Annotated in this window: 93 protein-coding genes, 8 pseudogenes, 1 riboswitch and 2 other annotated features (1 of these 104 running past the window's edge); of the genes and pseudogenes, 22 read left to right on the forward strand and 79 right to left on the reverse strand. The window is 38.6% G+C overall.

The window, feature by feature from the left end; translation table 11 throughout:
• Nucleotides 1-120: 120 nt before the first annotated feature.
• From Ana3638_RS18760 to Ana3638_RS18840, 18 genes and pseudogenes are all read right to left on the reverse strand, one after another.
• Nucleotides 121-836, reverse strand: a pseudogene (locus Ana3638_RS18760) (amino acid ABC transporter ATP-binding protein); the annotation flags it as partial.
• Nucleotides 836-2215: an ABC transporter substrate-binding protein/permease gene (locus tag Ana3638_RS18765; RefSeq protein ID WP_161839397.1), complete on the reverse strand. Its 1380-nt coding sequence runs from the start codon at nucleotides 2213-2215 to the stop codon at nucleotides 836-838. The pseudogene Ana3638_RS18760 and the gene Ana3638_RS18765, both read right to left, overlap by 1 nt.
• A 147-nt stretch (nucleotides 2216-2362) precedes the next feature.
• A complete protein-coding gene (locus tag Ana3638_RS25370; protein ID WP_246240368.1) occupies nucleotides 2363-2500 on the reverse strand; it encodes a hypothetical protein in 138 nt (45 codons plus the stop codon).
• A gap of 128 nt (nucleotides 2501-2628) precedes the next feature.
• Nucleotides 2629-2805 (reverse strand): hypothetical protein, encoded by a 177-nt coding sequence (locus Ana3638_RS25375; RefSeq protein ID WP_246240371.1) that lies wholly within the window; start codon nucleotides 2803-2805, stop codon nucleotides 2629-2631.
• A 256-nt stretch (nucleotides 2806-3061) separates the two neighbouring features.
• Nucleotides 3062-4444: a radical SAM/SPASM domain-containing protein gene (locus tag Ana3638_RS18775; RefSeq protein ID WP_161839398.1), complete on the reverse strand. Its 1383-nt coding sequence runs from the start codon at nucleotides 4442-4444 to the stop codon at nucleotides 3062-3064.
• Between the two features lie 104 nt (nucleotides 4445-4548).
• Nucleotides 4549-4800, reverse strand: a complete 252-nt coding sequence (locus Ana3638_RS18780) for a hypothetical protein (protein WP_161839399.1) — start codon at nucleotides 4798-4800, stop codon at nucleotides 4549-4551.
• Nucleotides 4801-5559: 759 nt separating this feature from the next.
• On the reverse strand, nucleotides 5560-7569 hold the full coding sequence (locus Ana3638_RS18785) for an ATP-binding SpoIIE family protein phosphatase (protein ID WP_161839400.1): 2010 nt from the start codon (nucleotides 7567-7569) through the stop codon (nucleotides 5560-5562).
• Between the two features lie 73 nt (nucleotides 7570-7642).
• Nucleotides 7643-9172, reverse strand: a complete 1530-nt coding sequence (locus Ana3638_RS18790; protein ID WP_330588048.1) for an MATE family efflux transporter — start codon at nucleotides 9170-9172, stop codon at nucleotides 7643-7645.
• A 205-nt stretch (nucleotides 9173-9377) separates the two neighbouring features.
• Nucleotides 9378-9677 (reverse strand): STAS domain-containing protein, encoded by a 300-nt coding sequence (locus Ana3638_RS18795; protein ID WP_161840628.1) that lies wholly within the window; start codon nucleotides 9675-9677, stop codon nucleotides 9378-9380.
• 125 nt (nucleotides 9678-9802) lie between these two features.
• Nucleotides 9803-10051: a hypothetical protein gene (locus Ana3638_RS18800; RefSeq protein ID WP_161839402.1), complete on the reverse strand. Its 249-nt coding sequence runs from the start codon at nucleotides 10049-10051 to the stop codon at nucleotides 9803-9805.
• Nucleotides 10052-10168: 117 nt separating this feature from the next.
• A complete protein-coding gene (locus Ana3638_RS18805) occupies nucleotides 10169-10327 on the reverse strand; it encodes a hypothetical protein (protein ID WP_161839403.1) in 159 nt (52 codons plus the stop codon).
• A gap of 36 nt (nucleotides 10328-10363) precedes the next feature.
• The gene (locus Ana3638_RS18810) at nucleotides 10364-12574 is read right to left on the reverse strand and encodes an NHLP bacteriocin export ABC transporter permease/ATPase subunit (RefSeq protein ID WP_161839404.1); all 2211 of its coding nucleotides are present in this window, start codon (nucleotides 12572-12574) and stop codon (nucleotides 10364-10366) included.
• Nucleotides 12575-12590: 16 nt separating this feature from the next.
• Nucleotides 12591-14768 (reverse strand): NHLP family bacteriocin export ABC transporter peptidase/permease/ATPase subunit, encoded by a 2178-nt coding sequence (locus tag Ana3638_RS18815; RefSeq protein ID WP_161839405.1) that lies wholly within the window; start codon nucleotides 14766-14768, stop codon nucleotides 12591-12593.
• A gap of 9 nt (nucleotides 14769-14777) precedes the next feature.
• Entirely contained in the window at nucleotides 14778-15110 is a 333-nt protein-coding gene (locus Ana3638_RS18820) for a hypothetical protein (RefSeq protein ID WP_161839406.1), read from the reverse strand.
• Nucleotides 15111-15379: 269 nt separating this feature from the next.
• Nucleotides 15380-15467: riboswitch (cyclic di-GMP riboswitch) on the reverse strand.
• Nucleotides 15468-15481: 14 nt separating this feature from the next.
• On the reverse strand, nucleotides 15482-17473 hold the full coding sequence (locus tag Ana3638_RS18825; RefSeq protein WP_161839407.1) for an S-layer homology domain-containing protein: 1992 nt from the start codon (nucleotides 17471-17473) through the stop codon (nucleotides 15482-15484).
• A 77-nt stretch (nucleotides 17474-17550) separates the two neighbouring features.
• Nucleotides 17551-18678: a hypothetical protein gene (locus Ana3638_RS18830; RefSeq protein ID WP_161839408.1), complete on the reverse strand. Its 1128-nt coding sequence runs from the start codon at nucleotides 18676-18678 to the stop codon at nucleotides 17551-17553.
• A gap of 53 nt (nucleotides 18679-18731) precedes the next feature.
• Complete coding sequence (locus Ana3638_RS18835) at nucleotides 18732-20825, reverse strand: carbohydrate-binding domain-containing protein (protein ID WP_161839409.1); 2094 nt, start codon at nucleotides 20823-20825, stop codon at nucleotides 18732-18734.
• 61 nt (nucleotides 20826-20886) lie between these two features.
• Complete coding sequence (locus Ana3638_RS18840) at nucleotides 20887-22881, reverse strand: clostripain-related cysteine peptidase (protein ID WP_161839410.1); 1995 nt, start codon at nucleotides 22879-22881, stop codon at nucleotides 20887-20889.
• 324 nt (nucleotides 22882-23205) lie between these two features.
• Here Ana3638_RS18840 and Ana3638_RS18845 point away from each other — a divergent pair, with 324 nt between their 5' ends.
• Both Ana3638_RS18845 and Ana3638_RS18850 read left to right on the forward strand, forming a co-directional pair.
• Complete coding sequence (locus Ana3638_RS18845; RefSeq protein WP_161839411.1) at nucleotides 23206-23943, forward strand: LytR/AlgR family response regulator transcription factor; 738 nt, start codon at nucleotides 23206-23208, stop codon at nucleotides 23941-23943.
• Nucleotides 23933-25228, forward strand: a complete 1296-nt coding sequence (locus tag Ana3638_RS18850) for an ATP-binding protein (protein WP_161839412.1) — start codon at nucleotides 23933-23935, stop codon at nucleotides 25226-25228. Before Ana3638_RS18845 ends, Ana3638_RS18850 begins: the two co-directional genes overlap by 11 nt.
• 62 nt (nucleotides 25229-25290) lie before the next feature.
• Here Ana3638_RS18850 and Ana3638_RS18855 read toward each other — a convergent pair whose 3' ends face one another.
• The 3 genes from Ana3638_RS18855 to Ana3638_RS18865 form a co-directional block, all read right to left on the reverse strand.
• Nucleotides 25291-26130 carry an HD-GYP domain-containing protein gene (locus Ana3638_RS18855; protein WP_161839413.1) on the reverse strand — a complete coding sequence of 280 codons (840 nt, stop codon included), beginning with the start codon at nucleotides 26128-26130 and terminating at the stop codon, nucleotides 25291-25293.
• A 392-nt stretch (nucleotides 26131-26522) separates the two neighbouring features.
• Nucleotides 26523-26654, reverse strand: coding sequence for a LemA family protein (locus Ana3638_RS26890; protein WP_246241183.1), 132 nt, complete (start codon nucleotides 26652-26654; stop codon nucleotides 26523-26525).
• Between the two features lie 782 nt (nucleotides 26655-27436).
• Nucleotides 27437-28642 (reverse strand): hypothetical protein, encoded by a 1206-nt coding sequence (locus Ana3638_RS18865; RefSeq protein ID WP_246240374.1) that lies wholly within the window; start codon nucleotides 28640-28642, stop codon nucleotides 27437-27439.
• Between the two features lie 103 nt (nucleotides 28643-28745).
• On the opposite strand from Ana3638_RS18865, the gene Ana3638_RS25385 reads away from it, so the two are divergent.
• Nucleotides 28746-28922 (forward strand): hypothetical protein, encoded by a 177-nt coding sequence (locus tag Ana3638_RS25385; protein ID WP_246240376.1) that lies wholly within the window; start codon nucleotides 28746-28748, stop codon nucleotides 28920-28922.
• 157 nt (nucleotides 28923-29079) lie between these two features.
• Here Ana3638_RS25385 and Ana3638_RS18870 read toward each other — a convergent pair whose 3' ends face one another.
• The 6 genes from Ana3638_RS18870 to mltG form a co-directional block, all read right to left on the reverse strand.
• Nucleotides 29080-30852 (reverse strand): methyl-accepting chemotaxis protein, encoded by a 1773-nt coding sequence (locus Ana3638_RS18870; RefSeq protein ID WP_161839414.1) that lies wholly within the window; start codon nucleotides 30850-30852, stop codon nucleotides 29080-29082.
• 225 nt (nucleotides 30853-31077) lie between these two features.
• Complete coding sequence (locus tag Ana3638_RS18875; protein ID WP_161839415.1) at nucleotides 31078-32391, reverse strand: urease accessory protein UreH domain-containing protein; 1314 nt, start codon at nucleotides 32389-32391, stop codon at nucleotides 31078-31080.
• Nucleotides 32391-33017 (reverse strand): DUF2318 domain-containing protein, encoded by a 627-nt coding sequence (locus tag Ana3638_RS18880; RefSeq protein ID WP_246240380.1) that lies wholly within the window; start codon nucleotides 33015-33017, stop codon nucleotides 32391-32393. Before Ana3638_RS18880 ends, Ana3638_RS18875 begins: the two co-directional genes overlap by 1 nt.
• Nucleotides 33018-33059: 42 nt before the next feature.
• A complete protein-coding gene (locus tag Ana3638_RS18885) occupies nucleotides 33060-33578 on the reverse strand; it encodes a hypothetical protein (protein ID WP_161839416.1) in 519 nt (172 codons plus the stop codon).
• A 177-nt stretch (nucleotides 33579-33755) separates the two neighbouring features.
• Nucleotides 33756-34169: an Hsp20/alpha crystallin family protein gene (locus tag Ana3638_RS18890; RefSeq protein WP_161839417.1), complete on the reverse strand. Its 414-nt coding sequence runs from the start codon at nucleotides 34167-34169 to the stop codon at nucleotides 33756-33758.
• 265 nt (nucleotides 34170-34434) lie between these two features.
• Entirely contained in the window at nucleotides 34435-35730 is a 1296-nt protein-coding gene (gene mltG, locus Ana3638_RS18895; protein ID WP_161839418.1) for an endolytic transglycosylase MltG, read from the reverse strand.
• Between the two features lie 211 nt (nucleotides 35731-35941).
• Between mltG and Ana3638_RS18900 the strand changes: the two genes are divergently transcribed.
• Entirely contained in the window at nucleotides 35942-36772 is an 831-nt protein-coding gene (locus Ana3638_RS18900) for an endonuclease VIII (protein ID WP_161839419.1), read from the forward strand.
• Nucleotides 36773-37149: 377 nt separating this feature from the next.
• On the forward strand, nucleotides 37150-38106 hold the full coding sequence (locus Ana3638_RS18905; protein WP_161840631.1) for a S8 family peptidase: 957 nt from the start codon (nucleotides 37150-37152) through the stop codon (nucleotides 38104-38106).
• A gap of 254 nt (nucleotides 38107-38360) precedes the next feature.
• On the opposite strand, the gene Ana3638_RS18910 is transcribed toward Ana3638_RS18905, so the two are convergent.
• The 4 genes from Ana3638_RS18910 to Ana3638_RS26490 form a co-directional block, all read right to left on the reverse strand.
• Entirely contained in the window at nucleotides 38361-38915 is a 555-nt protein-coding gene (locus Ana3638_RS18910) for a rubrerythrin family protein (protein ID WP_161839420.1), read from the reverse strand.
• Between the two features lie 220 nt (nucleotides 38916-39135).
• A complete protein-coding gene (locus tag Ana3638_RS18915) occupies nucleotides 39136-39981 on the reverse strand; it encodes a 2-oxoacid:ferredoxin oxidoreductase subunit beta (protein ID WP_161839421.1) in 846 nt (281 codons plus the stop codon).
• A 1-nt stretch (nucleotide 39982) separates the two neighbouring features.
• Nucleotides 39983-41326, reverse strand: coding sequence for a 2-oxoacid:acceptor oxidoreductase subunit alpha (locus Ana3638_RS18920; RefSeq protein ID WP_330587658.1), 1344 nt, complete (start codon nucleotides 41324-41326; stop codon nucleotides 39983-39985).
• Nucleotides 41327-41343: 17 nt separating this feature from the next.
• Complete coding sequence (locus tag Ana3638_RS26490) at nucleotides 41344-41652, reverse strand: 2-oxoacid:acceptor oxidoreductase family protein (protein WP_330587659.1); 309 nt, start codon at nucleotides 41650-41652, stop codon at nucleotides 41344-41346.
• A 425-nt stretch (nucleotides 41653-42077) separates the two neighbouring features.
• Here Ana3638_RS26490 and Ana3638_RS18925 point away from each other — a divergent pair, with 425 nt between their 5' ends.
• Nucleotides 42078-42293 carry a chorion class high-cysteine HCB protein 13 gene (locus tag Ana3638_RS18925; protein ID WP_161839422.1) on the forward strand — a complete coding sequence of 72 codons (216 nt, stop codon included), beginning with the start codon at nucleotides 42078-42080 and terminating at the stop codon, nucleotides 42291-42293.
• A gap of 82 nt (nucleotides 42294-42375) precedes the next feature.
• Here Ana3638_RS18925 and Ana3638_RS18930 read toward each other — a convergent pair whose 3' ends face one another.
• Nucleotides 42376-42600, reverse strand: coding sequence for a hypothetical protein (locus Ana3638_RS18930; protein WP_246240383.1), 225 nt, complete (start codon nucleotides 42598-42600; stop codon nucleotides 42376-42378).
• 201 nt (nucleotides 42601-42801) lie between these two features.
• Here Ana3638_RS18930 and aroC point away from each other — a divergent pair, with 201 nt between their 5' ends.
• The 5 genes and pseudogenes from aroC to Ana3638_RS26895 all read left to right on the forward strand — a co-directional run bounded on the left by aroC (nucleotide 42802) and on the right by Ana3638_RS26895 (nucleotide 48734).
• A complete protein-coding gene (aroC, locus tag Ana3638_RS18935; RefSeq protein WP_161839423.1) occupies nucleotides 42802-43905 on the forward strand; it encodes a chorismate synthase in 1104 nt (367 codons plus the stop codon).
• Nucleotides 43906-44285: 380 nt separating this feature from the next.
• Complete coding sequence (locus tag Ana3638_RS18940) at nucleotides 44286-44825, forward strand: helix-turn-helix domain-containing protein (RefSeq protein WP_161839424.1); 540 nt, start codon at nucleotides 44286-44288, stop codon at nucleotides 44823-44825.
• Nucleotides 44826-44886: 61 nt separating this feature from the next.
• On the forward strand, nucleotides 44887-45966 hold the full coding sequence (potA, locus tag Ana3638_RS18945; RefSeq protein WP_161839425.1) for a spermidine/putrescine ABC transporter ATP-binding protein: 1080 nt from the start codon (nucleotides 44887-44889) through the stop codon (nucleotides 45964-45966).
• The gene (locus Ana3638_RS18950) at nucleotides 45956-46774 is read left to right on the forward strand and encodes an ABC transporter permease (RefSeq protein ID WP_161839426.1); all 819 of its coding nucleotides are present in this window, start codon (nucleotides 45956-45958) and stop codon (nucleotides 46772-46774) included. Before potA ends, Ana3638_RS18950 begins: the two co-directional genes overlap by 11 nt.
• Nucleotides 46768-48734: pseudogene (locus Ana3638_RS26895) on the forward strand (extracellular solute-binding protein). The gene Ana3638_RS18950 and the pseudogene Ana3638_RS26895 overlap by 7 nt, the downstream one beginning before the upstream one ends.
• A gap of 94 nt (nucleotides 48735-48828) precedes the next feature.
• Here Ana3638_RS26895 and Ana3638_RS18965 read toward each other — a convergent pair.
• The 3 genes from Ana3638_RS18965 to Ana3638_RS18975 all read right to left on the reverse strand — a co-directional run bounded on the left by Ana3638_RS18965 (nucleotide 48829) and on the right by Ana3638_RS18975 (nucleotide 51949).
• Complete coding sequence (locus Ana3638_RS18965) at nucleotides 48829-49788, reverse strand: D-2-hydroxyacid dehydrogenase (RefSeq protein ID WP_161839429.1); 960 nt, start codon at nucleotides 49786-49788, stop codon at nucleotides 48829-48831.
• Nucleotides 49789-49848: 60 nt separating this feature from the next.
• Entirely contained in the window at nucleotides 49849-50853 is a 1005-nt protein-coding gene (gene trpS / locus Ana3638_RS18970) for a tryptophan--tRNA ligase (RefSeq protein WP_161839430.1), read from the reverse strand.
• A 128-nt stretch (nucleotides 50854-50981) separates the two neighbouring features.
• Nucleotides 50982-51256: a binding site (T-box leader), on the reverse strand.
• Between the two features lie 75 nt (nucleotides 51257-51331).
• Complete coding sequence (locus Ana3638_RS18975) at nucleotides 51332-51949, reverse strand: HAD family hydrolase (RefSeq protein ID WP_161839431.1); 618 nt, start codon at nucleotides 51947-51949, stop codon at nucleotides 51332-51334.
• A 225-nt stretch (nucleotides 51950-52174) separates the two neighbouring features.
• On the opposite strand from Ana3638_RS18975, the gene Ana3638_RS18980 reads away from it, so the two are divergent.
• The 3 genes from Ana3638_RS18980 to Ana3638_RS18990 all read left to right on the forward strand — a co-directional run bounded on the left by Ana3638_RS18980 (nucleotide 52175) and on the right by Ana3638_RS18990 (nucleotide 53678).
• Nucleotides 52175-52654, forward strand: coding sequence for an S-ribosylhomocysteine lyase (locus tag Ana3638_RS18980; RefSeq protein WP_161839432.1), 480 nt, complete (start codon nucleotides 52175-52177; stop codon nucleotides 52652-52654).
• Nucleotides 52655-52843: 189 nt separating this feature from the next.
• Nucleotides 52844-53344, forward strand: coding sequence for a hypothetical protein (locus Ana3638_RS18985; RefSeq protein WP_161839433.1), 501 nt, complete (start codon nucleotides 52844-52846; stop codon nucleotides 53342-53344).
• Nucleotides 53345-53402: 58 nt separating this feature from the next.
• Nucleotides 53403-53678, forward strand: coding sequence for a hypothetical protein (locus Ana3638_RS18990; protein WP_161839434.1), 276 nt, complete (start codon nucleotides 53403-53405; stop codon nucleotides 53676-53678).
• Nucleotides 53679-53885: 207 nt separating this feature from the next.
• On the opposite strand, the gene Ana3638_RS18995 is transcribed toward Ana3638_RS18990, so the two are convergent.
• The 6 genes from Ana3638_RS18995 to Ana3638_RS19020 all read right to left on the reverse strand — a co-directional run bounded on the left by Ana3638_RS18995 (nucleotide 53886) and on the right by Ana3638_RS19020 (nucleotide 65794).
• Nucleotides 53886-54932: a substrate-binding domain-containing protein gene (locus tag Ana3638_RS18995; protein ID WP_161839435.1), complete on the reverse strand. Its 1047-nt coding sequence runs from the start codon at nucleotides 54930-54932 to the stop codon at nucleotides 53886-53888.
• Nucleotides 54933-55106: 174 nt separating this feature from the next.
• Nucleotides 55107-56798: a methyl-accepting chemotaxis protein gene (locus tag Ana3638_RS19000; RefSeq protein ID WP_161839436.1), complete on the reverse strand. Its 1692-nt coding sequence runs from the start codon at nucleotides 56796-56798 to the stop codon at nucleotides 55107-55109.
• A gap of 420 nt (nucleotides 56799-57218) precedes the next feature.
• Nucleotides 57219-59627: a leucine--tRNA ligase gene (gene leuS / locus Ana3638_RS19005; RefSeq protein WP_161839437.1), complete on the reverse strand. Its 2409-nt coding sequence runs from the start codon at nucleotides 59625-59627 to the stop codon at nucleotides 57219-57221.
• Between the two features lie 107 nt (nucleotides 59628-59734).
• Nucleotides 59735-60003: a binding site (T-box leader), on the reverse strand.
• A gap of 241 nt (nucleotides 60004-60244) precedes the next feature.
• Entirely contained in the window at nucleotides 60245-61951 is a 1707-nt protein-coding gene (locus tag Ana3638_RS19010) for a L,D-transpeptidase family protein (RefSeq protein ID WP_161839438.1), read from the reverse strand.
• 302 nt (nucleotides 61952-62253) lie between these two features.
• Complete coding sequence (locus Ana3638_RS19015) at nucleotides 62254-63987, reverse strand: ABC transporter ATP-binding protein (RefSeq protein ID WP_161839439.1); 1734 nt, start codon at nucleotides 63985-63987, stop codon at nucleotides 62254-62256.
• 13 nt (nucleotides 63988-64000) lie between these two features.
• On the reverse strand, nucleotides 64001-65794 hold the full coding sequence (locus tag Ana3638_RS19020) for an ABC transporter ATP-binding protein (protein WP_161839440.1): 1794 nt from the start codon (nucleotides 65792-65794) through the stop codon (nucleotides 64001-64003).
• Nucleotides 65795-65932: 138 nt separating this feature from the next.
• On the opposite strand from Ana3638_RS19020, the gene Ana3638_RS19025 reads away from it, so the two are divergent.
• Nucleotides 65933-66529, forward strand: a complete 597-nt coding sequence (locus tag Ana3638_RS19025) for a DedA family protein (protein WP_161839441.1) — start codon at nucleotides 65933-65935, stop codon at nucleotides 66527-66529.
• Here the strand turns inward: Ana3638_RS19025 and Ana3638_RS19030 are convergent.
• Nucleotides 66526-67887, reverse strand: a complete 1362-nt coding sequence (locus Ana3638_RS19030; protein ID WP_246240386.1) for an MATE family efflux transporter — start codon at nucleotides 67885-67887, stop codon at nucleotides 66526-66528. The two genes, Ana3638_RS19025 and Ana3638_RS19030, sit on opposite strands and share 4 nt — an antisense overlap.
• Nucleotides 67888-68308: 421 nt before the next feature.
• On the opposite strand from Ana3638_RS19030, the pseudogene Ana3638_RS26900 reads away from it, so the two are divergent.
• A pseudogene (locus Ana3638_RS26900) lies at nucleotides 68309-69318 on the forward strand (HAD-IC family P-type ATPase); the annotation flags it as partial.
• Nucleotides 69319-69330: 12 nt separating this feature from the next.
• The gene (locus tag Ana3638_RS19035; RefSeq protein WP_334297143.1) at nucleotides 69331-71031 is read left to right on the forward strand and encodes a cation-translocating P-type ATPase; all 1701 of its coding nucleotides are present in this window, start codon (nucleotides 69331-69333) and stop codon (nucleotides 71029-71031) included.
• 179 nt (nucleotides 71032-71210) lie between these two features.
• On the opposite strand, the gene Ana3638_RS19040 is transcribed toward Ana3638_RS19035, so the two are convergent.
• The 5 genes and pseudogenes from Ana3638_RS19040 to Ana3638_RS19060 form a co-directional block, all read right to left on the reverse strand.
• Nucleotides 71211-72899: a peptide ABC transporter substrate-binding protein gene (locus Ana3638_RS19040; protein WP_161839442.1), complete on the reverse strand. Its 1689-nt coding sequence runs from the start codon at nucleotides 72897-72899 to the stop codon at nucleotides 71211-71213.
• An 80-nt stretch (nucleotides 72900-72979) separates the two neighbouring features.
• Nucleotides 72980-73956: pseudogene (locus Ana3638_RS19045) on the reverse strand (ABC transporter ATP-binding protein).
• A complete protein-coding gene (locus tag Ana3638_RS19050) occupies nucleotides 73956-74954 on the reverse strand; it encodes an ABC transporter ATP-binding protein (protein ID WP_161839443.1) in 999 nt (332 codons plus the stop codon). Before Ana3638_RS19050 ends, Ana3638_RS19045 begins: the two are co-directional and overlap by 1 nt.
• 22 nt (nucleotides 74955-74976) lie before the next feature.
• On the reverse strand, nucleotides 74977-76017 hold the full coding sequence (locus Ana3638_RS19055; RefSeq protein WP_161839444.1) for an ABC transporter permease: 1041 nt from the start codon (nucleotides 76015-76017) through the stop codon (nucleotides 74977-74979).
• 12 nt (nucleotides 76018-76029) lie between these two features.
• Nucleotides 76030-76947 carry an ABC transporter permease gene (locus Ana3638_RS19060; protein WP_161839445.1) on the reverse strand — a complete coding sequence of 306 codons (918 nt, stop codon included), beginning with the start codon at nucleotides 76945-76947 and terminating at the stop codon, nucleotides 76030-76032.
• A 633-nt stretch (nucleotides 76948-77580) separates the two neighbouring features.
• On the opposite strand from Ana3638_RS19060, the gene Ana3638_RS19065 reads away from it, so the two are divergent.
• Nucleotides 77581-77799 carry a hypothetical protein gene (locus Ana3638_RS19065; RefSeq protein ID WP_161839446.1) on the forward strand — a complete coding sequence of 73 codons (219 nt, stop codon included), beginning with the start codon at nucleotides 77581-77583 and terminating at the stop codon, nucleotides 77797-77799.
• Between the two features lie 88 nt (nucleotides 77800-77887).
• Here Ana3638_RS19065 and eno read toward each other — a convergent pair whose 3' ends face one another.
• Nucleotides 77888-79204, reverse strand: a complete 1317-nt coding sequence (gene eno / locus Ana3638_RS19070) for a phosphopyruvate hydratase (RefSeq protein WP_161839447.1) — start codon at nucleotides 79202-79204, stop codon at nucleotides 77888-77890.
• Between the two features lie 378 nt (nucleotides 79205-79582).
• Between eno and Ana3638_RS19075 the strand changes: the two are divergent.
• Both Ana3638_RS19075 and argH read left to right on the forward strand, forming a co-directional pair.
• Nucleotides 79583-81090 (forward strand): annotated as a pseudogene (locus Ana3638_RS19075) (carboxypeptidase M32).
• 266 nt (nucleotides 81091-81356) lie between these two features.
• Nucleotides 81357-82733, forward strand: coding sequence for an argininosuccinate lyase (gene argH, locus Ana3638_RS19080; protein WP_161839448.1), 1377 nt, complete (start codon nucleotides 81357-81359; stop codon nucleotides 82731-82733).
• Between the two features lie 135 nt (nucleotides 82734-82868).
• On the opposite strand, the gene Ana3638_RS19085 is transcribed toward argH, so the two are convergent.
• The 16 genes and pseudogenes from Ana3638_RS19085 to Ana3638_RS19160 form a co-directional block, all read right to left on the reverse strand.
• The gene (locus Ana3638_RS19085; RefSeq protein ID WP_161839449.1) at nucleotides 82869-83504 is read right to left on the reverse strand and encodes an SdpI family protein; all 636 of its coding nucleotides are present in this window, start codon (nucleotides 83502-83504) and stop codon (nucleotides 82869-82871) included.
• Nucleotides 83497-83781, reverse strand: a complete 285-nt coding sequence (locus tag Ana3638_RS19090; protein WP_161839450.1) for an autorepressor SdpR family transcription factor — start codon at nucleotides 83779-83781, stop codon at nucleotides 83497-83499. Before Ana3638_RS19090 ends, Ana3638_RS19085 begins: the two co-directional genes overlap by 8 nt.
• Nucleotides 83782-83986: 205 nt before the next feature.
• Nucleotides 83987-85585 (reverse strand): hypothetical protein, encoded by a 1599-nt coding sequence (locus Ana3638_RS19095; protein WP_161839451.1) that lies wholly within the window; start codon nucleotides 85583-85585, stop codon nucleotides 83987-83989.
• 9 nt (nucleotides 85586-85594) lie between these two features.
• Nucleotides 85595-86304 (reverse strand): annotated as a pseudogene (locus Ana3638_RS19100) (ABC transporter ATP-binding protein).
• Nucleotides 86305-86510: 206 nt separating this feature from the next.
• Complete coding sequence (locus Ana3638_RS19105; protein ID WP_161839452.1) at nucleotides 86511-87803, reverse strand: LCP family protein; 1293 nt, start codon at nucleotides 87801-87803, stop codon at nucleotides 86511-86513.
• Nucleotides 87804-88125: 322 nt separating this feature from the next.
• Nucleotides 88126-88389 carry a metal-sensing transcriptional repressor gene (locus tag Ana3638_RS19110; RefSeq protein ID WP_161839453.1) on the reverse strand — a complete coding sequence of 88 codons (264 nt, stop codon included), beginning with the start codon at nucleotides 88387-88389 and terminating at the stop codon, nucleotides 88126-88128.
• A gap of 13 nt (nucleotides 88390-88402) precedes the next feature.
• A complete protein-coding gene (locus Ana3638_RS19115) occupies nucleotides 88403-88633 on the reverse strand; it encodes a heavy-metal-associated domain-containing protein (protein WP_161839454.1) in 231 nt (76 codons plus the stop codon).
• 127 nt (nucleotides 88634-88760) lie between these two features.
• A complete protein-coding gene (locus tag Ana3638_RS19120) occupies nucleotides 88761-89594 on the reverse strand; it encodes an undecaprenyl-diphosphate phosphatase (RefSeq protein WP_161839455.1) in 834 nt (277 codons plus the stop codon).
• Nucleotides 89595-89852: 258 nt separating this feature from the next.
• Nucleotides 89853-90146 (reverse strand): LiaF transmembrane domain-containing protein, encoded by a 294-nt coding sequence (locus Ana3638_RS19125; protein ID WP_161839456.1) that lies wholly within the window; start codon nucleotides 90144-90146, stop codon nucleotides 89853-89855.
• A 15-nt stretch (nucleotides 90147-90161) separates the two neighbouring features.
• A complete protein-coding gene (locus Ana3638_RS19130; protein WP_161839457.1) occupies nucleotides 90162-90767 on the reverse strand; it encodes a hypothetical protein in 606 nt (201 codons plus the stop codon).
• A complete protein-coding gene (locus Ana3638_RS19135; RefSeq protein ID WP_161839458.1) occupies nucleotides 90748-91266 on the reverse strand; it encodes a hypothetical protein in 519 nt (172 codons plus the stop codon). The genes Ana3638_RS19130 and Ana3638_RS19135 overlap by 20 nt, the downstream gene beginning before the upstream one ends.
• A gap of 4 nt (nucleotides 91267-91270) precedes the next feature.
• Nucleotides 91271-91780 (reverse strand): RNA polymerase sigma factor, encoded by a 510-nt coding sequence (locus Ana3638_RS19140; RefSeq protein ID WP_202621514.1) that lies wholly within the window; start codon nucleotides 91778-91780, stop codon nucleotides 91271-91273.
• A gap of 255 nt (nucleotides 91781-92035) precedes the next feature.
• A complete protein-coding gene (locus Ana3638_RS19145; RefSeq protein WP_161839459.1) occupies nucleotides 92036-92650 on the reverse strand; it encodes a GNAT family N-acetyltransferase in 615 nt (204 codons plus the stop codon).
• A gap of 60 nt (nucleotides 92651-92710) precedes the next feature.
• Nucleotides 92711-93217, reverse strand: a complete 507-nt coding sequence (locus Ana3638_RS19150) for a helix-turn-helix domain-containing protein (RefSeq protein ID WP_161839460.1) — start codon at nucleotides 93215-93217, stop codon at nucleotides 92711-92713.
• Between the two features lie 483 nt (nucleotides 93218-93700).
• Nucleotides 93701-94999: a LysM peptidoglycan-binding domain-containing protein gene (locus tag Ana3638_RS19155; RefSeq protein ID WP_161839461.1), complete on the reverse strand. Its 1299-nt coding sequence runs from the start codon at nucleotides 94997-94999 to the stop codon at nucleotides 93701-93703.
• Between the two features lie 209 nt (nucleotides 95000-95208).
• A pseudogene (locus tag Ana3638_RS19160) lies at nucleotides 95209-95814 on the reverse strand (hypothetical protein); the annotation flags it as partial.
• Between the two features lie 330 nt (nucleotides 95815-96144).
• Between Ana3638_RS19160 and Ana3638_RS19165 the strand changes: the two are divergent.
• Nucleotides 96145-96978 carry a LysM peptidoglycan-binding domain-containing protein gene (locus Ana3638_RS19165; protein WP_161839462.1) on the forward strand — a complete coding sequence of 278 codons (834 nt, stop codon included), beginning with the start codon at nucleotides 96145-96147 and terminating at the stop codon, nucleotides 96976-96978.
• A 149-nt stretch (nucleotides 96979-97127) separates the two neighbouring features.
• Here Ana3638_RS19165 and Ana3638_RS19170 read toward each other — a convergent pair whose 3' ends face one another.
• A complete protein-coding gene (locus Ana3638_RS19170; RefSeq protein WP_202621647.1) occupies nucleotides 97128-98318 on the reverse strand; it encodes an IS256 family transposase in 1191 nt (396 codons plus the stop codon).
• A 112-nt stretch (nucleotides 98319-98430) separates the two neighbouring features.
• On the opposite strand from Ana3638_RS19170, the gene Ana3638_RS19175 reads away from it, so the two are divergent.
• Complete coding sequence (locus Ana3638_RS19175; RefSeq protein ID WP_161839464.1) at nucleotides 98431-98913, forward strand: glycoside hydrolase family 18 protein; 483 nt, start codon at nucleotides 98431-98433, stop codon at nucleotides 98911-98913.
• A gap of 164 nt (nucleotides 98914-99077) precedes the next feature.
• On the opposite strand, the gene Ana3638_RS19180 is transcribed toward Ana3638_RS19175, so the two are convergent.
• From Ana3638_RS19180 to Ana3638_RS19235, 14 genes and pseudogenes are all read right to left on the reverse strand, one after another.
• Nucleotides 99078-100658 carry a recombinase family protein gene (locus tag Ana3638_RS19180; RefSeq protein ID WP_161839465.1) on the reverse strand — a complete coding sequence of 527 codons (1581 nt, stop codon included), beginning with the start codon at nucleotides 100656-100658 and terminating at the stop codon, nucleotides 99078-99080.
• Nucleotides 100643-101341 (reverse strand): zinc ribbon domain-containing protein, encoded by a 699-nt coding sequence (locus Ana3638_RS26520; protein WP_330588051.1) that lies wholly within the window; start codon nucleotides 101339-101341, stop codon nucleotides 100643-100645. Before Ana3638_RS26520 ends, Ana3638_RS19180 begins: the two co-directional genes overlap by 16 nt.
• A gap of 3 nt (nucleotides 101342-101344) precedes the next feature.
• Nucleotides 101345-102052 (reverse strand): annotated as a pseudogene (locus Ana3638_RS25810) (recombinase family protein); the annotation flags it as partial.
• A 205-nt stretch (nucleotides 102053-102257) separates the two neighbouring features.
• Nucleotides 102258-102434, reverse strand: a complete 177-nt coding sequence (locus Ana3638_RS24725; RefSeq protein ID WP_202621515.1) for an SHOCT domain-containing protein — start codon at nucleotides 102432-102434, stop codon at nucleotides 102258-102260.
• On the reverse strand, nucleotides 102427-102858 hold the full coding sequence (locus Ana3638_RS19190; protein WP_161839467.1) for a helix-turn-helix domain-containing protein: 432 nt from the start codon (nucleotides 102856-102858) through the stop codon (nucleotides 102427-102429). Before Ana3638_RS19190 ends, Ana3638_RS24725 begins: the two co-directional genes overlap by 8 nt.
• A gap of 283 nt (nucleotides 102859-103141) precedes the next feature.
• A complete protein-coding gene (locus tag Ana3638_RS19195) occupies nucleotides 103142-104437 on the reverse strand; it encodes a LysM peptidoglycan-binding domain-containing protein (protein WP_161839468.1) in 1296 nt (431 codons plus the stop codon).
• Between the two features lie 279 nt (nucleotides 104438-104716).
• Entirely contained in the window at nucleotides 104717-105421 is a 705-nt protein-coding gene (locus Ana3638_RS19200; protein ID WP_161839469.1) for an N-acetylmuramoyl-L-alanine amidase, read from the reverse strand.
• Nucleotides 105422-105438: 17 nt separating this feature from the next.
• Nucleotides 105439-106803: a hypothetical protein gene (locus tag Ana3638_RS19205; RefSeq protein WP_161839470.1), complete on the reverse strand. Its 1365-nt coding sequence runs from the start codon at nucleotides 106801-106803 to the stop codon at nucleotides 105439-105441.
• Entirely contained in the window at nucleotides 106803-107240 is a 438-nt protein-coding gene (locus Ana3638_RS19210; RefSeq protein ID WP_161839471.1) for a phage holin family protein, read from the reverse strand. The genes Ana3638_RS19205 and Ana3638_RS19210 overlap by 1 nt, the downstream gene beginning before the upstream one ends.
• Nucleotides 107241-107305: 65 nt before the next feature.
• On the reverse strand, nucleotides 107306-109774 hold the full coding sequence (locus tag Ana3638_RS19215; RefSeq protein WP_161839472.1) for a fibronectin type III domain-containing protein: 2469 nt from the start codon (nucleotides 109772-109774) through the stop codon (nucleotides 107306-107308).
• An 11-nt stretch (nucleotides 109775-109785) separates the two neighbouring features.
• A complete protein-coding gene (locus Ana3638_RS19220; RefSeq protein ID WP_161839473.1) occupies nucleotides 109786-110289 on the reverse strand; it encodes a hypothetical protein in 504 nt (167 codons plus the stop codon).
• Between the two features lie 32 nt (nucleotides 110290-110321).
• The gene (locus tag Ana3638_RS19225; RefSeq protein ID WP_161839474.1) at nucleotides 110322-112586 is read right to left on the reverse strand and encodes a siphovirus ReqiPepy6 Gp37-like family protein; all 2265 of its coding nucleotides are present in this window, start codon (nucleotides 112584-112586) and stop codon (nucleotides 110322-110324) included.
• Nucleotides 112587-112589: 3 nt separating this feature from the next.
• Nucleotides 112590-113441 carry a phage tail family protein gene (locus tag Ana3638_RS19230; protein WP_161839475.1) on the reverse strand — a complete coding sequence of 284 codons (852 nt, stop codon included), beginning with the start codon at nucleotides 113439-113441 and terminating at the stop codon, nucleotides 112590-112592.
• A 13-nt stretch (nucleotides 113442-113454) separates the two neighbouring features.
• On the reverse strand, nucleotides 113455-115343 hold the 3' portion of the coding sequence (locus tag Ana3638_RS19235) for a phage tail protein (RefSeq protein ID WP_161839476.1). It continues 538 nt past the right edge of the window; the window shows 1889 of its 2427 coding nt (coding positions 539-2427); its start codon lies beyond the right edge, outside the window; the stop codon is at nucleotides 113455-113457.

The raw sequence follows: 115343 nt of genomic DNA on the forward strand, positions 1-115343 counted from the left end.
TAGACCCACCTTATTCGTATTCGCTCTTGAAAGCGCATTGGTAGCGCAGAAATTCAGCAGGTTATTCGTAAGTTCAATAAAGTCAAAGTCTTTGGAGTCCACTTCATAACGGAAGGATTTTATCCGCTTGATAAACGCCTTCGTCTTCTCCCTCTTTGGATTTTCAAAAATCACATCTGGAGAGCCTTCCTCGTATATACCACCCTCGTCCATATACATAATACGGGTGGAAACATTCTTGGCAAATGCCATCTCATGGGTGACAATCGCCATTGTCATACCACTTTGCGCCAGACGTTTGATAACAGCTGTAACCTCCCCCACCATCGTCGGGTCAAGGCGGATGTCGGCTCGTCAAAGAGTAGGATGTCCGGCTTCATGGACAGGCACCGGGCTATGGCTACCCGCTGCTTCTGACCGCCTGAAAGCTCATCGGGGTAGGCGTCCTCTTTCGCAGCAAGCCCGACGGTCGCTAACAGTTCACGCGCCGTCTTTTCTGCTTCGATACGGGGAATCCCCAGCAGCTTTGTCTGTCCAACACACAAGTTATCCAGTATACTCATATGAGAGAATAGGTTGAAGCTCTGGAACACCATGCTCATCTTTTTACGGACTTCATTGATATTGGTGCGCTTATCCATGAGGTTTAATCCATCAAACTCAATCGTCCCGCTTGTAGGCGGATCAATCAGATTAAGCGCGCGGAGGAAGGTGCTTTTGCCTGTCCCGGATGGGCCGATGATAGAGATTACCTCGCCTTTCTCTATGGTTGTGGTAATCCCTTTGATGACCTCCAAATCGCCATAGCTCTTTTTCAGGTTTGTTATATTAATCATCACTTCGCCCTCCTCAAACGCTTATTCGTTTTGCTGTTAATCAAATTAAAAATCCAAATTATAACAGACGCCGCAAGCAAGTAGACAAGTGCTACCATAATCAGTGGGAAGAACGAGTCATAAGTGCGGCTACGGATGATGTCGCCCGCCTTGGTTAGATCCATGATGGAGATGTAGCCAACAACGGCAGTCTCTTTGAAGGTCGATACAAACTCAGATATATAGGTCGGAAACGCCACACGGACAGCTTGCGGGAAAGTCACGGTGAAGAACGCACCGGTTTTTGAAAAGCCCATACTCCGCGCCGCCTCGACCTGTCCCTTGTCTATGGTCATGATAGCACTGCGGATAATCTCACCGATGAAGGCCGAACCGTTGGCTCCGAAAGCGATGATGGCTACCGTTATTCCGCTGACGCTACTCTTAGCAAATATGACATAAAAAGTGATCATCAGCAGTACGACAATCGGCGTACCACGCAGAACGGTGACATATACGCTACCGATCGCGTTTAAAATACGGTTTTTACTCATCCGCAGGCTACATACGCCAAACCCCAGCAATGTCGCTAACGCGAACGCGAAAAACGTAATAATCAGGCTGACCTGTAATCCCTCCACAATCATCTTCCAGCGGTCTTCTTTAATTAGGTTGTTCTCAAAACTGATTTTGAGACTTTTCCAAAAAGAAGGGGTAATTTGCGGTGTATCTGCCCCTGATGAATTTTTTGTAACCAAAACTGCACCGCCAGTATAATACGGATCGGAAAAAGTGACAAATTGTTCCCGTTCCTCGTTAATAATGAACAAGCTTGCCGCGAAATCAGCCTTCCCGGCATTTACATATGGGATCAGCGCGTCCCAGGTCATAATAGAAATATTTATATCCATATCCATATACGCAGCAAACCGCCTAGCAAGTTCAATATCAAAACCTTCCGGCTGGCCGTTTACGATAAACCCAAAGGGTTCGAGTTCACCATAGCTGGCAAAGGTAAGGACGCCATTTGTGCCGTTTAAGGGAATATCAGGCATGGGCGGGGAATCAACGGTATCAATCCAGCGTTTTACCATGTCATCATGAATGCCGTTTTCTTTGATTTCTTTTAGGAACGCATTGAAATTCTTTCGGAGATCCGCGTTCTCCTTGCCAAAAATGGCTCCAAAACCATACTCTGCAAAGGACGGATATATGATGGTAAGCTCCGGATTCATGGAAACCCATTTCCTTGCCATAGGCTCATCTAACATCAAAGCGTCCGCTTTTCCGTTCTTCACCAACTCCATCGCCTCATGCTCATAGATGCAGTGGATGGGTGTAAAATCTCCGACGTTTTCGGAAAACATTTCATCAAACGCCTCACCCGTAGCAAATGCCAAACGCTTACCGATAAAGTCCTCGTTACACAGTTCTGCGTCATCGGGGGATTTTCGTTCAGGGCTTCGCTTCTGCCGCACCCCGCAAGCATAAGCATAATGATTAAAATCATCGGGAGCAGTTTTTTTAGCATATTTTATTCCTCTCTTTCAGTGATTTTCAGTAGCAGCTTCGTCCTTTTCTCCGCTTACGCTTGTGGCAATATTGTTCACATAGGTATACGCATCATCAAATCCAGCCATGTGCATATCGAATATTTTTTCTTCCAGACCTTCCTTGGGCGTCATTCGCTCGGAGATGCCTTTGAGAAGCGAGTAATAGATATAGGCTCCATACTGGTCAGTGTCTGATTTATCCGACGATTACGATTTCGATACGATTCCCTGTGTAATAGGCACCAAGCCCTTTGGCATCTCTAATCCTCGTCGATTACACCCTGATTGTTGGCAATTACATCCTTATAAAACTGTTGTACATCTGTGTAGCTGGGATAATAGACCGGTAAACACCCTTCGTCCAGAAAATCACCATCAATTACAAGCTCCCGCACATCAGTTGTGTTTTGCAATCTCTTTAAAAAATTAATCAGCAATGTTCGGTTTTCCACAGTTTCAGAATATTTATCATCAATCCCGATGGAATATCGCTTATGACAACAATCTTGTTTCTTGTGTCAGAGGCCTCCCGCAAAGCGGGTGTACTCTTAGGCTCATTCGCAACTGTCGATATGTTGAGTGAGCATCCTGTGGTGAACAGTGCTAAAGAAATGACCATGTAAGATGCCAACAGCAGAGAGAGAATTCTTGCTTTCATGTTGTTTTTTCCTTATATGATAAGATTATTAAGATTTAATTTGCTCTATTCCCACAGATTTCTTGGACTTTTTCCATAAATCCGCCTTTATAAACCCCACACATCATCATACCACGCCTATAGATTGCGTCATTACCGTGATTTGTCGCAAGCGCATCTGCACGACAACCACCGCCGCAAGTCAGTTTGTGCTCACAGTCACGGCATTCAGCATTTTGCTCAGTAATATCAGAAACCTTTATCCCTACAAGCTTGCGAAACAACGAACCGGAATCGGCGTAGATTTCCGACAAGGGCATGTTAATCAGCTTCGGTAATAACTTTTGGACAGGAGTGGACACCCAGCCAATACATGGCACAAGCGTACTGTCAGGAAGAATATACGGACGATTTCGGCATAGACCACAGGATACACGCTGTTGGTTGAAGACATCCTCTTTATCATTCTCCCAAAAGGCAAAGCTACCACCCCGATACCCCTTTGCAACTCCCTCGATAAGGTTTAGTTCAAAGGGATTACCGTCTGCTTTGTAGCGTTTTAACAGTTCAAGATACTCGTCACAGGTAATAGCCGGTACAGACGAAACATTGGAAACCGCCTCTCCAATAGGGAACACAAAGCTGACCTTCCAAGCTGTCACGCCGATACCTTTCATTAATGCATAGGTATCCAAAGCTGCGGGGACACTGTCAGCGTGAAACTTCGAATTTACGAGCAAGGGATAGCCTTGCTCGCGTATCTTGTAAAAGGCAGCTATCGCAGTTTTTTCAACCCCGGGAGTACCGCGCAAAGAGTCATGGGTTCCCACTCCGTCAAGGCTGGAATCAAACATCCAGAATAAGTTTCGCTTCTTCATCTCGGAAAAAAATTCGTCATCAAGCAGCATTGCGTTTGTGTGAAAGTGCGAGATAACAATATTGCGGCGCAAAAGCTCATCTACAATCTCCCACAGATAGGGTGACATCTGTGGCTCTCCACCGGAAAGCTCAACCTCCATAACGCCCGCCTCTTCAAACTGGGCAATCATGTCAAAAAGCTGGTTTTTTGTCAGGTCTGTATATTTATTTCGTCCACCGGACATATAGCAGTGCTTGCAGCGCAGGTTGCAATCGCCTGTTATACTCCAAATCACACCATGAATATGACCGTTCGGGTGCTTGCGAACTTTTTGATAATCCAGTATCGACGACTGTGCTTCGCAAGGGGAGATAACTCTGTCCTGCAGCATCGTACTAATAATTTCTTCGACACTTTCATCATTGTCATCACCAAACTCTGTCATACCATCGCAGCATAATAGTACCGCAAACTCCTTTTGTGACAACAAGCGCGGTGTTAGCGCATGGGGGGATGCCAGGCAAAATGGCAGACCGTCCCAGCCACGCAAACGGTATGGTTCATAAAGCTTGTAGTACATTGAGGTTTTCTCCTTTTTCTATAAATTTGGTAAAAGGCACGGCAGTCAGCCATGCCCTTTACTGTCTTGTTTCAAGTTAATCCGCTATGATTGGATTTAAATACCTATGCTCTAAACCTATCCTTACATCCGGGACACACATAAGTCCTCTCATCCTCATGGTAGGCCACCCTGATACATTCAGCACCGCATTTGGGGCACTTTGGCGAGAGGTTGCATTTTCCGCCGCCGCTTACGATGTCAAGTGCTTCATCAGGAAGTGCTATTTTTCCGTTTAGGTAGTCCTGCGCCTCTTGCTCCGTGATTTCCTTTCCTAGCTTTTCCTTTGCAAGGGTGATGATTTTTTCTGTTGTCATGGTTAATTCCTCCTTCTTTTGTTGTTAATTTTCCCCTTCATGCAATAGTTGGATATAGTGGCAACTGCGGCAGTGCAGACTGGTCCCTCCGCTGATGTTAATGGTGATAAAATCACTCTGTCCACACTGCGGGCATTTTATTGTGCATAAATTGGGGTTCAAAAATGTGTATGCGCAGTTACCGCAGTAAACATGTTTAAATTGAGAGTTGTAGCGCATATTATTCGAATTGCACTCTGGGCAAAGCCCAATCGAACTGCCGCCGCTAACAATATCAAGTTCCCCATCGGGAAGCGCCATCTTGCCACTTAAGTAGTCCTGCGCTTTCTGCTCTGTGATGCCCTTGCCATTCTTTTCTTTAACAAAGTCGATAATTTCTTTAATTGTTATTGTAAATTCCTCCTTGCTTTTTAATACGTTCCCCTTTCACACTCTCTTGGATGAAATTGGATTATGCAAACGAACACCTACCGTTGATTTCTCGCTCCACAATTGATACATATAAAATAACGACAATTAGGGCACCTTAGGGGTTACAATCTCCTCCGCCACTGACGATGTCAAGCGCTTCATCGGGAAGTGCTACTTTACCGCTTAAGTAGTCCTGTGCTTCTTGCTCTGTAATATCCTTGCCTAGCTTTTCCTTTGCAAGGGCTATGATTTTTTGTTGTCATGGTAAATCCCCCTTCTTTTGTTGTTAAAATGAGCGATATCAGACATAGCATTTTAAAAGTCCGGAATCGTCTTTTCATTTGCGTGTTACCACTGCTTCGTAAGTGTTAAAATATTAAGACCATCTTGATATTCATATTCCAAAGTATCCATGGACTTTTTCACTATAAAAATGCCCAGCCCTCCAATATCCCGCTCCTCGGCGGAAAGATTGGTATCCGGATCCGGCTTCTTCGTGGGGTCATAGGGATAGCCGTTATCGGTAAAACGCAGAATAATGCGCCTTTCTTCCACAGTTACCCACACGGTGATCTCACTCGCACCGGAGTATTGAACAATGTTAGAGAATATCTCATCCACCGCAACGTTCATTTGGGCAATCACTTTCATAGGAATGCCTACACTCTCCAACTCCTGCTCTACAAAACCAGAGACCAGTTCTATAGACTCTAGCGACGGAGATAGCTTCAGCTTTTTGAAGCCAGTGTCGTTTTTTGGCATCAGCTCCAGACTCAGCATGGTGATGTCATCGAACTGAGGTGCCTCGCCTACAAAGGCGTCAATATCCTCTTTCATACGATGAAGCAGGAACTCACAGCTCACGTCTTTGTTACGGTTTAACGCATCCAGCATCCTATCGGTACCATAAAGCTCATTGAGGGCATTGGTGGCTTCGGCCACACCATCGGTATAAAGGAACAGCATGTCCCCAGATTCTATCTGGAGCTCATATTCCTTATAGTGGGAGTCTTCCATTCCAGCCAACACGAAGCCGTGCTTGTCTTTAATAAGCTCGTAGTCTCCCTTCGCCTTCTTAAGTACCGGGTATTCGTGCCCAGCGTTGGCGCAGATGAGCTTGCCGGTGGAGATTTCCAATATACCCAGCCAAACCGTAACGAACATCTCTGCCTCGTTATTTACGCAGAGCTGATTATTGACTTTCTCCAGCACATCTTTGGGTGAGAGACCCGTCTGCGTCACATTCTTTAGAAGTGTCTTGGCAATCACCATAAAGAGAGCCGCCGGCACACCCTTACCGGACACATCGGCCATTACCATGGCAAGATGATCTTCATCCACAAGGAAGAAATCGTAGAAATCACCACCTACCTCCTTGGCCGGAGTCATGGTGGCATAGATATCCAGTTCCGTCCGCTCTGGAAATGCCGGAAAAATACAAGGAAGCATACTGGCTTGAATGTCCTTGGCAACGTCCAGCTCCGCCCCGATACGTTCCTTTTCGGCGGTGATGGCGGTAAGATCGTCAATATAAGTATAAATATCAGATTCCATCTGTCGAATGGAGCGATAAAGATGCCCCAGTTCGTCCCTTGTGTCCAGACCAGGAAGATCTAAGATACCGTTCACTCCCTCTTCACGCTCTCTGCGCCGTACAAAGTCACCAGTGGCTGATGCCAAACGGTTAATGGGTGTAACCAGTATCTTTCGGGTAGCAGCCAACAGCAGAACGGCTAACAGCAGGGTTAGGCTAATGAGAATTCCCGCAAGTCTGATAAGAAAATTCCGCTCCATGGCCTTAATCTCTGTCATGGAGAGATCCACGTTCACATAGCCGCGTATGATACCGCCCTCATCCTTGATAGGAACTAAAGCAGAAATCAGCCATCCAAACTCATAGTTGGTGATGATTGGTTCAATGATATTGCCAGAGAGAAAATTCTGCTTGTTATCCAGAAAATCTCCAGGGTAAAATTCTTGGAAATCGCCCAGAGCAAATGCCTCATCACTCTGATCGGTATCATAAATATAATAAAAGCCCTCATCCGTAGGTTTGGTCACCACGGCGTAGACGATGTTGTTGCTTTCTTGAATATTGATCAAATGCTTCCGTGTCTCCAGGTAAGCATCGTCTTCCTTACCGCTCTTTAAGTAACGGTCGATGGAGTCCGGATGCACCTCGGCAGCCATTGTTCGCGCCAGATTGAAGGCTGTTTGAATTAACTGATCTTCCAATGCCTTTTTGTAAGTCTGGTATCCAAAGATGATTGCAACCGCACTGAGTATCGCAGCAATGAACACGATGCCCATCGCTGTTTTAAAGCCTAAGGAGATTCGGACATTCTTTTTTGGTTCCATATGGTGTTTTCCCTCCCTTATTAAAATACTAAACTCAATTAGAAACACAGATAAAATGCAAATAGTTTAGTATTTACAGGATGATGAGCAACGTATTAAAGCCCTGATAACGACGATAGAAAAATTCTTTTGCTTTTTTTCGGACAATTGACATCCCCAGCGCATTTGGGCCGTCGCCCTCTTCGGAAGAAAAGGGATTAAATTCGTAGGAATTGTCTCTCAAATGCAGTGTAAAGCCGTCCTGATCAGCCGATACGGTTAACTTAATCAATATGTCATTCCGATGATTGTTTTTTGCATCCTCCAAAATAGCTGCACAAACTTCTTCTACAACCAAGGTAGCGTAATAGCTCTGTTGACTTGTGCAATCCCACGACTCACAGGTTCTCTGAAGCTGCTCCACCGTGTCCCCCAGCAATTCGACATTCTGAATGTGTGTTGAGAAACTTCGAATTGTCGCTGCACTAGAATCAGCAGCCAACTGATTCATTTTTTTTTGCTTTCTGATACTAACGACCGTATACAAAAAAGTACTCAATTCAGAAATCGGGAACACCCACCAGAAAGCATTCAGACCGAAGGGTGCAAGCGCAAACATCGGTACCAGAAAGCATAGTAACAGTCGTAGTGTCTGAATCACTAAAGCGCTACGCTCCCGTTTTGTTGTCTGCTGGTAGTAAATTGCAATCTGATTCCACAGGGCGGGCAGGATGCTGATACAGTAAATCCACAGAGCCAGCGAACCGATCGTTCTAGCTTCGCCCGTAAGTCCGAACAGAGCACAGAGGGGTGCAGCTCCAAATCCCAGCCCCAGGATTATTAGTAGAGCCAGTACCGAACCATACCACACAGATAACTGGACAGTTCGCTTAACAGCAGGGGCATCCCGTTCCGCTTGGTAGGTGCTAATCATGGGTTGTAGTGTCATTCCAATACCATCTGCCACCGCAACAAAAAGTAGAGAAAGATTATACACTACATTAAAGACCGCCACACCCACCGGCCCACCGATGGAAAGTAACAGCGTGTTTGCGCAGAGTACGGTGACAAATTGATAAATATGTTGAACAGCCGAGGCAAATCCGGTTCGGATACATCGGAAAAGACCTCGTGGATCAATGGACGGCCAGCAAAATCGCAGCAGCCCATGTTTGCCTATGATATGTTTTCCGCAGATTACAAGACAAAATGCCGCGCCAATAGCGGTTGACCATACGGAACCTTCTGCACCCATATCCAGATGAATCACGAAGACATAATTGAGTGCAATATCCACGGTATTGGAAACAGTCAACGCAACAGCCGCCCGCTTTGGGGCACCGTCCGCATGTACAAAGTAGTAAAGCGGACCCTGACAAAACATGATTGGAACGCAAATGAGCTGTGCCCGAACATATCTCTCTGCAATGGTGTATACACCCGGATAATCGGGACTTGCCCCCAGAACGCATAAAAGCTGTGGAAGAAAGATAAGCCCCAGCACCACAGTCACAAGATAGGTAACAATCAAAAAGCGAAGTACCGTGCCAAACAGTCGATTTGCCTCTTTCGGCTTTCCAGAGCCCATAAGAGAAGCGTAATGGATGGAACCCCAATGGAAAATCCATAACTTAGTAGGTTATAAAAAAGATAAATCGGAATGCCAAGTGAGATGGCTGATAATCCCTCCAGTCCCAGCCTAGAGCCGACAACCAGACAGTCCACCATTCCGCCCAGAGCTAGACTTAAGTTGGACAGGAGTGAAGGAATGAAAAAGCGGCGAAATGCTTTGTCTACAAAAATCCGCTCCTTGCCGGCTACAGTTACCCTCATTCTTCAATGGTGAGGATATCTATAAATCCCGTCACCTCAAACACTTCAAAGATGGTTTCATTTACGTGCCGAACCACCATTTTGCCCTGCTTGTTCATTACCTTCTGGGCAGAGAGAAGAACACGCAGACCGGCAGAAGATATATACTCCAGCTCTGCAAAATCCATAATGAGGGAATCCACACCGTTTAGTGAGGTCTTTAGTTCCGCCTCAAGCTGTGGCGCTGTGGTGGTATCCAAACGTCCAATCAGTTCCACGGTCAGTTCTGCTACGTTTAAAGTCTTGTTGATTATCATTTTCTTTTCCTCCAAAAATTCTTCATTAAAATAACGTGATTTTACCCACAAACTGTGAGACATAATACGCAGATTTATCTTTCTGTCAGTTCTTTTTGATTTAGCTCCAAAGACATATCCTTGTTTTAGATCGGATCAGGCATCGTGTATCCGCAACTGCTACAATATACAGGATATGTCTTGATGTAGCCTAGATTATTCGTCCCGCACCTCGGGCATCTATCTATATCTGAGCATGCTCCTCCTCCGTTTACGATGTCAAGTACTTCATCGGGAAGTGATATTTTACCACTTAGGCAGTCTTGTGCCTCTTGTTCGGTGATGTCCTTGCCTAACTTTTCCTTTGCGATGGTGATGATTTCTTCTGTTGTCATGGTGTTTTTTCCTCCTTTTCTTATTATTAGAACAGATCCGTTACTCATATGTCCTTATAAGACCATCTATGCTTAAGCAGGTTTCACATTCTATCTCATTAATCTTAAAGTTATAGCTTACTTTTGTCCCCCGCACTTTGAACATTTAAATGTCATTCCGCCGCTGACGTTTCCAAGCGCTCCATCGGGAAGTGCTATTTCACCCTCTGCCTCTTGCCCAGTGATGTCCTTGCCTAGTTTTTCCTTTATGAGAGTATTGATTTTTTTAGTTGTCATAATACTTTCCTCCTTGTTTTAAATTTGTTTATTTTGTTAAAATAACGTAGTTTTACCCACATACTGTGTGTCATCCAGCCGTTGGCGTGCCACCAACTCGGCGAAGTATCCATCTCTGGCGATAAGCTCATCGTAGGTGCCGTCCTCGATAACTCGCCCTTCATTTAATACGATGATACGGTCGCATTCCTTAATGGTGGAAAGCCGGTGGGCGATGACAATGCGGGTACATTTAAGACTTGCCAGGGAATCAGCCACTGCTTTCTGTGTCAGGTTGTCTAGGGCAGAGGTCGCCTCATCAAACATGAGGATACGGGGTTTCGGTGCCACCGCCCGAGCAATCATCAACCGCTGACGTTGTCCGCCGGAAATGCCGCCGCAGCCCTCGGAAATCATGGTGTGCATCCCCATAGGCATATCCCGTATATCGTCTGCGATGCCGGAAAGATCTGCCGCAGCCCATGCATCATCCATGGTGAGCCATGGAGCAGAGATGATAATGTTGGAGAAAATATCCCCAGAAAGTAACTTGCCGTTTTGCATCACCACGCCGATGTGTCGCCGCAGGGATTTTAAATCTATGGAATTTAAATCCTTGCCGTCATAATATATTGCACCCTTTTGTGGTGTTTCAAAACCCAGCATCAGCCGCATAAGTGTAGATTTTCCGCAGCCAGTCTTACCTACCAAAGCTACATACTGCCCTGGACGGATTTTCAGTGACAGGTTATCCACGATGAGGGGCATGCTCTCTGTATAGCGAAAGGAAACATTGGAAAGCTCGATGCTGCCAGAGATGCGAGTAAGCACCTTCTTACCGATAGACACCTCCGGTACTGTCTCTAAAATGGGTTTTACCATCTCAACCACAGGCCTGATATTTGCCGCCGTCAGGGCGATGCCTGAGAGGGAGAGGAATGCACCACTGACCATGCCATATGCCACGTTGAATGCGAAATAGTCCGCCACCGAAACGCCCGATTGCACCGCCGAATAGTAGAGCACGATGGTTCCCACCAGAGAAATTCCAGTGGAAATGACTGTGTTGAGCTTAATAAACATAGGAGGGTCGTAGGTGAGGCTTGCCTTTTGGCGATACAATGCCGCCCACCGTGAAAAAGCCCGCTTCTCTGAACCGGATAGCTTTAGCTTTTGCACACCGGTAATAAAAGAATAGATAATTCCTGATTCCTTGGCACGCAGCTCCATCATCCGTTGGGATCGCTTCATCTGCATCAAGGTGGAAAATATCGTAAAAAGCACCGTTGCCAGAATGATTGTGATTGCCGGAATCACCAATGCGGGGGCATAGGTAAAAATCTGAGTAATGTATACACAAGAGAACACCGAAGTGAGTCCTGTGGTCAGGAGGATACTGCCCAGCATATCACACAGGCTGTTGATACTCTGGGTGCGGCTACTTAGCTCGCCGGCACTGTATTCTTTGAAAAACTCTGCCGGGAGAGACAGCACCCGCATCATAGAAGCCGCCTGTACCGCCGTGTTTGTCTTGGTTTTCAAACGCTCCATTACAATACTTTTTACCGTACTTAGGAGTAGCCCTGCGATTCCTGTGGCCGCAAGCATCACCGTAATGGCGAGAAAGAGACGCATATCGCCACTTTCGACTACACTTGAAAAGACAATATTGTTAAGTTTCGGTCCCAACATCCCAATAAGGGTAACAGCCAAGGTAGCGATACCCACCATGGCATAATCTGACGGAGACAGTATCTGGGCAATATATAAAAGCAGGTCACGAATGCCTAGTTTTTTCAGTGGCAGCGGCTTATAAAAGCACATGGCCTCCGATTCCAAAAGTGTCGCCGTCAGGCGGTTCAGTTTTACCATTTTACCACTTTCGTGGTCGAAAAAGGCATAGCCGGAAAGACCATGAGGCAGTAGAGCCACCACGCCGCCGGTTTTGAGGGTACCCAAAAATGCCCCCACCGCATCGCAGTACCATGCACCCTCCAAGTTGACCACCCGGCGCATAATGCCGGAGGGTCGTAGTAGGTATTCTAGCTGCTCGTTTATATCGGTCAACTCATCTGGCAGTTCTACGGACTTGATATGGTAATACTTTAAAATTTCGTCCACCGCATTTTTCGTTTTCTGTCGGTCATCCATCAGCGTTCGCTTGATGCCCTGACCCATGACCACCTCTGCCATAGAGGCAAAGGCGTCTGAAAAGGCGTCGTCATCCGCCTTAATGCGTTGCTTAATCTGTTCATCAAACCATCCCATATGCCTTTACCTCCCTTCATTCGTTAGCCACTAGCGAGGTATATATCCCGCCTTTGGCGTATAGTTCGTCATGGGTACCCCGTTCCACCACTTTGCCCTTTTCCATAACAACAATCTCGTCACAGTCACGAATGGTGGACAAACGATGGGCAATAACGATACAGGTGATACCTCGATTTTTGATGGCATTTACCACTTCCAACTCCGTTTTGGCATCCAGTGCAGATGTGGCCTCGTCCATAATGATGATGGTAGGATCCTGAGCCAGAACTCTTGCAATCTCCAATCGCTGACGCTGGCCACCGGATAAGTCTTTGCCGCCCTCCATCAGCTTGTAGCCATAGCCGCCATCCCGCCCCATGATGTCCTCGTGCAGACTTGCGTCTCGGGCTGCCATGATGGCTTCAAAATCCTCAATTGAGTTATCCCACATCTTGATGTTATCCATAATTGTATCTTCAAAGAGAATGATGTCTTGATCCACCACCGCCACCGACCCAGTGAAAATGCTGTGGTGAATGTCTTTGATAGGCTTGCCATCAAACAGAATCTCGCCACTCCACGGCTGATACAACCCTGAAATGAGCTTTGAAAGGGTGCTCTTGCCGCAGCCAGATGCACCAACAAAAGCTACCCGGCTTCCGGGCTTTATGTGCAGATCAAAATATTCAATGAGTGGCGTAGTCAGTGGAGAGTAGCCGAAGGTCACATCCTTCATGACCACTTCTCCTAAAAGCTTGCTATACTCACCAACTTCATTAAAGTCACTGTTATAGTTTACGTCGGTTGGATATTCCATTACATCCTCGATTCGCTCCATATTAGTACGCATCTCCTGAATGGTCTGTCCAGCACCGATGAGGGCCTGAGCTGGTTCGGTATAGCCACCCAAAAAACCCTGAAACGCCAGAATCATACCTATGGTGAACTTATCCTGTATGGTCAAGTACACACCCAACATCAAAATGGCGGTGGAGGTAAGGGAGGAAACCAGCGTGGGTACAAGCCCTAAGTAGTGATTGACGTTAGCGAATTTTACCGTCTGTGAATTCAAACCGGCCTGGTAGCCTGCCCATTTTTCAAAAAATCCGTTTTCTGCACCACCGGCCTTAATAGTTTCAATCATTTCAATACCTGCCACAGTGGTGCCGGCAAGCTTACCTGAGTCACGCATCTGTACCCGAGTAACGTTGATTCGTTTCTGTGAAATAATCAGCGCCATACCTAAATTGACCAGAATGGACACAAGACCCACCGCTGTCAACAGAACGCTATACCGCAGCATGGCGACCTGATAAAACACCATCATGCCCGTCTGGAGCACCAGCGGAGCAAAAGTAGATATTAAGGTGTTTGCGATACCCTCGTTAAGCGACTGCCGCATGGCGATGTCACCCGCCATACGCTGGGAGAAAAACGCCATGGGCATCCGCAACACATGCCACATAAACGAGGAATTAGCTACAATGGCCAGTTTGCCGTTCAGTTTCAGCGTATAAACTGCCTTAATCCAAGCAACAATCAGTGTCACGACGGTCATCAGGGCAAGCCCCAGCAGGAAAGGATAGAACCAATCTGGGTTCCTCCCGGTGAGCAGCCTGTCCAGAAACACTCGTGAAAAGGCAGGATTAATGATACCTATCAACGAGGTAATGGCTGTGGTAAGAACAACAAAGGTCACTGCTATGCCGGTGCCCACTATACGCTTTTTGATAAAGCTTAAGGTACTCCTCGGCTTCCCATCTGGTACGAAGCTCTCACCCGGCTCAAAAAAGATACTTACGCCGGTGAAGGACTTATCGAACTGTTCCATGGAGACGCTGTACGCACCCTTGGCTGGATCGTTTAGGTAGGCTTTATCACCCTGAAATCCGTCCAGCACCACAAAATGATTGAAATTCCAGTGAATGATGCAGGGGAACCGTCCGTTTTTACGAAGCTGCTCCGGTTCGTAGCGGTAGCCTTGGGCATTCAACCCATAGCTTCGTGCTGCTTTAAGGATATTTAAGGCATTGGATCCATCCCGGCTAACGCCACAGTCGGCGCGTACCTGCTCTAATGGTATCCACTTGCCGTAGTAGGCCAGCACCATGCAAAGACTTGCCGCACCGCACTCCAGCGCCTCCAGCTGCATTACGACGGGTACCTTAACCCGCCCTTTTTCTATCGGTTTTTCACATTTCTTTTCTCTCATGTACCCACCTCAATTCAACACAAAAGAGATGGGTGAGATGGTTTCAAGGACAATTTGCGCAATGTATACACCATCCTGTGCAGAAACATCTACCGTCACCGGAACCACCCAATCTCCCGCCTGCAATCCACTCAAATAGAGGGCATATGCATTGAAGTCAGCAGTAATTTCGATAGGCGTGGAAACAATAGAAATAATGCTGCCTGCACTGTCTCCTATGCGTACCTCCATGCCGGGGGCGAGGCTGTTCGCCTCCTCGGGGTAACGTAGCAGGTAGACTTGCCGTCCTGCACCACAGCCACTGCTTCTCGGGTGGTCATGAGTGTGCCAAATACGCCCCAAATGCAAACGCCGATCAGCAGTACAATCACCGCTCCCAAAACCAGCCACACACTGGGGCGGGAAACCTTTATGTAATCGCCAAGCTGTTCAGGGGAGGACACACGATCCAGACTTGATTTGCGAAAAATTGTGTTACTGCTCATGTTACAATCTCCTTCGATATTTATGGGAGCCCCGCAAATTGGCTACAATATGCAGCTGTGCAAATCGACTCTCTATTGAAAGGCAGGGCGAGCCCTCTGTTTGTAGAGGGCTCACCCTGCGCAGTTTTTGACAGCCAGGTTATCTAAACGTCCTAAAACGCTTTGACCCTTTACTTTGCGTCCCAGGTTTTCACCGGGCGTGCCCTTTACTCTATTCTGTCGCGTAGGTTACATGATTTTTCTTACACCGTTTTCATCTACCTCGAACTCGTCAATCTTGGTGTTTCTGGCAAGAGTACCGTCAGCGTTAAAGTAATACCACTTGCCATCGATCTGGAACCACTTTCTGGAAACCATAATGCCATAGATATCAAAGAAATAGCTCACACCATCTATAGTCTGCCATCCGGTTACATTCTTACTGTTCTTGTAGTACATATACTGTCCGTCATCGTTTTGCGTCCAGCCCTCTGCCGTTGTCGGGTCAATGGTCAGCTTGACGAGCCGGTGGATCATAGCGCTAACCTCTGCACGGGTGACATTGGCTTTTGGATTGAACTTATTGTTTGTTTCACCCATTAGGATACCCGCTTGCTGCATGGATTTTACTGCTTCTGCGTAGTTGCTGCCAATACTGGAGGCATCCGCATAGGTAATTGCACTACGGGTAACAGGTAGTTTGTAATTCAATGCCTTAGCGTAATTTGCCATAATGACTGCAATTTCCTCTCGAGTGATTGCACGGTCAGGAGCAAACTGATTGTCTTCAATACCCTGAATGATGCCCTTCTTGTATGCCCATTCAATATAAGGACGGTAAGAGCTGCCAGCTTTCACATCCGTAAAGCTGTTGGTGGTGTACGCCTTTGTGTCTACACCCGCCAGTTTGCCGAGAACCATCACCAGCACTTCCCGTGTCATGGCGGAATCTGGAGAAAAGGTAGTCTTCGTTGTACCGGAGAGCAACCCTCTGCCCACTACATAGTCAATGCTGTCCTTCGCCCAATGAGTGCCGATGTCAGTATACTTAGCACTTGGAGCCGTATAGCCCACTCCATACACCGAAAAATGATTGGTAGAGAAGAGTAAGCTTTTACTATTTGTGTCATAAGTAGAACCCGGAACACGACTGGCTTTTCCTTTGCCATTTACATAAACTCCATGCAGATACCCCACGGACTCATTTTTAGCAGGAGTATATGGAATGCTTGTGTAAACCCTACCGCTACCGAAATTCGTTATATTTTTATTTTTGCTTCCGTTTTTATAGCTTGCCTTGAAGTCATAAACCGGACGTTTTCCAATGGCTTTTTTTGCATCATTGCTTAGCTTAGAGTTATCTGTTTTGGTTACGGTAATCTGAACATCTGCATTCGCTTGGCGATTGATTTCCGTTAAAGCCAATTGATTGAATCCTACCGCAATTTCAGGATGGTCAAATACCAGTTCAATCCCTGCAATTTCATTGCTTATTATTTGCAGTTGGACGGCCTTTGGTAAGTTTAGGGTGATATTAGCCGCTTTCTTCCCATTTGTTGAAACATTGATAACTACCTTAATTTCACTGGGAGCAACACCGTTTTTCTCTGCTTCAGCCTTTGCATTGGCGATGGCATCCGTAATGTTTTGCTCTGTAATACTGATACTGGCGGTTCCAGTGCTATTAACGGTAGCTTTGCTCTCGATTTTTCCAGTTACAGGTTCGCTTGGTTTTACAGATGGAGCAGGAGCAGGGCTATTGGAACTGCTCCTGCCACTGTTTCCGCCACCACTGTTTCCGCCACCACTGTTTCCGCCACCACTGTTTCCGCCACCACTGTTTCCACCACCACTGTTTCCGCCACCACTGTTTCCACCACCACTGTTTCCGCCACCACTGTTTCCGCCACCACTGTTTCCACCACCACTGTTTCCACCACCACTGTTTCCACCACCACTGTTTCCGCCACCACCACTAGGGATATAAGGAGTAATCTCGATATATTTAAAGCCATTGATACCCCTTGTAAGTTCTGCGTCTGTCATAAAGATTGCATCCCCGCCATTAGTTCCGGCGTTGTTTCGATGGGTATAGCCGCTGTCGAAGGCAGGAGCTGAAGTCATAGCTTTAGATATGTCGCCCTCACCGCTGTTGGCTTCCACTTTGCCGCCATTGATGATGATATTACTACTGCAGATACCGAAGCTCGTGTCTCCGCCGAAATAGCCGGAGGCTTCCAACGTGGCGTTGTTATTAACGACTACTTCGTTAACTAAGATGCCACAGCTTTCGCCGGTGGCACCGCCACCCTTGGCAGTCAGAATCCCCCGTTAACCATCAGTTGGGCTGATTCCCCTGCAAAATATACGCCATAACTGAGACCATCCTTAAGATTATCTGCAACTACATTACCGCCGGTTGCTGTCAGGCTGCCACTTTCAACGGTCAAGTTGGCATTGCTGCCACCAAAATACACTCCAAAGCTTATACGATTCGAATTGTCTCCGTTAGCAATCACATTACCATTGTTTTTAATATTCATATTACCATCGTGAACGCATATCCCAAAGCTACTAGAGTTACTACCAGCAGCAGGGGCTCCAGAAGCAATCAGGTCGCCGCCATCAACGGTCAGGTCACCATTCTCTACGTGTATCCCATAGCTATCGCCATGATCTCCAGCTGTCGCCGGTCCGCCGGTAACCACCAGCTTTCCGTCGCCAGAAATGTTGAGACTGCCAGTAACATAGATTCCGGCACCGTCTTTGTCTTCTTCAGATCTTGGTATAGTAATACTATTATCGCCTATCCTCATAATATTTAAGTCGCCCTCGGCATATATACCATATTTATTTCCGTCCTTTATATATGCGCTGTCTGTAATCTCTGCGCCATTAAGGATAAGGGTGGCACTATCTGGATCGTAGGTGACGTTTCCTCTAATGTGTTCACAGGTTATACTATCCTGATTCTCATTAGTAACCTCCACGTCACCTATCCAGATACCATAGTGAATAAGCGGCTCAATCTCGATAATTTTATAACTGCAGATATTGTCATTAAGTTCTTTTTGATTAACAGATTTTACTTTAGCGCCGTCTTCTCCGGCTTTGATTATGTGTTTATTATCGATGTTAAAATTAGGTACAGAACTCATGGCTTGGGATATCTCAGCCACACCGCTGTAGGCATTCACCGTACCACCATTGATGGTTATGTCATCGCTGTAAATACCGAAGCTTACATTACCGCTAAAGCCGCCATTGGCTGTCATTATACCATCATTGACAATGACTTGGCTGGCATAAGCATAAACAGCACCGCTATCTTTATCAGCAGAACCACCTGTAGCAGTCAGAGTACCGCTTTCTACCGTCAGGGTTGATGGTTCTTGAAAATATATGCCATAGCTGACATCCTTGGATGCACCGCCTTCCGCTTCCATGCTGCTACCGCCATCAACGGTCAATTTGGAATCATCACCATAGAAAACCACCCCTAAACTTGCATAATTCGCATCTCCCCGATAGCCTTCACTGCGCCTTCGTTTATAATGTTTATGTTACCTTTCTGAACGCCTATTCCATAGCTAGCAGATTTACTATCATCAACAGTCGTTTTACCTCCTGTGGCTTCCAGACTGCTACCATCAACAGTTAAGTTGCCGAGGTTATTTACCTCACCAAAAAAATCCATACTATTTAAAAACACTCCACTGCTGATTTGATTTGAATTTCCACCAGTAGCAACCACTTTTCCTTTATTTTTAATGGTTATGTTACCGCCGTCGTAAGCGTATATTCCATAGCTGCCACTATAATCACCATTTGATTTACCGCCGGTGGCTTCCAGGCTGCCTCCATCAACAGTTAGATTGACGTTGTAATATCCCTCACTATCAAGATACACTCCACTGCTGATTTGACTTGAATTTCCACCGGTAGCAGTCACTTTCCCTTTGCTTTCAATGGTTAAGTTCCCTTCCTGAACGCCGATTCCATAGCTGTCAGAATAACTGCCAGTTGCAGAACCACCTTTGGCAATCACTATGCCTTCCTCAACAGTTAGGTTACCATTGTATATGTATATCCCGAAGCTAAAGCCAGTCTCTCCCTCTTCAGTTGTATCTCCACCGGTAACTGATAGACTGCCTTCACCGGTGATAATCAAATCACCTTCTACAGAAATTCCTTTACCGTTATTGTCAGCTTCGATGGTGCTATCACCCAATAGTTCCAGTCTTAGGGGTATTTCGCGGTTGTTTTTGGCGTATATACCATGTTTATTTCCATCTTCATATATACACTCGTTGCCTTTAATGCTTACGCCATTAAGGATTAGGGTGTTCTCACCTGGGTCATAGGTTACGGATCCTGTAATGCCTTCGCCAGTTATACCGTCCTTATTCTCATCGGTCACCTCAACGCCTCCTACCCAGATGCTAGTGACAGTAGGCTCAACCTTAAGGTATTCGTATTTGTCTATGTTCTCCTTAACATAAGGCTCTGGATTCTTTCCCCAGTATTCGGTGCTTGCTGTAACCTTCATATCTGAGTCAAATAGCGGCGAATAATTCATTGCCATAACGGGACCTTGGACGATGGATGTACCCTTAATGGAGATTGTATCTGTGTTGGAAGTATAAACTCCAATGCCTCCTATGGGTGAACTGTTGACGACGCATGAGCTAGACACATTACTGCTGAATAGTTCTACTTTTCCTTCTGGATTTTTAATATATATCCCAGTATTATTTACTTCCACCTCACTGTCTTGTATACTGACAGTTCCAGTACTATTGCTTTCAATTCCTATGTACTCGCTTATCACCGTAGTGTTCTTAACCGTTAAGCTACCGTTACCGTTAATTGAAATTGCACTAGCTGGAATGCTGTATCCTTCCACATTACCACCTGATATGGTTAGCATTCCACTGCCATTGTGTATAATACCGCTACCAGAGTTATTTCTCAGCATTTTCCCATTTAGATCAATGGTAATGTTGTAGTTATTCGTATCTTTGATAGTCAGATTTCCCTGTGTATCGCTATAACTGTCGGATAGCTTTATATTCAAGTCGCCTGTTGCACTATTTATGGCAGTTTGGAGATCTGAAAAGTTGTCAACTTCCAGAATGCCAACAGCACGCAGCATCATCTCTGCTTCCACCGTCACAGTAATCTGTGGAAGTAACGCATCAGTCTTTACTGTGTAACCATGGATTACCGGGGTAAAAATATACTTACCCTCTGTATTCCCATCATATTTCGGATTAAACCATGTAACAGGAATGTCCACAGTCGTTTTGGAATCGGTTATTTCAATAGCGGGACCGGTGACTATACTCACAGAATCGTCAACTACCGTATCCTTATCTAAAACCATAGCAGTCAGTGTTTTGGGCAGGTCTAAATCCTCAAAGGATGTCCCAATTGCTACCGTCTTTTCTGTTTCTGCTTCTGTAAGAGTTGCAAACGAAATGATTTCCCCGCTTGCACCAGTGGTATCCACTTCTTCTGCCATAGCCGAAACCGGCAACATGGTACACACCATGCATAGCACAAGAAATATACTTAGTAATTTTTTTCTCATGTTCGTGTTCCTCCTTTAAACCTTTTTTTCTTTTTGTCATTTATGTTTATTGTATCTACTGTTACTCTACGCTGGTTAAAATCTCTCCGCCTGAAGATTCAAAGGTTACAGCAGCGGAGCTGGCAACATTGCCCTGACTGTCCTGCATAACATACATCATGATAAAGATGCCGTCACCAAGCTCGGTTTCCGCAAAGGCTGTTTCAGGCGTCACCGTAATGGTATCAATCGGAACAGCCGTCAGCTCGTCGCCACCGCCGCTGATAGCAGTCGCATAATGAATGGTCTGAATTACATCGCCTTCCACTAGATAACGAAGATTTTTATCTGCCGCGCCGCTTTCATCCAGCGGCTTTCTTGCCCCCTCAATGGAATATTCCCCTGTCTCAAAGTCATAGATTACCATCAGGTTGTAATTCTCGCCGTTTAGCAGAATTGGCACGGAATACTGATTATAGCTTTCGCCCTCATAGGCAATTTCCATATAGCACAGTGCACCGTCTAAGCTGCCCCATACGCCTCGGAAGTTATCCTTAAAAACACCGTTTTCCCAATCTGATACGATATCATTGTCGGAACCAAGGCAAAGGAGGATATCTTCCTCCGGATCGGCATAGTATAGATCAAAGGTCAGGGAAGAAAGAATGTCTATCGCTTCACTACCTAACGTAAGGGTTGAATTGCCATTCTCATCCACGGTTACCGGTATATCATTCCAGTTTACGCTGTTTAAGGTCATAAGCTCAGGTAGGGCGTTGTAATTCATCTGGGAGATATAGTCCATGCCCTGTTCGGAAAGTTCTCCAGTCAAGCCATATGCATACAGATATTTAAAAGAATCGGCAGGACCGATACCCGCATAAGCATTGAAATCCTCTACATCACCATTATAACTGTAATAGCAGGAAAGCCCTGCCGACTCCGGACGATATTTTCCGTTAACCTTATATACAACGCAATTGGTTATTGCAGCAGTGACAATGCCAGAAGTTTCTGGTAGTAATTCCGAAGATTTTAGGGCAAGAGTTCCAAGGTCGGTCATATTGGTATAGCCTTGTTCACGGGTGTTTCCACCGTAGTTTTCAACGTTATTAGCAATCTGGGAAAAATGTGCAAAGAATGTCGGATTTTCCAATGCTGAGGCCAAAGCTTCCTTGCCGAAATCGTCATAGGCAGCAACGAGATTTGATATCTTTGAAAGATCGGTAACGGACAGGGTGATATTGTCCTCTGTACCAACCTCCTCACAGCCTTGTACATAGCTGTCGCAGATAACTTTAGACAGCTCCAACGGTTCCATATCCGGCGTCCCGGCAAGAGCTCCAAGCCAACCGCTATAAAGCCAACCATTACCCGGCTCTACCTCCTGTGACGCCACAAGGTATTTACCGATATCGGAGAAGGTATAGGCCGTATCCACCGTTGCCATGAGACAGGTATCAAAGCCGATAATGTCCACTGGCTGATTCTGCGGATTTTCTCCAAAGGTTTCCGAGAATGCCTGATACATTTCTGCAAGGCTTAAGGAATCCATGCCATACAGCTCGTCAAAGGCCGCACCCGACACCGAACCGCCGCCGTGGTTCCAAAACACCACCGCAGTGCGCTTAGCAGGGTAGTTTTCTTTCCCGAAAGTAAGAAAATCCTTAAGTGTCTGCGCGTCGCCCATACTAGCAGAGGGAAGCTCTTCAACGAGCTGTAATCCGTTATGGTCATAGACATAGCGCCCAAGCGTATCCGCACTGACAACTTCATTTTGCCAGCTTGATGTTCCGCCGGTTTGAATGATCACCTTCACATTTTCCGGAAGTTTCACATCCATCAGCTCCGCAAGGTCATTGGTTGCGGCGCAGTAATTGCTTTCTAAATCACTTCCACACAGATACCAGTAAACTGTCCATTCCGTGTCGGTAGACACGCTTTCCACGGTATCCTGGGTATCCTCTGATGGCACACTTTTTTCCGCACCGCAAGCTGTCAGAGCAAATAGCATCGTCAGAGCCAGCAAAACTAATATATGCTTTTTCCATAATGCATTTCCTAAATTATTTTTCATATGATTCACTCCTCCTTCATGTTGTCTTTCTTTCCGAGTAACTGCCTCTTCTTTGTGTCAAACTCCTGCCCAGAAATGATACTGTTGTCATAGAAGTCACCCCCCGTATTTTAATTAAAATCTCTATTGCTCGACATAATAGTATCATATTCGTTCCTTTAAAAACCGTTTACCGCACGAAACATGTATTTTACCGCACGAATCATATCTTATACCACACGAATTATGTTGCATTCTGATTAAAATGCAATTGAATTCTTGAACCTCTCATTGCTTTATGATAAAATACAATTGGATATTTATACATAAATGGAGGAAAATAACATGCATATAGCTGTTTGTGATGACAATATAGATGAGCTTACCCGTATTTCCAGTTTGCTGGAGGATTACTGTCGGGAGTATGACAGCTCGGTTACATACGAAGCTTTTCACAGTGCTATGGAACTTATAGAGACCATGAGAGAAAGACGTTTTGATTTATTACTTTTGGACATCCTTATGCCGGGTATTACAGGAATGGATGCTGCGAAAGAAATTCGCCGTTCAAATAGTGAAATTCCGATTATTTTCCTCACCTCATCCCGTGAGTTTGCTGTGGAGAGTTACCGTGTAGGCGCTAATGACTACATAATGAAGCCTGCACGTAAGGATGAGATATTTCCATCCATTCATAAACAACTAATCAGGTTTACGCAAGAGGATGCGTATTTGACTCTAAAAACAGGAAGTGGCATCGTAAAGATGCCCTTTTCACAAATTGTATATGTGGAAGTCATAAACCGCAAAGTACAGTTTGCCCTTGCAGACGGCGAGGTGCGAGAATCTTATGGCTACCTTTCCGATTATGAAAGTGAATTGTTGTCTGACCCTCATTTTTATAAGCCTCACCGTTCTTATGTTGTAAACCTGCGCCAAGTAACCGAACTTAATAAAGGAGGCTTTTCTACCCTGATTGGTAAAACGGTGCCTGTTGCAAGAGATGCCTTTTCGAATGCAAAAGCTGCGTATTTGAAATATCTGCTATCACCAAATGAGAGGGGAATGCACAATGTTGATTAATAATTTGCTCATCTTTCGCTCCGGCCTTGTTTTGGTATTTGGTGTGGCGGTGTCTCTTCTTTTTGCCGGTGTGCAGCGAACACGGTCAGCTAAACTGATGATTACAGTTTTTTATGCAATTATTCTCTTCATTCAAATACTATGTTGGCAGATGTTGGGATTACAAAATACGATGAAGCTGTACCCTTTCATTACCCATATACCGTCGATTGCACTCCTCATACTATATTTCAGGCGTCCATGGCCGATTGCAATTAGTAGCGTACTGACAGCCTATCTTTGCTGCCAGATACCTCGCTGGTTTGGCTCGGTGGCAGCGGCAGTTTTCGGCAACAGTCTTGCTGATCATATCGGTTACTTGATTTCTATGTGTTTTGTATATTATTTCCTTAAAAGATATGTAGCTGACTCTGTAAGACAAATGTTTGAGCGTTCAAAACGCACCTGCCTACTTTTTGCTGCAGTACCTCTTTGGTACTATTTGTTTGACTATGTCACTACCATCTATACGGACTGGCTATATTCCGGTGTTCGAGGAGCAGTTCAATTTACTCCTTCTGTAATTTGTACCTTTTACTTAGTGTTTGTTCTCCTATACTTCAATGAAACACAAAAACAGATCAAAGCTCAGCGGGAAAGGGACATCTATGCCTCCCAATTCCATCAGGCCCGGTTAGAGCTTGACACGATGCGTCAGATGCAAAACAACACCGTAATCTATCGCCACGATATGCGTCATCATCTATCGTTAATTGGCAGTTTTGCAGCCGATGGTGATCTCCAGAGAATCAAAAAATATCTTGCAAGTACTGAAGCGGCAATTGATTCTCTTACACCAATACGATATTGCGAAAATGAAACTGTAAATCTGATTTTATCCAACTTTGAAAGCAAAGCAAGGAAGGTGAATGTTAAACTACAAGTAGATGTCAAACTACCAGAAAAAATTGCTGTAAACGACACCGAACTTTGTGCTCTTCTATCCAATGCACTGGAAAATGCCATTTCCGCAACTAGTCAGGTAGAGGAGGAGAAGCTTCGCAAGGTTTATATCCACGCCATTATCAATGGTAACAAACTGGTTGTTGCTACAGAAAATGCTTATGTAGGAAAGATTGAAATGGAGGGTGACTTGCCCAAATCAAATAGAACAGATGCCGGACATGGCTTCGGAATCAAGAGCATGGTTGCCATAGTGGAACGCCATGGAGGATTATATTCCCTGGAAATCGAAGGTGGGGTGTTCATCTTACAGCTTATGCTGCCGATGGAGAAGACAACCTGACGCATGTAGCAAAAAAGCTTTGAAATGATTGGATTTCAAAGCTTTTTTGTAGCTTACCCGCACTAAAGAAACTCAACTACTTCAATATCTTCTTCTATCGACAAATCATAATACTCATTTTCACATTGAACTATTGGTTTCGTTATATCTATTGGGTTAATATACACTATATTACCGACTTGTTCGTTACTTAACCGAATCGATCTACCATTATAGCAGTCAATAATATTATTAATAAAAATCTGACAAATATGTGGATCCAGATGGTTGAAGCTGTTTACTTGTATTTCCTCAATCGCTTTTAAAGGTGAATTCTTTTTTCTATATGTTCTGGTAGCTGTGATTGCATCAAATGTATCAGCTATTGCTATTATCCTACTGAACAAATTAATTTTTTCTGCCTTTAGCCCCAAGGGATAACCTGAACCATCCATTCTTTCATGGTGGAATAAAATACCCTGTAACACTTCTGGATCGAATGTGTTGACGCTTTCTAATATTTTATAGCCAATGACAGGATGAGATTTCAATTTTTCAACCTCTTCTAATGTTAAAATATCAGCCTTATTTAATAGACTATCTTTAATCTTTGCTTTCCCTATATCATGTAAAATCCCTGTACGAACCAGGTTTTCTAGTTTTAAATGATCTAGATTCAGCCATTTGCCAATGACAAATGATATAAAAGCTACATTAGCTGAATGCGAATACATATAAGGGTTTTTATCCTGAACACTGTTTAGAAATGTTAATATGTTCGCATCATCATCTAGATATTTACAAATTTGAATAGAGCACATTTCAACAGGATTTAAGTATAAATTTCTGCCAAACCTGATATCTTCCACAATATTGCGCGAAATTATTATTGCTTGATTATAAGTCTCTTCTAAACTAAACATAATACTCCCCCTTTGCATACGTCTCACTCTCTTTCTATAATCTTTTTTCAAACTGATACATTTTTGTAACAGGTTTCCTTGTTCAATCGCTATGGCTTATCATAATATTACCAAATCTTTCACTTAATAACCGTTTACCGCACGAATCGTGTCTCCTACCGCACGAATCGTAATTTGGATTCTTGAATCTCTTATTTTACTTATTGCCATGTCTTAGATAATAGGCTTCCATATAACTGAAAAAAGCCTTGAAATTACAAAATTTCAAGACTTTTTTCTTTATAGGGATCTTAATTGGATGACTTTGGTCTTGCTCTAATTCCAAGCAATTGTCGTTTCTTCGCGTCAAATTTCTGCATCGTCAGATGGTTTGATAATTACATCTACCTTGGCTACTGCTCCTCAAGATACTCTCTTTTCCGAAATCTTAACATCCCAGCAATCATGGAGACCGGGAACATACGGATTTCACGGTTAAGTTTTGTCACGCTATCATTGTAAATCAAGCGACTGGTGCGCACCATGTTTTCAAAAGTTTCCACTGCGTCTTGCTTTTATATAATTTTGATTAGTTTTTAATTCAGGGTATTGCTCTGCCATTATGGCAATCCTCCCCAACACCTCGGAAATAACCCCTTCCTGCCGCAACACATCATTTGGCGTGAATTAAAAAACCGTCTTGAAATCGAAAATTTCATCAGATTCCTCATTAATTTTCAAAAAACATACCTATCAGGCAAACCGTAGTTTATCTTAAGCAGAACAAAAAGTGCTATATTAATACTGTTGAAATCAGAAATGGACATTGTGATTCAAACGATATATTTGCTAACAGAAGAAGCTGCAATGGTACGTTCTATAGTCCGGCCGAATAGAAAATACGGGCGATATCGCAAACATACTCGACGAAAATTCTATTCTCATATGAAGAATTGTTTATAAACACAATAAAATCTGTTCATTTAAAGTTATTTCATTTGAAATAGCTTTATTTCACATGTTTTTTCAAGGGCTAACAAAAATTGATGAGATTTTTAAAGTGCATAAATTGGCTTAAGTTGACGACATTGCCCGCAAAGCGGGTGGTTTATTACTGAGCATAGATCCGTTTCTCTGTTGAGAGAAACTCCTCTATGTTCAGCAGGCTAAAGCCTACAACCGGAAGAAACACGCTTTGCGAGTTTCTTCGGTTCGCGTGCGCGTTCGAATTATTGCAAGCAAGCTTGCTAATTCTCACTTTGCTTTCGCGGAAATTAAGGCTGTTGCTAAATATTTAGCAACAGCCCATCATCTATCTATGAGTTACTTATAATTTTAAAATATATAAGGAACTTACTACACTGCCCGGTGCAAGAATCGGGAATCCGATAGTTGCAAATGAATTGTTACAAATAGTAAGAACTGCCGGAGCCTGAGTAACCTCAACAATAGCACTAATTTCAATAATATTGGTAGCTGCAAATGCACCTGCCGTTCCGCCAGGAACAGGAGTACCATTTAAATTAATGGATATAGAAGTTAAGGCCCCAATAACATCCGCAGTAAAAGATACCAGATAAAAACCAGGTTCATTTAAAATAGTTTCTGTAGCATTTGGTAGAGTTATACCTGTGGGTACTGCCGGTACACTACCGCTTGAAAAAGTAAAATCATCTCCGCCAAGGATAGTAATAGACGGGTCAGTACTGTAACGATATACATAACTTTCTAAGCTACCTGCTGGACCTGGAGGGCCTGGAGGACCTGCTGGACCTACTGGACCGGTTGGACCGGTTGGGCCTGCTGGGCCGGTTGGACCTACTGGACCGGTTGGACCCGGAGGGCCTGCTGGACCGGTTGCTCCTGTTGGACCTGGAGGGCCTGGAGGGCCTGCTGGACCTACTGGACCGGTTGGACCTGCCGGACCAATTGGACCTACCGGACCTGCCGGACCGGTTGCTCCTGTTGGACCTGGTTCACCTTGTGGACCTGCCGGACCGATTGGACCGATTGGACCTACCGGACCGGTTGGACCTGCCGGACCAATTGGACCTACCGGACCTGCCGGACCGGTTGCTCCTGTTGGACCTGGTTCACCTTGTGGACCTGCCGGACCGATTGGACCGATTGGGCCTACTGGACCGGTTGGACCTGCTGGACCTACCGGGCCGATTGGACCTACCGGACCTGCCGGACCGGTTGCTCCCGTTGCTCCCGTAGCTCCTGCTGGACCTGCTTCACCCTGTGGACCTGCTGGGCCGGTTGCTCCTGCTGGACCTTGTGGACCTGCCGGGCCGGGAATTCCTGCCGGACCTGCCGGGCCTGGTTCGCCTTGTGGACCTGCCGGGCCGATTGGACCGGTAGCTCCTGTTGCTCCTGTTAAACCTATAGGTCCTTGCTCACCTTGCGGGCCAGTTGGACCGATTGGACCTGGCGCACCTGCCGGGCCGGTTGCTCCCGTTGCTCCCGTAGCTCCCGCAGGACCTTGTGGACCTGGAGGTCCTGCCGGGCCTGCTGGGCCTCTAGGTCCCATAGGACCAATTAATCCTTGCGGACCTTGTGGGCCTTGCGGTCCGGGTGGTCCTGGAGGTCCGGGCGGTCCTGGAGGTCCGGGTGGGCATGGAGGATACGGCGGCTTGGGGGGATCCGGTGGGCATGGAGGATATGGCGGCCTGGGGGTATCCGGCGGGTACTGGTTTGGCGGGCCGGACGGGCGTCCCTGGTTCCATGAATTACCCATACTGGTAGCTGTTACAATAGATTTATCTACATTTGAATTATCAATTGAAGATTTCGAAGTTGATGAATTATGATCAGCGTTCATGCAAAAACTCCTTTCTAAATGGATCAGGATATATAATCCTTACAGTATAATAATATGGTTCTTGCATACAAAAGGTGCAACAAAATTCAGCAATATTCAATTTTATTTAACATAAGGCGCAACCTATTATCGTTTCTATTTAATAATCAGGATAAAGTATAGGAATGAAGCAGTTCCTCAAGTTTTCCTGCCTGACTTATGAAATCATTACTCATAGCCGAACTTTCCTGTGAGGCTGCAGAATTCGTTTCGGCAATATGCGTAATCTGTTTTAGATATGCCATGGAATCCTGTAATTTTTCTTCCTCTCTTTTAGAATTGTCCGCTATACTTACCATAACCTGATTGGTTTTTTCGGATTCCGCAAGAATTAATTGAAACTTATCTGCTGTTTCATTTGCAACCAAAACCCCATCTTTTATAGCGTTTATTGTACCATTTATAAGTTCAGCACTGGATTTAACCGCATCTCTGCATTCCGAAGCTAATTTGCCTATTTCTGCAGCAACTACACCAAATCCTTTACCCGCATTACCTGCTCTTGCTGCTTCTATGGATGCATTAAGAGATAATAAATTCGTCTGCTCCGCTATTGCTTCTATTACATGAATTACCTTTGAGATTTTACCGGAATGTTCTGCAATTGCTTCCATGGCATGTACCAATGCCGTCATATGACTATTACCGAGCTGTGCCGCAGTGACGGTATTTTTAGATAGTTCCCGAATGTATAAGGCATCTTTAACATTTGTTTCGGCTAAAATAACTATTGTATGGATTTGTTCTGCTAATTGACTAATTGCACTCATTTGTTCTGAACCACCCTCAGCAACAATTTTCGCAGTCTGGGAGATTTGATCCGCACCAATTGTTATCTGTTCTGCAGTATCTGAAATTATTTGTATCATATTACGTAAAGAAATTATTGTATTATTGAGTGAATTCTGAATCGGTTTAAAATCTCCTTCATATTCAATTGAAACATGGGCAGTCATATCTTTTTCTTCCAGCTGTTTTACCGTATCCGTTATATCGGTAATATAATTCTTAAGCTTATGTACAGTTTCCATGACAGAATCACATAAAGTACCCATTTCGTCTTCTGAAGACTTTATGATTTCAATTCCTAAATCGCCTATTGATAAGGAATCCATTGCCTTCTCCAATTTAGCTATAGGTCCCGTAATACTTTTTATGGTTATTTTCAACAAGTAAATACAGCTGCCCGCTCCTGTGAGAATTAAGAGAATGAATATAAGTATACTTCTACTAACAGTCTGGTCCGCTTGTTTCATATAATCTTTACCATAAATAACAAAATTACTTTCAATATCACTGAGTTCTGTAACAATATGATCTAATATCGGCACATAATCATTTTTGTAGATACTGTATATTTTATCCTGATCAAAGGAATTCGCACTCTCTAATATCAGACTTCGATACCGGTTACCTTTCTCAAATTCTGATTTTAAATTATTCACCGTTTCTATATTATCATTTTTAAGCAAACTTAATGCATTCGATAATTCGTTAACACTCGACTCTAATTTATCATATTCATCCTCTGAAGCTTCAATATACTTTTTGCAAAGTTCTTCTTTTTTAGTCATATAAGCCCTATAAATGTTATTTTCTATGTTTTTCATGGCAACCTGTGACTTCAGTACATTTTCTTCTACAGTATAAGGTCCGTCATAAAACCGATTTAATTTACCATCTATAATCTTCATATTAACAATACCAATTATTACAATAAATAAAGCGATAAGCCCCGTGTATAAAAATGTTAAATTTAATCTTTTATATATAGATAAATTTAAGAATTTATTTCGGTAATCCTTAATACCACTTATTTTTACCTTGCCCTTTCTTATTCGTATTTCGGCTTCTTTACTATTTCCTTTTTCTTTTTTCATAAGTTTTCCCCAACTTTCTTATTACTTACATTCTGCTTTTTCGTCTTTTTTCCAAATAAGAATATCAATTTTAAGTAAAACGTATATTTAAGAATTGTTAATATTATGTAAAGAAACAGGAATAAGTACCCAAAACAATAAGGGACACGATGCAAAATTAACTTTCACATCATGTCCCTTATTGTTGGTGCAAAGCAGCGTAAGTATATGAAGTCTTATTATTAACTATTCTACAACTGTAATGGAACTGCGTATCATTCCCATCCAGCAGCTGTATCCATATTTACCTGCTTTCGTTGGTGTAAATTCTATAACATTATCTCCTTCTTTCAGGTTAACTTTAAGATCATATTCCGATATAATCATTTCATTATTACATCCATTAATCATTCCCTTATCGGCCTTAATGGTCCATTTAACCGGGATCCCAGCTTTTACGGTGATTGCCGGATATCTTCCATAATCCAGAGAAGTAGTTATCGATTGATACTCCCCATTGCTCTCTGCAACGTTAACGGATTCCGCACTGGTCTGTATCTGGGGAACAGTTATACCGGATAAAGCCAACCCGTTATTAAGCATTCCAATACCTAATACAACAACCAGCATGGCACAGACAGCCATCATTTTTTCTGTAAATCGTTTATTTAATTTACTGCTTAAGGTTCCAAGGATGTACATTAAAGGAACCGTACCAAGACTAAATAAGAACATGGATAAAGCACCTGCAAAAAAACTTCCGGTCGAAAGAGCATAAAGCTGCATACTTTGCAGAGGGCCGCATGGCATTAAACCATTTAACAAGCCAATATAAAAGGATGAATGTTTTTTATATTTTTCTTTACTAATCCTCTTACCGATAAACTTTGGCATTCGTAAATTAAATCTGCGGAGCCACGGAAAAATATTAAGCATATTTAAACCCATGATTACCATAAAAACTCCTGCAAATACTGCAATTGCACCGCGGAATCCACCGCCGAAGCTGATTACGGAGCCCAGTTCACCTACAATGCCACCAATAACAGTATAAGATACCACACGTCCGAGATTGTATAAAAGATTCGGTAATATCACGGAATGGCCGCCCTTAACTGAGTTAACGCTTTGCGCCAGATTTATACCGCCACACATGGCTACGCAATGGAGTGAGGTCAAAAGTCCAATCAGAAACAGCATTCCGTATCCCATATTATTTTGTATCTGAGGGAAGAAATTAGTAAAATCCAGTAAGCCAAAATGTTTTAATATAATATATCCGCCAAACAACATAATTAAAATATAGATTGCCTGGGAATTTAGGGCCGGTTTCGTTTCAGGTAAGTCTTCAACCACTTTATAATCTAAATGGTTAATAGCTGATTTAATTTTTTCAAGCTTTACAATATCCTCATCATAGACTACGAAAACTTCACCTTTGCCGAAACTTGCCTTAACAGTTTCTACACCTTTTAAACCGGATAAGGTATTTTCAATTGTCAGTTCACAATGTGCGCAGCTCATACCTGAAACTGATAATTTCTTTTTTATCTGATTCATTAGAATTTCTTCCAGTTCGTGAATTTCTCGGCATTATCCTTTAAGAATTTAGCCGGAATAACGATTTCTGTATCATTAGCTGTTTCGTCATCTGCTGTAATAGGTACAGGATTACAACCGCCGCGCTCCTGTCCAATCATATCCAGGCTGAATTGGTTACCGCAGTTCTGACATTGAAAAGAATCACCTTGTTGTTCAAAATAAGCATAAGGGCTGCCGTTACATACCTGACAGGTGTTTAAAGCTGTACGGATTGTACCGTCACTTGCTTTTACTGCAAATAATCCCATCGTTGTTCCATTGGAATCATATTCATAAAATGTTGCATTTTCCGTAATATCGGCTACATTAATCACTACATCCCCGTTATCATTTAATACTGCTTTTTTTGCATTGGAATCTGTAGAAGCGGCAGCTTCTGATGTATTTGCAGTACCGTCAGTTTCTGACTTATTTGCAGAAACGGTAGTTTCTGTTGTATTTGCAGCACCTGTATTCGAATTTTTATCTCCTTTTGGTGCAAATAAAACAAGTGACAAAGCGATAGCAGCTACGGCTACAGCACCGATCATAAGGGGATTCACCTTTTGGTTTTCTGGTTTTTTAGTTTGTTTCTTATTTGCCATTATTTATTCCTCTCTTCTAATCTAAGTAGTTTCATCGTTTTATTAATGACAGGAAGGAAAGTTTCCATTATTGTTATTGGTCGACGGATTGCCAGAATCAGAAGCCCCTGCACCAAATGCCTGGGCGCACTGTCCATACATAAAGGAATAGTATTCCGCATCATCCTCGGTGATATCTCCATTTGCCACAGCATCCTTTAACTCTTTCTCAAAGGTTTCACGGTCTTTTAGATTACCATTCTCATCAATCATGGAAATTGATCCGCTTCCGCAGCAATTAGCGCTGTTTAAACTATCATCCGCCTGTCCGGAAGCTGCCAGCGTAGGATCATTTGAATCTAATATCTGATCCGTTGTTTCATTTGTTTCATTCTGAGTATTATCTGTTTCTAAAAAAGCGGTTTGAGATACTCCTTCCCTAACGTTATCTGTGTTACTTGTTACTTGTGTTACATTCGTCTTAGTATTCGATATTTGTTTTCCATAGAAAGCATAACCTGTTTTAACAGATGCAACTGAAATTGCAATAACTGCTAATATAATAACTGCATTTTTCTTCATTTAACACTGCCTCCTTAACTTAATCTTCTCCTAGAGTATATTTAATTTATATGGAGGTTTTATGGAGAAATGTTGAAACACAATTTTTTCACAAATTAATTCTCATTTTGCTTCCCGGAAAAAAAACGGGGTGTCCTGACCCCTTTGCCAGGACACCCCGTTTATCTAAAGAAAGAATTATTGAATTTCTATACGTTTGGAATCAATTATTTCAGCATTTTCTTTCGGAAGTTTTAATTCTAGTATTCCGTTATTATAGGATGCAGATATGTTATCTTTACTGATACCACTTACATTAAAACTTCTTGAATAGGAATTATAACGCCTTTCCTGTCTGATATAGTTATCTTTTTCTTCTTTACTTTCTTCTCTGTGTTTTGCAGTAATTCTTAAAGCATCATTATCTAAATCTATACTAATTTCCTCTTTCTTAAACCCGGGCATTTCAGCCTGCAGCAGATAATGATCACCTTTATCGATTACGTCCGTACTAAAACTACCCAAACCATTCATCAAATCTCCAAAGAAATCATTGTAAAACTTACTGAAAAATAAAGGTTGCGTTTGTTCAAATAACATTGGTCTTAACATAAAAATCACTCCATTCTTTTAATTTGCAATAGAACCATTTCTATTGTAAAGGATCCAATATTTTTATATCCTTTGTAATATATGTTATACACCTTATATAACAAATATACAATTAAATAAATATAAATACTTTATAAAATATTTATAAAAATATAAGCCAGTTGAACACTACAAAAATATATAGAGTTCGAACTGACTTATCGTTTAAATACTAAATTATATTTGATAAAATATCATTATAAAATCTTATCTTATAAATTCTTTCTTATTTGCCTGAAACCGCTTGGATTTCTTCATACGTTGATGCGTAATAATATTTTCCATTCTCATCACTATAAAAATATAAATAATCCGTCTCCGCAGGATTTAACGCTGCCTGGATGGAGGCTTTGCCTGGATTACATATCGGTCCTGCTGGTAAGGCACTGCATTTATAAGTATTATAATATGAATTATAACGGTTAATATCTCCGGTAATATAAGGTTTAATATATCGTTCCACATAAAAAATGGAAGCATCCAGCTGTAACTTCATATTATCATTCAAACGGTTATGGATAACGGATGAAATCATAGCCTTTTGTTCTGAATTTCCCGCTTCCTTTTCAATCAGGGATGCAATTGTTAATATTTCATCCATGGAATAACCAAGGCTTTCTGCCTTTTCTCTGTCTTGTGCAGTAATCTTAGACTCTGTATTCCGTAAAAACTTTCCGATTGCATCTTCCGGTTTACTTAACCGATAAAATTCATAGGTATCAGGGAATAAATACCCTTCCAGACGAAAGCATCTGTTTTTATTTTTCACTATCTCATTGACTAGGGTATATTTACTGTAATCATAATTATTAAGAGCATCATATAAACCGGTCGTATTCGGACAAACTCCTTTTTTAACAAGCAGGTTAAATACTTGAGCTACGGAATAACCCTCCGGAATTGTAACTTTGACCGTATTAGAGATGTTCGTAACACTGGTAGCTTTAGGGATCGCTGATACAGCCCCATAAGGATTATAAGCAATTAACCCGCTGTATGTATATGTATCATATCCTGTCGTCTGCATTTCTGCAGTTTTAAAAGATTTAACCCCTGTTGTAACTGACATAACCCACTTTAAGGCAGACATATGAATCATCATTACAGAACTGTTTGTGGAAATATAGGCTTTATAGGGCATTGATTTTTTAACCGGTTTGGACTTGGAATTGGCATAATAATCACAATAATTACTATCTTTAGTAAAAGTAACTTTCCTGCCGTTACTTATATTTACAACAGCAGCCTTTTTCATCTTTGAATCATAGCTAAAGCTTAAAGCAGGCATCAGACTGGTTAATTTCTTTAAGGGTACCATGATATTACCGCTTTGCGTGATCTCTATCCCGGCAGCTTTCGTCTTACTGTTCAAATCATAAAAGGAATACTTTCCATTTTTGTCAGCAACGATTATTCCATACTGTTTTACAGCTCCGCTGACTTCTTTTGGAAAAATCGCTGAAGAAACAGTCATAATACAAGCGAGTAGCAATACAAATAATTTTTTACTTCTTTTTAACATACATCTCTTCCTTTCTTAAATATCATACCTAATTGTAATAAAATCATAATTGCCTTACTTTTTTAAATTTTGCCCCGACTTCTATTTTACTCTTACTTTTGTAAGAAGTCATCTTAATTTTATCTTAAGATGCAAAAAATATGATTTCATTGTGAAATAAATACATTTTTGATATAATAATTGTAAAATTAAGGTATTAAAGGAGGCTATTATGCTGGAGCTACCAGAAAGTTATTCTATTTCCAAACAGATTAACCAAACTCTGAAAGGCAAACTAATTAAAAACGCAGTTGCTAATTCATCACCCCATAAATTTGCCTGGTATTTTGGTGATCCGAGTAATTACCGGTTTTTACTTACTGGCCAAAGCATTAAGGAGGCAAAAGCAGTTGCGGGTCAAGTGGAACTATATGCCGGTGACATACGGATATTATTCAGCGACGGTGTGAATATTCGTTATTTTGAAAAAAGGGATAAAATACCGGCTAAACATCAACTGAGGATTGATTTTGAGGATGATTCATCCCTGGTCTGTTGTGTCCAGATGTACGGAGGTTTATGGGTCTATCATGAAGGTGAAAATGAGAATCCCTACTATCTGGTTGCCAAAAGGAAGCCCTCTCCTTTAAGTACCGATTTCTCAAAGTCCTATTTTGACACCATGTTTCAGGAAGAGAATAAAAAAAATCTCTCCGCTAAAGCCTTTTTAGCAACGGAACAGCGTATTCCGGGACTTGGAAATGGTATTTTGCAGGATATATTATTTCATGCAAAAATACACCCCAAAAGAAAAATAGATACCCTGGCAAGGGATGAAACTAACGGATTGTTTGATGCTGTAAAAACAGTAATTAATAGGATGGCAAAAGACGGCGGACGTGATACGGAAAAAGATTTGTTTGGCAAAAACGGCGGATATCATACGATATTAAGTAAAAATACCGCCGGTAAGCCTTGCCCTGTATGTGGTACCTTAATTAAAAAAGAAGCCTATTTAGGCGGGAGTATTTATCTTTGTGAAGGCTGCCAGAGATTGTCCTGAACCTGATAGCAATCCTATTTTTTTTGTATTACTTTATTATGGCAGATTTCGAATTAATTTGTCAGAATTCCCTTGTCATTTATCATTAAATTATCTTGTAATTATTTGCATAAAGACAAGGAGGCCGTTCATAAGATTAATAATGATATAAAGAAAGAATTTGGGCTGCCATGAATACAAAGCAAAATATACAAATCATTGTTAGTTGCAGTGACTATGAAAATAATTATGACGAAGTTGCAGCTATGGGAAAGGTTAAATATCGGCTTCCTATGATTGATTCTTATGTCATTGAAGTGGAGCAAGACAGATTGGATCAGCTGCAAGAAGAAAATGCATTATGGAGTTATGAGGTTGACACCCATATTACTGCCCAAATGAACCGCGCAGCGGAAATCATTGAGTTAAAGTGGGCACATGAAAGAAAGATATTTGGTGAAAACATCGGAGTTGCCGTTGTAGATACAGGTATATGTATGCATAAGGATTTTACGGAAGGCGGTACCCGCATACTGGGTTTTTATGATCTGATACACGGCAGAACGGAACCTTATGATGACAACGGCCACGGAAGTCATGTGGCCGGTATTATCGGTGGAAACGGATTTTTATCTAACCGTAAATATATTGGAGTAGCGCCAAAATGCAATCTGGTTGGAATTAAAGTTCTAGACCAGAAAGGTGACGGCAATATATCCGATGTTTTAGCCGGTCTGCAATGGATCATTGATAACAAAGAAAGATATAATATCCGTGTTGTTAATATATCCGTCGGAACTACAACGAAGGAAAATGTGGATGAGAACTCTTTATTGGTCAAAGGTGTTAATGCCGTCTGGGATGCAGGAATTGTGGTGGTTGTAGCTGCCGGCAATAATGGTCCCGGCCCCATGTCCATATCTACTCCGGGAATCAGCAGAAAAGTGATCACAGTAGGCTCCTCCGATGACCGGATTACCGTTGAATTATTTGGTAATAAGACAATGGATTATTCCGGAAGGGGGCCTACGGCTTCCTGCATTAAAAAACCTGATATTGTGGCACCGGGTTCTAATATCATATCCTGCAGTACAATGAAAAATTATCAAAGATACCGTTATAATTTACTGAATAATCCACGCAATGATTATTCCAATTTAATGTATACCATAAAAAGCGGAACCTCTATGGCAACGCCAATAGTTTCCGGTGCAATTGCTTTATTATTATCCAAATATCCGAAAATGACGAATAAGGAAGTTAAATTAAAACTCAGGGAAAGCGCAGTTGATTTAGGTTATCCCTGGTCAAAGCAGGGCTGGGGATTATTAAATATCCCAAAATTGTTAGAATAAAAACAGGTTATAAAAAAGCTGATACAAAAAATAATTTACATAATTTTGGTCTGGAAATAGTTTAATTTCGCAGAGATTTTGTGAAATTTAACCATATTCCAGACCAGGTTGTTAGATTATAAATTTATATCAGCTTTTCTAATTATAACAGATTATAGCGGAACAATTTTATCTGCCAAATATTTCATACCATATAATCTTGTTACGCCATAATCCATCAGACAACAAATATATACAGATATATATCCATCTATTTAGAATTTCTTATACATATCTTTTTTAGCACCGCAAACAGGACAATTATCCGGAGCTCCGTCTAGTACGGTATGACCGCAGACCGGACAGATATAAACGGATTTTAATTCCATGTCTTTTCCTTCTTTTGCCGCATTCTGTGCCTGTGCAAATAAATCAGCGTGTATTTTTTCTGCTTCAAGAGCAAAATGGAAAGAGCGCTGTGCCCCCTTTTCATTTTGAAATTCAGCGGCATTTAAATAAACCGGATACATTTGCTCTACTTCATGGAGTTCTCCGTTGATGGCCCCCTGTAAATTATCAACCGTTTTGCCCGTTCCAAATACTGCTCCGGCCGTAACGGTAGCATCCGAGGTAGTCCCGTCGATTTCCTTAAAATGATTATTTGCATGAACTCTTTCCGCAAAGGATATGGCCTCAAAAAGCTTTGCAATATTGGGGAAACCCTCTTTTTCAGCTACAGCCCCCCAGGTTAGATATCTCATGTGTGCCATACTTTCACCGCCGTATGCGGAATGTAAAAAGTCACTTGTCATTGCATTTGAAACTGCCATAATATACCTCCTTAATATTTATAATATAGGCAATTGCGAAACTATTTAATTTTCTGAATATACCATACAATTAATACTATTTCATAGCTTCAGTTGCCCTATGGGACAGATTTGGCTCTGAAATAGTATAATTGTATGGTATATAGATGCAATAATGGTGTTTCGCAATTACCTAATTTGTATAGTGACCTGTTTTATAGTATGAATCTATAATTTTTCTTTATACAAACTCCTGTATTAATTTTTCCATAACCTCTGGATCTGTTGGCCTGTTCAATAAAGGTTCTCCGGATTTTAATATCTGATTTTTTGCATGAAAATCTGCTTTTGTTTCCCGGTATATGATACCAATAGGAATCTTATCTCCGAATTCCAGGGCTTTCCCAAAAGCAGCCATTTTATCCGTGGGATCATAATTATCCTCTAAATGATAAACCCGGTTCTTATAAAACGCAAAAGTATTCACCTTATTAAAACTGATACATGGCTGCAAAATATCAACAAATGCATATCCTTTATAACTGATTGCTTCTTTCATAACAGAAATCAAATGCTCCGTATCTCCGCTAAACGATCTTGCAACAAATCCGGCTCCCGCTGAGATTGCCATAAGTATGGGGTTAAAAGGTGTATTACTGTTACCGTTTATCTGTACGTCTGTTTTATGTCCTTCTCCAGTTGTAGGTGATGCCTGGCCTTTGGTTAATCCGTAAATCTGGTTATCATGAACAAAATGAGTTATATCTACATTTCTTCTTATATTATGTATAAAGTGATTGCCGCCCTCACCATAAGAGTCACCGTCGCCGGTGTTTACGATTACGGTAAGTTTTTCATTGGCTATTTTTGCTGCCACTGCTGCAGGTAATGATCTTCCGTGTAAACCGCAGAAACGGTTGGCGCTGATATATTGCGGTGTCTTGGCTGCCTGGCCGATACCCGCAACCATAAGTACTTCAAAAGGATCTTTGCCAAGTTCCTCCAAGGCTGTTTTTAAACATCTTAATATGTTAAAATTACCGCAGCCCGGACACCAGGCTGTTTCATAAGTGCTGAATGTATCCATATTAAATACAGCCTCCTTTCAGTAATCTTTGCGTAATCTCCTCGCCGGATATCTGTCGGCCGTCATACTTTAGTACGGAATTTGTACACGTAATTCCAGTCTTCTCCCGTATTAAATCTGCTAACTGGCCTGTTGCATTTTGCTCTATATTAATAATGTTTTTTACTGAAGCTGTTAATTCCTTTAGCTTTTTAGTTGGTAAAGGATATAGATCGCCAAATACTAAAGCGCCATATTTACCATGTTCCGTTGCATTCAAACTCTTTACCGCTTCAGCTATAGGTCCATATGTGGATCCCCATCCAAGTAATAATGTACTACAGTTCTCTGCTCCAATAAACTCCGGTTCTGTTAATTCCTCTTCTAATTTATTTAATTTTCTCATACGCTTATCCATCATAGCTTTACGTACCTCAGCTGATTCCGTAATAAATCCGTATACATCATGTTCATCACTGTCTGCGGAAACAAAGTATCTGGAATTACCCGGAATTAATCTTGGTGATATACCATCCTCCGTTAAGTCGTATCTTAAATATTCGCCTTCCATTTCATCCGCTTTTGCCGGTTCAGCTTTCGGTATATTGCTACAATCATAAGGTTCCACGCATGCAGTGGAATCACCAAGATATTGATCACTTAACAGAATAACAGGTATCTGATATTTTTCAGCCAGGTAAAATGCCCGGGCTGTTTGATAAAACGCGTCCTTATGGTTTCTTAATGCTATAACCATTCTGGGAAATTCACCCTGTGCTGCAGAAATTACAAATTTTAAATCACTCTGTTCTGTTCTTGTGGGTAATCCGGTTGCCGGACCCGGACGCTGAACATCTACTGCAACCAATGGTATTTCAGCGATACCGGAGAATCCCAAGGCTTCTACTTTCAGGCAGAAACCACCGCCCGAAGTACCAGTCATGGCACGTGCTCCGGCATAGTAAGCACCTAAAGCCATATTAATCGCTGCTATCTCATCTTCCGCCTGTTCAACCACAATACCGGTTTCATTACATTTTGATGCCAGAAATTCCATAACAGCAGTAGAGGGTGACATAGGATAAGCAGAATAAAATTTTAAACCTGCAGCTATTGCTCCCATAGCCAGAGCTTTACTTCCGGATATTAACATCCAATCACCGTATTTACCATCCATATGATCAAATCTTTTTTCTACACTGTCGTAACCGGCTTTTATTGCCTTTAAATTTACCTCCAGATATTGTTCTTTTACGGAGGTTTTCATAATATTTTCCGCATATTCCAAGGTTTCTCCGAACAATTTCAGTACCGCCCCAACGGCTATACTTCCGGAAGCTTTGATGTTACCCAAATCTTTTGCCATTTTATCCATATCCAGTTTTATGATCCGGGTTCTTCTGCTGTTAAACTACTGTCACATAAAATAAAACCTTTATCCTTTAATTTATTTTTATGTAATATAACTGTTTCATCATTCAGAGCAATGATTCCATCCAATTTATCGTTATGGGATGTAATTATTTCAGTACCAAATCGGATCATGGAAAAATTATGGCCGCCACGGACACGTGACATAAAGTCCCTTACAGTAAATACATAATAACCGGATCTTTTTAATAATTTTTCCAGTATTGCTGCCGTTGTTTCAACACCCTGACCGGCAGCTCCGCCAATTAAAATGTTATACATAGATTTCCTCCTTTTCCATTTTATTACATGTATTATACTTTAATTAAAGTATTATTTCAACATATAAACCAAATATTTCTGCTATTTATATATATTGCCTTATATTTTTCCATATTATTTATTATTTTAATAATATATTATACAATTTCCAGCCGCTGTATTAATCATTATATGGGTGACGATAAAAAGCACCGCCTTTATTAGAAGTTTGAAAAGCAACTTCTGATAAGTTATATATTATAATGATTGCTGAAGTATGCAAGCTTTTTTAGATTTAATATAAAAAATTGGAAAACCTATGGGATTCATATACTAATCATGTCGTTATTTGCGATAAAAAGAATATGATTTTTTTTAAAAATATAGGAAATGAGGCAAGCATAAATTCATATGATACATTGTAATAACAAATAGGAGGCTCATACATGAGTGATTTAGCAGCAACAAACTGTGGATGCGACAGAGGAGTTTTCGGTGGTTCATCTTGTATCCTTATAATAATCCTGTTACTGTGCTGTTGTGGCGGTAATAATGGTTTATTAGGCGGTGGATTTGGCGATGGATGTAGAAATGACGGATGCAGTTCTATCATATTAATTATCTTAATCCTTTGCTTATGTGGTGATGGCCGTTTCTTCTAATTATCATCAAAACAAGTCTTGATTCAAAATGAGTCCAGAAAAAAAGCTGCTGATGCAGCTTTTTTTCTGTTTATGAATCTTTCTATTTCTTATTCCAATCCTGCTTCTGATTAAGCCTTAACTGTTTAACTCTCTCATAGCAGTCAGGATCTATTTCATATACTGAATTGTCATCAATAATTAAATTATCTGATAATTTCTCACTTCGTTCCTTTCTGGTTTCGCCGGATGCATATAAATTGTCACTTTGTGAGTTTCTTGGAATTGGATATTCATTACTCTTATTAAAGTCGTAATAATTTGGCATAGTAACCTCCTTGTGCAGTAAATGTATAGTAAATTGATAAACAAATTCTTTATATAAAACAAAAAATAATTTATCAATCATAACAATATATGAATTTATTGCCCAAATGTCCATAATACATATTGATTACGGTTATCTTTTCTTATATACTATGTCTATTAATGTATGAATGTACATAAGAAAGAAAATGAGGTGAATATTATGTCAGGTTCTATATACGGTAACTTATTTAAAATATCAACCTGGGGTGAATCCCATGGCAAGGGTATCGGGGTTGTTGTAGACGGCTGCCCAGCAGGATTAACGCTTACGGAGGAAATGATACAGGTTTATCTGAATCGAAGAAGACCCGGGCAGACGAAATATGCCACACCCAGGAAAGAATGTGACCAGGTTGAAATTTTATCCGGTGTTTTTGAACAAAAAACTACCGGGACACCTATTTCCCTGGTTGTAATGAATACAAATCAGCATTCCGGTGACTATTCTGAAATAGCAAACTATTATCGTCCAGGGCATGCGGATTATACGTATGATGAAAAATATGGATTTCGTGACTATCGGGGAGGCGGCCGTTCCTCCGGACGGGAAACCATAGGGCGTGTTGCTGCCGGTGCCGTGGCAATGGCTATCCTGAATCAGCTAGGAATTAATGTATGTGCTTATACCAAATCCATTGGCGATATATCCATAGATTATAAGAACTGTAATAAAGAAAATATCTTACTTAGCCCTCTCGCCATGCCTGATTTGCAGGCATCCATGGCTGCTCAGGCTTTATTGGATTTAAAAATGCAGGAATTAGATTCGGTTGGCGGAGTTATTGAATGTATTGTAAGTGGTATGCCAACAGGTATAGGAGAACCTGTATTTGATAAATTGGACGCTAACCTTGCAAAAGCAATATTATCTATTGGTGCGGTAAAAGGAATTGAATTTGGTTCAGGTTTTCAATCCTCCCAGATGTCGGGCTCTGATAATAATGATAACTTCAGGCTGGATAACGAAGGTAAGGTACGCAAATTAACCAATCATGCCGGCGGTGTCTTAGGCGGTATCAGTGACGGAACCGAAATCATTTTCAGAGCCTCCGTTAAACCAACACCTTCCATAGCGAAAACTCAGGATACTATAAATAAATCCGGTGAAAATATAAAAGTTAATATTAAAGGACGGCATGATCCTATCATAGTTCCCCGTGGGGTAGTGGTCGTAGAAGCTATGACAGCGGTTACAATTGTAGATATGCTGTTTATGAGCATGACTTCCAGGATAGATAATATTAAAAAATTCTTTGGTCATTAGAATTACGGTTTAATATTACAATTACTAAAAAACTGCCAAGATAAAAAATTAATAAGTATTCATTTTCGTTTCTAATATAATCTGCAATACCATATGTTAGTTTCCTGCGGTTACCTGTATTTAGCAAACTGCTTTTATTAATATGTAAGGTCAAAATTCACTAAGCATCCGGCTTTTTGCATTTTGGCCTTTTTTGTGTGTTGTTTTTAATGAATTTATCACATATTTCTTTTTACGTTTAATTATTTTTATTTATACAAAAAAATTAACAAAATTTTCATATTAATTTATTGACATAGGAAAGATAACGTGTATAATAAAATATGTCGCTTGTTTAGCAAGACTAAACAAAAAGTTTATTTTTATTAAGGAGGCCTATTGTGAAGATTGGAGAAAAGATTAAAGAACTTCGTGTTCAAAAAAGTTTAACTCAGGAAGAACTGGCAGACCGTGCGGAACTGTCTAAAGGATTTATCTCCCAGTTAGAAAGAGATTTAACTTCTCCTTCTATTGCCACCCTAGTAGATATTCTTCAATGCTTAGGTACGAATTTAGAAGAATTTTTTACCGAAACGGCTTCCGAACAGGTTGTTTTTAAAAAATCGGATTATTTTGAAAAATACGATAATGAATTAAAGAATGAAATTAAATGGATTATTCCAAATGCCCAAAAAAATATGCTTGAACCAATTCTTTTGACATTGGATCCAGGCGGTTCCACCTACCCTGATAACCCTCATGAGGGGGAAGAATTCGGATATGTATTAAACGGCAGTATTACACTACATATCGGAAATAAAACTTTCAAAGCAAAAAAAGGTGAATCCTTTTATTATAAAGCCGGTAAAAAGCATTATATTACCTCCTCGGAAAAACAAGGTGCCACCCTGCTATGGATTTCAACACCACCTAATTTCTAGAGTCTCTTTCAATAGTTACAAAGTTATATATAAAAAATTATAATACCAAGGAGGATATAACATGGCAGGCAATAAGCTGATAAATCTAATTGATATTACAAAGACTTATGATGATAATACGGTTCTTGATTCCCTCAACCTATATATAAGAGAAAATGAATTTTTGACCTTGTTGGGACCAAGCGGCTGCGGTAAGACAACTACGCTGCGTATTATCGGCGGGTTTGAAAATCCGGATTCCGGTAAAATAATATTTGATGATAAGGATATTACGAAATTACCCCCCAATGAAAGACAGTTAAATACCGTATTTCAGAAGTATGCCTTATTTACCCATATGACTATAGCTGAAAATATAGCCTTTGGATTAAAAATAAAGAAAAAAAGTAAAACCTACATCAATGATAAAATAAAATATGCCTTAAAGCTTGTTAACCTGGAGGGTTTTGAAAACCGAACTCCTGATTCCTTAAGCGGCGGACAGCAGCAGCGAATTGCAATTGCCAGAGCGATTGTAAATGAACCAAAGGTATTACTTTTGGATGAACCTTTAGGCGCGTTGGATTTAAAGCTCCGACAGGATATGCAATATGAACTGATTCGACTAAAGAATGAACTTGGTATTACTTTTGTTTATGTAACCCATGACCAGGAAGAAGCCTTAACCATGTCCGATACCATTGTTGTTATGAATCAGGGTTACATACAGCAGGTGGGAACACCGGAAATGATATACAATGAACCAAAGAATGCTTTTGTTGCTGATTTTATCGGAGAAAGTAATATTTTACACGCTACTATGATTGAAGATAAACTGGTTAATATTCTGGGAACCAACTTCCCATGTGTGGATGTTGGGTTCGGTAAAAATCAACCGGTTGACGTTGTTATTCGTCCGGAAGATATTGATCTGGTAAAACCGGAGGAGGGTCTGATTACCGGTCGTGTAACTTCATTAATCTTTAAAGGAGTTCATTATGAAATGGAAGTTATGGCTGCCGGTCATGAATGGCTGGTACACAGTACCGATTTCTCCCAGGTAGGAAGTGAAGTTGGAATCTCGGTAAATCCATTTGACATACAGATCATGAATAAACCGGAGTCGGAGGATGAAGAGGCGGTGATTATGGATGAACAGTAAGCTTAAGTTATCTTTCCCCTATATAATCTGGATGGCAGTGTTTATCATTATTCCCTTGCTTATGATTATTTATTACGGATTTTCCTCTGAAGACGGTGGTATTACATTTACTAACCTGATTATGATTGCAGATCCCGTTAACCGGAAAGCACTCTGGCTTTCCTTAAGGTTATCTGTAATCAGTACCGTATTATGTCTGGTACTTGCCTATCCCGTAGCCTTGATTCTCCATAACATGAAATTTAAAAGTAATTCCTTTATTGTTATGATATTTATTTTACCTATGTGGATGAACTTTTTACTAAGGACCTTAGCCTGGCAGAATATTCTGGAGAAAACCGGTATAATTAACTCGTTTCTGGGTTTGCTGCATCTGCCGCAATTAAATATCATAAATACCCCGTCTGCCATTATATTTGGTATGGTTTACAACTTCCTGCCCTTTATGATATTACCTATTTATAATGTTATGTTAAAAATTAATGATGATATTATTAATGCAGCCAGAGATTTGGGTGCCAACAGTATACAGACATTAATAAAAATTATTTTACCCTTAAGTCTTCCCGGTGTAATCAGCGGAATCACGATGGTTTTTGTTCCCTCCCTGACAACTTTCGTTATATCTGATATACTTGGCGGAAGTAAGGTTGTATTAATCGGTAATGTAATTGAACAGCAATTTAAGACTATGAATAACTGGCATACCGGATCCGGTCTGTCCTTAGTATTAATGGTATTTATTTTAATAAGTATGGCTGTACTTGCTAAATATGATAAAGAGGAGGTGGGGAAAAGCGTATGGTAAAAAAATTTCTCCAAAGATTCTATTTAGTGTTAATTTTATTGTTTCTTTACGCTCCTATCCTGATTTTGATTATATTATCTTTTAACAAATCAAAATCCCGTTCCAAATGGGGCGGATTTACCTTTGGCTGGTATTCCAGATTATTTCAGGATGAAGATATTATGACAGCTTTATACAGCACCTTACTCATTGCATTATTGTCTGCATTGATTGCCACCGTTATCGGAACTGCAGCTTCCCTGGCGATGAATAATATGAGACGGATTCCCAGGGCTGTTTTAATGGGAATTACCAACATACCAATGTTAAATGCTGATATAGTAACCGGTATCTCCCTAATGTTATTGTTTGTAGCCTTAAACTATTCCTTAGGCTTTTCCAGTGTTCTAATGGCACATATAACCTTTAATATACCCTATGTCATTCTAAGCGTCATGCCCAAACTAAAGCAGCTGAACTTAAATACTTATGAAGCAGCCCTGGATTTAGGTGCAACACAACGTTATGCTTTTTATAAAGTAGTATTTCCGGATATCTTTCCCGGTGTACTCTCCGGATTTTTGCTTGCTTTTACTATGTCCTTAGATGATTTTGTAATTACATACTTTACAAAAGGTGCTTCTATTGATACCTTATCAACCAAAATTTATACGGAAGTACGTAAGGGAATTAAACCTGAAATGTATGCTCTATCCACTCTGCTATTCATCTCTGTTTTAATCCTTCTGGTTTTAATTAACCGAAGAAACGACAGGATACGAAAACCTGTGAAGCCGTAAACGCTAAGGAAAACAGATGAATATAAATGTTACTTTTACTTTAAAAAATTAAATTATTTATATGTACTATATTACTCTCACCAAACAGAAGTTTTTACAAAAGGAGGATAAAGATGAAAAAAATTACGATTGTTTTACTGCTCGCTTTTGTTAGTATAATCGCTCTATCCGGTTGCCAGAAAAGCAGCAAACCTACTCTCAATGTTTTTAATTGGGGTGAATATATCGACCCTGAGGTAAAAGACTTATTTGAAAAGGAAACGGGAATCCGTGTTAATTATAAGGAATTTGAGCAGAATGAGGATATGTACCCTGTAATAAAGACAGGCTCCGTTAAATATGACGTAGTATGTCCTTCTGACTATATGATTCAAAAAATGATTAATGAAGATATGCTGGCAGAAATTAATTATGATAATGTTCCAAACATCAAGAACATCGATCCCACCTACTTAAAAAGCGCCGAAGAATTTGATCCAGGTAATAAATACAGTGTTCCTTACTGTTGGGGAACTGTCGGTATTTTATACAATAAATCCATGATTAAAGAACCAATTGACAGCTGGGGTGCACTTTTTGATCCCGATTTCGTTAATGCCAATGGATACTCCGGTGATATTCTTATGATTAACAGTGTAAGGGATGCCTTTGGTATTGCTTTAGCTTATTTAGGTTATCCCATTAACTCTACAAATGAATCCGAACTGGAAGAAGCAAAAAAACTATTGCAGGAACAATTTCCAATGGTGGATGCTTATGTTATAGATCAGGTAAGGGATAAAATGATCGGTGGTGAAAATCCAATCGGTGTCATATACTCGGGTGAAGCAATCTATACACAGAGAGAAAATCCTGATCTTGAATATGTCGTACCCAAGGAAGGATCCAATGTATGGATTGATGGCTGGGTAATTCCGAAAAATACATCCAACAAAGAATACGCCGAAAAATGGATTAATTTTATGTGTGATCCGGATATAGCCTTAAAAAACTTTGAATACATTACCTATTCCACCCCTAATAAAGCAGCCAGAGATTTAATTGCCGATGAAGATATTAAAAACAGTGAAGTAGCATTTCCGGATGCTTCCGTATTGGAACGCTGCTCTACTTACCATTACCTTGGAACGGATCTGGAAAAACTGTATCTGGATAAGTGGAATGAAGTAAAATCAAATTAGATTATCAAAGAAAACTTTTACATATAAATTTTAATAAAAATGGCGGGGAAATATTGACATATTTGTTTTCATTCAATATCCCTGCCATTCTTTTTTATCCTCTTACAATATTTCTTTCTTCGCCGCGTAAAAAGGCTTTCATATTTTCATATACTTCCCGTACACAACGTTGTCTTGCTTCCACTGTCGCCCAGGCAATGTGAGGAGTAATGATTAATTTATTACTGTCTTTAATCCGCTGTAGTGGATTTTCCGGGGACATTGGCTCTACTTTTATTACATCCAGGCCGGCAGCAGCTATTTTATTTGTCTCCAGTGCTTTTACCAATGCATCCTCATTTACAATAGGCCCTCTGCCCAGATTTAAAAGAATAGCCGTACTTTTCATCTTCTCTAAAGCATTCCCATCAATGAGATTTTCCGTATCGGAATTCAATGGTGCATGAATGGATATAATATCTGCGCAGGTTAAAAGAGTATTAAAATCTACCCTTTCATATTCCCTATTTACATTCTTGCCTGAAGTGGAATAATAAATAACATGGCAGCCGAACGCTTCCGCTACCTTAGCTACTCCTCTTCCAATCTCTCCAAGTCCGATGATTCCCCATGTTTTACCATAGAGCTCATTAAATTTTATATCAAAACGACTGAAGATATCACTTTTTACGTAATCTCCGCTTTTTACAAAATTATCATAATAATTTAATTTTTCATATAGATAGAAAAGCAGGGCAAAGGTATGCTGTACCACGGAATTGGTTGAATACCCTTTCACATTTGCCACAGCTATATTTCGCTTATTGGTGTAAGCAAAATCAACAATATTAGTTCCTGTGCCGGTAATACAGATGAGTTGTAACTTATCCGCTTTATATAATGTAGATTCATTCATTGGAATTTTGTTAACGACTAATATATCGGCATCTGCTGATCTGTCTGCATTTAACAGAGGTTCTGATTTGTTGTATTTTATCACTTCACTAAATTCTTCAAATATGGTTAAATCCACATCATTACCTAACGTATCGGTTTCTAAAAAAACTACTTTCATTCATACCTCCGCAGTTTTACATTTCGGATGTCACGCTATCAGTTAGTAAATTACTGTAAATTAGCGAATTTTCTCAGGAAAGCCAACTTTCTTTTGGACTTTTCTTAAAGTCTTAGTTGCGTAATAATTTGCTTTTTCCGCATTTGTTTTGATTATACTGTCAACATAGGCCTTATCCTTATTCAGCTCAGCTACTCTGGTCTGGATCGGTTTTAATACGGAGGCTACCGCTTCTCCTACTGCCATTTTAAAATCACCGTATCCTTTTCCGTCAAATTCTTTAACTACTTCTTCTACTGTTTTATTGTTTGTTAAGCTGTAGATATCAATTAGATTTTTAATACCCGGTTTATCGTCGGAATATATTATCTGGTTATCGGAATCGGTTACCGCTCTCTTAAACTTACGGATTACAGTATCCGGGTCATCCATTAGATAAATACTTGCATTTACATTTTCATCGGATTTTGACATCTTTTTGGATGGTTCCTGTAAACTCATAATCTTTGCTCCAACTTTGCCGATATAAGGTTCCGGAATCGTAAATACATCTCCGTATATGCTGTTAAAACGTTCCGCAATATCTCTGGTTATCTCCAAGTGCTGCTTTTGGTCCACACCAACAGGTACAACGTCGGATTGGAATAAAAGAATATCGGCAGCCATTAATACAGGATAGGTAAATAATCCGGCATTAATGTTATCCGAATGTTTGGCAGCTTTATCTTTAAACTGGGTCATACGGTTTAGTTCTCCCATATAAGTAAAACAATTTAAAATCCAGCTTAATTCTGCATGGCCTGATACATGTGACTGATAATAAATGCAATTTTTTACCGGATCCAATCCAGCAGCAATATAAAGGGTTAATAATGCTCTGGCTCTTTTTCTAAGTTCAGCCGGATCCTGTCTGACTGTAATGGAATGAAGATCAACAACACAATAAAAACATTCATACTCTTCATTTAAAGTCAGCCAGTTATTTAAAGCTCCCAAATAATTTCCTAAAGTAAGATTTCCGGTAGCTTGCATTCCACTAAATAAAGACTTTTTTCCATCTAACATAAGTTATTCTCCTTTATTCTTAATTCTTAAAAAGTAATAAGTCTGGCTTGCCAGGCTCTGACGCTGACGCGCTGTCACTTCAGTGACAATTTACGCGGAAATAAAAAAACTTCTGTCGCAGTATTTATTACTGGGACAGAAGTTGTATCAGCTTCTGCGGTACCACCCGGTTTGGTGTTTTAGCACCCACTTTATCCTGTACATGAATCTGGGTAATTATTAGTCCATACCATATACATCCTCCTTTGATAACGGGTGGAGTTCCCGTCAGGCATTACTAAGTTTGCACTGTTCCTCCTGATCCTATAAGTCCATTCAGTATAACTTTATTACTGCATTTCCACCCTCTGCAGTTCTCTGCTAATAAGATATTATACTTACTATTCTTAATGATTGGAAATTTGTAACTATTTAATTATTCCAAGAAATAATGATAAATAAAGTATATCTATGATAATTCTAAAAGTCAATCCCTTTTTTACAGTTTTAGAAGCTCAGGAAAGGAATCTATCACATAATCATATTCTGTGACATCCCCAAAACCATATCTGGCATAAACAAAAGGTATACCCGCTTCTTTCGTAGCTACAGCATCACCTAACGTGTCACCAACGTATACCGGTGCATTTAAATGATTACGATTTATTATTAATCTTATATTATCCGCTTTTAAAAGACCGGATCTGCCGGGATATTCAAAATCGTCAAAATAATCCTGTAACCGGTGTGCTTTTAGAAAGCATTGAATATATCCCTCTTCACAGTTACTAACAATAAAAAGTCTGTAATTTTCTTTTAATTTCTTTAAAGTATCTTCTAAACCCTCAAACAGGATACCACCGACTTTTTCAAGGTAGGGACATTGTTTCGTAGTACTTTCCCGCATAATTTCAATTGCTGTTTCCTTAGAAACACTTGGTAACAACTTTATGGCTATTTCTTCAAGGGGCAAACCATATAAGGTTTTTAATCTGCCGGCATCAATAATATCTTTAACCTCCGGATATTTTTCCGCTACTTCCCTCCATATCACTGCCGCTGCATCGGTAGAATCCCATAAGGTACCGTCTAGATCAAATATTATGCTGTCAATCATTTTGATATCCTTTCTTCTATTTGTGTAATTTTCCATTTCTTCTTGCATTATAAACGAAAAAAAGTAAAAAATCCAGTTGAATCAATTAATTTTTTCGTAAAACTTATTCTTCTTTGTAAAGATATTCTATGCTATAATAGAAACATGCAATTTATAATTATTACTAATCCAGTTTAAGTTTCTTGTCATCATTAACAAACCAGATTCGTTATATAGGAGGAAGATATGAAACAGATAGCCAGTTTTACTATTGATCATATGAAATTATTAAGAGGAGTTTATGTTTCAAGAAAGGATACCGTTGGGGATGAGGTCCTAACTACCTTTGATATTCGTATGACCAGACCAAATTTTGAACCGGTAATGAATACAGCAGAAATTCATACGATAGAACACCTTGCTGCAACTTATTTAAGAAATCATCCTGATTACTCATCTAAAATTATTTATTTCGGACCTATGGGGTGCCGAACCGGATTTTATTTAATACTTGCAGGTGATTATGAATCTAAAGATATCATTCCGCTATTAACAGAAATGTTTGAATTTATTCAAGATTTTGAGGGTGACATTCCTGGTGCCGCAGCTGTAAACTGCGGAAATTATCTTGACATGAATTTAAATATGGCTAAGTATTTAGCGAAAAGATATTTAGAAGAAATCCTTATAGATATCTGCGAAGCTAACTTAGTTTATCCTGATTAATAATAATTCATAAGTATAAACAACTAATTTTATATATCTTAACGATAATATTTTAATTTGTGAATGGGGCTGTTACCAACGGCTCCATTTTTTTTTTTACTTTAGGCTTGCCACTCTTTGGCATGTTAAATAGTAATATTTTCGTATCCTTTGAATATAGTATAATGATAAAAGAGAATTGGAGAAGCCATGGATATAGACAATAACCCCAAAAACTCATCAGCCAGGCCTAATCATAACGCATTAAGCCATATAATGGACATAGCAAAAGCAGCTTTTCCTTATCTTGACAGTGATTCCCAGCAGTCTGTAGATTTAATTATTAAGACCGGGGAATTAATGGATGCCTTTCAGTCCTTTCGACAAAAAGGTTCTGTAACAACCTTCAGCCTCAGGAAAGAAAATATTGATATAGAAGGACTATTGACCAATATAAGAAGTGTATGTTACGGTCAAGAAAAGGAATTAATTGATATGATTTTAAATTTTATGAAAGCCAAAAATTTATATGATACATATTCTGCTTTTACATCAACAATGGCTTTTCAATCCGGAGATTCAGAAAATTCCGACGACTCTTCAGGCGGTTTTGGAAACCAGGATATGATGGAAATCTTAAGTTCCATGCTGACTCCAGAGCAAAAAAGTACCTTTGATAATATTAATATGATGTTTAGTGCGATGCAGTGACCGATTAATTTATAAATCATAATATAATATAAGCGTAGTAACGCAGACAGGAGAAGATATGAAAGATTTAGAATGGATTAACCATCCTGCAATGAAAAATATCGATGCCAGAAAATTAGCAGTTTTAGTTGATTTAGCTAATGAGGCAGAAGGAAAACCAGTAGATAAAGCATTACCATTACTTATAAAAGCTAATGCTAAATTGAAAGCTTTAGGTCTTACCTTTACTCCAGATGAATCAAGTTTAATGATAGAAATTTTAACAAAAGACATGTCACCTGCAGATAAACAAAAACTTGAAATGATAAAAAAAATGATTGCAAAAAAGAAGTAATACCAAAAGCATAAGGCTCTGACAAAACCTTTAATAATATAAGCATAAGTAGAAACTCGGAGCTATATTTTTTATTATACTTAATTAAGTGAACTCCGGCAGCATATTCCAGTAAAATATAGAATAGCTGCCGGAGTTCATGTATATTATATGATTTTTTGTCAGTAAAGTTTATTCCTTAATTTTGGTATTCTTACATTACAAGCGTTATTTATGTTTTGTAATGAGTCTGTTAACTGGTTCACCAAATTGATCTATTAAATAAACTTCCATATATAATTCTTTCGTTACCCTATCGTCATATATAATAGTTCTTCCTGTTAAAAGGGTATTTGCTAGTTCTGCCCCTAATGCTCCCATTTCGAAAGGCTGTTGTGCAATCGTCCCCTGCATTAATCCCGCTTTAATTGCAGTAATAGCAGCAGGTTCTCCGTCAAATCCCAACAACATTATCTGCCCTGTTTTACCTGATTCATTAATTGCTCTTGCTGCTCCCAGTGCCATTCTGTCATTTTCACAGAACACAACGGCTAAATCATTACCATACGCTTCTAAAATATTCTTCATCGCCAGGTATCCATCCACCTGATTTGAATTTCCCGGAAGTTCGGCAACAATTGTATATCCCCTATCTGTCATAACATTTTTAAAACCCTCACCTCTTCGTCGTGCATAGGTATATTTTTCCTGAACCGTTATAATTGCTGCATTGGTACTGGTTATGGAATGATCTCTTATTAACCTTAATGCATATTCACCCGCCAATACCCCGCCGCCTAAAGAATCGGAAACTATAAATGCATCTATATCGGCACCATCATAACCGGTATCTATCACTATTATTGGAATTCCTGCATTCCTTGCAGAATCAGATATAACGACCATTGCCTCCGGAGTAACAGGCGCAATAACCAACGCATCAATACCTAAACTAATTAAATGTAGTGCACCGGTAATCATTTCAGCCGTGCGCCCTTTTTCATCATGAGAAATCACATTCATTCCCAACTCTTTCGCCTTAGCAAAAACTCCGTCCTGCATGGCTGCAAAAAACTCCAATGAACCGTTGTATACACACCAGCCAATGGTAAACCCCTCTTTCTCAGTCGGCAGCTGCGTTGGTGTTACACTTATCTCCGAACCGTTTACCGGCAATTTCTCTGCGGAATTTTTTCTTCGATATTCCGCAAAGCAGATTATAGTTAATAAAATCAATAACAGTAAAACAGCGTTTTCTTTTTGCAATATTTTCATGATAACTCCCGCGCAATTCATTGGCATACACAGGGTACGGCTTGAATCTTGATAGCATCAATATTAATAAAATCTTATGTATATGTGATACTATTTATTCAGTTACAGGGAATTAATGAACTTTTCTAAAAATATTTATTAGGAATAAAGCGGACAAGTCCGTATCCCATATATTTATACTTTAAATTTATTCACAGCATTTTTAAGATTGAGTGAATTCTCTAAACTAATGTTCATTTGTTTATTTACTTCTTCAACCAACTCGACTATTTTAATGATTCGTTCTGCAATATCCTGTGTACCAGCTGCTCCCTGCCCTACTGTTACCGCGACTTCTGAAATAGCTTTAATAACTCCGTCAATTGTAGCAGTTAATTCTTCCGATGTGGCACTGAAGTCGCTCACCAGGTTATCTACAAATAATCCGTCATCTCCATAAGCTGCTCCTATTTTAACCATTTCCTTGTAATCATTTGAAACAGTCGTATCAAAAAATTCCATAATTGTTTTTGAATTTGCTGCCAGCTCATTTACCGAAGATAAAACTTCCTCCGTTACTTTCCCAATTTCAGTTACCGTCGTTTTGGAATCCTCCGCAAGTTTTCTTATTTCTTCAGCAACAACGGCAAAACCTTTACCTGCTTCCCCTGCTCTGGCAGCTTCGATTGCTGCGTTAAGAGCCAAGAGATTTGTCTGTTCGGAAATTTCCAATATAGCATGGGATAATACATTAATTTGTGATATAGCATCTGATTTTTTTAAAGCTGTTTCTAAATTTACTTTTGTATTTTTGTATATAGCATTTGCAGCATTCTGGGAATCACTTGCACCTTTTTTCAGATTAGCGGCTCTTTCATTGATTTTACTTACCGCTTCTGCCCCTTGCTGCGCTCTTTCCGCTAAGGATTCGGAAGCACTTGCTATATCAGCGGAGGATGCATTTACTTCTTCTGCCGCTGCTGCAGTTTCTTCCATACCGGCAGATAATTCTTCAATCGTAGCGGAAGACTCATCTACGTTTTCATTTAAAACGTTCAGGCACTCCCTTACACTAAATACTGCATTGTCTACGCCGTTAACACTTTGGTTAACTTCAATTATGATACCTCTTATGTTGGCAATAAACTGATTTACGGCACTTGCCAGTTCTCCGATCTCATCCTTTGACTTCAGTTCTATATTTTGTGTTAAATCTCCGCCTTTTTGTACCAATTCCTGCAATCTTAATTTCAGTTTTTTTATCGGCTTTGTAACACTATATGTAATAAAAACTGCCATTATAATTCCAAATAAGATTGCTCCAGCGACAATTGCTAAAATAATCTTACTGATGAATCCATACATCTGATCTCCGCTACGGCTTGTATTGTTTGCATTTTCTTCATTTTCTATAATTAAACTATTTAATGCCTCAGTAAGATTATTAAATGCATTTTTACATTCACCTTTTATGATTTCAGTGGACTTTTTTACATCTAATTGACGGCCTATTTGTATTAATTTATCATGTTCGGCTAAATATTTATCCCATTCTGTTTTTACAGTTTGTATAGCCTCATTATTGACATAACTTTGATAAGTTTCTATATTATGGTTAATATTGGTTTTATTTTCTTCCATTCTTTTTTCCAAAGCATCCATATCTTCTTTAGTAGTTAGTGTGATGTATTCGAATTCAAAAGAACGAAATCTTGCAATATCATAATTTATTTGATTAACACAATTAAGGCGTGGTATAACTTTCTCTGATATGATAGTGGAGGTTTGATTAACACGGTTTAAGAAATCTATTGATGTAATTCCTAAGCCGGTTAATAGAATCAAAATAATACTGAATGCGGTTACCAATTTGTTTTTTATGCTCATATTTTATTTCTCCTTCAGGTAGTTTAGTAATTACATGCTTCATTTGTATTAACAAGCATATAATTCTTTCTTAAAGCTTTTTGGCAATCTGAAATATTAGTATTATCTTATTAATTATATTAAGTATCATTTTAATGTCTGATTTAACACTTAAATTTTCACAACACCCCTCCAATGTTATGTCCTATCATCTCCCTTTCTACACTTTTCGACATTCTTCGATTTATTATAACATGAAGATTTTCTTAAATCAATTAAATAAATTAGAAAATTTTACTTAATAACGCTTTGATATTTAAAAACAAGAGCATTACACCTATTAACATAATAAGTGAGAATGCTCTTATAATACAAATTATTATTGTATATTAATAATAGTTCCAATTATAAATATATTTTACAATATACTATTGCAGAAATTTATTTTATAACAATATTTACAATTTTACCGGGAACGTAAATTTCTTTTATAATATTACCGGTTAACTTATCTGCAACAGATTCTTTTGCTTTAGAAATAACGGTATCCTTACCCTCATCAGCACCTACCATAACTACTGTTTTGGTTTTCCCATTTATCTGCACCGCTATTTCAATTTCATTATCTTTCATCTTATCTTCATCATATTCAGGCCATTTTTCAGCAAATACACTTTCCCTATGTCCTAGCTGTGACCATAATTCTTCGGCTACGTGAGGAATAAATGGAGCTAAAAGAACAATTGCAGTTTCAAGGGTTTCTTTATCCAATCCGCCCTCTTTCTTTACAAGGTCAATTAGTTTATTATTATATTCCATAAAGCCGCTGACAACGGTATTTAAGCTGAAAGTCTCAAGACGGGCCGTAATATCATAAATCATCTTATGTCTTACTTTAACCATTTCTTCAGTAGCTTTTCTATTAGTATCCTTATTGTCCATTACCAGATTCCAGAAACGGTTAATGAAACGGTAAACTCCATCCATTCCCCTGTCATCCCATTCGGAATCCAGTTCCGGAGGACCAACGAATAATTCATAAAGTCTTAAGGAGTCACAGCCATAATCCCTGACCAGATCGTCCGGCGATACCACATTACCTTTGGATTTACTCATTTTAGCACCATTTTTACCAATCATCCCCTGGTTAAATAATCTGATAAATGGTTCATCAAAATCAACTACCCCAATATCATGAAGGAATTTGGTGTAAAATCTGGAATATAATAAATGAAGTACTGCATGTTCCACGCCGCCGATATACATATCTACGGGTAAATATTTCTCAGCTTTTTCCCTGGATACCAATTCATTTTTATTTTTACTGTCTACATATCTTAAGAAATACCAGGAAGAACCAGCCCATTGCGGCATAGTGTTGGTTTCTCTCTTAGCCGGTTTACCGCAAACCGGGCAGGTTGTGTTAACCCATTCATGAATGTCCGCTAACGGAGATTCACCTGTACCCGTTGGCTGATAGCGTTCTACCTCCGGTAATAATAAAGGAAGCTCTTCCTCCGGTACCGGAACAGCACCGCAATGTTCACAGTGAACAATGGGTATGGGTTCACCCCAGTAACGCTGTCTTGAAAATACCCAGTCTCTTAATTTATAATTTGTTGTTTTCTTACCAATTCCACTTGCTTCCAATAATCCCGGAACATCTCGTTTTGCATCGGTAGAATTCATACCGTTAAATTCTCCTGAATTTATCATAATCCCAGATTCTGTATAAGCCTCTGTGAGATTCGGATTTTCTATTCCGTCTTTAGCGATAACCTGAATAATCGGAATATTAAATTTCTTGGCAAAATCAAAATCTCTGTCATCATGAGCAGGTACGCACATAATAGCACCGGTACCGTAATCAGCTAATACATAATCGGAAATCCAGATCGGTACTAATTGTTTATTTAACGGATTGATGGCATAACTTCCGGTAAAAACACCTGTCTTTTCTTTATCCTGTAAACGATCAACAGAAGATTTCATGGAGGATTTAAATAAATACTCTTCTACTGCTGATTTTTGTTCCTCCACAGCAAGTTCTTTAGCAAGGCTGTGTTCCGGTGCAAGTACCATAAAAGTAGCTCCATACAAAGTGTCCGGTCTGGTTGTGTATACTTTAACTTTCTTATCGGAACCCTTAACAGCAAAATCTATCTCCGCACCATAACTTTTTCCGATCCAGTCAGACTGCATCTTTTTAACCTTTTCCGGCCAGTCTAACTTATCCAGATCATCTAATAAACGGTCTGCATACTGGGTGATTTTTAACATCCATTGTTTTAGATTCTTCTTTGTAACAGGTTCACCGCAGCGTTCACAGCAGCCATTTACAACTTCTTCATTTGCAAGGCCTGTTTTACAGGAAGGACACCAGTTAATGGGCATTTCTTTTTCGTATGCAAGACCCGCTTTAAACATTTTAACAAAAATCCACTGAGTCCACTTATAAAATTCAGGGTCAGTTGTATTTACTTCCATACCCCAATCGTATATAGCAGAAATTTCATTAATCTGTCTCTTAATATTAGCAACATTCTCTGCCGTTGATTTACTTGGATGTACACCCATTTTGATAGCATAGTTTTCTACCGGAAGACCGAAAGCATCCCATCCCATAGGATGAATAATATAATAACCTTTTAATATCTTATATCTGCTCCAAACATCACTGATTACATAACCTCTCCAATGTCCGACATGAAGTCCGCTTCCGGATGGGTAAGGGAACATATCCAGACAGTAATATTTTGGTTTTGAACCGTCGTTGACATTCACTGGTTTCTTAGTCCAGTTACTGCGCCACTTCTTTTCAATTTCTCTGTGGTTATAAGGTGTAGCCATAATGATTCCTCCTATGATTAATTAATATAGATTTACGCCCCTGAGCGCTTGAAATGCTAATTCTCACTTTGCTTCTCGCGGCAATAAAAAAACCTTTTCGTCTCGGTAATAGAGACGAAAAGGTTATAATTCCGTGGTACCACTCTAATTCGCTTTATCCATATCATAAAATTAATTCTTTAATTCAAGAGATAAACGCACTTTAAGTTTCTGTAACGGGAATACCCGCCTCAACCTACAGTTGTAATCATATCCTGATTTACAATTCAATTGAGGAGCTCTAAGGCGAGTTGGGAGATATTCACGACTGCCTTGCACCGGCTGGCAGCTCTCTGAACGTGTATTTTCTCTTAATACTCCTTATCAATGCATCTTTTCATATAAGTTTACGATATATTCTATAACAAACAAGTAATATTTGTCAAGATATTTATGAAATTCTTATTTTTATTCAAAACCTTAATTCTTACTTTTAATGTTATAAATTTATACTTAAACTTTATGCTAAACTTTGATGAATAAGGGATGCTGTAACACATCTTAATAAATCATTCTATAGACCTAATTAGGTAATAAGATTTTGCCGCATCCCCACATTTAATATTCGATTGAGACAATTATTCTATTTCAGATTCTTCCGTCGTTGTATCCTCATCGGGCGAAACCGTATTCTGATTTACATCTTCGGTTATGTCTCCATTATCTGTATTATCCGTTACTTTATCGGAATTTTCATTAACCGTATCCGTATTTTCTTCCGGCTGGCCGGCTTCTCCGTTTACGCTATAATAAGAAACAATAGTTACTTCCGATCCATCTTTATCTTTTACAGAATAAGTTACTTTAAAAACTTTATTGTCCGTACTGTTTATAGCAACTGACATGGTATCCGTACATTCTTCATTATCGCTATTGACAGCTGTAATTCCTTGTTTCACAAAATCTTCTGAAATTACGGTTCCGTCCGGAAGATTAAAATGATTCGCAACTCCATCAATTCTGATACCCTTAAAATAAGTAAACTGTACTGTTTCACTTGTCACATTGCCTACGTTATCCATTAATTCATATGTAACGAAATAGGAATAATCATCCTTATTCTTTACTGTAACTTTTACTTTATCTGTACTTAATTTAGAATAATTATCTTCTACCTTAATACCTTTTAAGGCCAATTTCTTAATTTCAGCCGCTCCTGTCTCCAGTTGCTTCTGAGTAATCTCTTTAAAGTAAATGCCTTCTATTACAGGTGGTGTGTTATCCACGTGAATAACAGCCTGAGCTTTACCTGTTAATTTATTTTCAGCTTTTATCGAATAATCAATTGTATAAGTATCTTCTGATTTCTTAGTAATCTTAACATTAATATCACTGCTTAAAAGTTTCTTAGTTGATAAATATGCAGTTACACCTTTTAAAGCATATTTCTTATCGACCACCGTATCCGTACCGATTACTTGATCGGTTACACCAAGAAATCTAGGTTTTTCTTTACATTGATTCACCGTATAGGTTACTGTTTTACTGGTTGTTCTCCCTATTGCGTCGGTAACAGTGTATTTAACTTTATATTTACCCGTTTTATATATGTCTATCTTTCCTGACACTTTTATTTTGGATGTAATATCTTCTCCCGTAGTTGAAGCAGCTTTTACTCCACTTAACAAATTTGTTTTCTTACCCCAGGTAATGGATTTATTCATTACACCTTTGAAAGTCGGTGCTTTATCTTTATAGGGGTTATTCGTACTAGGATCTGTGGGATCCCATCCTGACCCTACCGGTATTTTAACAGTCTCCGGTTTTCCTAAAGGACCTGGATCTTTTGAGTTATAAATCTCAACTGAGGTTCCCACCGGGCAGTTATCATAAATCCACTTTGAATCTGCAACTGCAAGACGGACACATCCATGGGATGCGGCAGTTCCAAGCTTATTATACTGGGTTGCGGATAAAGTAGTTTCATCCATCTTATAATACCATACAGAATGAAATAAAATACCGTCTACTATACGTGTAGAATATTGCCCCCATACATCTCCCATTAATAATTTCCATCTATATTTTGCGAGTGTATGATATGTACCGAGCGGCGTGTCAACACCGGTTGAACAGGTCATAGCTTTCACCGGTTTTGTATATTTACCAGTTTTATCTTTTCCGTATACCGTTACACAATTCTGCTGCTTATTAACCTTAATGTAATAAGGTGATCCCGTCCTGGCAGATGTGTTCAACTTCATAATAGAAAGACTAAGGAATAGGCAGCCAATACATAGGATTATCATCTTTTGTAATTTGCATTTGGTAATAATTCGAGTCATTCTTTACTCCTCATAATTAATTTTTTGTTTCAGGGGATTGCGAAACTATATGGTTTTTGGATTATACCACATAATTAATACGAATTTCAGAGCTTCAGTTGCCTTTAAGGCAAAATTCAGCTCTTAAATTGTATTAATTATATGGTATTCTAGTATAATAATCCAGTTTCGCAATTACCTACATATTAATAATCTATGATCATTAAATTTACTAGTAATTAGTAAATAATGTCAATTAAGACAAGTAGTTTTAACATAAGAAATGTTTGTGTTATTCTTATGTCAAAACTATTTCAAAACTGTTAAACTGCAAATTGACTATGATATAATGTATAATAATAGCCTTTTTTATCTAATAATTCTTCATGTTTTCCCTGCTCAACGATATCCCCATGCTGCAGTACCAGGATTGTATCTGCTTCTTTAATGGTAGATAACCGATGGGCAATTACAAAGCTGGTTCTGCCCTCCATCATTTTCGTAAAGGCTTTTTGAATATTTATTTCTGTTCTCGTATCTATACTGCTGGTTGCCTCATCCAATATAAGCATAGGCGGATCGATTATCATAACTCTGGCAATGGTTAGAAGCTGCTTCTGCCCCTGGGATAAATTGCCCCCATCCTCATCTAATATGGTATCATAACCACTGGGTAAACGCTTTATAAAACTATGGGCTTTTGCCGCTTTTGCTGCTTCCATAATTTCTTCTTTGGAAGCTTCCGGTTTTCCATAAGCAATATTTTCAGCTATGGTACCGGAAAATAACCAGCTATCCTGTAAAACCATACCAATGGTCCTTCTTAACTTATCCCGGTTAATGTGATAGATGTCTTTACCGTCAATCTTTATTTCACCGGATTTCACATCATAAAAACGCATTAAAAGATTAACCAAAGTGGTTTTGCCGGAACCGGTAGGACCTACAATTGCAATCATATTTCCTTTCCTCACATCCAGATTCAGGTTTTTAATAAGGGGTACCTCTTCCTGATACGAAAAACTGACTTTCTGAAAACTTACATTTCCCTGACAGTTACCTAAATCCTCCTCCGGTTGTAATACAGGTTTCTCATTCTCTAAATCCAGCAAGGCAAATATCCGCTCAGCAGATGCAAAAGCAGCCTGTATCTGGGAGGTAATGGAGGTAATTTCATTGATTGGTTTTGCAAATTGATTGGAATAAGTTAAAAAGCTTGCTATATTACCAACGGATAAATGACCTGCTACAGCCATAAACCCGCCGATTACAGTTACTGAAACATAAGCTATATTATTTACAAGTCTGGTTGTAGGATTGGTAAGGGAAGAATACCATTGCGCTTTCTGACCGGCTTTATATAACCGGTTGTTGATCTCTTTAAAACGCTCCAAAGACTTATCTTCATAACCAAACGCTTTGACTGTTCTTTGGTTTCCGATCATTTCTTCCACATAACCATTTAACTCTCCAACCGTTTTCGACTGTTCTGCAAACATTCTTTTAGAATGCTTCGCTATAAAGGACGCAATAAAGAAACAAAGCGGGGTAATGAATATAACTGCTAACGTTATAATCGGACTTATGGTAAGCATAAAAATAAAGCAGCCTGCAATAATAACTACAGCAGACATTACCTGGGTGATACCCTGAAACAGGCCATCTGAAATTGCATCAATATCATTCGTCAGCCTGCTGATAATGTCACCGTGAGAATTACCGTCAAAATATTTTAAAGGTAAGGTATTTAGTTTATCAAAGGCCTCCTTACGAATGTCATGTATGGTATTATTAGCTGCTACACTGCTGACAACTGACATGAGCCATTGAAATAAACTGCTTAACAGATAGATTATAATAAGCTCAGTGATAATCTTAACCAACCCGTTAAAATCAACCTGATCCACCCCCATTATTTTATCAATTGCTTGTCCGGTCAGTAAGGGAGTGAAAATGGATAGAGTATTTCCGAGGATTGCAAATATAAAAACAACAATTAACTGTGTTTTATATTTTCCAACATAATTCCATAATCTTTTTAGCAAAAACTTCTTCATTATGTTCTCCTCCTTATAAAACCTTGTTTTGCATTTCCTGTGACTGACAGATTTCTCTGTATACATCACAGTTTATAAGCAGATCTTCATGTTTTCCGATGCCGGCAATTTCGCCCTCATTCATAACAATTATCTGGTCTGCACTACGAATCGTACTGGCTCTCTGGGATACAATAAAAGTAGTCATATCTTTCGTATTAAGCCGGATCGCTTTACGCAGGGCTGCATCCGTAACAAAGTCTAGAGCATTGAAGCTGTCATCTAAAATGAGGATCTCCGGTTTTCTTACCAAAGCTCTTGCAATGGTGATACGCTGCCTCTGCCCGCCGGATACATTTACACCGCCCCGGTATATTCTTGTTTCATAGCCATCCGGCATAGATTCAATAAATTCTGCTGCCTGAGCGATTTCCGCAGCTTTTCGTACCTCTTCATCCGTAGCATCCTCTTTTCCCCAGCGGATATTCTCCGCTATGGTACCTGTAAATAAAACAGTTTTCTGAGGTACGATACCGACTTTAGCACGTAAAACATCCAGGGAATAATCTCTGACATCAATTCCATCAATCATTACACATCCGGTTTTTACATCATAAAACCTGGGTATTAAATTTACCAAGGTAGATTTACCAGATCCGGTTCCTCCTATAATACCTATGGTTTCACCTCTGCTAACGCGGAAAGTTATATGCTCTATATCGCTGCCTCCACTCTCGTTATGTCCGGGATCATCTTTCTTTTCGCTATTCATTCTATAAGACATGGATACGTCCTTAAATTCTACTACAATATCCCCGGATATATCCTCAATATTATTATGGATTACTTCCTTTCCGTCCTTGGAATTTACTTTATTTTTTATACTTGGTTTTGTCTCAAATACTTCTATTACCCTGCCTGCCGATGCATAAGCTTTTGTAAAAATTACAACCAGGTTGGATATAACAATTAGTGCTGCAAGTATCTGTGTTACATAACCGATAAATGCAATTACTTCCCCTGTTGCCATATTTCCTGCATTTACCCTGATACTGCCAAACCATATAATAGCACCGATTGCAAAATTCATTACTAAGCTGGTTAACGGATTTAAAAGAGCAGAAACCTTTCCCACTCTTACGGCCTTGTCCGAATATTCCCTGTTGCGTCTACCAAACCTTTCCTTTTCATAATCTGTTCTGGCAAATGCACGAATAACACGTACTCCGCTTAAGTTTTCACGGAGTACCAGGGCTATCTGGTCTAATTTGTTTTGGACGGCACGGTATAACGGCACTGTTTTCATCATGGTTATTGATAGAATTAAAACAAAGACGGGCAAGACTATGATCATTATGATAGACAGCTTAATATCTATCACAAAAGCCATGACTAACCCACCGATACACAAAAAGGGTGCACGGATAACCAACCGGATCAGCATGGCTACCGCAAGCTGAACCTGGTTAATATCATTCGTAATACGGTTTATCAACGATGCTGTACCAAACTTGTCCAGTTCAGCATTGGAGAGAGTTCCAATATGCCCGAACATGGCATTTCTTATATCAGTCCCGACTCCCTGGGAAACCAAAGAAGCACTGTATTGGCAAATCATGGCACAGCATACTCCTACTACAGCTGTAGCAAGCATAATGCCACCCGTAACAAGGATATAATTTTTATCCTTATTTGCAACACCAATATCAATAACTTTAGACATTAAAAAGGGAAGAAATAATTCCAGAATTGCTTCAAACAACTTAAATAAAGGTCCTATAATTAAAAGCCTGGTATAAGGCTTTAAAAATCCAGTTAATTGTTTCATGACATATACCTCAAAATAAGAATAAAAACCCAATTGCTCTAAATTATAGCATTCTTTTTTAGATTTGTTAAGACCAAAGTTAATCATGTTTAAACTTTATTCATAATATATTGTAACAAATCGGCCTTAGGAGAATAAATGAATTATTTTACAAACCTAATTTATGAATATGGGTTATTAGCTATGTTTTTAATAATACTGATTGAATATGCATGTTTTCCCATATCCAGTGAAATTGTACTTCCGTTTTCAGGAGCCGTTGCTTCCTTACAGCACATTAATTATTTTACCATTCTCTTTTTCAGTGTTTTAGCAGGTCTGATTGGAACCAGTTTCTGTTATACCATTGGCAGACTTGGCGGTGGTGCCCTGTTAAACAAGATAATCGCTAAATTTCCCAAGGCAGAAAAGGGTATATATGCCTCACAAATGAAATTTAATCAGTATGGAAATTTTGCCGTATGTTTTGGAAGATTAATTCCTATCTGCAGAACATATATAGCATTTATTGCAGGTGCCGCAGGTCAAAGCCTTTTTACCTATCTGGTTTCGTCCCTTATTGGTATTACAATCTGGAATGCCGTATTAATTGGTCTGGGATATTTATTGCGGGAAAACTGGGATATCGTTGGTGGTTATTATACACGTTATAAGGATATTATTCTGCCGCTTGTTGTTTTCTTGGGGATGGTTATACTCGTTCATGTAAGGAAAGATAAATCCACTAAAATTTAAATTCCGTTCGTCTGTATTACTGATTTATCCTTCCATTTACCGGAATAATATCTCGCACAACCTACGGCACAAGTCACAGTCCAGGTTAACCCTGTAGCCCACCAGATTCCCTTATAGCCAAACTGTCCGGATAAAAGATTTGCAAATACAACTCTGCATACAACTTCCGTAAATCCCATAAACATAGGGACTTTAACATCCCCTGCACCACTGATTAAATTTCTGCTTACAAATATCATTCCCACAAAGGAATAGAAAAAGCAGGGGACACGTAAAGCCTCCACACCAATTCTCATAACTTCCAAATCAGCTTTTGACGTAAATAACCTCATAATAAAACCACCACCGAAATAAATAACCGGGAGCATAATTATACTGAATGCGATCATAATTTTCGCTGAAGCGTTGAATCCTTTTTTAACCCGTTGAATATTTCCGGCTCCGATATTTTGACCTGTAAAAGATGCAACCGCCACACCAACCGACATACCGGGCTGTAGAATTAACTGCTCGATTCTATTTGCTGCTGTCGCTGCGGCCATAATTGTATCGCCAAAGCTGTTGATAACGCTCCATAGTGCCATATTAGAACAGGATACAAATGAATTCTGGAGGGCAACGGGTACTCCTAAAGAAATACATTTTTTAAATATGTGCTTATCCGGAACAAACTCCTTAATTGACATACGCAGAATTTTTACATTGATCAAGGCATATATAATACAACCTATGGCTGCAAGCAATTGAGCTATTGTTGTAGCTATAGCTACACCTGCAACTCCCCAGCCAAAAGAAGCAACAAAAATAAAATCAAGTATAATATTTATAATGCTGGCCAGAATCAGAAATATTAAGGGAGTTACCGAATCTCCCAAAGCCCTGAGTACTGATGCAATTCCATTGTATGTACCCACACCGATAACCCCAATACTGGATATCTTCATAAAGATTACAGATTGACCAATAATATTCTCCGGTGTATTAAGAAGTTCCAGTAAAGGACGGCATAAAAGAAAACCTAAAGTTCCCATAATTATCGAAGCACCTATGATTACATAAGCAGATGTGGCAAATCCTTTTTTTACTTGTTCTTCATCTTTTGCTCCGAAATATTGTGAAATAATAATTGATATACCCGCGGATAACCCTAAAGCCAACGAAAATATTAAATAATTAAGGGGTCCGCTGGTCCCTACCGCAGCTAGCGCATCTTTTCCATTGTATCTTCCTACTACGATAGCATCTACAATATTGTACAACTGTTGAAAGAGATTCCCAATTAACATAGGTATGGAAAATCTCAGTATCAGACTGCCGGGATTACCAACAGTCATATCATTCATTAAAGTTTTTTTCATAATTTCTCCATTCCTGCTCACGTTTTATACGCATTTGAAAGTGAATTCCTTTCAACCGTTCAACCTTCAAACCTTTCTACTCTGCCATACTGCCAGGGTGAAATAAAGTACCGTGAAAACGTTTACTTAAAAATCCCACTTCACTTTCAAAACTCTCTTTATATGAGAAATCCTTAATAAATTAGTTAATATTAATCGTTAACTTTTGACTAATTGAATTAAGTTCCTCTTATATTATAATCACACTATTTGAGAGTTACTTTTCAATTATAAATGTTATTAAATATATGTAAATGGTTTATGTTAACTTTCAAATGTAATATATCCTGTTACCTTAACAGTGAATTGTTTTTAAAACTCAATCATATAATTATCTAAGACATACTAGAAAATAAATTGACTTTACATGGGGGTTTATATGATGAACTGGCATAATATAACCAAAGAAGAAGTTATAAAAACACTGGAGAGTTCACAGGATAATGGATTATCAAAGAAAGAGGTAATAAAGAGACAAAAAAATATGGTTTGAACATTCTGGAATCAAAAAAGAAAAAAAGTATAATTATTAAATTTTTAAGTCAATTTACTGACTTTATGATAATCACCTTAATCTGTGCTGCTTTCGTATCTTTTTTTGTTTCTTTGCTGCACGGTAAACTAGATTTTGTTGATCCTATCATTATATTATTAATTATTACATTAAATGCAATCCTGGGTGTCCTACAGGAGACAAAAGCTGAAAAGTCATTGGAAGCATTGCAGAAAATGTCGGCACCTACGGCACTAGCACTTAGAGATCACGAAATCATTACCGTCGATGCCAAGGATTTAGTTCCCGGGGATATTATCCTTTTGGAGACCGGTTATTTTGTACCGGCAGATGCAAGGCTCTTAACAGCTGTTAATCTTCGTATCGATGAAGCTTCATTAACAGGTGAGTCTCATCCCGTAGAAAAAAATGCAGATGTCATATTAAAAGAAGATACCCTGCTTGCTGACCGTAATAACATGGTTATGGCAACCGGAGTCGTCACCTACGGCAGGGGAACTGCTGCTGTTACTGCGACCGGAATGCATACGGAAGTTGGGCATATTGCCAGACTTATTATGGATGACGAAACGCCTATGACACCGCTTCAAAAAAGATTAGCCAGTACGGGTAAAGCGCTTGGTATCGCAGCCTTATTAATCTGTATCGTAATTTTTTTGTTAGGGATTTTAAAGAACCGCCCGATTTTTGATATGTTCATGACTTCCGTTAGTTTAGCTGTGGCAGCAATTCCGGAAGGCCTTCCGGCAATTGTAACCATTATGCTTTCTCTGGGCGTACAACGTATGGCAAAGAAAAATGCAGTTATCCGGAAGCTGCCTGCGGTTGAAACCCTAGGAAGTGCTACCGTAATCTGTTCAGATAAAACCGGAACATTAACACAGAATAAGATGACCGTAACCGAACTGGCATCCGTTCAGGGAAAAGAACATCCGGACACTCTGTTTAGCCATTTTCTGTTATCACTTGCGGCTTTGTGTAACGATTCCATTCTTCAGGTCACAGGCAAAGGAAAACATTCCTCCGTTACCGCTACCGGAGAACCCACTGAAAAGGCTTTGATTATGGCAGCATATCATGTGGATCTGCTGAAACCTAAATTAGATTCCACTAACCCCAGAATATTTGAAATTCCTTTCGATTCTACAAGAAAACTAATGACCACCGTACATAATTATCCTTCCGGAATGATACGCAGCATTACAAAAGGAGCTTTTGATGTTTTAGTTAATAAATGTACTCATATTTACCAAAACGGTAAACAGGTTCCAATGACGAAAGTACATTTACATTCAATAAATAAACTCAATCAAAGTATGGCAGAACGTGCACTGCGAGTAATTGCTGTGGCTTATAAAGATCTTCCCTCCGAAACCGTATTACATAAAAATACCTCTAAATCCAGTGAACAAATGTCCGATTATTTAGAAACAGGATTGACATTAGTAGGTTTAATAGGCATGATAGATCCACCCAGGGAAGAAGCCTCTGATGCCGTACTTACCTGTCAGCTGGCAGGTATAAAACCAGTCATGATAACCGGTGACCATATATCCACTGCCTGTGCTATCGCTAAAGAATTAGGAATTATGACAGCAGATGATCTTGCAATGACAGGGCAGGAATTATCTTTAATAGACCAGGATACCTTAATCGAAAAAATACCTCGTTACAGGGTATTTGCGCGAGTATCACCGGAACATAAAGTAAGGATTGTTAAGGCCTTTCAGGCCAGAGGTGAAGTAGTTGCCATGACCGGCGACGGTGTAAATGATGCACCTGCATTAAAAGCTGCCGATATTGGCTGCGCTATGGGTATTACCGGGACAGATGTTGCTAAAAATGCTGCCGATATGATACTTACCGATGATAATTTTGCCACAATAGTATCTGCTGTTAAAGAAGGCCGCGGCATTTATGATAATATAAAAAAAGCAATCCACTTTTTATTATCCTGTAATATTGGTGAGATCATAACTATTTTTGTTGCAATACTCCTTGGTCTGCCATCACCGTTATTAGCAGTACAGCTTCTTTGGGTTAACCTGGTAACCGATTCCCTTCCTGCTATTTCATTAGGTGTAGAACCGGCCGCAAAAGACATTATGAAGAAAAAACCAATCCCTCCTGATAAAGGAATGTTTGCTGACGGGCTTGTATTTAAAATAATTATCGAGGGTATTTTAATCGGTTTCTTATCTCTGTTAGCATTTATTATAGGTATCCGGGTATATGATGCCGGAAGTATTAGCGATACTGTTTTACGCCATGGCAGTACTGTTCAGATTGCTGCTAATATTACTCCATATATTGGCCGTACCATGGCATTTGCCGTTTTAAGCTTATCCCAGCTGTTCCATTCCTTTAATATGAGAAGTGAACATTCCATAGCTAGGATTGGACTATTTTCCAATATAAAACTGTTACTTTCCTTTATTGTATGTTCTTTCCTGCAAGTAATAGTTATATCCTATAAACCTCTGGCCGAAATCTTTAAGGTTGTACCTTTAACTGCCGCCCAGTGGTCTGTGGTACTTGTTTTATCCTTTATGCCAATTGTTGTAGTGGAACTGCAGAAAGGTAAAAAATAGATACCAACCTGAGATTTTTAAAAAGTCCAATAAAACTACAAAAAGAGAGTTGGTAATTAACAATCACAGTGATAGTTAATTACCAACTCTCAATTATTTATTACAAATAATATTTAAAGAATGAATTCTAATTCCTTTTAATTAATGTTATTAAAGAAGATCAGACATTTCAAAATAAATTATTCTGTAATATCAGCATACTGGAAGTACCAGTATCCGTAAGGTGAATGCCATGAACCAGTAATCTTAGGACTCTGCAGATAGAAATCGTTGTAGTAAGCAATTGGGATAACTCCAGCATCAGACATCATTAAATCTTCTGCTTGGTGTAAATATCCTGAACGGGTTTTGGGATCTATTTCAGCAGCAGCTTTATCCATTAACGCATCATAGTCAGGGTTGTTGTATTTCGCATTGTTATTTCCATTGGTGCTAACCATAAGCTCCAGCATATTGGATGGATCGTTATAATCGAATAACCAACCATCACGGCTTGATTCATAATCACCTGCACGACGCATAGGTGTAAAGGAAGCCCATTCAACTATATCTACATTTACAGTAATACCAAGCTCTTTCCATGCCTGCTGTAAGTATTGTGCAACTACCTTGTGGTAAGCTGCATCATTAGTAGAATATTTGATAGCTGGGAAGCCTTTACCATCCGGATATCCGGCTTCTGCCAGCAGCTGTTTCGCTTTGGCAAGGTTACCTGCATGGTCATTGATATCAATATATGGTTTACCGCCGTTTGCATTATCCATAAATTGTTTGCCATCATAGTCAATTACAGCTGTACCAACGAAATTAGGAGCTGCAGTATATGTGCCCTGCATTAAAGTTTCAGCAACATATTTTCTGTCAATTGCAAGGCTTAAAGCCTGACGTACTTTAGGATCAGAAAACTGAGGTAAAGTATTGTTAAGGTCAAGATAATAGGTTCCTAAATCAGGATCAACATGGAATTCTGCATTTCCTTGAAGTGATGGAATTTCAGCTGTAGGAACATCTTTAATCATCATTGCTTCGCCGCTTTGATAAGCACCATAAGCTGCATTAGGATCTTCCATCAGAAGTAATTTAATGGAATCCAGTTTAATGGAAGCTGCGTCACGGTAATTAGGGTTCTTCTTAAAAAGAATATAAGAGCTAGGTACCCATTCACTAATATAGAAAGGGCCGTTGCAGATATAGGATTCAGGAGCTGTAGCCCATGCATCACCATTCTTCTCAATCGTTGCCTGATTTACGGGGCTAAGTGTTGCGAAAGCAGCTAACTTGTCAAAATATACACAAGGATGAGCAAGTTCAACTACGAAAGTTGCATCATCCGGTGCGGATACACCAAGTGCATCCGGATTACCGCCGGCTGCTTCGTCATATCCTTTTACCATTCCAAGTACTGTCTCTGCATAAGGTGCAGCAGTATTAGGATCAGCAACACGTTTCCAGCTGTAAACAAAATCTTTAGCTGTTAAAGGAGAACCATCTGACCACTTAAGGTCTTTGCGCAGATGGAAAGTCCAGGTAAGGCCATCTTCGCTTGGTTCATAAGATTCAGCTGCACCAGGTATAATCTTGTTATCCTTGTCAACATTCAGCAGACAGTCAAAAGCAAATAAAAGCATATTACCGCCATCAACAGCACTATTAAGTGCAGGGTCAATTGTTTCAGGGTTAGGACCAATCTGAGCAACAAGCTGCTTTGCTTCACCACTTGCTGCACCGCTATCGGTAGCACTGCTGGTATCGGTATTGCTGCTGGTGTTACTGTTATCGCCGGCCGGGGTCTCTTTTTTGCCGCAGGCACTGAGAACCATGGTAACCAGCATAACTAGTACTAAGAAAAATGAGATTTTTCTTTTCATAAATTCCCTCCTTATTTTTAGGTTTTATTCCATTCACCATAGGAATATTTACGGTGAAATTGGGCAGATTTTAAACAACACTATTTAACACGGTCAAGGTGAAAACAAGCTGCATAATGACCAGGTGAAACTTCTCTCCACTCCGGTTCTTTTGCCGCGCATTGTTCATCAGCATAAGGGCAGCGCGTACGGAAACGGCAGCCGGATGGTGGATTTACCGGGCTTGGAACATCACCCTTTAGTACAATACGTTTGGAATCTCGTGAAATCACAGGATCAGCTACGGGGATAGCTGAAATCAAGCTGCGTGTATAAGGATGAACACTGTGGAAAGTCAGTTCACGGCTGTCAGCCAGTTCCACAAGTTTACCCAGATACATTACACCGATGCGATTGGAAATATGCTTTACAACACTTAAGTTATGGGAGATAAACAGATAGGTAAGTCCCATTTTTTCCTGAAGTTCTTCAAACATATTAACTACCTGAGCCTGAATGGATACATCCAAAGCGGAAATAGGTTCGTCACATACAATGAATTCCGGATTTACAGCTAATGCACGGGCAATACCTACACGCTGTCTTTGACCGCCGGAAAATTCATGAGGATAACGGTTAGCATGCTCCGTATTAAGTCCAACCAGACTTAACAGTTCAACAATACGATCACGGCGCTCTTTCTGATTTGCTGCCAGCTTGTGTATATCAATCGCCTCACCTACAATGTCACCTACCGTCATACGGGATCCAGACTTGCATAAGGATCCTGAAAAACTATTTGCATCTTTCTTCGGTATGGCAGCATATTAACATGGGTGATATCGGTTCCGTCGTAGATAATTTTACCGCCTGTTGGTTCGTGAAGACGAAGCAGTGTACGTCCTGTGGTAGTCTTGCCACATCCTGACTCTCCTACAAGGCCAAGTGTCTCTCCTTTATTAACATAGAATGAAACATCATCTACAGCTTTAACAAATTTTTTATTTAAATATCCTCCCCCTTGTACAGGGAAGTATTGTTTAAGGTGCTCTACCTCAAGTAATTTTTTATTTTCCATCAGGCCTGCACCTCCTTTTCAAACTTAGCTTTATCTAACAGCCAGCATGCACTATGATGGTCATTACCCAAATCCGTGTACTCCGGCATAGCTTTCAGACATATTTTCATACAGGAATGACAGCGTGGAGCGAAAGGACAACCTGCCGGCGGATTAAGCATATCCACGGGCTGACCTTCAATGGGAACCAGTTTCTTGTGTTCCTGATCGTTAAGGTTGGGAACACTTTGAAGCAACCCTTTAGTATATTCATGGGACGGGTGATAGAATATATCATCCGTAGTTCCTGTCTCTACTACTTTACCTGCATACATAACTGCAATACGGTCACACATACCGGCTACAACACCCAGGTCATGTGTAATAAGAATAATAGCCATACCAAGTTTCTTTTTAAGCTCTGTCATCAATTCCAGAATCTGTGCCTGTATGGTAACATCCAGCGCAGTCGTTGGTTCGTCGGCAATAAGCAGCTTCGGTTCACATGCCAATGCGATAGCTATCATAACACGTTGTCTCATACCGCCTGATAATTCATGAGGATACTGCTTAAGACGTTTTTCAGGCTCATTAATACCAACCAGCTGCAGAAGCTCTTTCGCACGTTCATGAGCTTGTTTTTTATTTTTATCTGTATGAAGGAGAATAGCCTCCATAATTTGATTTCCAACTGTATAAACAGGGTTGAGACTTGTCATTGGATCCTGAAAAATAATCGAAACCTCATTACCCCTCATTTTACGCATTTCACGCTCAGTCATCACATTAATATGATGACCGTTAAAATATAAATCTCCGCCGATCAGACGGCCCGGATGTGCGGTTAAACCCATAAGACTGTAAGCGGTAACGGATTTACCGGAACCACTCTCTCCTACAATACCCAGCACTTCGCCTTCCCGGACAGTCAGCGAAACATCATTGAGCGACTTAACTTCTCCAGCCGGGGTGAAGAAAGAGAGGCGCTCATTTTGTATATCTACTAAATATTCACTCATATAATTTACTCCTCTCCATTTCTTAGCTCTTCATTTTAGGATCAAACGCATCCCTCAGTCCGTCACCGAATAAGTTAAAGCTGAGGATAATAAGGCTGATCATGATGGCTGGTGCTAAAAGCAAATATGGATAAGTATTTAGTCCGTTAACAGCATCACTGGCTAATGACCCCAGAGAAGGCAACGGAATGGCAACACCCAATCCAAGGAAACTTAAAAAGCTTTCCGTAAAAATGGATGATGGAATCTGTAAAGTAGTGGTAACAATCAAAGTACCAATACAGTTAGTCAAAAGGTGTTTACGGATGATTCTGCCGCTGGAGGCACCTAATGCTTTTGCTGCCGTTACATATTCACTCTGCTTTAATGTAAGCACCTGGCTTCTTACAATACGAGCCATACCTACCCAATAAAGTAAGGCAAATACTAAAAAGATACTGATGAGATTGACACCGATAATCTGAATCCAATGAAAACCGGGTTTATTAGCCAGGGTTTCCATTGGATCCTTTATAGCAAAGGATATCAAAACAATCAATAAAATATCCGGTACCGTATAAACAATATCTGCAATACGCATCATAATAAGATCCGTCCATCCGCCAAAGAAACCGGATACGGCACCAAAAGTTGAACCAATAATTAAAATAAGGGCGGAGGCAATTAATCCTACAAGCAGGGAAATGCGGCTGCCGACCATTAATCGTACGGCATAATCACGTCCAAGATTATCTGTTCCCAAAATGTGAGGAAAAACTTTCTCCCCCGCATCGATCTGTGCTTGTTCCTGAGCAGAATAAGTCAAAGGTTTAAGATACTCGGAACCTTGAATCTGCTGATCATATTTATATGGATAAAAACTTGGTACAATAAATGCGAGAACCATGATAACTAATATAATAGCAAGGCAAACCATTGCTACATTATTTTTCTTTAACCGGTTCAGCGCATCTTTCCAAAAACTGACGCTTGGGCGCATCTGTACCAGGCTTAGCTTTTCATCATCAGTAGCAGGCAGAAAATCGTCCACCTTCAACTGAAAACTGAATGTTTTCTGTTTCATTATTTCCTCCTCCTAATTCAGCTGAATGCGTGGATCAATAAGCTTATATACAATATCCACGATAGTATTCATCACGATAACAAGTGTAGCAAGAAAGATCGTGGTTCCCATAATAACGGTATAGTCACGGGTCATGATGGAGCTTACAAACTGTCCGCCAAGTCCGGGAATTACGAAAATCTTTTCCACGATAAAGCTTCCTGTAAGGGTGTATGCCAGCAAAGGACCTACATAAGTAACTACCGGCAGGATTGCATTACGCAGAGCATGTTTAAATAGGGAGAAAAACTGTGATACACCCTTGGCTTTGGCTGTACGTATGTAGTCCTGTCCGATTACGTCCAGCATGGAGGAACGCATCAGTCGTGTTATATATGCTGTCGGATAAAAAGAAAGTGCAAAAACAGGTAAAATATAGTGAAGCGGTGAGGTTAAACCAAAGGTTGGCAGTAAACCTAAATTAACACCGAATATATACATACCGACTGTACACAATACAAAGCTTGGTACGGCGATACCACCGGTTGCTATTACAATGATAAAATTATCTAACCACTTGCCTCTATTAATAGCAGCTATACTGCCCAGCGGAATTCCAATAAGAAGAGCCACCAGTATCGAAATACCGCCCAGTCTTGCAGAAACAGGAAATTTACTGGAGATGATACCGGTCACCTCGCGGCCGCGCTGTTTCAGACTTAGGCCAAAGTCGCCGTGTAAGGCACTAAGCATGTAATTTTTATATTGCACAATCAGAGGCTTATCTAAACCGAATTTCTCCGCAAGCGCTTTTTGTGCCTGTATGCTGATGGATTTTTCCGCAACGAATGGACCACCCGGCACCATGTTCATCAGGAAAAAAGTAATAGTTGCAACTATAAATATTGTCACGATAGCCGCACTCACTCTTTTAAGAATGTATTTACCCATACTATAACCTACCTTTTATCTTTAATTTGACTTGATGATATACTGTATTATAATTGAAAAGATTAAAACACTCAGGAGTTAATTTTTTCCAATAAAATAAAAAATGCACACCCAACATGTTAGAACACACACATCTTTGTGCAATTTCAGTCCTATATACGGATATATATAAGCGATTACATATTAAGTATTAGGAATACATATCATCTTTACAAGTTAAAATAATACTCAAAAAATCATGAAATGTCAAGTGAATTTGATAACTTTATTAAATTGTATACACGTACTTTTGGTGTTAAAATAAAGGAAATGAATACTTTTACATTAATGATATTCGGCAATGTATTTTTGTATGCTATAATATTGATACTGTAAATCCAGTGTTTTAAAGTAAATAAAAATACATTAAAATACAATTATATACACAAAAATTTACAAAAATGCAAATAAAAGTTTAAATATACAGATTGATTATCTTTTGAAAACGAGCTATAGTATTATTAGGAATTATTTAATTAATATCAGTGATTAGGTAAGCTTCAGCTTTGAAATTGTATTAATTGCATGGTATATAGATACAATGTTGGAGTTTTGCAATTACCTAACTATCAATGACAAATAGGGGGATAACATATGACCAGCGAAGAACTCAGAAAAATGAAAGATAAAGGCCCTTATGAGAATATTTTGGATAGCAGTATTACTATGTATGATAAAATGCCATATAAACGTGATATAACAATATGCGGACCCGAAACACTCGTACTTATCAGCGGCAATATCGTCAAATACTACAGGTATAAAGTTGTTGAAGCATATCATATTATGCCGAAAACTCAGGAGAAAATATAATATACTAAAAACAGGAACTACCCGAAAAATTTTTATTTATACGGTAGTTCCTGTTTATTATAACATTATAGTTTAATTAATTATATAATTAATCTCTGGTAATTTTAAATGCGTTCTTTCCGGGATATTCGGCTACTTCCCCTAATTGATGTTCGATACGAAGAAGACGGTTGTATTTAGCTACACGGTCACTTCTGCTTGGAGCACCGGTTTTAATCTGTCCCGCATTAGTTGCAACGGCAATATCTGCTAAGGTTACATCTTCTGTTTCTCCTGATCTATGTGAAACGATAGCTGTCCATCCATTATTCTTAGCCATCTCAATCGCTTCTAAAGTCTCAGTCAGAGTACCAATCTGATTAAATTTAATAAGAACAGAATTTGATATTCCCTGTTCCATACCCTCTTTAATCCGTTTTGTATTTGTAACAAATAAGTCGTCTCCCACTAACTGAATTCTGTTGCCCAGACGTTCGGTAAGTTTCTTCCATCCGGCAAAGTCCTCTTCTGCTAATCCGTCTTCAATGGAGATAATGGGATAACGGTTGCATAAGTCTTCCAGATAATCAATCATAGTATCAACTGTTTTATATTCTCCTGCTTTCCAGAACAGATACTCTCCTTCTCTTCCCGCTTTTTTCGCTTCGTCATACATTTCTGTAGATGCCACATCCATTGCAATATAGAAATCTTTGCCCGGTTCATATCCTGCTTCTTTAATAGCTTTTACAATATAGTCCAGTGCTTCGTCATCGCTTTTAAACTTAGGTGCAAATCCGCCTTCATCGCCAACAGCAGTAACATAACCATCTGCTTTAAGCAGTTTCTTCAGGGTATGGAAAACAGTAGTACTCCACTCAAGACCTTCTGAAAATGTAGCAGCCCCCGCCGGCATAATCATAAATTCCTGTATATTTAAACTGGAATCCGCATGTTTACCGCCATTGATTATATTCATCATCGGAACCGGCAATACTTTGGCATTTACACCACCGATGTACTGATAAAGAGGTAAATTAAGAGATTCCGCCGCCGCTTTGGCAACTGCCAATGAAACGCCTAAGATTGCATTGGCACCTAATCTTCCTTTGTTATCCGTTCCATCTAATGCAATCATCTTTTTATCAATTTCAACCTGGTTGAGTGCATTCATTCCGGTTATGGCATTGGCAATTTCCGTATTTACATTATTAACAGCATTTAAAACACCGTTTCCCAAATATCTTTTTTTATCATTATCCCTGAGTTCCACTGCTTCAAAAGCTCCTGTCGAAGCACCTGACGGAACAGCTGCTCTGCCAATACTACCATCAAAAAGAACAACTTCAACTTCCACTGTAGGATTACCTCTGGAATCCAATATTTCTCTTCCAACAACTTTTTCAATCGCTAAATTCATTCTCATAGTTTTCTCCTTCTTTCCATTATTTACTTATCCGATACTATAAAGTTCCTGCTATCAGTACATAGTTCTTTTTGAAATAATATGTTGTACCGCCCAGAATATCAATTAATAGTATAAACAATCATATTAAATGTATTCATGTTACAAGTTATTCATACTTTCACTTGCAGTTTTGTACATGTGCTTTTTCTTATTCAGAAGAAGTTGTACCTCTTCTAACCCTATTATAACACAAATTCTATAATTTTATGTACATATTTTACCATATTTTTTTCAATTTAATGGTAATTTTTTATCATTAACCCAGTACTTTTATTGATAATTTAAGAAATAGTATGATATACTATATGGCAAATACATCGAAAGGAATTATTAATTATGAATAAATATTTTGATGAACTAATGAAACGTATAGAAAAAACAATGGCTTTTCAAGCAGCACTTACTTTATTTGAATGGGACGCGGAAACTCAGGCGCCCGAAGAATCTATGGAGTATACTTCCACAACGATCGGAATTTTATCGAATGAATATTTTACAAACTTAATTAATGATGATGTTAAAAAATTGATCCATAAGCTCAGTGATGAAAAAGAACAGGAAGACCTGGACTTTAACCAGAAAGCAATTGTTAATGAAGTGAAAAAGTCTATCGAGCAACTGGAACATATCCCACCGGAAGAATATCAGGCATACAGTGAATTAACGGCAAAAGCATCCGGTATCTGGTCAAAAGCAAAGCAGAAGAAAAATTTTGCAGATTTCTCACCTACATTAAATGAAATAGTAAACTATCAGAAAAAATTCGCAGGTTACCGTGCCAAAAAAGGCGAAAAACCATACGATATTTTGTTAAATGACTTTGAAGAAGGCTTTAATATGGAAAAACTGGATGAATTCTTCAAAACAATAAAAGAATCTTTGATTCCTTTGTTAAAAGAAGTTTCAAAGAAAAACGATATGATTGATAAATCTTATAATCATCAGCACTTTGATATCGCAAAACAGAAAGAATTCTGTAAATTTATCAGCGGATATGTAGGTTTTGACTTTAACCGCGGAGTAATTTCAGAAAGTGCCCACCCTTTACCACGAATCTGCACAATCATGATGTACGTATCACCAACCATTTTCATGAAGATAATCTGGAAAGTGCTATTTTCTCCATAATCCACGAAAGCGGACATGGGATCTATGAAATGCATATTGACGATGCCATCACCCAGACACCGGTTGGAACCGGAACTTCCATGGGTATGCATGAATCCCAGTCCCGATTTTTTGAAAATGTAATCGGAAGAAGCGAAGCGTTCTGGAAACCGCTATTTTCCAAATTAAAAGAGACATTTCCCGAACAGCTAAAAGAGGTATCCCTGGATCAATTCATTAAAGGTATTAATAAAGCAGCTCCCGGATTAATCCGTACCGAAGCGGATGAATTATCCTACTCTCTCCATATTATCATCCGTTATGAAATCGAGAAAATGATCTTTGCCGACGAAATTAAAGTAGAGGATTTACCAAAAGTATGGAATGAAAAATATAAAGAATATTTAGGCTTGGAACCAAAGGACGATGGTGAGGGAGTTCTTCAGGATATTCACTGGGCAGGCGGAAGTTTTGGATACTTCCCGTCCTACGCTATCGGCAGCGCTATTTCTGCACAGATTTATTATCACATGCAATCCATAATGCCTATTGAGGAATATTTAGCAAATGGTAATCTCACTCCAATCCGTGAATATTTAAACAATCATATTCATAGATTCGGTAAAACAAAGAATACCAATGAGCTTTTAAAGGATATGATGGATGAGGAATTAAACGCGGATTATTATGTTAAATATCTGACTGAAAAATATAACAAATTATATGAATTGAATTAATATAAATATTTACAGCGATTCAGTCCCTTGCGGTTCATACGATCAAAGCTTCACTTTTTACACACACAAAAAATATGCATCTTATAAATCAATATTTTTTAAGATGCATATTTTTTCACTGCTTTATTCGAACTACAGGGGATTTTTCACGATTTGTGAATAGTTATAAATATTTTACCAGTCCCATATTGATATTTCCCTTGTCATATTGTATAATTAATCTAAATTACGTATATTTAAACATAATAAGAAAAGAGGTATCCTATATGAAATTATGGGGCGGACGATTTACAAAAGAAACCAATCAGTTAGTTTTTAACTTTAATGCTTCCATTTCCTTTGATCAGAAATTCTTTAAACAGGATATAGAAGGAAGTATAGCCCATGTCAAAATGCTGGCAAAACAGGGTATTTTAAGTGATAAAGAAAAAGAAGAAATCATCTCGGGCTTAAACGGAATAAAAGAAGATATAATAAATGGTCTTCTGCCCATTGACCCGAAACAAGAAGACATTCATAGTTTTGTCGAAACCATTTTGATAGAACGTATTGGGGAAGCAGGTAAAAAACTTCATACCGGCAGAAGCCGGAATGATCAGGTTGCTTTGGATATGAAGTTATACACAAAGGATGAACTGCTTCAAATCAAGGATTTGCTTAAAGAGTTACTATCCGTACTGCAAACGATTATGAAAGAAAATCTTGACACCTATATGCCAGGTTTTACCCATTTGCAGAAAGCGCAGCCAATTACTTTAGCCCATCACATGGGAGCATATTTTGAAATGTTCAGACGGGATTCCGAAAGACTGACTGATATCTATAAACGTATGAATTATTCTCCCATAGGTTCAGGTGCCCTTGCCGGTACTACCTACCCTCTTGACAGAGAATATACCGCAGAACTATTAGGTTTTGACGGACCTACCTTAAACAGTATGGATTCCGTAGCTGACCGGGATTATCTGATTGAATTTTTAAGTGCTTTATCCATAATAATGATGCATTTAAGCCGTTTTTGTGAAGAAATTATTATATGGAATACAAATGAATATCAGTTCGTTGAGATCGATGACGCATATTCAACCGGAAGCAGTATCATGCCGCAGAAAAAAAATCCTGATATAGCTGAATTGATAAGAGGAAAAACCGGACGGGTTTATGGTTCCCTGGTTTCCCTGCTTACAACCATGAAAGGTCTTCCCCTTGCTTATAATAAAGATATGCAGGAGGATAAAGAACTAACTTTCGATGCTATGGATACTGTGAAAGGATGCTTAGGGCTTTTTACAGGAATGTTATCTACGATGAAATTTAATAAAGCTGCCATGACCGCCAGTGCCAAAAAAGGATTTACCAATGCAACAGATGCTGCGGATTATCTGGTCAATCATGGTGTTCCTTTCCGGGACGCTCACGGAATCATCGGGCAGCTGGTATTATACTGTATAAGTAAAGACATTGCTTTGGAAGATATGACATTGAAGGAATTGAAAGCGATCAGTCCGATATTTGAAAAGGATATTTATGATGCCATAAGCCTTGAAACCTGCGTTGATAAGCGTAATACGATAGGTGCTCCCGGCAAAATGGCTATGGAAAAAGTAATTTCTATAAATGAAGAATATTTAAAGCACCTTTAAATTTGTTCAAAATAATTTTATATCTGGCTCTTAAGATAAACAAACAGGGGGCTATTGCAAAATAGAGAAATCTGGCTGACTATTCCTGGTTCAGTAAAATTATTTTGCATCAGTCCCTGCTTTTTATCGAAACCGTTATTTGGTTTTTCTGTAAATTAAATAAGAATATAGATTAATACCTATGATACTAATCATTAACACTGCAAATACGGCTATATTTATCATATTCCTTTGTAAAAAACCCATTAATACCATTAGAAAACCGATTACAATAAACATATAACCGCCCGCTTTATGAGTTTTACGCCATACCATATCGTTAGATAGGGTCCACGGGTTTCGAATCCCCATAAAATAATTGCTTTTTAATGCCGGCATATAATTGCCAATGAATATAAAGATACTGCCAATTACAAAAGGTATAAGTAATTTTATATTGACATCCAACTCAAAAGCTGCTGCGACCGTAATCCAGTTTAATAGAATCATTAATAATGCTGTTATGGATTTTAAAATGTTTTTTACCTTAATCTGTTTTTTATTATTACCGATATTGTGCTTGAATCTAATATAATCGTCGAAGATTAACAGTATGATAAAAGGGAATAAACCAATTAAAAATATATATTTTTTATCAGCCCAGTTATCGATTTCCCATGCCACATTCCAATGTATAGGTATTTCTTTCGGCAAACTGGGATAAATGATTATACATCCAATATAGGATAGAATGGATAATATCCATATAATATCTTTTCTGATTTTATTCATCGGATTCACCTCCGCCGTCATTCTTTTTGGTAAAATCAAAGAACCATTTCACCATATTTTCAAATACTGTTATATTTAAGGAGTACACTATATTCTGCCCCTGTCTTTCATCACTTATTAAATCAGCATTTTTCAAAATATTTAAATGATGGCTGATAGAGGGTTTACTTATGTTAAAATAGTCTGCTATCTCTCCTGCATTTTTATCATTTTCCGATAAGAGTTCCAGTATCTTCCGTCTTGTAGGATCCGCCAATGCTTTAAATGCATCATTCAAAAGTACTCCTCCTTTCCTCGTCTACATTCTCTTTAGGTAATTGCGAAACTATATAGTTTTCCGAATATCCTATACAATTAATACGAATTTCAGAGCTTCAGTTGCCCTATGGGACAGATTTGGCTCTGAAATTGTATTAATTGCATGGGATATAGATGCAATAATGGTGTTTCGCAATTGCCTATCTACATTTTCTTTCGCTATTTTACAGGTCAAGAAACTTCTTTTCACCTTTCGTATTGAGATAATGGTAAAGGATAATTGTTACAATAACAATAACCAAAGTGGAAAACGCATTAACATAAACGGATGAGAATTCTCTAAAGACATATAATAAAAGTGCCGGAAAGGCGGCGGCAAACATTCCCCCAAAGGTTGCTACCATAGAGGCTGCACTTTGTTTAATAACAGAAACTTCCGTAGTCCAGTTTAAATTAGGCAGGGAAAGGTTTATAATTAACCCGGATATGGCAGTAAAAAAAGCATATGCAGCCGGCATAACAATCAATAATACGGATTCTGCAAAGGATAATTTAAGTCCGACAGTAAGTAAAATACCATCAAGGATTATGGCAGGTAAGGTTATGGTTAAACTCACGGCAATCTTACTTTGGAATATGGTCTTTGCTAATACAGGCGATATTTTTAAAATCCATAGATTTTTCCCTTCCAGGGAAATGGAACAGGCTGTGATAAAAGTCATAGCAATACACACGGATACCAGTACAGGAGCCAATGTCCCTATAAAACCTGCCGCCTCGGGTACCTCCATGATATTCGCCAAGGTTTCCGGACTCAAAAATATTGTTGCTACAGCTCCAATCGTCATCATTACAACACCAAAAGCAGTATTCATAATATATAAACTGGAAGAAAAATACCTTCTCAATTCTTTACGGTATAATGCCTTAAAAGGACTAGACTGTTCTAATCTTCCAATCTTATAATCTGCACTTGTTTTCGTAGCAATCAGACTGGTATTTATAGCTTTAAATTTATAACCAACAATAGTTGCAAATAAAATAAAGAACAGTATAGAAACGAATAAAAATATCATAAGAGAGATGACATCAAGCTCACATACTGCCTTCCTGTACATTCCGGCTAATGGATAGATACCATCCACCTGTTTTATTAATACGGCACTCATCTGACCTAATTTTTCTTCAGAATCCCCTGTAAATAAAGAAACCCCCATAATTCCGGTTAATAAAGCAAAGGTAAAAATTAAGTTAATCAAGTTAGAATGGCGAAATTTTGAAGCAATAACCGTAATAACAGTACCCAGAAAAGATGCTGTTATCATTGGGATAACCGGGATGAAAATAACCATGACAAGACTGGTAACATAAAAATACAAGGATGCTTCTGCTAACATTCCATAGGCTATAGCCGCCGGAATCATAATAATCAAAGTAAAGGTAATATTGATGATATACAGTAATAGTAAGCGGCTTGTTACTACCTTACTGGTTCTCACGGGCAGTGACATAATCAGATCATAATCTTTAAACCCAAATAAAGTTCCTTTTACTTTATTAATTGTAGTAATAATTGTAATTACGCAAGTAACAGCCATCATCATTTCCGGTAATAATTTTATCATACCAATGGCTTTAAGTGTCATACCAATGGCATAACTATAAGAAAATGAGGCAGCGGTAATGATACAGATTATTAATAAAAATGATACTAAAAAAGTATAACCTTTACTCTTTCGCTCCCGGTTCTTTTTACTTGTTATCATAACAAAATCAAAAGCGGTTCTTAATTGAATTTTTGTCAATAACCATATTTGTTTCATACCCTGCCCCTATTCTTCAATCAGTTCCATGAAAACATCCTCTAAGCTTTGATTTCCCTTAACCGATTCTGTAGTGCCGCTGGCTATTAAATTTCCACCCTTGATTATTGCAATTTTATTACAGAGTTTTTCCGCAACCTCAAGGACATGAGTGGAAAAAAATATTGCGTTTCCCTCTGCGCAGGATTCAGCCATTATCGTTTTTAATGTATGGGAAGCTTTGGGATCAAGACCCACAAAAGGTTCATCCAATATGAGTAATTTGGGATTATGAATAAAAGCTGCTATAATTGCCAGTTTCTGTTTCATTCCGTGGGAATAGGATGATATTAAGTCACCCAGGTTAGGTGTTAATTCAAATAAATCCGCGTATTTTTTCATTCGTACCTCCCTGTCGGCTCTGGTAACAGAATAGATATCACTGATAAAATTCAAATACTGAATTCCCGTTAAGTGTTCATATAAATCCGGATTATCCGGTATATAGGCCGTCACTTTTTTGCAGGTTACAGGATCTTTTTTAATGGATATACCATTTATAAAAATATCCCCTCATCAAAATCCAACACACCTGAGGCAGCTTTCAGTGTCGTTGTTTTACCTGCTCCATTATGTCCGATAAAACCATAAATATCACCTGCTTTTACTTCTATGGATATATTATTTACGGCTCTTTTGCCACCTTTATAACTTTTACTGAAATTTTTTATACTAAGCATATAATTAACCTCCCAGGTAAATTAATTTATATAGATATTTAGTTAATTGTCTAAATATCTCACAACAATATATATATACCTAATTTAATTAAAAGTCAATCATAATTTTAAAAAGAACTATAATGAAGAATCATCGGCTTACGTTCTTGTAAAACAAGTGCATTACAAAAAAAGGACTGTTAGTTTAAATAACAGCCCTTTTCCTATTATTCTTCCGTATCCGTGGTTTCATCGGAACTATTTTCATCGTCAGTACCCGTTCCGTAAATAAACTGATGGATTTCCTGACGCATAGCATCCCAATCTGTAGGAACCACTACGGATTGATTGTATTTACCAATCTGCACATTGTCAAAACCGAAATTACCGTCCGTAGGTATTCTAAGCTGTTCCAATTTACCAACATTTAAGCTTGCTGCTTCTTCCAGATATCGATTGAATTCCGATTGGGTAATGTCAGTATGAATATCCACATCATTTAGAACATCATTCATAAACAGTCCTAACTGAACTATGTTTTTCTTCTTTAATTTTTCGAAAATAGAATTTAATACTGCTCTCTGCCTTTGAGTTCTGCCAAAATCATCATGCTCCGTTTCCGTAGGAACTTTACGTACCCTGCAATAGCCTAATGCCTGATTACCGTTCATCATCTGTGTTCCCTCTTTTACGGTCCGGTTGGCCGGATCTGAGATGTAATTCGTTCTGTTCAGGTAATTTGCTTCCGTACTGGTTAATGTAACTTCCACACCGTCCAGAAGATCTACAATTTTCTCAAAAGCATTAAAATTAACTAATACATATCCATCCAACTGTACCCCGAAATTATTTTGAATGGTTTGATATAATAAATCGACTCCGCCTCTTGCAAAAGCAGAGTTCAATTTATTATTGTCATGACCTGGAATTTCAACATATATATCTCGCATTAAGGAAGTGAGCTTCATCGTATGGTTCTTTGTATTCATCGTAGCAACGATCATGGTGTCAGTATTGGAAGCACCCCCGATTTCCTCAACTCCGAGTAAAAGAATATTTACTACGTCGTCAACAGGTTTCTCAGGTTTATTGGTTTGTTCCGTTGTATTTTCAATAGTATCCGTTGTTTCCTGGGTATTGGAATCTTCATAATTCAATTTTCCATAGATATAATTACCCGCTAAATTAATGATTATCTTTCTCCCGCCGGGAGTAAACACTAATAAACAGCCTAATAGCATAATAACTGAAAAAACGATAGCAAAAATTTTCACACCTTTCGGTATTTTCCCCTTTTTCTTTGGTCCATTGTCCTTTGTACTCGTATCTTTATCCTCCAATTCCATACTGATTTGCTTTGCTAAAGAGGAATTGACTTCATCCAAAAATGCATCTTCATCCTCGTAACCTGCAACATTATTAATATTTTTTGAATATTGATCCAGGCCATTCCCTTTATTTGAATTACTTGATGAACTATCATTCTTCTCATTTGCATTGCGATAATTATCTTTATCCATCCCATTCTCTCCTACAGTTACTAGTATAAAATTTCAGTTATGTGTCGAATTATCTTATATTTGGAAATAAGTTAAATCCCGAACAATTATATCACATGTCAAGTTAAAAATAAAATAATTTTTTATAAAATTAAGAAAAATTAAAATATCATAAGAATATCTTTATATTATGAACATGATTTATGTTCCTATATTAGTTCTTAATTTGAGTATTCTTTCAATCGGGGTAAGTTATTCTAACTCCATAAATAATTCTTAAAATACATTATTAATGCATGCTTCAGGGATGATTAACAACATTTCAAAATAAAAAGAAAAGCCCTCATTTCGAGAGCTTATCCAAAAGTTTTATTATCTCTTCAATTTTTTCATCTTCATTACCTTGTTTAAATCCTTCTTTTACACATGCTCCTAAGTGGGCATGAATGATTTCATTATTTACTTTCCTTAAAATTGCCTGAGTTGCCATCAATTGATTGGAGATATCAATACAATAACGGTCTTCTTCCACCATTTTTAATAAACCGTCAATCTGACCTCTCGCAGTTTTTAACAGACGTGTAACTTTAGTCTTATCAGCTTTCATACCAGGCTCCTGTCTATCTGCCGAAAAGACCTTTTTTCTCTTCGATGGATACTACTTCATAACCTGCTTCGCTAACAGCATCTTTAAATACAGAATCACTTATATCGGAATCTAAACTAACAACAGCTGCTTTTTTCTTAAGATCTACCTTGGCATCCACTCCTGTAATTGAATTTAATGCTTTTTCAACTCTGGCCTGGCAATGGCTGCATGTCATACCTTCAATTTTTATTATTTTTTTCATGATTCATCTATCTCCTTATACATCAAAATTTTGTCTTACTATACCCCCGTGGGGTATATGTATAAATAACAATAAGCTTAATCTTTAAATTTGTCAAGTAAATTTTAATTTACACGTTTACTCCCTATTAAGCTCCGGCTCCGCTAACCAGGAAATATACGACTACAAGAATACCCAATATGATTCTATAATATCCAAATACTTTAAAATCATTTTTCTTAACATATCCGATTAAGAACTTGATTGCAAATATGGAAACTACAAAAGCTGTTAACATTCCTAAAATTAATACCAGTACCTCGTTAGGGGTATAATCAAATCCGAATTTGACCATCTTTAATAAACTGTAACCAAACATAGCAGGGATAGCCAGATAAAATGAAAATTCAGCGGCTACATATCTGGACGTTCCGATTATAATTGCACCTAATATGGTTGAACCGGATCTGGAAGTTCCCGGAATCATGGATAAGAGCTGGAACAATCCGATTATAAAAGCTGTTTGATAAGTAATGTCCGATAATGTCCTAATCTGGGGACTTCTATGTTTATTTCTGTTCTCAATGACTATAAAGAAAACACCGTATAAAACCAGAGTAATAGCAACTGTAATATAATTATAAAAATGTGCGTCAATAAAATCGTCGAACAATAAAACTGCAACTGTTGCAGGTAAACATGCAACTATAATCTTAAACCATAAGGTCATAATATCCATTTTAATAAAAGAGCCTTTTTTAAAATTAAAAGGAAATATTTTATTCCAAAATAAAAATATAACTGCTAATATAGCCCCAAGCTGTATTACGATTAAAAACATTTCTTTAAAATCTTCGTTTACATTTAACTTGATAAACTCATCAACCAATATCATATGACCGGTGCTGCTGATTGGCAGCCATTCTGTAATACCCTCAACAATTCCTAAGAATATTACTTTTAAAATCTCTAAAAAATTCATTAATTCCTACCTTACCTTCCTAAAGCTTATTGTGCGGTTTGGGGACCGCTACTTTATTATATCACAGATGTTCTCCCTCTAGTATCCTAATTTTTAAAAATATGGTAAGGGTATCAAAAATTTTATTCTTATGTCTGCTATATTAAAAGACATAATCAAAAAACTTTGATACCCATAAATTATTTATATAAAATGTCTAAATTATTGAAAAAAATAATATTTTATATTGTTATTACCCGAATATGCCGGCCTGTCAAATTAATAAATATATCTTCCATTTTCAAAAATATACTGCATACATGCCATACCCATGGCGAAAAAGGTCAATACCATAATTAAAAATATAGCAGCCCGGTCATAAATTATACTGCTTTCCTTTTCTTTGTAATGTCCAACTAGTATTTCACACCCTAAAATAATAAATAAAAGCGGCCATAGGTTAAATACCATCTGATAAGTAATTATGCTGGTAAATACCCGGATGATAAATAATACACCAAAAAGTATTAAACCAGACCCAAGGGTAAATGTACCCACTCTATGCATTCTCATTGGATTCCTCCTGTTTTAAAGATTGTCATTATCCTGTCTTTCGTCAGCAGCTGTATCAATAGGTACTATATCAGAAACCAGCTCCGGTTCTTCCCTGTCTAATTCTTTCTTTTTCCCGATAATCATTTTAAAACCAATAAGAATGATTATAATCGAAAATAATACTTTGGATCCGTTCCAACGTAAAGAGTATATAAAATCTGCCAACCCCTCATAGTTCAATCTGGATGCCTGTTCAGCAATAAAATCCAATATATTTTCACATAAAACAATACCACCCAAAAGGATAAGGGTAATTGCAATCGCTTTTTCATATTTTACTATTAAGGATTTTAACTGAATTCCTTCCTGTTTTGGTAAGAAAATATAATTGTCTTCCAGAGTCTCAAATATTCTGTCCGGCAATGTCATCTTGTTAATAGAATCAAAAAAACTATAAAACCATAAGACAGGAAGAGTTAAAAATATTGTCCCTATTCCGGTCCAGCTTCCTAACGCAATAAGGATCGCTGTTAATGCCATTATGGAAACTCCCTGTTTCATAAACCCCATATACATCTGCCCTGCTCCAAACATGGTTGAAAATACAAATGTAAAAAATTTATTTTTCTTTCTTGTCATATCTAAATTCCTCCCTGTTAATTATTTTATTAGCTAAAGCCAATTCGTCCGTATAATCTGTTATATTGTTTGAAAATTCATTTAATTCATGATTTATCTTAATCATAAGGCTCTCCATACGCTGTGGTTCTCCTCGTGAGACATTTTCCCCTGGAGTAAAAAATAATAATACTAAAGCACCGCACATTGCCAATCCAATCTTCATACTAAACGTAAGCAGCTGAAATTTTTTCAGCTGAAGTTTTTTCCAGGGACGTTTATATAAGATTTGCTTATTTTTTTGCTGTACTTTTGATAAAGCCCTGGTCTTCTCTAAAATGTTATCTTTCAAATAATGAGGTGCTTTTATCATTGCCTGCTCTTCTATTAATTTAGCATACTCTTTAGCACAGAAATCACAGGCAGCAATATGTTCCAATTCTTCCATAGTAATATTTTTATGAATCGGATCTATATGATTAGATACTGCACAGTTTATTTGCTTCTCTTCTGTTTTCATAACATTACTCCTTTCTCCATAATTTTCTTAACATTATTTTCGCACGATATACTTGCGTTTGAATAGTTTTTATGTTTTTACCACTCAGTTTAACAATTTCCGATATTTCCTTTTCGTAATAAAAATAATCCAGGGCGACTTCCTGATAAGGTGATTTTAACTGGCTGCACAATTCATACAGCTTTTGTTTAATATCAGTTTCTAATACATATTCTTCTGGTGATGGCTTATTACAATGTAATTCATTAAAATATGTATCTTCCGTAGGTATTACATTTCTGCCTGCCCGCTTTAGATAATCCAGGCATTTATTCGTTGCAATTTTGCAAACCCAGGCTTTTTCATTTTTTCCGTCGAAATTGGTCAGATTTTTATAAGCTGACAAAAAAGTATCCTGAGCCAAATCTTCTGCATCAAAATAACTTTGCACCAGTTTATAGCATATGGAAAAAACCAGATTTCCGTATGTTTCAATTAAATGTTCCAAATAATTATCGCAATTGATTTTTTCCACCTCCTTTTTCCTGCTGCCTGTTATACTAAAGTTATTATATAACCATCCAAATAATAAAACGAGTCAGGATATGAAATTACTTCAAAAATTATAATATTCCTTTTACCCCATATAACTTCGCGGAAATGAACTCGAAAAGGGCAGGGAACAATTGTTCTCCACCCTTTTAAGCCTTAATAATTACTCTATATCTTCTGTTAAAGGTATATGCTCTCGTAATGCCTTGGACGTCAAATAGATTCCGCGCCATGTTATTTATGGTTGCTTTATGAAACAATATTGGCAAAAGCCCGTTCCTTTTTCTGGTATCGTTTTAACCAGTTCAAACCCGAAATGTTGATAAATAGGTACATTTTCAGGTGTAGTTGTTTCTAAAACAATTGGAATACTTATCTCCTTGCAATAATCGATAATCGGTGTAATTAACGCTCTGAATATTCCTTTCTTCCTGTTGTTCTCAGCTATAGCAATTACTTCCAAACGGTAATAATTACCTTTAATGAATTCTTTCTGCCACTTTAGATTGATACTTTTGGAAGTATCTTTGAGATTTTGGGAATATAACTTAAAATCGCTGCTTTTTAGCAAACGTGAAAGCTTAAACTGGCTTAGAATACTTAAAATGAGTACTTTCAATGGCTTGTATTTATTTTTTTCATATCCGATGATAACTGAGTTCAGGTTATCATCGAGACAATACATCTCACATGTTTTATGAAATACGTGTATCTGCAAAAAAAACAGATTATGCAAAAATTCTTTAGGATTCTCTATCCCTTTTGTCTGCTTAATAACCAACTGATCCTCCATAAAGCAATCAGTTAATAGTTTAGCTATAGAATCAAAGTGCTCTTTTGAAATACGGATCATATCTTCCATCCTTTTGACATATTATTCCTACCCGGCTTACCAGATAGAGTCGGTTGATTTTTACTCATTCGGTGATGAAATAACTGAAATATTTCTAGCTTTTCTCCCATCTGCAGATTTAAAGTCATATCTTTTGATAAGCTCCCATAATTCAGTGAGAAATCGGTCGTACTCCTCGTCATCCAGCATCATTACTGAATTGCTGATAAATATTTTATCCTTAGCCGGATCTGGATTTTTGCCGTCTAAATAATTCTGGAACTTTGCGTATTTGCTCATTAAAATGCCTAGTATGTTCTGGGAAGCATATTCTAAAGAATTGATTTCTGAAATCTTCCCGAAATTAAGTGCTAAGGTTCTTTCTATACTCCCTCTGATTTTTTTCTCGGCTACAATCGATATAATTTCGCTATTCAATAAAACATTTATATGGCGGTAAAGGGTAGTCCGGGGAACATCATTGATTTTTTCACAAAGCTCAGTTGCAGTAACACTTTGCTTTGCAGCAATTTCTTGTAAAATTCTAGTTCTGACGGGATTCAGCACGATTTCTATTATGTCTTTCATGAATACTCACCTCCTCATATTAATACCAATAATGATTATAATACCATATTTGGTATTATTCAAGCGTATTTTTTTTAGAGGTAAAAATCTGGATATTCCATTATTCCAGCTTATTTAAGGAACTCGCTGATCTCCATATTATTTCCATCCGTTTTAACTGTCACCGCTCCACTTTCATATGTAATTCTGATGTTACTCCCTGCCTTTTTCAATCTCATTATTAATTCCGGGTTAGGATGCCCGTATTTATTCATTAAGGTAATGATATTGATACAAATTAACCATGAACACCCTTTGGGTAAAAAAATGCACACCCCACGGTTTAACGATCCCCCCGAACAGTGTGCATTACTATGTTTACGGCTGAGAGAACAGAATTAATGCTTCTATCCCCATCTGCAATTTTTAAAAATCTCTAAGATAAAACTTAATTTGAACACGTATTCCATATATTAAATCTATGGCCAGATTGTTAATAGTGATTTAAACATTATCATTGTCTTCATAAATATTATTTATTTCATAAAGAGAATTTACTACTAACCATAGCTGAGGATAAAATTGCATTATATTCCAGATCGAGATTCCATTTAACCCAGTTTCATTTACTAAATTTAAATATGCATTAATACTTCGAGCATCTCTAAACCGTACAATATATTCTCTATCTAATATATATTGAAAATATGCAGTTTCGGATACTTCATCATAATTTATTGTAGCACCCACATTTTTAGATAATTCTACTGCTGCATTACTAGTGATTGCAATTCCTTTTGAAACTCCAAGGATAAAAGGTAATTCCCACATATAGCCGAGAATAGGTATACCTATATACATCCTTTCTGCTGGAAATCTTTCTGCCATATCACGAACATATTTTCTTATATTCTCAAAAGAAATAATACCAGTAGGAATTCCAATATAATTGCCCCATTCATATGTCATTAGAAATAACCCATCTATATATTGAATAAGCTTTGAATAATCAAAGCCTTCATATATAATTCCTGTCATTATTTCAAATGTACTTAGACTCAATGTATTAAATACAATTGTGTATCCCTCATTCTTTAATGCACTTGAAAGTTTACTAATAAAATCTACGTAATTACCTCTATTTTGCGGAAAAATATATGGTACATTAATATTAACGCCATAATATCCTTTTAATTTTAAAATATTAAGTACATTATAAATTAATTGATCCTGGCTTTCTTGACTCATAAGAAGCTTCTGCATAGCATTAATTTCACTGTTCTGGTTAATATCATCTGCATTTAACATCATAATAGGCGCTACGTGGTAGTCCTTAGCTAGTTCAATTATCTTTTTATCATCAATATCATTAATTTTTCCTTCATCAGTAAAAGAATAGCTATAAACTGTAATATATGTTAGAAATGGTAATGTCTTTTTTAAAACATCTGTATTTATATATGGATAAGCATAACCATAAGTAAAAAGTTTACCTATTTTTTCGTTCTCGTAACTTATAACAATAATTTCTCCCGGATAGATAAATTCTCTACCTGAAAGATACGGATTATTTCTTAATAATTGCAACACAGTAATCCCATATAAATTCGCTATTCCGTATAATGTATCCCCTTCCTGAACAATATGAGTTACTTGTGGAATTAAGATAACCAGAGTTTCTCCAACAGCCAAATTATCTGGGTTTTGTATTTCATTATCTAATATTAATCTCTCCTCTGATATGCCATATTTCTTAGCTATTTCATTCGTTGTCTCACCAGATTGCACTACATGAATAATCATACTAACACCCTAAAATATATTCATTATTAGTATATGAATTAATTATGATCTCAATTCCACCTTTAAAAGTATAAATCACTTTCTTCTTATTAAATACTGTTACATACTCAACCATTACACCCCAAATCCCCTCATCAAAGGAAGGCAAAAAAATAAGGCTATAGCTATAATATTTTCCAAGCTACAGCCTCTGCCTTTAATAATCAATCTTACTTCTTCGCTTTCTCTAAAACCGCCTCAAACTCCAGACCATCCTCAAACACAAAAACCACATGCTTTGCATCCTTGACCAGAACCTTTTCCACCAGTGTCTTGAATAATTTATCATCAAATTCCTGCAATGGCTCTGTATTCCCACCAATGATCTTTTTAATATAATCCAGTTTCTCCTGCATTTTATTCTGATTGAGATTTACTTCTCGTAAGCTTTCCTTCTTCTCTGATAGGGTATCCAATTCTGCCCGTATCCTTTTGTATTCCTTATTATAAAAACTATCATCAATCTGGTGCCTTATCTTTAGCTGTATCAGTTCGCTCAAGTCATTTTCAAAAGTATTGATATCCGATGTCAGCTTCTCAATATCCGTGGACACCGAATTCTTCCCAATCACCTTCTCTACATTATTATAAAATCCTCGAAAAAAAGAGCCCTTATCCTTGACCATATCATTGTATAGTCGGATAAAGGCTTCCTTCAATTCCACATCTTTTACTGCTTTGCTTGGACAGCGGTTTCCATCATGGTCGATATAACTTTTGCATTGCCATACGATACTTTCGGAAGGTGTTCCACTATTCCAATGGCGTCTCTTTAATGAATTACCGCATTAACCACAGATTAGCTTTCCGCTACTCTCTTTGCCATTCTAGTTTCCTCCCATCTTTAAGATCAAATATAGCTTTATCATCAAACAGGATAACCTCATCTACCTCTTGGATGAACCTCACTTCGTAATTTGCCTTATCTCTAAGTAATACTACCGTAACGAAATTGATACAATTTAATCATGAACACGGTACTCTATTAACGATGAACACGGACATGGTGCTAACGATATGCACCATGTCCGTGTCTAACTTATATATCAATTAAATTTTAATCTAGCATATACTATTATAAAGGTCTTATAAGAGGATTTTACTTTATGGAAATATACGTAGTCCAGTTTGGCGATGATATTGAGTCAATTGCTAATAGATATGGAATTTCTGTTGAAAGATTGATAAGTGATAATGGTTTGACAAATCCCCACGCATTGGTTGTTGGTCAAGCTTTAGTTATCCTTTACCCTAAAGAGACTTATACTGTTAAGTCAGGTGATACTTTAGAATCTATTGCTGAACGTAATGAAATTTCTTTAATGCAGTTATTAAGAAACAACCCATTTTTATATGATAGAGAATATATCTACCAAGATGAAACCTTAGTAATAAGTTACAATACAGTAAGGGATATACAAACTAATAGCTATACTGATTTTTCCTTAAATCAAGATATATTATCAAGGGCTTTGCCTTATTTAACTTACATCTCCATTTATAGCTATCGAATTGCTAATTCAGGTATAATTAGTAATTATGATGATACTACTATAATTAAAATGGCAAAACAATATGATACAATACCTTTATTAACGATCTCTGCACTTTCACCAGTAGGGGAAATAAATATCGAGTTTCTTTATGAGTTATTATTGGATAATGAATTGCATGAAAAATTGATTAATGAAGTGCTTCAAATCTTAAGGTCTAAAGGATATATGGGGGCTAATTTAATAATTACTGAGATAACTCATTACAATCAGAGTATATACATTAATATCATTGAAAAGATATCAAAGATATTAAGGAGTAATGGATACATTTTTATGATTACTATTAGTCCTGATGAATTAGCTGATATAGCTCTTAATTATAATAGAATAAGTTTATTTGTAGATATGATAATATACCGGGAGGCCGTTTCAAAGTCCGTGTAAACTCAAAAAACTGATATAAAATTTTAATAGTTATTTATGGGCAAGGCCATTTTTCAGTGGATCTTGCCCATGTTTGTATTATAAATCTGTTTTTGGGGTTGTCAAGTAAAACTCCCCTTTGGCAGTTTTAGTACCTTGGTTTATATGCTTTAGGATAACCTTTCTTCAAAGAATATCTCCAACTGGGAGTGAATCTGTCCCCAGTCCTGACGGTGTCCGGTCCATTTTTTCGTAATGTCCATCGTGGCTAGATACAGCATTTTCAGAAGGCTGTCATCTGTGGGAAATACGGTTTTGCTTTTGGTGACTTTCCGGAGCTGCCGGTTAAAACCCTCTATGGCATTAGTGGTATAGATGAGCCTTCGTACGGCTTCGGGATATTTGAAATACGTTGAAAGGTTAACCCAGCTGTCCCTCCAAGACTTTGCTATTTTAGGGTATTTTCCTCCCCATTTTTGATCAAACGAATCCAGTTCGTTTAATGCGATATCTTCCGTAGGAGCCGCATACACACGTTTTAAATCAATCATGAGTGTCTTGATATCTTTGTAGGATACAAACTTTGTTGTATTTCGGATTTGATGAATAATGCACTGTTGAATTTCTGTTCTTGGAAAGACCGCGTCAATGGCCTGGGGGAATCCGGTCAGACCGTCTACGCATGCGATCAGTATATCCCTCACTCCACGATTCTTTAAACCATTCATGATGGAAAGCCAGAATTTTGCACTTTCATTTTCTCCGACATACATACCAAGAACATCTTTGTGTCCGCTCATATCAATACCGATGGCTATATAGACAGCTTTTTTTACAATTCGTCCTTCGCTTCTTACATGAAAATGTATAGCATCCATGAATACCACAGCATATATTTCTTCCAGTGGTCGTTCCTGCCATTCCTTCACTATAGGGAGTATTTTATCTGTGATTCGGCTGATGGTACTGTCTGAAATATCAACTCCATAAAGCTCCTGCATATGGCTCTCAATATCTCCAGTAGTCATTCCTTTGGCATACATGGATATGATTTTTTCCTCCATGTCCTGGGTCAGAGTGTTTTGATATTTCTTAACGATTTTAGGCTCAAACTCCCCATTTCGATCACGGGGTACGTCCAATTCCATGTCACCATAACTGGTATGTAATGTTTTTGAGTTATATCCATTTCTGCTGTTATCTGTTTCTTTGTTCCTGAAATCATACTTGGAGTAACCCAGTTCCTCATCCATTTCGCCATCCAGGCTGCCTTCTAGGATAACTGACATCATTTCTCTCATGAGAGCATTTACGTCTGTTCCATTCTTAACCGGATTTTCTTTTAGGTACCCATTAACCATTTCGCGTAGTGCTTGTCTTTCGGGAGATTCGTCCCTTCTTCTCTTTGCCATAAAATAAAACCTCCAAACTGAGTAATTTTATTTTACATCAGTTTGAAGGTTTACACAAACTTTGGGATACTCCCTATACCGGCAAAATATTTGGCCTCTACAAAAAAAGCCACCAGCACCAATAAGTAGCATTTCATTAATTAGACCTTTTATTGAAAATGTTATTAGTAACGTTTCACCTAAACTTATTTCTATTGGAAAACCTTTAGTTGGACTTGATTGGATTATTCCATATAAGCCTGATTCAAAAGCAAATTTAATATCACTTAATACTATGTTTAATTTAGCATATGAACAAAATGCAGTTATTCAATTTGATGAAATGTCTCAAACACCATATTTTTATTATAACAGGCCTACAGAAGGTGCTAATGAACAACATATAGTATGGTTTACAGATGCCAGAAGTATAAAGGCATTAAGTGATGTTATCCTCGATTATGATATAGGAAGTACGGGTGGATGGAATTTAAGAAGTAATTATCAACCGTTATTTTCAATCATTGCAGCAACATTCAACGTTATTAAGTTACCAATTCAGTAAGTTTTCTAATTAATAACTCACTGCCATACACTAATAATAAGTAACTATTTTACACTACCGTTATTTCATTAACTGCTCTTATTCCCAATTTGCTCATAAGACACTAACTGCTTCGCAAATTGGGAACTTTTATAATGGATTCATTGAATTTCATAAACTTCACTTTAATATTTTTTTATTTCCACCCCATTCTTGAAGGTGACACGAATATCTTCCTTATTATAAACTGTTATGAAATCTACAAGGCTACTCCAAAGGCTTTTGTCAAATTCATTAATCATCCGTTCTTGTTTCTGTAGTTTTTTTATAAAGCTTTTCAGGATTTCTACCTTGGCTTTCTTATTCGATATCATTTCCGTTATCTTATCATACTCCCTTTTTCTAGCATCATATTGGTCAACCAGTTGATTGTAACGTCTCTGGTAAATCTCCTGATCCTGTACTGTATTAGCATTTTCATTGATGCAGTTCTGCATCATTTCCACCAGCACCTTAAGTTCTTCTTCGAAAGTGGTAAGTTGCTGTTCCAAACTCTCCGTATTGTAAAAGGTCTGGCAAAGTAATTTTACATTAGCAATAACTTTTTCTTTTTCAGTTATCAGCTGATTGACCGCTGATATAAAAGATTCCTTGGCTTCCTCTTCTGTTATATGAGGTGTTTTACACTTCTTCTCATTATTAAATTTTTGATTGCAGCGATATATGACCTTACGATACTTGTCATTGGAGTGCCATACCTTAGCACCATACCAACTGCCGCACTCTCCACATTTGATTTTTGATGCAAATAATCCAACACCACTGTATCTATTCTTCGCTTTGACTCGTTTCATAATCTCTACCTGTACTAAGTCAAATGTGGTTGGTTCTATGATTGCTTCATGATTATTTTCCACATAATACTGAGGAACTTCACCCTCGTTCTTTTTCATTCTCTTGCTAAGAAAATCTACGGTGTAGTATTTCTGCAAAAGTGCATCGCCCTTATATTTCTCATTCGTAAGGATACTTTCCACAGTTTTTGCATGCCATTTTTTTTGGCCTCCAGGTGTCTCAGCTCCAACTTCCATTAGCCTTAGAGATATTTTATAGTAGGACATTCCTTCAAGAAAACATTTATAAATATATCTTACAATCTTAGCTTGTTCTTCATTTACTACAAATCCACCATTGGGGCCTCTGTCATAGCCAAGGAACCTTTTATAGGCTACGCTCGCTTTACCGTCTGCAAAACGTTTCCTTTGTCCCCATGTGGTGTTCTCAGAAATGCTTCGACTTTCCTCTTGTGCCAAGGATGACATGATAGTAATAAGAAGTTCCCCTTTTGCATCAAGTGTCCATATATTTTCTTTCTCGAAATATATCTCTACACCCTTTTCTTTTAATTTTCTCACTGTCGTAAGACTATCTACCGTATTTCGTGCAAATCGGCTAACCGATTTCGTTATGATAAGATCAATCTTTCCTTCTAAAGCATCTTCCACCATCTGTTTAAACCCTTCACGACGGGCAGTGCTTGTAGCTGAGATACCTTCATCGCTATACATTCCTACAAAGATCCAATCATCTCGGCTTTGAATGTAGCTCGAATAATAATCCATCTGTGCCTCATAACTGGTTTGTTGCTCTTCAAGTTCTGTTGATACTCTAGCATATCCCGCTACCCTTCGTTTCCTTGCATTACCAATTGGCTGAGCAGTAACTCTGCTTATGGTAGCCGGAATCGTGGTTACTCTCTTTGCCATTCTAGTTTCCTCCCATCTTTAAGATCAAATATAGCTTTATCATCAAACAGGATAACCTCATCTACCTCTTGGATGAACCTCACTTCATAATTTGCCTTATCTCCTAGCAAGGCTACCGTAGCCTTTCTTAGCTCATCCTCATTTAATGATTTTAGATCGCAATAAGCCATTTTATGCTTTCTCTGGCCGTCACAAGTCCACCTCTCGTAATATTCCCGGATAGTTGTTTTGCTGTGAGCAATCGGATTTCTAATACATTTGGATCCGCATTTGCCACATTTAATCTTTCCAGTAAAGCACGTTCTACCCCTCGGCATTGTGGAATAATCCCTTGACCAGTTCTTTATCTTTCCGTTCGTAAAGTAAAATTCTATCCTATCATCGAAAACTAAGATCCTATCAATTTCCTTTAGAAATCGTTCTTCATCCAGGTCCTTATTTCCCAAAATATGTGCTGAAGCTGTCCGAAGTAAATCCTCATCGACCGGATTTAAATCACAGAATTTTATTCCCTTGGTTTCACGGGCATTGCATAACCATCTCTTATAAGAACTTCTTTCAGTTGTTTTGCTGTGAGTAATGTTCCGGCGGCTGCATTTATATCCGCATTTACCGCATTGGACTTTGCCAGTAAAGCAAGTAATCTGTTTGTTTTTGTTTGATGCAGTTTTGCCACGCTCCATACGAGCTTTCTGTACTTCTTGGAACAACACTTTACTGATAATCGGTTCGTGCGCTTCTTCCACCCGATACTTCGGCAATTCTCCATAATTAAGAGTTCTCTTTCGTATCTTGGGTGAGTAGCTTTTTTGCAACACCAGGTTTCCAATGTAAATCTCATTTTTTAGAATATCTTTAATAGATGCCCTCGTTAGTGGATTTCCGTTTATCCCCACAACCCCTTTTTCATTAAGTAACTTAGGTAACTGCAGTGTTGAAGTGCCAGCAAGGTATTGCTCAAAAATAAACCTAACTGCTTCAGCTTCATCGGAAACAATTCTGTATTGGCCACCGTCCCATTCATAACCAAAGGCTCTGCTCGCTGAATGGGGTTCTCCTCTTTCAAACCCCTTTTTGATGGCCCATTTTATGTTCTCAGACATACTTCTGCTTTCTTCCTGTGCAAAGGATGCCAGAATGGTCAACAACAGTTCGCCATCCCCACTCATAGAGCTGATGTTTTCTCTTTCAAATCGCACCTCTACTCCAATGTCTTTCAGATGCCGGACTGTTTCCAGGAGGTCTAATGTGTTCCTTGCAAATCGGCTTATAGACTTTGTAATTATAATGTCAATCTTTCCTGCGTCGCAGTCTGCAACAAGACGCTTGAAATTGTCACGTTTTTCTGTACTGGTACCAGTAATTCCTTCATCAGCGTAGACACCAACATAAGTCCATTCAAGATTTTTTGTATTAAGGTGCTATAGTAACTAATCTGTGCTGAAAGGGAATGTAGTAGCACTTCCGAATCCCTAGATACACGAGCATAAGCTGCGACCCTTTTCTTTAGTTGTATCTTCGGTATAGCTACTCCTAATTTGCTGATTTTTCGCATGATATCGACTCCTTTCCAACACTATATATCACTCTAAAAGCCTACTAATTCAAGTGAATGTCAAAGAATAATGTGCCGAAAATGGGGTGGTATTTCTCCAACATTATTGTATCAAATTCATGATAATCCTCTTCGGATATCACCCCTTTTTCTAGCATTGATCTAGCAAGACTCATTGTGGTCTGATATAGCTTTTCATTTCTAAATTGATCTTCACTCATCTTGGCCACCTCCAAATCGGTCAGCCACATAGCATTCATGGCTACAATACTTCCTACGGGAATTGCCATAGACCTTGAATTGCGTTTTACAGTGAATACAGGTAAATTCATACACAGCTTTTCGCTTTACCTTATAAAGATTTTTGTTCCACCATTCCATTCTGCACTTATCAGAACAAAATTTCTTCTCTTTTCTACCTGGGTTTTGTTCTACAGAAACACCGCATTGCTTGCAAAAGTACATACCATTAGCTACTTGAACTTGCATTTTAGGTTTTTCCGCTGTTGCCTTTCCTGTCAGATTGTTTCTTCTACAAAAAGACTTTACTGTATTCTCTGAAATACCGAGCACTTGAGCAACCCTGATATATCCATACCCTTCAGCACGTAGTTTTGCAATTTGTAATTTCTGTTCTTTCGTCATTGAAATTGCACCTCCATTCGTTGAGGAATTACCCCTCTAACTTCCTAAGGACAGAAATTATTGATTTGGACGGATATTCACAACAAAAAAATAGCCGCCAAGTGAAATCAATCACCCAGCGGCTTAATAGAAAATTATTCTTTTTTGATGAAAGCATCGGTAAATCCAGCAGCCTTGACTTTATCAAGAAGGTCTTCCGCATTTGATTTAAAGAAAAGGAACTTGCTGATATATGTGCAAAGAAAAGAGATGATAATCATTGGACTCTCATCTCCTATATAAGCTAATCAATTAGAACTTTTTCTATGTCATATTGTGAATTAATAATTAACCATAATTGTGGATTGTAAATCGTTATATTCCAGATGCCTGTTCCAAGTAAATCAAATTTAGATATCAATTCTAGTAATGCATTTATACTTCTTGCATCAATAAACCACACAATATGCTCGATTGAATTTCCATTACTATTAACAGTATACCTATAAAAAGGTGTTTGAGATATTTCATCAAATTGTATAACTGCACCTACAGACCGTGCTAAATCAATGGCTCTATCATGAGTCAGTGAATTAACACTAGAAATACCAGCAGAGAATGGGAGTTCCCAATCGTATCCGATGGTAGCTAATCCTGCAATAATTTTATCTGGTAATATGAATTCCAATAAATATTCTAAATACACATTCATGTTGTAGATGGAACTTATTGGTGAAGGTGGATTAATACTCCTTGCCCATTCGAAATTCATAAAAATGATGTTATGAGCTATTTGGTCTATAAGAGAATAACTCGCCCTTTCAAATATTATTTCATTATTCAAAACGGTTATATTAGGATTAATTATTGCAAATACTAAATACCCTTCTTCGTTTAATCTATTTTTTATTTTAGTATAATAATCTTCGTATATTTGTAGACTTGAAATACTTATATAATCAAACGATAGATTTATTCCATAATAACCTTTCGTTCTTAAGATTGAAAGGATGTTTTCAATTTGCTTATTCTGAAAATCTTCGTTCAATAATAGGTTATATGCAGTTCTTATATTAGCTTCACCTTGAATAGTTAATGTAGTTAATAACATAAGAGGTATAACACCGTAATCTTTTGTTATTTGAATAATTTCTGCATCATCATAATAAGAAATTATTTCACCTTCAATTGTTGCTGTATAGTTCAATACCGAAAGATAAGTTAGGTATGGTAATGTCCTCCTGAGGGTGTCTTTGTTTATATATGGAACCGTATTACCATGGGTTGTAATTTTACCTTTCTTATTATAATTTATAACAATTTTATCTCCTGGGTAGATATACTCTCTATCTGCAAGATATGGATTATTCTGTAATAATTGCATTACAGTCACATTATGAAATTTAGCGATATCCATTAACGAATCACCATCTTTAACCGTATAAGTAAGTTCTGGGTATACGATAACAAGTGACTGTCCTATAACTAAGTCATTTGGATTTTCTAATCCATTATCTTGAATTAAGATCGTCTCTGAGACTCCATAAAACTCAGCAATTGATTGTATGGTCTCACCTTGTTGCACTACATGTATTATCATAAACAACCTCAAAATTCTTCATTTATTATTACTAATATATTCCTAATATTTTTAATATTTCCAATCTTCTTAAGTTTGTTATTCATTACAATTGTAACGCATTAGATAAAATGAGATGCAACTTGCAGTTCTTCATTAATTGCGACCTCTTATTTGAATCCAACAATGAATTTATCATCCTGCGCCTCCATGCGGAAAACAACTTAACTTGTACGCCCAATACAAAGCATAAAAATAACCCGAAGAGATTTCGCACTCCTCGGGTTCTGTTTTATCTTATTAATCATACCTTATAACTGCATCTCTAAATCCCAGCTTTTTTACTTTATCAAGTTGCGCATCAGCGTTTGCTTTTATAGAATAAGCACCAACCTGCACCCGGTAATATTTCTTTCCTTCCCTTTCTTCTTCTGCCTGAAGTCTTTCTTTCACCGCATTTCTAAAGGAGTCCATAGTCTCACCATGCCTTGGAAACCAGTGCATTACATCCGCATGGTTACTAGCTATACCAAGTTTATATCCTTCACTGTGACAGATAATGCTGTTCTCATTAAGACCATATAGATTGCAAAGATACACGCAAAGATCTACTGCTTCATTAAACACTTTATGAAAGTATGATTTGTCGGTTAAGTTATCCTCACAAATCTCGAAACTAATATGTGTATCATTGCCAGACCCTTTCCACCCACTACTACAATGCCACCCACGATGGTTCCACGGTAACGTTTGATAGGTAGCTATCGTACCGTCCTCCAGTTTGCCAATAAAGGCATGAACACATACTTGCTTTCCACCTGGTTTATCCTGGTTCCAGTGGTTATTGTATTGGTTCTTTCCTAAGAGTCCATCATCAGGGCCAACATAACGTTTAAGCCATGGATTGCTTGCACCAGTGGAATGTACCATAATACCTTTTGGTGTTATGGTTTTACCTGCTTTGTAACAGGCATTTTTCGTAAGTATCAATTTATGCAAATTCAATATTATCACCTCTTTTATTAATTATTTGTAAGTTCTACTGGATATAGATGATAGGTAAACTTCAAGTCACAGTAAGCACTTGACGATGTACCATCACTTCCCATGCAGGCATATAGTCCATATCCAGCAGGTACTCTAGCCTGACGCATTTCGATGTGAATGTGTAGAGATTCGGCTGAATTATTAGACCCAATAGGCGTACTCCGTGAAATTCTAGTAAAGGTCACTTCATCATTTGAAATGTATAAGTCAAGTTCCTTCTCACTTGTATCTGATTGACGACAAAGAGTAATCAAATGACAGTCATAAGTGGCTGGATAAAGCAATCCACCCTGCCCACCAATAACCACGCTACCTATAGGTAGTACTGTGTGCAGTGGTCCACGAACGCTGTTAACACCGCCTGATCCTGAAACATTACCAGACAAGAGGTATCTCAGGTAACCTATTCTGCTAAATGGATTAATTGTTACTGTAGCATTGGATGTAAGCGTTATTGCAGAAGTCACATTTTCTGTTCTTTCTAGAACAAACAAGCTTTCACCCGGCTCTACTGTAACTTCGCCGATAGAAAATCTTTGTCTCGTCCAATAAGCTGTGCAAATAGGGTTTGGATCTGTCCCTGTACCATAAGCAATGTTAGTCTCATCTTGAATGCCTCTTATGGCTTCGGCAACTTTTTTGACAGTACTGCGAAGTGTATCTTGAATCAGCACTTGCACATTATTAGCAATCGGACTATCCAAGGATGTAACAAAGGTGTATGTCACTGTACCGATTACGACGTTGTTGCCATTTACTATATTGGTAAACGTTATGGATGCCCTTCGGCTAATCAAATCCGGTGCTGTAGCAGTTTCTATCGGATGTAAATGATTGAGAAGAATACCTGTCCTCGTATATAGATTGTTGCTCGTATCCTCGAGCAAATCGTGTGTGTTATTTAGTAGGTTATAAGTGAGATTAAGCATATTGTTGATTTCATCAATATCTAGTTCTGATAAGGCAGAAAGCACTTGATTTAACCACTCTTGTGCAGGAGGTTCCGGTGGCTCGGCAATCCCGTCTACAAGAGCATCCTCGACTACGGTTAAAACTCGAACGCTTTTTCCTACCACATCACCGTCTGTAACTCTTATTTCCAACCGCCCAACACCGACAAGTACTGTATCTGTTGCACTTGGGGACCAGGTAAGAACTCCATCCGTGTAGTTCGTTACAACAGGATAGGCAGCCCCATCAGGCCTTCTATAAATTGCATTTAAGGATGCTCCAGAGTATTTATCTTCCAATAGGTTAGATACATCAAATTCAATATTTCTATAGTGATGCTCACCGCGCCGACCAATGAACACTGTTGCTACTTTCGTTAAATCAATCATTATTTTTCCTCCTGCGAACCGTCCTCTTCTCGCTTATGCAGTTGTTTTAGTACATCCTTAAGTTTTTCCGGGATAGGCAATCCGATGTGAGCTGCATTTTCGAGAATAGAAATTCCTTCATTACTTAAATAAAAGAAAATCACTGCTGTACGCAGAACATTTGTATCTGTATTACCTACAACCCCTAAAACATTTGTATCTATCACATGCGCCACACCTACCAATACAAAAATAAGCACCTTTTTAAAGATGCCTTTGGCTCCAATCTTACTGCACAAGTTCTTATCAATGATTGCACATAACACACCCGTTATATAATCAATTACAACAAAGGTAATGAGCGCATAGAGAAAGCCATCAAAACCACCTAGAAACCAACCAACAAACCCTCCAGCGATCGTCAATGCTGCTTGTATCTTGTTCCATATCTCTTTCATTCTCTAATCCTCCAATCTTATTTTTGCAACAAAAAGCGCCCCTGGTTATCAAGAGCGCTATAACATTATAATATCAGTATCAATTCTTGTAGCTGTGTCATTACGTCTGCCTTTGGCCTTCCTATACCAAAAGGTATCCATTCTACTGGTGGTATGTCAAAAGTAGATGTATCATCAAACTCATTAATTTTAGTGATAACCGGTTCAAGTGCAGCGCGTAGCTCTTCTATGTGTTGTGGCCACCTTTCTATTGTGGTCTTTGAAGAAATGATTTCCTCGCCCCATACAATCGGTGTTATACAATGGAATTCACGAATGATATTAACAGCAGCACGAAGAGCTTTAATGTGCATAGCCTTAACAGATGTTACATTTGCGGTAATCGTCTCAAAAGGTGATGGCTGAACATTGAATGTTTTTACAATCTCAGCACTTGATGTCATCAAGTCACTATCCAAGCACCGAATGGTCACCATATGACTTCCGTATGATAACGTTGGTGCTTTAAATACCGTTTTTGTGTTATCTCCAATATAGCCATTAGTAGAGAACATCTCAGGATTATTAACACTGCTATACCACGCACCCGAGTTAAGTCTTACTTCAACAATCTGCGTCTGACCATCCGGCTCTATACCCGTTGTGATCATAAATCGTGGTGTTCTATTGAATGTTGTTCTGCCAGATATTGGACATTCGATTTTAGGTGCTGTGGGAGGACTATTTTTCCTAATTATATTACTAGTCACATAAGTAGAAACTGCATCGAGTGTATCTGTAACACTGATACGATATCTTGTTGATGTCCCAGGCAAATTTGATGCTTCTGCTACGTAAGTACCAGATGTTTCACTAGATGCAATCGTTGCCAATGTTTCGTATGATGACCATGGTGGATTACCCATAAATGAAGTACTGCGTTGAATTACATAATGTTTGATTGGACTGGTACCAGGTAGCGTTCCACTCCAATTTATTGCTACAGTTGGAGTTTCATATAAAGTCGGCGAAACCGTTAAGATCGAAGGCGGTGTTGGTAGAATATTTTTACGAACACTGTTTGCTGAGGTCTTCCAATTAGAATAATAATTACTACCTGCTGTTCCCAGTGTACGAATTCTGAACCTTCGATAATACCCACGTGTTGATGGGGGAGACGCGCTCGTTGATCCATTGTTTCCAGATGTCATCACTGTTTTAAGCGAACTCCATATACCCCAAGTGCTATCATCACTAGAATCGCTAAACTCCATCTCATAACCTATAATTGCATTGCCAGCTCCCGCTGTCGCTCCATTCCAAGAAAGCGTAAGACTTCCTTCAGCTACAGTGGTACTTAAAGAAAATACGGTTGGTTCACCACAAGCTGTAATATTACATAAAATACTATTGCTAATTTTCTCTGTTGAAATAGCCCCGAGAACATCAACGGTTCTAATGCGAAACTGCGTATAGGTTCCTGAAACATTAGTTACTACGGGATTATAACTACCACTACTTGCATTAAGATTAAGTGTTATGAGTTCATCCCATTCACTCCATGTATTGTTATCAGTGGATGTTCGGCTTGAAATCTGATAGCCTTTAATTGCACTTGTTCCTCCTGCTGCTCCAGACCAAGTTAGTGTTATAGTCTCATTGCTGTGAATTTCCGGTGAAGCAATTGCTATTGTAGGCGCAGCTGGCAGCGTATTCTTCCTAACAGTATTTGACGAGACCTTCCACCCCGAGTAATAGGAACTACCTGCAGTACCACGTGTACGGATACGAAATCTTCGAAAGTTACCTCTGGTAGTTGGAGGAGAGACTGACAAACTTCCACTGGTAGCAGTAGAATTTATAACAGTAAGCGCCGTCCAACTCCCCCATGTAGAATTATTCGTAGAATCACTGTATTGAATTTCATAGGCTGATATGTCATTATTTGCTCCGGACTTTGCACCGCTCCAGGATAGGGTTACATTACCCTCGGCAAGTGTACTACTAAGTGAACATGACGTTGGTGCACTAGCTGCAGTCGTACGGCTTTCCCAGTTAACTGTTAGTACAATCTTTGTAAGGTCGTTTCTCCCCATAAAAGACATGTAATGAGTTGTGCTAGACCCTGCATCAATAAAAAGGCAATTACTAGCTCCACTTCCTATGGAATCAATTAATGCCGTTGAAATATTTATAATTTTATCACCCTGCCCTGCAGAGATATCATAATTGTAGGCAGAACTTACTTTGGTTGGACGGGGAGCATTTATATTCGTTGAGGAGCTCAAAGACGGGATACCAGTTTGGTTTCCAGCATAAAGCGTCATTGTACGCTCGCTACCCCAGGCACCAGCTCCTGTTCGTGTAAGTGCAAGGGACGCACTTGTCGGGTAATAGTCCTGGTATTGATTTCGTATAGATGTTAGATTAAAGATCATAACACCGACGCATTGACCTAAATCTTCAAATACCCCTTGCCTTATATCTTGCGTAGTGCCTGGAATATATCTCCCATCACGCCAAGTACATGCATTTGTAGCTTGGTAATTTGCCATTCTTACTCACCTCATTCATACACTGCTGTAACTAGAGAATTCACTGTTCCGCATAGAATAGAATTTAATCTCGTATCTGTGATATTTCCTATAGTTATAGACGTAGCTGCCTGCGGAACTAATATCTCTGCTAGGCACAATTCATAGACATCCGAGTTTCGTGTTAAGGCAGGAGCACTTGGTGAGGCAGTTGCTGTTCCCGTTAGAACTGTAATAATGATATTCCTTTCAAGAAAGCTCCATCGCATAACAATCCGATCAATCCTAGGGAATGAACCATTTGCAGTTTCTAGTGTCTTGCTAAGCACTGCAGTATTCTCATAATGATATCCGTTAATCCAACCACTTCCAACTGCTATATTTACTGCCATTCCTGAACCTGGAGTCACTTGCAGATTTGTAGTATCCTTATAAAATATGCCATTCGAAACTAAGCTGCCAAAATAGGTAGCAAAATCAGTGGCATCGTAAATCCGGTCACCGTTGGAAGAGTTGAAAAATCCACTCTTTTCCAAAACAACACCCTCCTTCTTTTATATATTTTAAATTAGCTGGGGTCAGCCAAAAAGCATACGCTAAACGGAAGCCACTCATTACCTGTGATGTTCGAAGCATACTCGTTAGTGCCATAACGTGCTGCAGTACATTGTCCGTTTTCACCTACTACAAACAGCCACTTATTCGTACTTGACCCTTGACATAAGGTACGAAAATCATAATTTGGCCTGAACCCTACTGGCAATGTGAACATACTCGTCGCTGAAGCCGAGTTTATGGTAGCACCAGTAGGCGGAGAACATGCACCAAATAAATGCACCACCCGTCCAACTCTTCGGTATCTAGGCCGCTGTGCTGTTCCTCCTGTATAAGCTGTAAAACCATTCTGAAATTCTGCATCCTGTACAAACTGCCACCCAGTATCTCCACCATAAATAATACCTGTGGTAGCGTCTCCATTAACACAAACGGGACCTCCCTCTAGATTTAAATACATGGGCGATGACAATCCGTTATTTCGTGTCATAATCTCATTACCGTCAAAGACCATATTTACTCCACCAGATACACCGATCTGTAACGGATTATCGGACGACGTAAGACTTATATCTCGATTCGGTAACTGTATCGAATTAAACTCACCTTTCTCGCTATAAGTAGATGTTCTTACAACTCCATTATCAATAGCTGTTACCGTAAAATTCTCACCTTCATAAGTGAATGAGCTTGATACAATAGGCAGGTTAGCCACAAGAAGTAGCTCTCCATTTCTGGGGTCAGCTAAAAGATTTCCTGCTTCAGTAAGTGCATATAATCCATTTACATATGCCGTGCCATAGTCTGATAACCAAACATAGATATCCCATATTGTTTTAGTAGAACTTGCGGACTTAACTACTTTGATATCAGTCGGTAAAAATGGACTTTTATCTCTTGTATAAGCTTGCACAAAGGATTGAATGGATATGGTCGAGAAAGATGATGTAGAATAAACATATCCTTCAATGGTACCCATTTTGGGAATTGTTCCAGTACCAATATAATCGAACTTAAAGGCAATACGATTAAATGAACCATTAATGACAACCCTTGCAACATGGTAGTATTTTGCCAGTGTTGGGTCATTACCTCCTGCTGTTGATGTATTTGCAGCAAGTCTAGCAGAACTAATCATTACACCACCTGAGAACTTTTGAAGTTCAGTCCACTCATTTGATTCACCGAGCATTTCAGTAAGGCCTGTCGGAGCTCCAAGAGATGTTCGTACTTGGCTAAATTCAGATTTAAGTTTTTGTGCAATTGTAAGCTCAGCCTTTCCAAAGGTTACATTAATACTCTGTCCTTCCGAATCATAGCTTTCTTCCACTTCTTCGATACGGGCTGTCATCGTAACTCCCCACTTTTTTGAAATAACCTGTACAACCTGACCGAGATCATAATCCGTCTTATAGGTTAAGTTACTGTGGTTATTGACAATCACATCAAAGGAATTAGACATGGAAAACTCTGAGAGCCTTGTCAGACCACGAAGGATTAATGCCTCATCATAGTCCGTTGGAAAATCTGCAACACGAAGATCCTTCGCATCTACAAATACTTCTCTTCGTTCTTCCCCAGCGCCGTTATAGATATACTCAAAAATACGACCATTCTCACCTTCTCCTTCTCCTCCAATCTTAGCTGTATTGGCATAAGTTGCTGTGTTTTTTGTTAATGTTTGATCCAGTAAGTTATCATATTCCTTTGAAAACACAGCTTGAGATGATGTTCCCATATACAAGGTGACCGTTAAGTGACCAGACTCTGGTGAAAAGATAGTTTTGATTCCAACGGATGTTGCTGTGCATAGTTCCTGTATTTTATCTAAAAGGTTGGTATACGACACTTGCTGTTTCACTGGGATATCTAGATTAGGTGACGAAAAACTAATATCTGTTATTTGCCTATCAGGATCAGATGGTGATATGACATTGTTGTTTATTAATTGTCCTATACAAGCTGATAAGTCACCATTCAGCCTCTCCGTATTCCAGATAATTCTTCGTCCTAACAGTATTGTCGCAAACCTTCCACTAACTATAATGATCTCGCTATCTGTTTGAGATAGTTGTTGAAACTCGATTAATCCAATTTCCTCATCATCGTTCTTCCAGATATAATTTCCCACCTGAAGTAATGCTGCATTTTCAGTGGATGCATTGGCCTTTAATTCAAACGACCCGCACTGGGAGTAACGTCTAGTCCATCGTAGGTATTCAAATGACTCTACAATTCCGATTAAGGCTCGATGTTGATTAAATACGTATAACTCCATATGCTACACCCCCAAAAACTGTGGACGGAAATTTATGATAACATCCAATAATTCCAAGTTCGCCGATGCATCATAGCGAAGATTATTCATGCCGGGTTCTAACTGAAAGAAATCAGAGGATGTATCTAATAAATAAAAGGCGTTGCTTTCTGTACCATTTATGATGCTTATTACTCTTTTTTCAGCAAAGTGAGTGTATATATGATATTCATCCCCATTGTTCATTGTTGTAAGAATTCTTATATACTCACCAGTATCCATAAGTAGAAGCTCTGGATTAGTAACTGGCCCTAATGCTCTAAATATAACTTCACAACCACAAGGTACATCTCCGAAATTATCCACTGCAATGATCTGACTTGGCTGTCTCATCCCAAACTCGATGCCTTCCTCCGGTATCTCTAATTCAAACTCTAGCAAAGGCTCCCAAGAAGCAAGGTCATGCCATACATCATCCAAGGTTTCAAAGAAAGGGTTTGGACATAGTAGGCTTATAAAGAACTTTGGTATCCTCTCTCTTGAGGAGACTGATAATACAGCCTCCTCAACAACACAGGAAATTTGTCTCTCACGATATCTAATAACTCCCGACTTCTTAGGGCTGAATAATCTTAGGAAGCTTTTACGCAGCTCATATGCTTCATCTGGTGTATTTGCTATAATCGTACCCTCTAATATAATGTTTCGCATATCCATCGTAGATGACACATAAAAAGCACCGTCCTGTTCCGGTGCCTTGAACGTATTAACGGTCTGGCGTATGTTTCCTGTACCGTCTATTTTGGTAATGAAAAATGGACGGCTTTGATTAAGAGTGATACTTTCGCCACTTGAGTTGATATAGGTAACTTCCACAGCCATCCCTCCTTTAAAGTTCGAGTGATAGTTTACGTGATAGGTTTTTAAACTCCCTAGACAATTCCTTTTCAGACAAAGCCTTAGGAGTCACTACAGAAATGTTTTGTGTAATACCTGCACTAGCAGCACCTACACCACTCTGTCCTGCCATATTTCTGTAGTTCATATCAAAGCTTGTAGGTATCACATTTTGCATATCTCTTGAGACAGTTTCCATTGCATCTTCAAATCCCACACCAATTCCCTCGCCCATATTGCGACCAAGACCTGCAAATAATGTTGATGGGGATGAAATGCCAAAGAAGTTTTTAATTTTTGAAACTACGTTTCCAAAAAATCCAGATATCTTATCCCATAGCCACGCTCCCGCATCTGATATCCCCTGCCATAGTCCTTTAATTAGATCACCACCCATATCGGACATATCACTTATATAATCAGAGAATGCATTAATAAGTCCTTTGATGATCTGCGGTACTGCTTTTACTACTTCCACAATAATCTGTGGCAGATTTTCAATCAGAGCGATAAACAACTGAACACCTGCAAGAATGATCTGGTCGATGTTATCAACAATCGCACCTACTAATGAGGTTACAATCTTTGGAATCGCTACTACAACTGTCGTAATGATTTGTGGTAATGCTCGAATTAACGATATTAAAAGGCGGATGCCTGCGTCTATAATCATCGGAATAGACTTAATAACCGCATTAATAATATTGTCGATGATTTCTGGAATTGCTTTTAATATTGCATCAATGATCGTAGGGAGTGCTGTTACTAATGAAGTCAACAACTGAATACCGGCATCAATAATCTGGGGAATAGCTTCTATTAGAAAATCCACTACAGCTGAGATAATGGCTGGCAAAGCTAATATAAGCTGCGGTATGGCTTCCACTAAGCCTTTTGCTAACCCTAATATTAGTTGCAAAGCCGCATCTAAAATCAGGGGCAAGTTTTCAATCAGTCCTTGAACAATCTGTATAACAGCAGAAACTGCTGCGGGTATTAGCTGCGGTAAAGCTAAGCCAATACCCTCTACAAGTGTGGTTACAAGTTCAATTGCCGCATTTATGAGCAACGGAAGATTATCAATTAGCGCACCAACGATAGTCATTATCGCACCAACCGCTGCTGGAATTAGTTCCGGTAAGAGGTTCAAAATTGTTTCTAATACCTGCGTGAATATACTTGTGAAAGTTTCAAGAAGCATAGGAAGTAAATCTGCAACCGCTTCTAGAATCGCACCTGTTGCAGTCGGTAATGCGGTTACGATATTTTCTAAAACTGGCACGATGTTAGCGACAACCGCTTGGAACGCATCAACGAGATTTTCAGTCAGATTTGTCATATCCGCATTTGCATTACCAAGTCCAGCAGTAAATGAGCCAAGTGAAGCTTGTAACAATCCAATAGAACCCGTTATTGTCTCCGTTGACTCTCTCGCAAAGTTTCCAGCATACTGCTCTGTATTTTCAAAGAACATCTGCATTGCAACTTCAGCTTTTTCTGCTTGTGTAGCACTTTTCCAAGTAAAGTCTAATCCCTTTGCAAGAGCATAGGCTTCAATGTTTGTAGCATTCATCGCCACACCTAAATTATCCATCATGGTAAAGTTGCCTTTTGCTGCACCAGTGACGGCTTCCATCGCAGAGGACATATCGATACCCATAACGGATGCCATATCCGCAGCACGTTGCATCGCTTTTTCAGTCAACTCAAGGCTTTTTTGTTGTTCGATGCCAGAACCTTGGAACAATGCGCCCATTTTGTTGGCAGTTGCAAGATAATCGCTTTGGGAAACACCAAGGTTTTTATAGGCTTCCTCGCCTGTTTTCTGAATCGATAAAGCATATTTGCCGAATACTGCCTCTGAACCACCCAGGTTTTGTT

The sequence above is a fragment of the Anaerocolumna sedimenticola genome, assembly GCF_009931695.1.
GTDB classification, from domain to species: domain Bacteria; phylum Bacillota; class Clostridia; order Lachnospirales; family Lachnospiraceae; genus Anaerocolumna; species Anaerocolumna sedimenticola.

What these genes read in the sequence shown, in the direction of transcription:
- Ana3638_RS25370 (WP_246240368.1), bottom strand. Translation starts at nt 2,500, where the DNA reads ATGACGCCCAAGGAAGGTCTGGAAGAAAAAATATTCGATATGCACATG.
- Ana3638_RS18775 (WP_161839398.1), bottom strand. Translation starts at nt 4,444, where the DNA reads ATGTACTACAAGCTTTATGAACCATACCGTTTGCGTGGCTGGGACGGT.
- Ana3638_RS18780 (WP_161839399.1), bottom strand. Translation starts at nt 4,800, where the DNA reads ATGACAACAGAAAAAATCATCACCCTTGCAAAGGAAAAGCTAGGAAAG.
- Ana3638_RS18785 (WP_161839400.1), bottom strand. Translation starts at nt 7,569, where the DNA reads ATGGAACCAAAAAAGAATGTCCGAATCTCCTTAGGCTTTAAAACAGCG.
- Ana3638_RS18795 (WP_161840628.1), bottom strand. Translation starts at nt 9,677, where the DNA reads ATGATAATCAACAAGACTTTAAACGTAGCAGAACTGACCGTGGAACTG.
- Ana3638_RS18800 (WP_161839402.1), bottom strand. Translation starts at nt 10,051, where the DNA reads ATGACAACAGAAGAAATCATCACCATCGCAAAGGAAAAGTTAGGCAAG.
- Ana3638_RS18805 (WP_161839403.1), bottom strand. Translation starts at nt 10,327, where the DNA reads ATGACAACTAAAAAAATCAATACTCTCATAAAGGAAAAACTAGGCAAG.
- Ana3638_RS18810 (WP_161839404.1), bottom strand. Translation starts at nt 12,574, where the DNA reads ATGGGATGGTTTGATGAACAGATTAAGCAACGCATTAAGGCGGATGAC.
- Ana3638_RS18815 (WP_161839405.1), bottom strand. Translation starts at nt 14,768, where the DNA reads ATGAGAGAAAAGAAATGTGAAAAACCGATAGAAAAAGGGCGGGTTAAG.
- Ana3638_RS18830 (WP_161839408.1), bottom strand. Translation starts at nt 18,678, where the DNA reads ATGGAAGCGGAAGGCGGTGCATCCAAGGATGTCAGCTATGGCATATAT.
- Ana3638_RS18835 (WP_161839409.1), bottom strand. Translation starts at nt 20,825, where the DNA reads ATGAGAAAAAAATTACTAAGTATATTTCTTGTGCTATGCATGGTGTGT.
- Ana3638_RS18840 (WP_161839410.1), bottom strand. Translation starts at nt 22,881, where the DNA reads ATGAAAAATAATTTAGGAAATGCATTATGGAAAAAGCATATATTAGTT.
- Ana3638_RS18845 (WP_161839411.1), top strand. Translation starts at nt 23,206, where the DNA reads ATGCATATAGCTGTTTGTGATGACAATATAGATGAGCTTACCCGTATT.
- Ana3638_RS18850 (WP_161839412.1), top strand. Translation starts at nt 23,933, where the DNA reads ATGTTGATTAATAATTTGCTCATCTTTCGCTCCGGCCTTGTTTTGGTA.
- Ana3638_RS18855 (WP_161839413.1), bottom strand. Translation starts at nt 26,130, where the DNA reads ATGTTTAGTTTAGAAGAGACTTATAATCAAGCAATAATAATTTCGCGC.
- Ana3638_RS26890 (WP_246241183.1), bottom strand. Translation starts at nt 26,654, where the DNA reads ATGGTGCGCACCAGTCGCTTGATTTACAATGATAGCGTGACAAAACTT.
- Ana3638_RS18865 (WP_246240374.1), bottom strand. Translation starts at nt 28,642, where the DNA reads ATGGGACCTAGAGGCCCAGCAGGCCCGGCAGGACCTCCAGGTCCACAA.
- Ana3638_RS18870 (WP_161839414.1), bottom strand. Translation starts at nt 30,852, where the DNA reads ATGAAAAAAGAAAAAGGAAATAGTAAAGAAGCCGAAATACGAATAAGA.
- Ana3638_RS18875 (WP_161839415.1), bottom strand. Translation starts at nt 32,391, where the DNA reads ATGAATCAGATAAAAAAGAAATTATCAGTTTCAGGTATGAGCTGCGCA.
- Ana3638_RS18880 (WP_246240380.1), bottom strand. Translation starts at nt 33,017, where the DNA reads ATGGCAAATAAGAAACAAACTAAAAAACCAGAAAACCAAAAGGTGAAT.
- Ana3638_RS18885 (WP_161839416.1), bottom strand. Translation starts at nt 33,578, where the DNA reads ATGAAGAAAAATGCAGTTATTATATTAGCAGTTATTGCAATTTCAGTT.
- Ana3638_RS18890 (WP_161839417.1), bottom strand. Translation starts at nt 34,169, where the DNA reads ATGTTAAGACCAATGTTATTTGAACAAACGCAACCTTTATTTTTCAGT.
- mltG (WP_161839418.1), bottom strand. Translation starts at nt 35,730, where the DNA reads ATGTTAAAAAGAAGTAAAAAATTATTTGTATTGCTACTCGCTTGTATT.
- Ana3638_RS18900 (WP_161839419.1), top strand. Translation starts at nt 35,942, where the DNA reads ATGCTGGAGCTACCAGAAAGTTATTCTATTTCCAAACAGATTAACCAA.
- Ana3638_RS18905 (WP_161840631.1), top strand. Translation starts at nt 37,150, where the DNA reads ATGAACCGCGCAGCGGAAATCATTGAGTTAAAGTGGGCACATGAAAGA.
- Ana3638_RS18910 (WP_161839420.1), bottom strand. Translation starts at nt 38,915, where the DNA reads ATGGCAGTTTCAAATGCAATGACAAGTGACTTTTTACATTCCGCATAC.
- Ana3638_RS18915 (WP_161839421.1), bottom strand. Translation starts at nt 39,981, where the DNA reads ATGGATACATTCAGCACTTATGAAACAGCCTGGTGTCCGGGCTGCGGT.
- Ana3638_RS18920 (WP_330587658.1), bottom strand. Translation starts at nt 41,326, where the DNA reads ATGGCAAAAGATTTGGGTAACATCAAAGCTTCCGGAAGTATAGCCGTT.
- Ana3638_RS26490 (WP_330587659.1), bottom strand. Translation starts at nt 41,652, where the DNA reads ATGTATAACATTTTAATTGGCGGAGCTGCCGGTCAGGGTGTTGAAACA.
- Ana3638_RS18925 (WP_161839422.1), top strand. Translation starts at nt 42,078, where the DNA reads ATGAGTGATTTAGCAGCAACAAACTGTGGATGCGACAGAGGAGTTTTC.
- Ana3638_RS18930 (WP_246240383.1), bottom strand. Translation starts at nt 42,600, where the DNA reads ATGCCAAATTATTACGACTTTAATAAGAGTAATGAATATCCAATTCCA.
- aroC (WP_161839423.1), top strand. Translation starts at nt 42,802, where the DNA reads ATGTCAGGTTCTATATACGGTAACTTATTTAAAATATCAACCTGGGGT.
- potA (WP_161839425.1), top strand. Translation starts at nt 44,887, where the DNA reads ATGGCAGGCAATAAGCTGATAAATCTAATTGATATTACAAAGACTTAT.
- Ana3638_RS18950 (WP_161839426.1), top strand. Translation starts at nt 45,956, where the DNA reads ATGAACAGTAAGCTTAAGTTATCTTTCCCCTATATAATCTGGATGGCA.
- Ana3638_RS18965 (WP_161839429.1), bottom strand. Translation starts at nt 49,788, where the DNA reads ATGAAAGTAGTTTTTTTAGAAACCGATACGTTAGGTAATGATGTGGAT.
- trpS (WP_161839430.1), bottom strand. Translation starts at nt 50,853, where the DNA reads ATGTTAGATGGAAAAAAGTCTTTATTTAGTGGAATGCAAGCTACCGGA.
- Ana3638_RS18975 (WP_161839431.1), bottom strand. Translation starts at nt 51,949, where the DNA reads ATGATTGACAGCATAATATTTGATCTAGACGGTACCTTATGGGATTCT.
- Ana3638_RS18980 (WP_161839432.1), top strand. Translation starts at nt 52,175, where the DNA reads ATGAAACAGATAGCCAGTTTTACTATTGATCATATGAAATTATTAAGA.
- Ana3638_RS18985 (WP_161839433.1), top strand. Translation starts at nt 52,844, where the DNA reads ATGGATATAGACAATAACCCCAAAAACTCATCAGCCAGGCCTAATCAT.
- Ana3638_RS18990 (WP_161839434.1), top strand. Translation starts at nt 53,403, where the DNA reads ATGAAAGATTTAGAATGGATTAACCATCCTGCAATGAAAAATATCGAT.
- Ana3638_RS18995 (WP_161839435.1), bottom strand. Translation starts at nt 54,932, where the DNA reads ATGAAAATATTGCAAAAAGAAAACGCTGTTTTACTGTTATTGATTTTA.
- Ana3638_RS19000 (WP_161839436.1), bottom strand. Translation starts at nt 56,798, where the DNA reads ATGAGCATAAAAAACAAATTGGTAACCGCATTCAGTATTATTTTGATT.
- leuS (WP_161839437.1), bottom strand. Translation starts at nt 59,627, where the DNA reads ATGGCTACACCTTATAACCACAGAGAAATTGAAAAGAAGTGGCGCAGT.
- Ana3638_RS19010 (WP_161839438.1), bottom strand. Translation starts at nt 61,951, where the DNA reads ATGACTCGAATTATTACCAAATGCAAATTACAAAAGATGATAATCCTA.
- Ana3638_RS19015 (WP_161839439.1), bottom strand. Translation starts at nt 63,987, where the DNA reads ATGAAGAAGTTTTTGCTAAAAAGATTATGGAATTATGTTGGAAAATAT.
- Ana3638_RS19020 (WP_161839440.1), bottom strand. Translation starts at nt 65,794, where the DNA reads ATGAAACAATTAACTGGATTTTTAAAGCCTTATACCAGGCTTTTAATT.
- Ana3638_RS19025 (WP_161839441.1), top strand. Translation starts at nt 65,933, where the DNA reads ATGAATTATTTTACAAACCTAATTTATGAATATGGGTTATTAGCTATG.
- Ana3638_RS19030 (WP_246240386.1), bottom strand. Translation starts at nt 67,887, where the DNA reads ATGAAAAAAACTTTAATGAATGATATGACTGTTGGTAATCCCGGCAGT.
- Ana3638_RS19035 (WP_334297143.1), top strand. Translation starts at nt 69,331, where the DNA reads ATGACCGTAACCGAACTGGCATCCGTTCAGGGAAAAGAACATCCGGAC.
- Ana3638_RS19040 (WP_161839442.1), bottom strand. Translation starts at nt 72,899, where the DNA reads ATGAAAAGAAAAATCTCATTTTTCTTAGTACTAGTTATGCTGGTTACC.
- Ana3638_RS19050 (WP_161839443.1), bottom strand. Translation starts at nt 74,954, where the DNA reads ATGAGTGAATATTTAGTAGATATACAAAATGAGCGCCTCTCTTTCTTC.
- Ana3638_RS19055 (WP_161839444.1), bottom strand. Translation starts at nt 76,017, where the DNA reads ATGAAACAGAAAACATTCAGTTTTCAGTTGAAGGTGGACGATTTTCTG.
- Ana3638_RS19060 (WP_161839445.1), bottom strand. Translation starts at nt 76,947, where the DNA reads ATGGGTAAATACATTCTTAAAAGAGTGAGTGCGGCTATCGTGACAATA.
- Ana3638_RS19065 (WP_161839446.1), top strand. Translation starts at nt 77,581, where the DNA reads ATGACCAGCGAAGAACTCAGAAAAATGAAAGATAAAGGCCCTTATGAG.
- eno (WP_161839447.1), bottom strand. Translation starts at nt 79,204, where the DNA reads ATGAGAATGAATTTAGCGATTGAAAAAGTTGTTGGAAGAGAAATATTG.
- argH (WP_161839448.1), top strand. Translation starts at nt 81,357, where the DNA reads ATGAAATTATGGGGCGGACGATTTACAAAAGAAACCAATCAGTTAGTT.
- Ana3638_RS19085 (WP_161839449.1), bottom strand. Translation starts at nt 83,504, where the DNA reads ATGAATAAAATCAGAAAAGATATTATATGGATATTATCCATTCTATCC.
- Ana3638_RS19095 (WP_161839451.1), bottom strand. Translation starts at nt 85,585, where the DNA reads ATGAAACAAATATGGTTATTGACAAAAATTCAATTAAGAACCGCTTTT.
- Ana3638_RS19105 (WP_161839452.1), bottom strand. Translation starts at nt 87,803, where the DNA reads ATGGATAAAGATAATTATCGCAATGCAAATGAGAAGAATGATAGTTCA.
- Ana3638_RS19110 (WP_161839453.1), bottom strand. Translation starts at nt 88,389, where the DNA reads ATGAAAGCTGATAAGACTAAAGTTACACGTCTGTTAAAAACTGCGAGA.
- Ana3638_RS19115 (WP_161839454.1), bottom strand. Translation starts at nt 88,633, where the DNA reads ATGAAAAAAATAATAAAAATTGAAGGTATGACATGCAGCCATTGCCAG.
- Ana3638_RS19120 (WP_161839455.1), bottom strand. Translation starts at nt 89,594, where the DNA reads ATGAATTTTTTAGAGATTTTAAAAGTAATATTCTTAGGAATTGTTGAG.
- Ana3638_RS19125 (WP_161839456.1), bottom strand. Translation starts at nt 90,146, where the DNA reads ATGAGAATGCATAGAGTGGGTACATTTACCCTTGGGTCTGGTTTAATA.
- Ana3638_RS19130 (WP_161839457.1), bottom strand. Translation starts at nt 90,767, where the DNA reads ATGACAAGAAAGAAAAATAAATTTTTTACATTTGTATTTTCAACCATG.
- Ana3638_RS19135 (WP_161839458.1), bottom strand. Translation starts at nt 91,266, where the DNA reads ATGAAAACAGAAGAGAAGCAAATAAACTGTGCAGTATCTAATCATATA.
- Ana3638_RS19145 (WP_161839459.1), bottom strand. Translation starts at nt 92,650, where the DNA reads ATGATCCGTATTTCAAAAGAGCACTTTGATTCTATAGCTAAACTATTA.
- Ana3638_RS19150 (WP_161839460.1), bottom strand. Translation starts at nt 93,217, where the DNA reads ATGAAAGACATAATAGAAATCGTGCTGAATCCCGTCAGAACTAGAATT.
- Ana3638_RS19155 (WP_161839461.1), bottom strand. Translation starts at nt 94,999, where the DNA reads ATGATTATTCATGTAGTGCAATCTGGTGAGACAACGAATGAAATAGCT.
- Ana3638_RS19165 (WP_161839462.1), top strand. Translation starts at nt 96,145, where the DNA reads ATGGAAATATACGTAGTCCAGTTTGGCGATGATATTGAGTCAATTGCT.
- Ana3638_RS19170 (WP_202621647.1), bottom strand. Translation starts at nt 98,318, where the DNA reads ATGGTTAATGGGTACCTAAAAGAAAATCCGGTTAAGAATGGAACAGAC.
- Ana3638_RS19180 (WP_161839465.1), bottom strand. Translation starts at nt 100,658, where the DNA reads ATGGCAAAGAGAGTAACCACGATTCCGGCTACCATAAGCAGAGTTACT.
- Ana3638_RS26520 (WP_330588051.1), bottom strand. Translation starts at nt 101,341, where the DNA reads ATGGAGCGTGGCAAAACTGCATCAAACAAAAACAAACAGATTACTTGC.
- Ana3638_RS24725 (WP_202621515.1), bottom strand. Translation starts at nt 102,434, where the DNA reads ATGAGTGAAGATCAATTTAGAAATGAAAAGCTATATCAGACCACAATG.
- Ana3638_RS19190 (WP_161839467.1), bottom strand. Translation starts at nt 102,858, where the DNA reads ATGACGAAAGAACAGAAATTACAAATTGCAAAACTACGTGCTGAAGGG.
- Ana3638_RS19195 (WP_161839468.1), bottom strand. Translation starts at nt 104,437, where the DNA reads ATGATAATACATGTAGTGCAACAAGGTGAGACCATACAATCAATTGCT.
- Ana3638_RS19205 (WP_161839470.1), bottom strand. Translation starts at nt 106,803, where the DNA reads ATGATTGATTTAACGAAAGTAGCAACAGTGTTCATTGGTCGGCGCGGT.
- Ana3638_RS19210 (WP_161839471.1), bottom strand. Translation starts at nt 107,240, where the DNA reads ATGAAAGAGATATGGAACAAGATACAAGCAGCATTGACGATCGCTGGA.
- Ana3638_RS19215 (WP_161839472.1), bottom strand. Translation starts at nt 109,774, where the DNA reads ATGGCAAATTACCAAGCTACAAATGCATGTACTTGGCGTGATGGGAGA.
- Ana3638_RS19225 (WP_161839474.1), bottom strand. Translation starts at nt 112,586, where the DNA reads ATGGAGTTATACGTATTTAATCAACATCGAGCCTTAATCGGAATTGTA.